The sequence below is a fragment of the Streptomyces termitum genome (assembly GCF_014650175.1).
Lineage (GTDB): Bacteria > Actinomycetota > Actinomycetes > Streptomycetales > Streptomycetaceae > Streptomyces > Streptomyces termitum.
The window spans coordinates 1-113,673 of sequence record NZ_BMUL01000003.1 but is presented as its reverse complement, the minus strand read 5'-3'; the positions used below and the strand labels follow the sequence as shown (position 1 = coordinate 113,673).

The window sequence follows — 113,673 nt, the reverse complement described above, 5'->3', positions numbered from 1 at the left end:
TCGTCCTGCTCGGCCGGCTGCTGCGGCTCGGCCGCCGGGGGTCCGCGGCCCGCGCGGCGGAACTGCTCGCGCAGTTCGAGCTGGAGGCCGCCGCCGACAAGCCCGCCAAGGAGTACTCCGGCGGCATGCGCCGCCGTCTCGACCTGGCCGTCAGTCTGATCGCCGCGCCCGAGGTCCTCTTCCTCGACGAGCCGACCACCGGCCTCGACCCGGCCAGCCGGGCGACCCTGTGGCGGATGGTGCAGGACCAGGTCGACCAGGGCGTCACCGTCCTGCTGACCACCCAGTACCTGGAGGAGGCGGACTTCCTCGCCGACCGGATCCTGGTCGTGGACCGGGGCCGGGTGATCGCCGAGGGCACCTCCGACGAGCTGAAGCGGAAGGTGGGCGGCGAGCGCCTGGAGGTGGCCGTCGCCGACGGCTCCGCGCTCGCGCAGGCCGCCGCGGTGCTCGCGCCGCTCGCGGTCGCCCCGCCGCAGCTCGACGAGCGGCAGCGGACCGTCCACGTGCAGCTGCCGGACGGGATGGGCGCGCTGGCGTCCGCCGCGACGGCGCTCGACTACGCGGGCGTCACCGTCGAGGAGTTCGCGCTGCGGCGCCCCTCGCTCGACGACGTGTTCTTCCATCTGACCGGCGAGGCCACCGGTGCGCCGGGCCCGCGCGAGGCGGCGAAGGCGGAGGCTTCCGTATGAGTTCGGTGCTTGCACACGGCGGCGACGTCGCGGCCCTGACCGGCCGGCACCTGCGCCATCTGCGGCGCACCCCGGAGAAGATCATCGGCGTGGCCCTGACGCCGGTCGCGATGGTGGTGATCCTCGGCTACCTCTTCGCGACCGTCGTCGAGGTGAAGAACACCGGCGGCAGCTACCGCGAGTACATCATGGCCGGGGTCTTCGCCCAGGTCGGCCTCTCCTGCATCGGCATCACCGCGATCGGGGTCGCCGGCGACCTGGGCAAGGGGCTGATCGACCGGTTCCGCTCGCTGCCGATGGGCCGGGCGACCGTCCTGGTCAGCCACACGCTGGCGGACCTCGCGGCGGCGGCGCTGAGCATCCTGCTGGTGGCCGTGACCGGCCTGGCGGTCGGCTGGCGGGTGCACGGCTCCTTCCTGGAGAACCTCACCGGCTTCCTGCTGCTGCTCGGCTTCGCCTACGCGATGCTCTGGGTCGGCGCGCTCCTGGGCATGGTGATGCGGAACCTGGAGGCGATCAGCGGCGTGGCCGCCCTGCTCCTGGTCCTCTTCTCCTTCCTCTCCAGCTCGTTCATGCCGCTGACCGGCCTTCCCGGCTGGCTGCGGACCGTCGCCGAGTGGAATCCGGTCAGCGCGGTCTCCGAAGCCTGCCGGCAATTGTGGGGAAACACCGGCCCGGCTGCCTCCGGCAGTTTCCCGGTGGAAAACGCGGTGCTCGTCTCGGCGCTCAGCATCGGTCTGCTCGTCGCCGTTCTCATACCTCTCAGCCTGCGCGTGTACCGCATTTCGGCAACGCGATAGCCTTGTCTTCCTGGGGGAATCATGCCGATCATCTCGGCTCCGCACGAATTCAACACCGAGGATCTCTACGTGGATCTCCGGGCGTTGTACGGATATCCCTTGCACCTCAAATGTGAGGGCTTCAACTTCGCCGGTTCCATCAAGCTCAAGGCCGCCGCGAGCATGATCGAGGCGGCCGAGCGCAGCGGTGCGCTCACCAAGGGCTCGACGCTGGTGGAGTCGTCGTCCGGCAACCTCGGGGTCGCGCTCAGCGTGATCGCCGCGGCCAAGGGCTACCACTTCATCTGCGTGGTCGACTCGCGGACGAACGTCGCCACGCGCAAGCTCATCGAGTCGCTCGGCAGCGAGGTGCACACGGTCACGGAGCCGGCCGAGGAGGGCGGTTTCCTGGCGGCGCGCCTCGCGTACGTCCGGACCCTGCTCGCCGCCGACCCCCGGGTGGTGTGGCTGAACCAGCACGCCAACCCGGACAACTGGCGGGCGCACTACCGCACCACGGCCCCGCAGATCGAGAAGCAGTTCCCCGATCTGGAGATCCTGTTCGTCGGCACCGGCACCACCGGCACGCTGATGGGCTGCGCCCGCTACTTCAAGGAGCTGCCCCGGCCGGTGACGGTCGTCGCGGTCGACAGCGTCGGCTCCGTCACCTTCGGCGGCCCGGCCGGGCCGCGCATGATCCCCGGCCTGGGCACCGGGGTGCGCCCCGCGCTGCTCGACACCGCGTTCGTCGACCACGTCGTGCACGTCCCCGAGGCCGACACCGTGCGGGCCTGCCACGCGCTGGCCCGCGGCGGATTCCTCTTCGGCGGCTCCACCGGGACCGTCGTGAGCGGCGCGCTGCGCTGGCTCGCCGAGCACCGGCCGGGCGAGAACGGCACGGCGGTCGCCATCGCCCCGGACCTCGGCGAGCGCTACCTGGACACCGTCTACCAGCCGGACTGGGTGCGCGAGGTGTACGGCATCGAACCGACCGAACTTCCCACGGGAGCAACGCAGTCATGACCTCCACCCCGTCCGCCCGGCAGCTGCCGCTCTCCGCCGCCCAGCGCGAGATGTGGTACGGGCAGCAGGCCGACCCGGGCAATCCCGTCTTCACCATGGGCGACTTCCTGGAGCTGCGCGGCCCCCTGGACACCGACCGGTTCACGGCCGCGTGGCAGGGGGTGGTGCGGGAGGCCGGGACCCTGCGCGCCCTGTTCACCGAGCGCGACGGCGAGCCGTTCCAGGAGCTCGCCGACCCCGACGCCTTCCCCGTCGAATCGCTCGACCTGTCGGGGGAGCCCGAACCGCGCGCCGCCGCCGAGGCGTTCATGCGCGAGGACCTGCTGGTACCGCCGGACCTGACCGCGGGCACCCTGCGGTCGGTGCTGCTCCGGCTCGGCCCGGACCACCTGCTGTTCTACATCCGGGTCAACCACATCCTGGTCGACGGGTTCAGCCGCGTCCTGATCTACGACCGGCTCGCCGCGCTGTACGCGGACCCGGAGGCGGAGGGCGCGTTCCCCGACCCGGCCACGCTCGCCGCCGACGAGGCCGCGTACGAGGAGACGCCGAAGTACGCGAAGGAGCGGGCGTTCTGGCGGGCCCGCTTCACGGAGCAGCCGGAGCCGGTGAGCCTCTCGCCGCGCCCCGGCGGCCCCGCCCGCAGCTCGCTGCGGTGCGAGGCCGTGCTGCCCGCCGCCGCCGTCGAGCGGCTGCGGGCGCTGGCCTGGGACACCCGGGTCACCTGGCAGACGCTGCTGATCGCGGCGACCGGCGCCTACGTGCAGCGGGCGGCCGGCGTCGACCGGGCGCTGCTGACCCTCGCGGTGCCGGCCCGTGCCACGGCGGCCGCCCGCGCGGTGCCCGGCATGCGCGCCAACTTCGTGCCGCACCCGGTGCGGGTGGCGCGCGGCCGGACGGTCGCGGACTTCCTGCGGGACGGCGCGGCCGAACTGCGCGCCACGCTGCGGCACCAGAACCACCGGGGCGACCGGATCCGCCGCGACCTCGGCTTCACCGGGGACGCGGGCCGCTCGCTCGGGCCGACCGTCAACGTCCTGGAGTCGGGCTTCGACTACGCCTTCGGCGCCTGCACGGGCCTGCTGCACAACCTGTCGACCGGCCCGGTCGAGGACATGCAGATCATCTACCTCGACGCCGCCGAGGACGGGTACGCGGTCCGGCTGGACGCCAACCCCTCGCGCTACACGCAGGAGGAGCTGGAGCTGCACCAGCGCCGCCTGTTCGGCTGGCTGGAGCGGCTCTCCGAGGCGGGCCCGGACGCGGTCGTCGACCGGATCGACGTGCTGCTGCCGGAGGAGTCGGCCGCGGTCCGCGCCGGCTGGGGCGCCACCACGGTGGACGAGGCGTACGCGGGAGTGGTGGAACGTGTCCGTGCCCTGGCTCTCGACGAGCCCGAGAAGACTGCGGTCCAGGATCCGCAGGGCGCTGTTTCGTACCGTGAGCTGGTCGCCCTCGCCTCGGCGGTGAGCCGTCGGCTGACCGCCGCCGGGGTCCGCCCCGGCGCGCGGGTGGCGATGCTCTGCGAGCCCGGCGTCCCCTTCGTCGCGGGCATTCTGGGTGTCCTCGGCGCCGGTGCCGCCTGGGTCCCGCTGGACCTGCGCGCGCCGCTGGCCCGTACCGCCGCCCTCCTCGACGACGCCCGCGCGGACGTGCTCTACACCGGGCCCGGCCTGGACGGGACGGCCGCCGAGCTGCTCGCCGCCGCCTCCGGCGCCCCGGCCGTGGTGGCCTGGGACGGGGCCTCCGACACCGAGCTCGCCGCGCCGCTCGGGGCCGCCGACGACCTGGCGTACGTCATCTTCACCTCGGGCTCCACCGGCCGACCCAAGGGCGCGATGGTGCACCGGGCGGGCATGGTCAACCACCTGTTCGCGAAGGTCGACGACCTGGAGCTCACGGCCGGCGACGTGGTCGTGCACAACGCCCCCGTCACCTTCGACATCTCGGTCTGGCAGATGCTCTCCCCGCTGGTCACCGGCGGCCGCCTGGTCGTCGTGGACCGCGACACGGCCGCCGACCCGCAGGAACTCTTCGGGCGCGTCGCCGCCGACGGCGTCACCGTCCTGGAGGTCGTGCCGTCGCTGCTGCGCGCCGCCGTCGACGCGTGGGAGGCGGGCACCCCCCGGCCCTCCCTGGACGGGCTGCGCGCCCTGATGGTCACCGGCGAGACGCTCCCCGCCGACCTCGCGGCCGCCTGGGGCGCGCTCGAACCGGGCATCCCGCTGTTCAACGCCTACGGGCCGACCGAGTGCTCCGACGACGTCACGCACGCCGTCATCCGCGCGGGCGACGCCATCGGCGCCCGCGCGCCGATCGGCCACCCGGTCCGCAACACCCGCCTGTACGTCCTCGACGCCGCGCTCCAGCCGGTGCCGCCCGGCACCCCCGGCGAGCTGTACGTCGCGGGCACCGGTGTCGGCCGGGGCTACCTGGACGACCCGGCGAAGACCGCCGTCACCTTCACCGCCGACCCGTACGCCGCCGAGCCGGGCTCCCGGATGTACCGGACCGGCGACCGGGTCCGCCAACGGCCCGACGGACAGCTGGAGTTCCTGGAGCGCACCGACCACCAGGTCAAGATCCGCGGCCACCGCATCGAACTCGGCGAGGTCGAGACCGCCCTGCGCCGCCTGCCCGGCGTCACCGACGCCGCCGCCGCCGTCCACCACGGACGCCTCGTCGGCTACCTCGTCGGCACCGCCGACGAGCCGAAGGCGGCGCTCTCCGCCGCCCTCCCCGGCTACATGGTGCCCAGCGCCTTCGTCGCGCTGGACGCGCTGCCGCTCACCCCGAACGGCAAGGTCGACCGCAAGGCGCTGCCCTCGCCCGACCCGTCGGCGCACACCACGGGGCTCGTCCCGGCGCGCACCCCGCGCGAGCGGGCGCTGTGCGAGATCTTCGCGGAGGTCCTCGGGCTGCCGGCCGTCGGTGTCGACGACGACTTCTTCGACCTCGGCGGGCACTCGCTGCTCGCCACCCGGGCCGCGTCCCGGATCCGGGCCCGGCTCGGCACCGAGGTCCCGATCCGCACCCTCTTCCAGGCCCCGACCGTCGCCGAACTGGCCGCCGCGCTCGACGCGTCGGACGCCCCGGTGCGGCCCGCCCTGACCGCCGCCGAGCGCCCGGAGGAGCTGCCGCTCTCCCCCGCGCAGCAGCGGCTGTGGTTCCTGAACCACCTGGAGCAGGGGTCCGCCACCTACCACCTGCCGTTCGCGGTGCGGCTGACCGGCGCCCTGGACACCGCCGCCCTGGGGGCCGCGCTGGACGACGTCGTGGCCCGCCACGAGAGCCTGCGCACCGTCTTCCCCGAGAACGGCGGCCGGCCGCGCCAGCGGATCCTGCCGGTGGACGCGGCGCACGTCGCCCTGCCCGTCACCGCGACGGCGCCCGGGGAGCTGGCCGGGGCGCTGGCCGCCTCGGCGTCCCGGGGCTTCGACCTGGCGGGCGGACTCCCGCTGCGCGCCGAGCTGTTCCGGCTCGCCGCCGACGAGCACGTCCTGCTCGTCGTGCTCCACCACATCGCCTCCGACGGCTGGTCCGTCGCCCCGCTCGCCCGCGACCTCGCCGAGGCGTACGGGCTGCGGCGGGCGGGCCTGGCCCCCGCGTGGGAGCCGCTGCCGGTCCAGTACGCCGACTACACGCTGTGGCAGCGCGGCCTCCTCGACGCGGTCGCGGACGAGCAGCTCGCCCACTGGAAGAAGGCGCTGGCCGGTCTCCCGGAGGAGCTGGAGCTGCCGGCCGACCGGCCGCGGCCCGCCGTGCCCAGCCACCGGGGCGGCACCGTCTCCTTCGAGGTCGGCGGCGCGGCGCACGCGGCGGTCGCCGCGCTGGCCCGCGCGCAGGGCGCGAGCGCCTTCATGGTGCTCCAGGCCGCGCTCGCCACGCTGCTGTCGAGCCTCGGCGCGGGCGACGACGTGCCGCTCGGGACGCCCGTCGCGGGCCGCACCGACCCGGCCCTCGACGAGCTGGTCGGCTTCTTCGTCAACACCCTGGTGCTGCGCACCGACCTGTCCGGCGACCCGACCTTCCGCGAGCTGGTGGACCGGGTCCGCGCGGCCGACCTGGCGGCCTACGCCCACCAGGACCTGCCGTTCGAGACGCTGGTCGACGCGGTCGCGCCGAGCCGGTCGCTGTCCCGGCAGCCGCTGTTCCAGACCATGCTGGTGCTCCAGAACAACGCCTCCGCCGACCTCGTCCTGCCCGGCCTGGCCGTCGAGACCGTCCCGGTCCGCACCGGCACCGCCAAGCTGGACCTGGCCTTCGAACTGACCGAGCGGCACGGCCCGGACGGCGCGCCCGCCGGGATCGACGCCGTCCTGGAGTACAGCTCCGACCTGTTCGACGAGGCGACCGCCCGGTCCCTGGCGGACCGCTTCGCCCACCTCGTCGGCGTCCTCACCCGCGCCCCCGACGCCGCGCTGGGCACGGTCGACGCCCTGCTGCCCGCCGAGCGCGAGCGGATCCTAGGCGCGTGGGCCGGCCCCGTCCAGGACGTCGAGGTGGCGCCGGTGCACGAGCTGTACGCGGCCCGTGCCGCCGCCCAGCCCGGCCACCCGGCCCTGGAGTTCGGCGCGGAGGTGGTCTCGTACGCCGAGCTGGACGCGCGCGCGAACCGGCTCGCCCACGAGCTGGCCGCCCGGGGCACCGGGCCCGGCGACCTGGTGGCGCTGCTGCTGCCGCGCTCGCCGGAGATGGTCGTCGCGCTGCTCGCCGTCCTCAAGGCGGGCGCCGCCTACCTGCCGATCGACGCCGCCTATCCCCGGGACCGCATCGCCTACATGCTGGGCGACGCGCGGCCGGCGCTCGCCCTGACGACGGCCGCCGAGTCCGCCGGTCTGGACGGCACGGACGTGCCCCGGCTGCTGCTCGACGACCCGGAGGTGCGGGCGGCCGTCGCCGCCCGCCCCGGCCGGGCCCTCGCCGACGCCGACCGGACCCGGCCGCTGACCGTCCGCGACGCCGCGTACGTCATCTACACCTCGGGCTCCACCGGGCGTCCCAAGGGCGTCGTCGTGGAGCACCGCACGGTCGCCGTGATGGTCGCCGACCAGGGCCCCCGCATGAACATCGGCCCGGACACCCGCTGGCTCCAGTTCGCCTCGTACAGCTTCGACGCGGCGACCTGGGAGCTGTCCATCGGGCTCCTGTCGGGCGCCACGATGATCCTGTCGAGCGCCGAGGACCGCGGTCCGGGCGGGCCGCTCGCCGAGCTGGTGGAGCGCACCGGCACCACCATGGTGTGCCTGCCGCCCACCGTCCTGTCCGCGTGGCCGGCCGACCGGCCGATGCCCGCGGGCGTGCAGCTGGTCGTGGCGGGCGAGGCGTGCCCGCCGGAGCTGGTCGAGCGGTTCTCGCGCGGCCGGGTGATGCTCAACGCCTACGGGCCGACCGAGGCCACCGTCTGCGCCTCCATCAGCGCGCCGCTCTCCGGCGCGGTGAAGCCGCCGATCGGCTTCCCGCTGCACAACACCCGCCTGTACGTGCTCGACGGGCGGCTGCGCCCGGTGCCGCCCGGCGTGACCGGCGAGCTGTACATCGGCGGCGACCAGCTGGCCCGCGGCTACCTGCGGCGCCCGGAGCTGACCGCGACCCGCTTCCTCGCCGACCCGTACGCCACCGCGCCCGGCGGCCGGATGTACCGCTCCGGCGACCTGGTGCGGTGGAACGCCGACGGCAGCCTCGACTACGTGGGGCGCGCCGACGACCAGGTGAAGCTGCGCGGCTTCCGCATCGAGCCCGGCGAGATCGAGGGCGCGCTGCTGACCCGGGGCGACCTCGCGGCCGCCGCGGTCGTGGTCCGCGAGGACCGGCCCGGCGACAAGCGGCTCGTCGCCTACGTCGTCGCCGCCGACGGCCCCGTGGACGTGCGGGAGGTGCGGTCCCGGCTGGCCGGGGCCCTGCCCGAGCACATGGTGCCGAGCGCCGTCGTCGCCCTCGACGCGCTGCCGCTGACCGGGAACGGCAAGCTGGACCGCCGCGCCCTGCCCGCGCCCGACCACAGCCGGGCCGCCGAGGGGCTCGCCCCGGCGAACGAGCGGGAGGAGGTGCTCTGCCGGGCCTTCGCGGAGGTCCTCGGCCTGGAGTCGGCCGGTGCCGACGCCGGCTTCTTCGACCTCGGCGGCGACAGCATCAGCTCCATCCAGCTCGTCGGCAGGGCCCGCGAGGCCGGCCTGGAGATCACCGCGCAGGACGTCTTCGTGCACCGCACCCCGCAGGGCCTGGCGCTCGCCGCGCGGGAGGCGGGGCGGACCGGGACCGTCGGGGCCGGCGACGGCACCGGGCCGGTGCCGGCCACGCCGATCACCGCCTGGTTCGACGCGATCGACGGCCCGACCGACGGCTTCCACCAGGCCGCCGTCGTGCAGACGCCCGCGGGCGCCGCGTACGAGCGGATCGAGGCCGCCCTCCAGGCGGTCCTCGACCACCACGACGCGCTGCGCCGGCACGGCGACACGATCCTGGAGGTCGGGGCGGTCCTCGCCGGGGACGTGCTGCGCCGGGTCGGCGCCGGGGACGGCGACCTCGCCGCCCTGGTCCGGGCGGAGGCCGCGGCGTCCCGTGCCGCGCTGTCGCCCGCCCGGGGCGCCGTGGTCCGCGCGGTGTGGCTCGACGCCGGTCCCGGCCGGCCCGGCCGGCTGCTGCTGACCCTGCACCACCTGGTGGTGGACGGCGTCTCCTGGCGGATCCTGCTGCCCGACCTGGCCCAGGCGTACGAGCGGCCCGAGCGGCCCCTCGCCCCGGTGGGCACCTCCTTCCGGCAGTGGGCGCTGCTGCTGCGCGAGGAGGCCGCGCGCCCGGAGCGCCGGGCCGAACTGCCGCTGTGGCGCGAGGTCGTGGACGGCGGCGACCCGCCGATCGGCTCCCGGCCGCTGGACCCGGCCGAGGACACCGCGGCGACCGCCCGCACGCTGCGGCTGGAACTGCCCGCCGCGTACACGGCGGAGCTGCTCACCACCGTCCCGGCCGTCTTCCACGCCGAGATCAACGACGTGCTGCTGACCGCCCTCGCGCTCGGCGTCGCCGACTGGCGGCGCGGGCGCGGCGAGCCGCAGGACGTGCTCGTCGACCTGGAGGGGCACGGCCGGGAGGAGGTCGTGCCGGGCGTGGACCTGTCCCGCACGGTGGGCTGGTTCACCAGCACGCACCCGGTCCGCCTCGACGTGGGCCTGTGCGACTGGGACGAGGTGTGGGCCGGCGGGCCGGCGCTCGGCCAGGCGCTGAAGGAGGTCAAGGAGCAGCTGCGGCGGATCCCGGACCACGGGATCGGGCACGGCCTGCTGGGCCGTCTCGGCACCGGCGGCGAGACGGAGCTGGGCGCCCTCCCGGCGCCGCAGCTGGGCTTCAACTACCTGGGCCGGATGGCCCTTTCGGAGCCGGGCGACTGGCAGGTCGCGGCGGAGTCGCTGGACGTGGCGGCCGGCACCGACGCGGGGATGCCGCTGCCGCACGCGCTGGGTGTCAACGCGCGCACCGAGGACCGCCCGGACGGCCCCTGCCTGGTCGCCGAGTGGGCGTGGGCGGGGCGGACGGTCGCCGACGCCGACGCCGAGGCGGTCGCACACGGCTGGTTCCGGGCGCTGAAGGCGCTCGTGGGGCACGCCGCACGGCCCGACGCCGGGGGCTTCACGCCCTCGGACCTGGGGCTCGTCGAGGGGCTCGGCCAGGACGAGATCGACGAGTTCGAGAACGAGTTCGCAGACGAGTGGGGGGACGAAGGATGAGCACGACCGGACAGGGGAAGGGCCCCGGGGCGCCGCGCGGTGCGGGCGGGCTGAGCGACGTGCTGCCGCTCACCCCGCTCCAGGAGGGCCTGCTCTTCCACGCCGTGTACGACCGGCGGGAGCTCGACGTGTACGCGGTGCAGCTCGTCCTGGACCTGGAGGGGCCGCTCGACCGGGGCGCGCTGAAGGCCGCCGCGGCCGGCGTGCTGGCCCGGCACCCGAACCTGCGGGCGGGCTTCCGCTACCGCAAGAACGGGCAGCCGGTGCAGCTGATACCCCGGGCGGTGCCGGTGCCCTGGCGGGAGGTGGACGGGCCGGACGACCTGGAGGCGCTGACCGACCGGGACCGCACCGAGCCGTTCGACGTGGGCCGGCCGCCGCTGATCCGCTTCACCCTCGTCGGCACCGGCGCGGACCGCCACCGGCTCCTCGTCACCTGCCACCACATCCTGCTCGACGGCTGGTCGATGCCGCTGCTGCTGTCCGAGCTGTTCACCGCGTACGCGGCGGGCGGCGACGCCTCCGGGCTGCCCGCCGTCACCGCGTACAAGAGCTATCTGTCCTGGCTGGACCGGCAGGACGAGGAGGCCGCCGCCACGGCGTACGGGGAGCTGCTCGGCGGCCTGGAGGAGCCCACCCGGCTCGTCCCGGCGCCGCCCGGCCGCGCCCCCGTGCTGCCCGCACAGCACGTCGCCCGGCTCGACGCGGCGGCCACCGCCCGGCTGATGGAGTGGGCCAGGACCCGGGGCGTCACCCTGTCCAGCGTCCTCCAGGGCGTGTGGGCGGTCGTCCTCGGCGCCCTGACCGGCCGGGACGACGTGGTGTTCGGCACCACGGCCTCGGGCCGGCCGCCGGAGCTGCCGGGCGTCGAGTCGATGATCGGCCTCTTCATCAACACGCTGCCGGTGCGGCTGCGGACCTCCGCCGGGCAGACCCTCGCCGAGGTGGTGGCGGCGGCGCAGGAGCAGCACACGGCGCTGCTGCCGCACCAGCACCTGGGGCTGTCCCGGATCCAGCGGGACGCGGGCCACGGCGAGCTGTTCGACACCGTCATGATCTTCGAGAACTATCCGCTGGACCCGGACGCCCTGCGCGGGGCCGTCCCCGGGCTGACGGTGACGGGCGTACGGGGCCGCGACGCGACGCACTACCCGCTGTCGCTGCTGGTGCTGCCCGGCGAGGAGCTGACGCTGCGGCTGGACCACGCGCCCGACCTGGTCACGGCGGCGGAGGCCGCCGCGCTGTCCGGGCGGGTCCTGCGGCTGCTCGCCGCGCTCCCCGACACGGCCGACCTGCCGCTGTCCCGGCTGGAGCTGCTCGGCGAGGAGGAGCGCGCCGCGCTGCTCTCCGGGCACAACGACACCGCCCGCGCCCACCCCCGGCACGCCCTGCGGGCGCAGCTCGCGGAGCGGGCCGCTGCCGCGCCGCAGGCGCCCGCACTGCGCTGCGGCGCCGAGCGGCTGGACTACGCGGAGCTGCACGCCCGCGCCGACCGGCTCGCCCACGAGCTGGCGGCGCGCGGCGCGGGTCCCGGCGCCCTGGTGGCGCTCGCGCTGCCGCGCTCGGCGGACCTGGTCGTCGCGGTCCTCGCGGTCGTCAAGGCGGGCGCCGGCTACCTGCCGCTCGACCCCGACTACCCGGCCGACCGCATCGGCTACATGCTGGACGACGCGGCGCCCGCCCTGGTGGTCACCACCACCGGCGTCGCCGCCGCGCTGCCGGCCGTCACCGCCCGCCCGCACCTGATCCTGGACACGGCGGCGGAGCTCCTCGCGCGGCACCCGGCGGGCCCGGCCGGCACCCCCGACCCGGACCCGCTGGACACCGCGTACACGATCTACACCTCGGGCTCCACCGGCCGTCCCAAGGGCGTGGTGGTGCCGCAGGACGCGCTGATCAACCTGGTGCACGACATGGGCGAGCGGTTCGGCGTGGGCCCCGGCGACCGCTTCCTGTCGGTCACCACCTTCGGCTTCGACATCTCCAACCTGGAGATCTTCGTGCCGCTGCTGACCGGCGCCGAGCTGGTCCTCGCCGAGCGCGACACGGTGCGCGACCCGGCCGCGCTCGCCGCCCTGGTGACGGGCAGCGGGGCGACCGTCATGCAGGCCACGCCGACGCTGTGGCACGCGCTGGTCACCGAGCACCCGGAGAGCCTGGCGGGGCTGCGGGTCCTGATCGGCGGCGAGGCCGTCGGCGAGCCGCTCGCCGACGCGCTGCGCGCCGCCGCCCGCGAGGTCACCAACGTCTACGGGCCGACCGAGACGACGATCTGGTCGACCGCGGCGGTCCTGGACGGCGAGCGCGGCGGCGTCCCGCCGATCGGCCGGCCGATCGCCAACACGCGGGTGTACGTGCTCGACGACGCGCTGCGGGCCGCTCCCTCCGGGGCGGTCGGCGAGCTGTACATCGCGGGCGACGGCGTGGCGCGCGGCTACCACGACCGCCCCGCGCTGACCGCGACCCGCTTCGTGCCGGACCCGTTCGGTCCGCCCGGTGCCCGGATGTACCGGACGGGCGACGTGGTGCGCTGGGGCGCGGACGGGCAGATCGAGTACATCGGGCGGGCCGACCACCAGGTGAAGATCCGGGGCTTCCGGATCGAGCTCGGCGAGATCGAGTCCGCGCTGGCGGCCCACCCCGAGGTGTCGCAGGCGACGGTCGTCGCCCGGGAGGACCTGCCGGGCGGCACCCAGCTGGTGGCGTACACGGTCGGCACCGCCGCCCCCGCCGCGCTCCGCGCCCACCTGGCCGAGGGCCTGCCGGCGCACATGGTGCCCGCCCTGTACGTGGCGATGGAGGCGCTGCCGCTGACCGCGAACGGCAAGGTCGACCGCAAGCTGCTGCCGGTGCCCGCGCAGGGAGTGCGGGCCGCGGCCCGGACGCCGCGCACCCCGCAGGAGCAGTTGCTGTGCGAGGTGTTCGGCGAGGTGCTCGGCCTGCCGGCGCCGGCCGGTCCGGACGACTCGTTCTTCGACCTCGGCGGGCACTCGCTGCTCGCGACCCGGCTGACCGGCCGGATCAGGACGGCGCTCGGCGCCGACCTGCCGGTCCGGGCGGTCTTCGACGCGCCGACCCCGGCGGGCCTCGCGGCCCGGGTCGCGGACGCCGGGGAGGCCCGGCCCGCTCCGGCGCCGGCCGTGCGCCCGGAGGTGCTGCCGCTCTCCCCCGCCCAGCGGCGGCTGTGGTTCCTGGGCCAGCTGGAGGCGGACAACCCGGCGTACAACATCCCGGTCGCGGTCCGGCTGACGGGGCCGCTCGACGTGGCGGCGCTGCGGGCGGCGGTGCGGGACGTGGTGGGGCGCCACGAGGCGCTGCGCACCCGCTTCCCGGACACCGACGGGCGGCCCCGGCAGGAGGTCGTGGACGCGGACGCGGTCCCGGTCGAGCTGGCGGTCTCCCCGCTGGACGAGGCGGCGGTGCGCGCGGCCGCCCGGCGCGGCTTCGACCTGGCGGCCGAACTGCCGCTGCGGGCCGAGCTGTTCCGCGGCTCGGACGAGGAGCACGTACTGCTGCTCGTGGTGCACCACATCGCGGCGGACGGCTGGTCGGTGGGGCCGCTGGGCGCGGACCTGGCGGCGGCCTACGCGGCGCGCCGCGCGGGCGGCGCGCCGGTGTGGACGCCGCTGCCGGTGCAGTACGCGGACTACACGCTGTGGCAGCGCGAGCTGCTGGAGGCGGTCTCGGAGGAGCAGCTGGCCTACTGGCGCCGGGCGCTGGACGGGCTGCCGGACGAGCTGGAGCTGCCGGCCGACCGGCCGCGGCCCGCCGTGCCGACGTACCGGGGCGGCGAGGTGGCGTTCCGGATCGACGGGGCGCTGCACGCGGCGGTCGGGGAGCTGGCCCGGGAGCAGGGCGTGAGCACGTTCATGGTGCTCCAGGCGGCGCTGGCCGCGCTGCTGTCGAAGCTGGGCGCGGGCGACGACGTGCCGCTGGGCTCGCCGGTCGCGGGGCGCGTCGATCCGGTCCTGGACGAGCTGGTCGGCCTGTTCGTGAACACGCTGGTGCTGCGGACGGACCTGTCGGGCGATCCGACGTTCCGGGAGCTGCTGGACCGGGTGCGGGCCGCCGACCTGGCGGCGTACGCGCACCAGGACCTGCCGTTCGAGGCGCTGGTGGACGCGCTGGCGCCGAGCCGGTCGCTGTCCCGGCACCCGCTGTTCCAGACGATGCTGACGCTGCACAACACGCCGGACACGGCGGTGCGGCTGGCGGGGCTGGAGTCGGAGCCGCTGCTGATCGGCACCGGGACCGCCAAGGCGGACCTGGCGTTCGAGCTGTTCGAGCGGCGTACGGAGGACGGGGCTGCGGCCGGGATCGACGCGGTCCTGGAGTACAGCGCCGACCTGTTCGACGAGGGGACCGCGCGGTCGTTCGCCGAGCGGCTGGCGCACCTGCTGGGCGCGTTCGTGGCGGCGCCGGACCGTCCGGTGCGGTCGGTCGGGGTGCTGCTGCCGGCCGAGTCGGCGGCGGTGCGGGCGGCGTGGGCGGCGACGGCGGTCGAGGAGGCGTACACCGGGGTCGTGGAGCGGGTGCGGGCGCACGCCGCCGCGCGCCCGGACCGGATCGCGGTGCAGGACCCCGGGGGCGGCGTCTCGTACGCCGAACTGGTCGCGCTGGCCTCGGCGGTGAGCCGTCGGCTGACCGCCGCCGGGGTCCGCCCCGGCGCGCGGGTGGCGATGCTCTGCGAGCCGGGCGTTCCCTTCGTGGCGGGCGTCCTGGGCGTCCTCGGCGCCGGTGCCGCCTGGGTCCCGCTGGACCTGCGCGCGCCGCTGGCCCGTACCGCCGCCCTCCTCGACGACGCGCGGCCCGAGGCCCTGTACGTGGGGCCCGGACTGGGCGGGACGGCCGCCGAGCTGCTCGGGGCCGCGTCGGGCTCGCCGGTGGTGGTCGCCTGGAACGGGGCCTCCGACACCGAACTCGCCGCGCCGCTCGGAGCCGCCGACGACCTGGCGTACGTCATCTTCACCTCGGGTTCCACCGGCCGCCCCAAGGGCGCGATGGTGCACCGGGCGGGCATGGTCAACCACCTCCTGGCGAAGGTCGACGACCTCGGCCTGACCTCGGACGACGTGGTCGTGCACAACGCCCCCGTCACCTTCGACATCTCGGTGTGGCAGATGCTCTCCCCGCTGGTCACCGGCGGCCGCCTGGTCGTCGTCGACCGCGACACCGCCGCCGACCCGCAGGAGCTCTTCGGCCGGATCGCCGCCGATGGCGTCACGATCCTGGAGGTCGTGCCCTCGCTGCTGCGCGCCGCCGTCGACTCCTGGCGAAGCGGCCTCGACCGGCCCGAACTCGCCCCGCTCACGCACCTGATGGTGACGGGCGAGACGCTCCCCGCCGACCTGGCGCGGGAGTGGCTGGAGCTGGCGCCGCACATCCCGCTGGTCAACGCCTACGGGCCGACCGAGTGCTCCGACGACGTCACGCACGCCGTCATCACGCCCGGGACCCCGCTCGGCAGCCGCGCCCCGATCGGGCGCGCCGTCCGCAACACCCGGCTGTACGTCCTCGACGGGGAGCTGCGGCCGGTGCCGCCCGGCAGCGCCGGCGAGCTGTACGTCGCGGGCACCGGCGTCGGCCGGGGCTACCTGGACGACCCGGCGAAGACCGCCGTCACCTTCACCGCCGACCCGTACGCCGTCGAGCCGGGCACCCGCATGTACCGGACCGGCGACCGGGTCCGCCAGCGGCCCGACGGACAGCTGGAGTTCCTGGAGCGCACCGACCACCAGGTCAAGATCCGCGGCCACCGCATCGAACTCGGCGAGGTCGAAAGCGCTCTGCGGCGCCTGCCCGGCATCACCGACGCCGCCGCCGCCGTCCACCACGGACGCCTCGTCGGCTACCTCGTCGGCACCGCCGAGGACGCGCGGACGGCGCTCGGCGCGATCCTGCCCGACTACATGGTGCCGAGCGCGCTCCTCACCCTGGACGCGCTGCCGCTCACCCCGAACGGCAAGGTCGACCGCAAGGCGCTGCCCGCCCCCGACCCGTCGGCGCACGCCGCGGGCCCGGCGCGGGAGCCGGGCACGGCGACCGAGCGCACCCTGGCGGAGGTCTTCGCGGCCGTGCTCGGGCTGCCCTCGGTCGGCGTCGACGACAGCTTCTTCGACCTGGGCGGCGACAGCATCCGCTCCATCGAGGTCGTGGCCGGGGCCCGGCGGTCCGGGCTGCGGGTCACCGCCGCCGACGTCTTCACCCACAAGACGGTGGCCGCGCTGGCCGCGGCCGTCGGCGAGGCCGAGCCGGTCGAGACCGTCGGCACGGACGACGGCGTGGGCGCGTTCGCGCCCACCCCGGTGATGCTGCGGTTCCTCGAAGCCGGCGGCCCCGTCGACGGGTTCAACCAGTCGGTCGTCCTCACCACGCCCGCCGGACTGGACCCGGAGCGGCTCGTCTCGGCGCTCCAGCGGGTCGTCGACCACCACGACGCGCTGCGGCTGCGGCTGACCGGCCGGGGCCCCGCCGACTGGCGGCTCGTGGTCGGCGAGCCGGGCTCCGTCCCGGTCGCCCCGCTGGTGGCCCGCGTCGACGCCTCGCACCGCGCGTACGAGGACGAGGCACTGCTGCGGCGGGCGGTCGCCGCCCAGTCGGAGGCGGCCCGCGACCGGCTCGCCCCGCGCGAGGGGAGCGTCCTCCAGGCGGTGTGGATCGACCGGGGGGCCGACCGTCCCGGCCGGCTCGTCCTGATGCTGCACCACCTGGTGGTGGACGGCGTCTCCTGGCGGGTGCTGCTGCCCGACCTGCTCGCCGCCTACGAGCGGCCCGACGCGGCGCTCGACCCGGTCGGCACCTCGCTGCGCCACTGGGCCGGCCTGCTGCGCGCGCAGACGGAGGCCCGTACCGGCGAACTCCCCTACTGGAGCAGGCTGCTGGACCGCGAGGAGCGGCCGGTCGGGTCGCGGGCGCTGGACCCGGCCCGGGACACGTACGCCACCGCCCGCACCCTGCGGCTGACCCTGCCCGCCGAGCACACCGGCCCGCTCCTGGAGCACGGCCCCGCCGCCTTCCAGGCGGAGGTCCACGACGTGCTGCTGGCCGGTCTCGGCCTCGCGGTCGCCGAGTGGCGCGGCCGGAGCCTGCTGGTCGAGGTCGAGTCGCACGGCCGCGAGCAGCTGCACGAGGGCGTCGACCTGTCCCGGACGGCCGGCTGGTTCACCAGCACCCACCCGGTGCTGCTGCGGGCCGCCCCGCTCGGCGCCGAGCAGGCCGTCAAGGAGATGCGCGAGCAGCTCTCGGCCCTCGCCGACCACGGTCTGGGCCACGGCGTCCTGCGCCACCTGGGCGACGGTACGTCCCCGCTGCCCGCGGTCGACCCGCAGCTCGGCTTCAACTACCTGGGCCGGTTCGCCGCGGTGGAGTCCTACGACGGCGGCTGGGCGGCCGCCCCCGAGGCCCGGGAGGGCTTCGCGGCGACGTCCGGCGGGATGCCGCTGGGCCACACCGCCGAGGTGGACGCCCTGGTCGAGGACGGGCCCGACGGGCCGGTCCTGGTGGCCACCTGGACGTGGGCGGGGCAGCTGCTCGAACCGGACGACGCCGGGGTCCTGGCCGAGGGCTGGTTCCGGGCGCTGCGCGCGCTGGCCGAGCGGGCCGGCGAACTCGCCGCGACCCGGCCGGCCGACGGCGCGGCCGGGCGGCGGCCCGCGCTGCTCACCGAGGCGTTCGAGACGCTGCTGCCCATCCGGCCGGACGGCGGCCGCGAGCCGCTGTTCTTCCTGCACGGCGGCGTGGGCCTCAGCTGGCCCTATCTGGGGCTCGCCGAGCACCTGGCGAAGGAATTCCCGGTCTACGGCTTCCAGGCGTCCGGAATCATTTCGGAAGCACCGCTTCCGGCCAGCATCCCGGACATGGCGGAAGAATATGTCCGCAGAATTCTGGAAATTCAGCCCAGCGGGCCTTATCATCTTCTCGGCTGGTCCTTCGGCGGACTCCTCGCCCACGCGGCGGCCACCCGCCTCGAAGGACTCGGGCACCGGGTCGCGCTCCTCGTGAACCTCGACAGCTACCCGGTCCCGGAGCCCGACGGCATCCCGGACGACCGGGCGCTGCTCGCCAAGATCCTGGAGTACTGCGGCTACGACGCGGCGGCCTTCGCCGGCGGCGAGCCCACCCTCTCCGAGGTCCTGGAGCTGTTCCGGCGGGACGCCAACCCGCTGGCCGGACTGGACGAGCCGCAGCTCGCCCGGCTGCTGCGGATCGTGCGCAACCACGCGGTGCTCAGCGCCGAGTTCGCGCCGGACCGCTTCGGCGGGGACGTCCTCTTCCTGTCGGCCACCGAGGGCACCACCCCGGACTCCCCGACGGTCGCCGTGTGGGAGCCGCACATCGGCGGCCGGATCACCCACCACCGCATCGCCTCCGACCACGACGGAATGATGCGGCCCGCGCCGCAGCGGGAGATCGGCCGGATCATCGCCGCCCACCTCGACACCCTGCGCTGACCCCTCCTCCCGGGGGAATCCGCCGGAATTCCGGCGGATTCCCCCGGCCTCCCCGAAAAAGCAGACCGCGGAATCCCGAAAGGGCCGGACCGCGGAATCCCGGACGTACGGAACGCAAGGAAGAGAAACCATGAAGAACAACCCGTTCGACGACGACAGCGGCACCTTCCTGGTCCTGGTCAACGACGAGGGGCAGCACTGCCTCTGGCCCGAGTTCGCCGTCGTGCCGGCCGGCTGGACCACCGTCCTGCCCGCCGGTCCCCGCGAGGCCGCGCTCGCCCACATCGAGCGCACCTGGACCGACATGCGCCCCGCGTCCCTGATCCGCAACGCCGCCTGAGCACCAGGCCACCCCGAACCCGAGAGGCACCCGCCATGACCGCGAACACCGTGGACGTCACGACCGTCCGGGCCATCATCGTCGACATCCTGGAGCTGGAGGACGACGAGCTCACCGCCACCAGCCTGTTCATCGAGGACCACGGCGCCGACTCCCTGGGCGCCATCGAGATCCTCTCCCGCATCGAGAAGGAGCTCGGCGTCGTCATCCCCCAGGAGGACCTCGTCAAGCTGGTCAACCTGGAGGCCGTCCTCGGCGTCCTCGCCACCGCAGAACGGCGCCAGCCGTGAGCGCCGCCCGCCCCGCCGCGCAGCCGCGCCGCGTCGTCCTCACCGGCTGCGGCGCGCTCTCCAGCATCGGCAACGGGGTCGAGGAGTTCACCGAGGGCCTGAAGGCCGGCCGGGTCGGCACCGGGGACATCGGCGTCTTCGACACCACCGGCTTCCCCAGCACCCGCGGCCACCAGGTCCACGGCTTCGACGCCGCCGCCCGGCTCCACCGGATCCGGCCCGAGGACACCGGCCGGGCCACCCAGTTCGCCGCCGCGGCGGCCCGGATGGCGCTCGACGACGCCGGGCTCGACGAGGAGTGGCTGCGGGCCCGGCGCGGCACCGTCGTCATCGGCACCACCGACGGCGAGGTCGGCGAGCTGGACCTGCTCACCGAGTCCGCGCTCTCCCTCGGCCTCGCCGCCTTCACCGGCACGTCGCTGAGCCGCACCGCCACCGGCGGCCTCGCGCTCGGCGTCGTCCGCGAACTCGCCCTGTCCGACGTGGAGTCGTCCACCGTCGCCACCGCCTGCGCCGCCGGGAACTACGCGATCGGCGCCGGCTTCGACGCCATCCGCACCGGCCGCTCCGCCTGGGCCCTCGTCGGCGGCGCCGACGCCCTCAACCGCAAGACCTTCGCGGGCTTCGCCCGGCTCGGCCTCGTCGCCCCCGACGAGTGCCGCCCCTTCGACACCGGCCGGCTGGGCCTGCTCACCGGCGAGGGCGCGGGCCTGCTCCTCCTGGAGTCCGAGGAGTCCGCGCTCGCCCGGGGCGCGGAGATCTACGCCGAGGTGCTCGGCTACGGCGTCAACTGCGACGCCTCGCACCCCACGGCGCCCGAGCGGGACAGCGTCGCCCGCTGCATCCGGCTCGCCCTGGAGAACGCCTCCGTCAAGCCGGAGGAGGTCGACCTGATCTCCGCGCACGGCACCGGCACCCCCACCAACGACGCCACCGAGATCGCGGCCATCCGCGAGGTCTACGGCGACCGGCCGCCGCGCACCGTCGGCGTCAAGGCGATGATCGGGCACACCATGGGCGCCGCCAGCGCCCTCGGCGCCATCGCCTCGGCGCTCGCCATCCGGCACGGTTTCGTCCCGCCGACGGCCAACCACCGGGCCACCGACCCCGACTGCCCGGTCGACGTCGTGCCGAACGCCTCCGTCCCGGCCGACGTGCGGATCGTGCAGAACAACGGCCTGGCGTTCGGCGGCAACAACGCCGTCGTCCTGCTCGGCCGCCACGACAGCCCCCGAGGGGAGTACGCCCGATGAGTACCGCGGTCATCACCGACTGGTCGGCCGTGTCGCCGTACGGCACGGGCCGCGGCCCGCTCGCCGCCGCGCTGCGCGCCCGCACCGCCGCGCCCGAGTCCGCCGGGCCCGAGGAGTGGACCTCGGACCCGGCGGCGACCGCCCGCGTCGTGCCCGGCTTCGAGGTCCGCGACGCGCTGGGCAAGGCCGGCACCCGCGGCATGGACCGGATCACCGGCCTCACCGCGGTGACCGTCCGGGAACTGCTGGGCGGCGCCGGGCCGGTGGGCGAGGACGACGAGCTGGGCACCGGCCTGGTCCTCGGCGTCGCCTCCGGCAGCGTCCAGGGCTTCATGGAGTTCACCAAGGCGTCCTTGGAGGGCGACAGCCCCATCGACGTGCCGCCGTCGAAGACCCCCAACATGGCGATGAACCGGGCCGCCTCGGCGAGCGCGATCCGGCACCGCCTCAAGGGCCCCAACAGCACCGTGGCGGCCGGCCGGCTCGCCGGTCTCGTCGCGCTCGACCAGGCGCGCCGGCTGCTCGCCGACGGGCGCGCCGAGCGGGTCCTCGCCGGCTCCGCCGAGGAGTACTCGGCGACCCGCGCGCACCTGACGCGCGCGGCGCACGGCGCCGGCACCGTGCTGGGCGAGGGCTGTGTGATGGTCCTCCTCGAATCCGCCGGCACCGCGACCGGCACCCCGCTCGCCGAGGTCCTCGCGGTCCACCACCGGGTCGCGCCGGACGGCGACTTCGCCGGGGCGCTCACGGCCGCCGTCGGCGCGGCGCTCGCCGAGGCGGGCACCGGCCCGGCCGACGTCTGGGCGGCCGTGCCCTCCGAGGCCCCCGGCACCGCCGGGGACCAGGAGCGCCGGGTGCACGGGGAGCTGTTCCCGGCGGAGGCCCGGGGCCGGGCGGCGTCCGTGGCGCTGCTCGGCGAGACGGCGGCGGCGACGGGGGCGTACCAGCTCGCGGCGCTCCTGTCGGAGCCCGGCGCGCCGGGCCGGATCGCGCTGGTCACCGCCGTCGACCCGGACGGCCCGGTGGGCTGCGCCGTGCTGCGGCTGCTGACGGACGGAGCGGCCGGATGAGCGGCGGTACGACGGCGGGCCCCCGGTCCGTCGCGCTGATCAGCGGCGGCTCGCGCGGCATCGGCCGGGCGGTGGCCCTGCGCCTCGCCCGGGACGGGCACGACGTCTCGTTCTGCTACCGGGGCGACGAACGGGCCGCCGCCGAGCTGGAGAAGGAGCTCGACGGCCTCGGCGTCCGGGCGCTCGCCCGGCGGGTCGACGTCTCCGACGCCGCGTCCGTGCGGGCGTGGGTGGAGGAGACCGAGGCGGACTTCGGTCCGGTGGCGGTCGCCGTGACCTCGGCCGGCATCACCCGGGACAAGCCGCTGCTGATGATGGCCGACAGCGACTGGCACGACGTGGTGGACACCAACCTCGACGGCGTCTACCACGTCTGCCGGGCCGTGGTCTTCCCGATGATGAAGCGCCGGGCGGGCAGCATCGTCACCGTCGCCTCCGTGTCCGGCCTGTACGGCAACGCCGGGCAGACCAACTACGCGGCGTCCAAGGCGGGCATCATCGCCTTCTCGCGCTCCCTCGCGAAGGAGGTCGGCCGGCGCGGCATCCGGGTCAACGCGGTCGCCCCCGGCCTCATCGACACCGACATGTCCGCCGCCCTCGGCGAGCAGGTCAGGACGCAGGTCGCCGACCGCACCGCGCTGGGGCGGACCGGGCTCGCCCCGGAGGTCGCCGAGGCCGCCGCCTTCCTGGCCTCGGACCGCGCCTCGTACATCACCGGTGCCGTGCTGCCCGTGGACGGCGGGCTGTGACCGCCGGGGCCGCGGGGCCGGAACCGGCACCGCGCCCCGGCGCCCGCGCACCGCTCCGGGACCTCCCCGGATCCTCCCGAGACCTCCCTCCCCTCCCGCAGGAAAGGCCAGTCGCCCCATGAGTCAGTACGTCGTCCTCATCGCCGACGCGCTCAGCCCGCAGGCCGCGGAGCTCCTCGCCCGGAACCCCTCGGTCGAGGTGCGGCACGTCGACGGCACCGACCGGCCGGCGCTGCTGGCCGCGCTGCCCGGCGCCGACGCGGTCCTGGTGCGCTCCGCGACCCGTATCGACGCCGAGGCCCTGGCGGCGGCGCCGCGGCTGAAGGCGGTGGCGCGGGCCGGGGTCGGCCTGGACAACGTGGACGTCGCGGCGGCCACCGCCGCGGGCGTGCTCGTCGCCAACGCCCCCGCCTCCAACGTCGTCAGCGCCGCCGAGCACGCGGTGGCGCTGCTCCTCGCGCTCGCCCGGCAGGTGCCGCGCGCGGACGCCTCGCTCCGGGAGGGGCGGTGGGCGCGCGCGTCGTTCACGGGCGTGGAGCTCGCGGGCAAGACGGTGGGCGTCCTCGGCCTGGGCCGGATCGGTTCGCTGGTGGCGCGCCGGCTGGCCGCGTTCGACATGGAGGTGGTGGCCCACGACCCGTACGCGGACGAGGAGCACGCCCGCTCCCTGGGCGTGCGGCTGACCGGGCTCGACGAGCTGCTCGCGCGGGCCCGCTTCCTCACCGTGCACCTGCCGCTGACCGCCGCCACGAAGGGGCTGATCGGCGCCGACGCGCTGCGCCGGGTCCGCCCGGACCTGCGGATCGTGAACGCGGCGCGCGGCGGGATCGTCGACGAGGAGGCGCTGTACGCGGCGCTGGTGGAGGGCCGGGTCGCGGGCGCCGCCCTCGACGTGTACGAGCGGGAGCCCTGCACGGACTCCCCGCTGTTCGGGCTGGACAACGTCGTCGTCACCCCGCACCTGGGGGCGAGCACCCCGGAGGCGCAGGAGCGGGCCGGCACCCAGGCCGCCGAGTCGGTGCTGCTGGCGCTCGCCGGGCTGCCGGTGCCGGACGCGGTCAACACCCCGCTCCCGGCCGCCGGACGACCGGCCGCCGGACGACCGGCCGTCGCCGAACCGGCGGTGCCGGTCCGATGACGGCCGGGGACGGCGCCGCGCGCGGGGCGGCCTCAGACGTCGGCGGCCGGTGTGCCGGCCGCCGGTCCGGCGTCGCCGCCGGCGCGCGCGGCGCTGCTCCCCAGCCAGCCGCGCTCCATCGCCAGCGCGCCGGCCTGGTAGCGGCTGCGGGCGCCCAGGCGCGCCATCAGGTCGGCCGTGATGCGGCGGCCCGTGCGCACCGAGACGCCCAGCTTGCGGGCGACGACGTCGTCGGTGTGCCCTTCGAAGAGCAGGTCGAGGACGGCCTGTTCCTGCCGGGTGAGCCCGTGCGTCTCCGACGCCGGGACCCTGCTGTTGCCGAGCGGCTCCGCGCGCGCCCAGGTCTGCCGGAAGAGGGAGACCAGGGCGGTGACGACGCCGGCGCCGCGCAGGATCAGCACGCCGCGGGCGGCGGCCTCCGGGTCGATGGGCACGATGGCGGCCCGCCGGTCGAAGATGATCATGCGGGGCGGGAGCTGGGGCAGCACCCGCACCTCGCCCCCGATGTCGTACAGCCAGCGCGCGTAGTTGAGGGTGGCCGGGTCGTTGCGCACCGAGTCCAGGTAGACGTAGCGGACCCGCACCCCGCGCTCCACCGCGGCCCGGTCCAGCGGGCGGGCGGCCTCCAGGGCCGCCTCGGTCTGGGCGCCGCCCGGGGCGAAGACCTCGACGCTGCTCTCGGCGCTCTGGGCCAGCCGCTCGATCTGCGAGTTGATGGCGTCGAGGCCGGTGTAGCGGCGGACCTCGTCGGTCTGCGCCTCGCTGTCGTCGTCGTACTCGGTGAGCATCTGCGTGATGGCCAGGCGGGTCGAGGCCACGGCCTGCTGGTGCTGGGCGAGTTCCCGCTCCTGCCGCTGGAGGAGGCTGGCCAGGCCGAACTCCGGGTTGACGAGGCGGACTTTGCCGCGCTCCTCGGAGGAGTCCCGCACCAGGGTGAGTTCGGCCAGCCGGTCGAGCGTGTGCCGGGCGCGCTCGACGGTCCATTCGAGCCCCTCGGCGATCTCCGTCACCCCGGCTCTGGGCCGCTTCAGGAGAATGCGGTACACCGCTTCGGCGTCCGCATCCAGACCCAGTTGTCCCATCGTTCGACTCCCCCCGAAGTTCCCCCGACGACCGCGCGAAGTACCCCGCAGCCGTCTCAACTATCTCAGCCCATTTCGAGTCAGGGCAACCTTACTCAGGGGTACACGGGCCGGTTCACTGGATATTCGCGGAGGCGCAACTCATGTACCTGGTGACGACCACCGTTCCCGTCGGAGCGCTGCCCGGCGAGACCCCCCTGATCGACCGGATCCGCCGTACCGCACGGCCGGAGGATCGGCTGGAACACGTCCATGTGCTCCGGTCCGCGGACGGCGCGACGCACCTGACGCTCTTCCTCGGCCATCCCGACAGCAAAGAGACCGAGCTGGCGGCGGCCCGTCTGGTGGCCCGAGCCCTGCCCCCGGCGGCCGGCACGGCGCTCCGCTGGGCCCCCGCCCGGCCGCTCGTGAGCGCCCTGGAGGAACTCGGCGCCGGGGCCGGAAACCGTCGGCCTGACAGGGAGTTGCCAACACAGGACCCTGACAATCGGTAGTGCTGACGTGACTCGTGAGGAGTGTGAGGATCGGATCACCGAGAGGGGCCACCGCCTCCACCGACAGAGAGAAGCGAGGAGATAAGCCGCATGCGCGCCTTCCCCCACACCACCGTGAATCCGGCCACCCGCAGAATCGCCACCGTGCTCCTGGTCGCCCTCGCGGCCGTCACGGCGGCTCCGCAGGCCATGGCCGCGGAGTCCCCCGCGGGCCGGACGATCTCGGACACGGCGAAGACCATCGGGGACGCCACCAAGGAGACCCGCAAGGCCCTCGTCGACCTGCTCACCCCGCTCGGCCACACCTGGGGCAACTGACCATGACGACGCGGACCGAGCCGACCACCGCCGAGCGGGTCACCGACCTGCGCGCCCGCCTCGACCTCGTCGACGCGGAGATCCGGACCCTGGCGGGCCGCCGCCTCGAACTCTCCCGTGAGATCCAGCGCGTCCGGCAGGCCGCCGGCGGCACCCGTACCGATCTCGCCCGCGAGATGCGCGTCATCTCCCCCTACACGGAGGCGTACGGACGGCAGGGCACGGCCATCGCGATGGCCCTGCTGGAGATCTGCCGCGGCACGTCCCACGCCGCCCGCTAGCCCGCCGCACCGCCGCCGGACCCTCCCCCCGGGTCCGCTCCACCGGACCCTCCCCCGGGTCCAGTCCACCGGACCCCTGCCGGGTCCGACCCGCCGGGCTCTCGCCGGGCCTCCCTCCGGGTCCAGCCCGGGTGTCCTCCGCCGGACCCCCTTTTCGGATCCCACCAGGATCCCGCTCGGATCCCCACCCGGATCCCGCTCGGATCCCACCCGGATCCGGTCCGCCGCACCCCCTCCCGGGTCCAGGGGCCCCCGTCGGGCGGCCCGTCGCCGCCCCACCCCCACCCCCGTGCCGCGTCCCCGTGCGGCAGGACCGCGCAGGAGGGCCGATCCCCCCGGCCCTCCTCCCACGAGAGGCTCCGACATGCCTGGTTCCCCCGCCGGCTCCCCCCGTCGGCTCCCCCTCACCGAGGGCCAGGCCGGCATCTGGTACGGCCAGCGGCTGGACGCCTCGAAACTCGCCTACGCCTACACGGAGTCGCTGGAACTCCGGGGCCCCCTCGAACCTCCCCTGCTCCAGGAGGCCGTCCGCCGCACCCTCGCCGAGGCGGACGCGCTGCGCGCCGACTTCGGCGAGGACGACGACGGGCCCTGGCAGCGGATCGGCGCCCGGCCCGTCCCGCCCGTGCCGCTCGTCGACCTCACCGGCGCGCCCGACCCCGGCGAGGCGCTGAAGGCGTGGACGCACGCCCGCGTCCACACCCCGATGGATCCCGCCGAGGGCGAGGTCCAGCGCCACGCGGTGCTCCGCCTCGGCCCCGAACACCACGTGTGGTGCTGGCAGTTGCACCACATCGTCTCCGACGGCGTCGGAACGCTGCTGCTCGTGCGCCGCGCCGCCGAGGTGTACGGCGCGCTGGCCGCCGGCCGCACCCCGCCGCCCTCCCCCTTCGGGCGGCTCGACGCCCTCGTCGAGGAGGACCGCGCCTACCGCGCCTCGCCCGCCTTCGCCGAGGACCGCCGCTACTGGCGCGCCGTCTGCGCGGACCTCGCCGACGTGCCCGGCTTCTCCGACGCCGCCCGGCCCCCGGCGGGCGTCGCGCTCCGCGAGACCTGGTCCGCGGACGGCGGGCTGCGGGAGCGGCTCGCCGCCGCCGCGCGCGACCTCGGCGTGCCGTGGCCGCGCGTGGTGATCGCCGCGTTCGCCGCGTACACCGGCCTGGTCACCGGCGCGCCCGAGGCCGTGCTCGGGCTGCCGGTGTCCAACCGGCGCGGCGCCGCCGCGACCACCCCCGGCATGGTCTCCACCATCGTGCCGCTGCGCGTCCCGTGCGCGCCCGACGACACCTTCCGCACCGTGCTCGGCCGTGCCTGCGCGGCGATCGACGCCGGGCGCGCCCACCGGCGCCACCGCCTGGAGGACCTGCGCCGCGACCGGCGCGCGCGCCACGGCGACGACCGCGTCTTCGGCCCGGTGGCCAACGTCATGTCGCTCGACGCGGACGTGCCGTTCGGCCCCTGCGCGACCCGGCTGCGCAACCACGCGCCCGGCCCCGTCGAGGACTTCATGCTGGGCGCGTACGCGACGCCCCAGGAGCTCACCCTCACCCTCGACGCCAACGCCGCGCTCCACGACCCCGCCGGACTCGCGGACCACCGGCGGCGGTTCGACTCCTTCCTGCGCCGGGTCCTGGCCGCCCCGGACCGTCCGCTCGGCGCCGTCGGCGTCCTCGGCGACGAGGAGCGGCGGGAGCTCGTACGGATCCGTCCGCGCCGCGCCCCGGCCGACGGCCCCGCCACCCTCGTCGACGCCTTCCGCGCGCAGGCCCGCCGCACCCCCGGCGCCACCGCCGTGAGCTGCGGGCCCGACGCCCTGACCTACGCCGAACTGGAGGCGCGCGCCGAGCGGTTGGCGCGCCTGCTGCGGCGGCGCGGCTGCGGCCCGGGGCGGCTGGTCGCCGTCCGGCTGCCGCCCTCCGCCGACCTGGTGGTCGCGCTCCTCGGCGTCCTCGCGTCGGGCGCCGCGTACCTGCCCGTCGACCCGGAGCACCCGCCGGACCGGATCCGGGCCCTGCTCGCCGACGCGCGGCCGGCCCTCCTCCTGGGCGCCGCCGACGGCCCGCCGGTCCCGGACCTGCCCGTCCTCCCCTTCCCCGAGCACGACGACCCCTCCGGCACCCCCGCCGACGACTCCTCCGGCGCCCCCGGCGGGGAGTCCGGCCGCCCGCCCGCGCCGGACGACGCCGCGTACGTCATCCACACCTCGGGCTCCACCGGCCGCCCCAAGGGCGTCGTCGTGCCGCACCGCAACGTCCTCGACCTGTTCGACGCCGCCCGCGAGCTCTTCGACCTCCGGGCCGGCGACGTGTGGTCCCTGGCCCATTCCTTCGCGTTCGACTTCTCCGTCTGGGAGCTGTGGGGCCCGCTCCTGCACGGCGGCCGGCTGGTCGTGGTGCCCCAGGACGTCCGCCGCGCGCCCGACCGCCTCCTGCGGCTCCTCGCCGACGAGGGCGTCACCGTGCTGAGCCGGACGCCCTCCGCGTTCCAGCAGCTGACCGACGCGTACCGGGCCGCCCCGGACGCCCCCCGGCCGCCGCTGCGGTACGTCGTCCTCGGCGGCGAGGCGCTCGACCCGCGACGGCTCGCCGAGTGGTACGCCCTGCACCCCGGCGGCGGTCCCGAGCTGGTCAACATGTACGGGATCACCGAGACCACCGTGCACGCCAGCCACCTGGCGCTCGACCCCTCCCACGCCGCCGCCCGGGGCGGGAGCCCCGTCGGTCGCGCCCTGCCCGGCCTCGGCCTGTACGTCCTCGACGCCCGGCTCCGCCCCGTGCCGCCCGGCGTCACCGGGGAGGTGTACGTCGCCGGCGCCCAGCTGGCCTGCGGCTATCTGGACCGGCCGGGGCTCACCGCCGAGCGCTTCGTCGCCGACCCGTTCGGCCCGCCCGGCACGCGCATGTACCGCTCCGGCGACCTCGCCCGCCGCACCCCCGAGGGGCTCCTGCGGTACGAGGGCCGCGCCGACGACCAGGTGAAGGTCCGGGGCTTCCGGATCGAGCCCGGCGAGGTCGAGGCCGCGCTGCGGGCCCTGCCGTCCGTCGCCGCCTGCCGCGTCGTCGTCCGCGAGGACGCCGTGGGCGACACCGTCCTCGCCGCGTACGTCGTCCCCGCCGGACCGGCCGCCCCCGACCCGGCCGCCCTGCGCCGCGCGCTCGCCCGCCGCCTGCCGGCCCACATGGTGCCCGCCACCGTCACCCCGGTCGACCGCATCCCCCTCACCCCCAACGGCAAGCTCGACCGGCGCGCCCTGCCCGCCCCCACCGCCGCCCCGACCGGCGGCGCCGCCCCGGCCACCCCCGCCGAACGCCTGGTCGCGGACGTCTTCCGGGAGGTCCTCGGCGTCCCGGCGGTCGGCGCCCACGACGACTTCTTCGCCCTGGGCGGCGACTCCTTCAAGGCCGTCCGCGCGGCCCGCCGCCTGGGCCGGGGCACCGACGTCCTCGACGTCTTCCAGCACCCCACCCCCGCCACCCTGTCCCTCCGCCTCCACCGCCCCACCCCTCCGACCTCCCGCATCCTGCGCCTCCTGACACCGCACGGACCGGGGAACGAGCCCGCGGACGGGACGACGTACGAACCGGAGAACGGGACAGCGGGCCAGGCCGGGACCCCTGCGGGAGGCACCCCTACGGGAGACGGCCCCGCCCCGCTCGCCCTCGTCTGCGTCCCCTACGGCGGTGGCACCGCCGCCGCCTACCACCCCCTCGCCGCCGCGCTCGGGCCCGCCGTCGCGACCTGGAGCGCCGCCCTGCCCGGTCACGACCCGACCCGGCCCGGGGAGCCCCTGCTCGGTCTGGAGGAGACCGCCGACCTGATCGCCGAGGAGATCTGCCGGACGCTCGACGGGCCCTTCGCCGTGTACGGCCACTGCGCCGGTACGGCCCTCGCGGTGGCCGTCGCCCGGCGGACCGAGCGCCGGGGCCGCCGCCCCGAGGCCGTGTTCCTCGGCGGCGCGCTGCCCTCCGCCGCCCCGGAGGCGGAGCTGGAGCACGCCCTCGCCCTGTCCGCCGACGGGCTGTACGCGCGCATGAAGGCGCTCGGCGGCTTCGACGGCGTCCTCGACGAGGCCGACCTGCGGACCGTCCTCGCCGTGCTCCGGCACGACATGACGCAGGGCCTGCGCTTCCAGATCGACACCGAACGGAACGACCCGCCGCTCCTGGAGGCCCCCCTCGTCGTCGTCCTCGGCGACGACGACGCCGCCACCCCCGACCACGCGCACGCGTACACCGGCTGGAAGCGGTACGCCGCCCGCGTCGAACTGGCCGAGATCCCCGGCGGCGGCCACTACTTCGTCACCCACCGGCCGCGCGCGCTCGCCGCGGTCGTCACGGACCGCCTCGCCGCGCACCGGCGCCCCGGCGGCCCCGCCGAGGAGCACTGATGTCCCCCACCACGACCGCGCTCGTCACCGGCGGCACCTCCGGTCTCGGCCTCGCCGTCGCCGCCCGGCTGCTGGCCTCCGGCACCGTCCCCGTCCTCCTCGGCCGCGACGAGGAGCGCGGCCGGGCCGCCCTGGAGTCCCTCGACGGCCGGGCCGGCCCGGAGTCCTCCGGCGGCCGGGCGGTCCTGGAGTCCCCCGGCGGCCGGGCCGTCTTCGTCCCGGGCGACGTGACCCGCCCGGACGACGTGACCGCCGCCCTGGACGCCGCGGAGCGGCACGGCACGCTCCGCGCGGTCGTCAACTGCGCCGGGGTGCCGCACGCGGAGCGCGTCGTCGGCCGCTCGGGGCCGCACTCCCTGGACCGGTTCGCCGAGGTCGTCACCGCCAACCTGGTCGGCACCTTCAACGTCGTCCGGCTGGCCGCCGCCCGCATGGCGGCCAACGAGCCCGCCGGCGAGGAGCGCGGCGTCATCGTCAACACCGCCTCCCTCGCCGCCTTCGAGGGCCAGGCCGGGCAGGCCGCGTACGCCGCGTCGAAGGGCGGCGTCGTCGCCATGACGCTGCCCCTGGCCCGCGAACTGGCCGGCTCCCTCATCCGCGTCGTCACCGTCGCCCCCGGCTTCTTCACGACCCCGGCGGTCGCCGCCGTGCCCGCCGCGGCCCGCGCGGAGCTGGACCGCGACCTGGTGCACCCACACCGGTGGGGCGACCCGGACGACTTCGCCGCCCTCGTCGCGCACGTCCTAGACAACCCGATGATCAACGGCGAGACGATCCGCGTCGACGGAGCCGTACGCATGTCGTCCGGCCTGCGGCGGCGCGCGTGAACACACCATCAGGCACCACCCGACACGGGGGAGGCGAGTCAGCCATGACGGGGCCCACCGGCACCGCACCGAAACTCACCGGCACCGGGACCGGCGACACCGGCATCCACACCGGCACCGGGACCGGCGGCAGCACCGGCACCGATCTCCGCACCGGCACCAGGACCGGCGGCGGCGCCGTCACCGGCATCGGCATCCGCGCCGTGGGCGTCTGCCTGCCGCAGCACGAGGTCACCAACGCCCGGCTGGTCGAACGCTTCGACACCACCGACGCCTGGATGCGCGAGCGGCTCGGCATCACCGGCCGGCGGGTCGCCGGCCCCGGCGAGCACACCTCGGACCTCGGGCTCGGCGCCTTCGAGGACGCGTGCAAGCGCGCCGGGGTGGAGCCGTCCGACATCGACCTGCTGATCTGCTGCACGTTCACCCCCGACCACATGGTCCCGGCGGTCGCCGCGCTCATCCTGCGCAAGGCCCAGCTCCGCGGCGTCCCCGGCTTCGACGTGAACGCGGGCGGCTGCGCGGGCGGCCTGTTCGCCCTGGACGTCGGCCACAAGTACCTGGAGTCGGGGCAGTACGAGCGGGTCGCGGTCGTCGTCGCCGACACGGTGGCCCAGCTGAACGACCCCGACGACCGCACCCAGCACGCGATCTTCGGCGACGGCGCCGCCTGCTACCTCCTGGAGCGGTGCGAGGGCAGCCCCGGCATCGGCCCGACGCTGCTCGGCACCGACCCGGAGCGGTACTACACGGCGTACATCGAGCGCGTCGCGGAGGAGGGCCGGCCGAACCGCTTCAGCGGCGCCAACGTGACCCGCATGGACGCCCGCGGCGTCAAGGACTTCGCCCTCACCGTGGTTCCCGGCTTCGTCGACGACGTCCTCGCGGCGGCGGACACCACCCTCGACGCGGTGGACCTGATCGTCACCCACCAGGCCAACCCGGTCCTCGTACGGGAGCTGGTCCGGCACCTCGGACAGCCCGAGGAGAAGACCGTCGTCGTCGCCGACCGGTACGGCAACACCAGCGGCTCCAGCGTCGTCATCGCCCTCGCCGAGGCCGAGCGCACCGGCCGGCTCTCCCCCGGCGACCGGGTCCTCCTGCTCGGCTTCGGCGCCGGCATGAGCTACGGCGGCACCGTCGTCCACTGGTGCGGCGCCGACGCCTTCCCGCGGCGGGAGTGGTGACCGGCCCGCCATGTTCGCCGTCTACGCCGCCGAGCTCGGCCTCCCCGACCCCCTCGACGGCCTGCGCCTCGGGGAGCGCCCGGCCCCCCGGCCCCGCCCCGGCTGGAGCCGCGTCACCGTCCGCGCCGCCGCGCTGAACCACCACGACCTGTGGTCGCTGCGCGGCGTCGGCCTCTCCGCCGACCGCCTCCCCATGATCCTCGGCACCGACGCGGCCGGCGTCGACGAGGACGGCAACGAGGTCGTCGTGCACCCCGTCGTCGGCCTCACCGGCCACGGCCTCGCCCCCGGCGAGGCCCGCTCGATCCTCACCGAGAAGTACCAGGGCACCTTCGCCGAACAGGTCACCGTCCCCACCGCGAACCTCGTCCCCAAACCCCCCGGCCTCTCCTTCGCGGAGGCCGCCTGCCTCCCCACCGCCTGGCTCACCGCCTACCGGATGCTCTTCACCCAGGCCCGCGTCCGCCCCGGCGACTCCGTCCTCGTGCAGGGCTCCGGCGGCGGCGTCGCCACCGCCGCGATCGCCCTCGCCCGCGCCGCCGGCCTCCGCGTCTACGCCACCGGCCGCGACCCCGACCGGCGCGCCCGCGCCCTCGCCCTCGGCGCCACCGACGTCCTGGAACCCGGCGCCCCGCTCCCCCACCCCGTCGACGCCGTCCTGGAGACCGTCGGCGCCGCCACCTGGTCGCACTCGATCCACGCCCTGCGCCGCGGCGGCACCCTCGTCCTCTCCGGCGCCACCTCCGGCGACCGCCCCACCACCACCGAACTCACCCGCATCGCCTCCCACGAACTCACCGTCAGAGGCTCCACCCTCGCCACCGTCCCCGAACTCCGCGCCCTCCTCACCTTCCTCACCACCACCCGCACCCACCCCACCCTCGACCCCACCCTCCCCCTCTCCCAAGCCCCCCAAGGCTTCACCCGCATGACCGAAGGCACCCACTTCGGCAAAATCGTCTTCACCCTCTGACCCCACCCCACCCCGCACGCACCCGGGGAGAGACGGCCTTTCGCCGAACGGGTCACCCCTCGAAGCGGAACGCGTACGGTCGGGTCCCGACCTGCGGACCGGCTGCGGACCGGCCGGGTGTCCCGAGACCGAGAAAGCGCCGCTGGACCGACCTCCGGTGCGTTCGCCGACAACTGATCACTTCCGCAGCCCGAGATGCCGGGCCGCGTCGTACCCATGCCCCGGACGCTGCCCGGCGTCCGGGACTTCAGTCGAGTTCGCAGCCGATGCCATCGCCGTCGAGGTCGAGGCGGTGGGGGTCGGAGGGGCCGACCCAGACGGGACCAGGAAGGTCTGAGCAGTCGACGTCGGGAACACCCGCAGGAGGACCCGGGGGATATGAGCGGTTGGTGTCCTCCGGCACTGTCGGTGCCGCGCTCTCCGGCGTCGGGCTCGCCACGGGCCGTACGTCGGCGCCGACAATCACCCCGTTCCTGACCTCGTACGTGCCCTCGAAGGAACGCACGGTCCCATCCGCCTGCAGGGCGTCGAGCGTGACCGTGACCGCGCCGTCCTGGACATCGACAATGCGAACGGTGTCCTGAACGGTGTCGGCAAATCCTGCCTGGAAGGACTCGTAAGAGCCGCCAAGATTCTTGCCCCCGAGGTCCCACGCTCGTCGGTAGTCGCGCGCATTGACGGCAGCGAAGTACGCCTCGACCGTGGAGGCCGCGTCAGCAGGGGGAGTCGCAGTCGGCTTCGGCGGGATGGAGGGCGGCGTGGGCGTGAAAGTGGAAGTGGGCGTCGGCTCCGCTGTGACGGTCCGGGTCCTCGTGACTGTCGAACCCGTTTCCACCTTCTTCTCCTCGCCGGAGGAGCCACAGCCACTCACCCCGGCGAGTGTCAGCGCCAGGAGAGAGGCGCAACCGGCAGACAGGATGCGGCGCATCGGATCACCTCGCGGAGCGGATCGCACTCACCTCAGTGTGCGCCGCCGGACTCGGCAGCGCCTGCGATCCCTGGTGATTCTTCCGGCCCTGAAGAGGATGGCTTCTTGCTGAGCGGGGGGCTTCGCCATGGACCAGCCCGGCCCGTGGAACGCCGATCGCATCTCCCCGCCGACTCCACCGCGACCGCTCTGTCCGTGGGGCCGTTCACCTCACGAGGACTTACCACCACCGGTAGGATTGGTGCCATGAGCGGTAGCAGGAAGTACTCGATCAGCCTGCCCGAGGACCTCGCCGAGGCCGTACGCGCCCACGTCGGCCCGGGCGGTTTCTCCGCCTACGTCGCCGAGGCACTCGAACAGCGGGTCGCCATGGACAAGCTCCGGGAGATCGTCGCCGACTTCGAGACCGACAACGAAGCTCTCACCCGCGAGGAGATCGAGGCCGCCCGGGCGCTGCTGCGCCACGACCACCGGCAGACCGGTGGGACCGCCGCCTAATGCCTGGCACCCTCCTGCTCGACAGCGAAGGCCTCTCGAAGCTCTACCGCAAGGACCGTACCGTCGTGGCCCTGGTCCAAGCGGCCTCGGAAGAGGGCATCCGCGTCGCCACCAGCGCCATGACCACGCTTGAGGCCGACCACGAGCGCATCCACCCGGCCCGCATCAAGTGGATCCTCTCCCGCGTCGACGTTCACGACGTCACCAAGGAGATCACCGACCGGGCCGCCGTCCTCCTTCGCGCCCATCACCTTCACGGCCACAAGTACGCCATCGACGCCGCTCTCGCCGCCATCGCCCGCAACACCCCCCGGCCGGTCACCGTCCTGACCTCCGACCCCGAGGACCCGACACTCCTGTGCGGCCCTTCCGTCGAGGTCGTCAAGGCCTGACGCGGTCTCGCGCCGATCGGACCTGCCACTCCCCCTCATCACGGGGACGAGAACTCCCCGCGAGCAAAAGCCCGCGCCCGACCCACCGACAAGTGGGCCGGGCGCAAAACTTGACGAAACGTCACACGTTGAACCTGAACTCCACCACGTCCCCGTCCTGCATGACGTACTCCTTGCCCTCCATGCGGGCCTTGCCGGCGGAGCGGGCTTCGGCTACGGAGCCGGTGGCGACGAGGTCGGCGAAGGAGATGACCTCGGCCTTGATGAAGCCCTTCTGGAAGTCGGTGTGGATGACACCGGCTGCCTCGGGGGCCGTCGCGCCCTTCTTGATGGTCCAGGCGCGGGACTCCTTCGGGCCCGCCGTGAGGTAGGTCTGGAGGCCGAGGGTGTCGAAGCCGGCGCGGGCGAGGAGGGCGAGGCCGGGCTCCTCGGCGCCGACGGACTCCAGGAGCTCCATGGCGTCGGCCTCGTCGAGCTCGGCGAGGTCGGCCTCCAGCTTGGCGTTGAGGAAGATCGCCTCGGCGGGGGCGACGAGGGCGCGCTGGTCGTCCTTGAACGCCTCGTCGGTCAGCTCGTCCTCGTCCACGTTGAAGACGTAGAGGAACGGCTTGGTGGTGAGGAGGTGGAGGTCGTGGAGGAGCTCCGCCTTCTCCGAGCCCTGGAGGATGCCCTGGGAGAAGAGGGTGTCGCCGCGCTCCAGGATCTCCTTGGCCGCCTCGACGGCCGCGACCTTGGGGGCCGTGTCCTTCTTGATCCGGGCTTCCTTCGCGAGGCGCGGGAGGACCTTCTCGATGGTCTGGAGGTCGGCGAGGATCAGCTCGGTGTTGATCGTCTCGATGTCGTCCTTGGGCGAGACCTTGCCGTCGACGTGGACGACGTTCTCGTCCTTGAAGGCGCGGATGACCTGGCAGATCGCGTCGGACTCGCGGATGTTCGCGAGGAACTTGTTGCCCAGGCCCTCGCCCTCGCTCGCGCCGCGCACGATGCCGGCGATGTCGACGAAGTCGACGGTGGCGGGGAGGATGCGCTGCGAGCCGAAGATCTCGGCGAGCTGGGTCAGGCGGGCATCGGGGACACCGACGACGCCGACGTTGGGCTCGATGGTGGCGAACGGGTAGTTGGCCGCCAGCACGTCGTTCTTGGTCAGGGCGTTGAACAGGGTCGACTTGCCGACATTCGGCAGACCGACGATTCCGATCGTGAGCGACACGGTGGCGACTTCCTGGCGTCCGGAGTGGGTGGAGCCTCCAGTTTACGGGCGCGCCGCGCCGTCCCGAACCGGACCCGAAGCGGCCCCGGACGGTCGCCTTCGGTCGAACTGCGGTCCAAGGTCGTCCAAAGTGCGTGTCCTGGACCCGTTTCCCGCCCCCTCCCGACCTACGTTGGTGCGGTGGAGCAGCACAGGACCAGTCAGCCGCGCGACCGCCGACGGCCGCAGACCCCCCTCACGCCGCCTTCGGGCGCGCTCGTGGAGGCGGAGGGGGCCGGGGCGGCGGCCGCCGGGACCCCCGCCGTGTACCGGGTGGGCGCCCCGGCCGCCGGGCGGCGGCCCGTACCGCCCGTGGTCCAGGCGCTGCGGCGGCTGCCCGCGCCCAAGCTGACCGGCCTCGGCGCCGGGCTCTTCGCCTCGGCCGCGATGCTCCTGGTCGGTTTCCTGGACTGGCTGGTCCTGGACGGGTCGCCGCTGGCGTTCGGGCTGCTGTTCCTGCCGGTCAGCGCGCTGACGGCGCTCTGGGTGCGGACCGCCGACCTGGTCACCGCGCCGATCGCGGTCCCGATCGCCTTCGCCGTCGGCGTCGTGCCGATCGCGGGCGGCAGCGGTGGTTTCGGCGGGCAGGCCATGGCCGTCGTCACCGCCCTCGCCGTGCACGCGGGCTGGCTGTACGGGGGCACGCTGATCGCCGGTGTCGTGGCGAGCGTGCGGAAGGCGCGGGACATCGCCCGGCGCCGGAGCCGTCCCGGCGCGGGCCAGGCCGCGGGTCCCGCCCGCGGCGCCGCCGCCCCGGCACCCGCCCGGCGCCCCGGCCGCACCCCCGCACGCGGCCCGCGCCCCGGAGCCTAGAACCGCGGTCCACGCACCGGGACCCGTCGCCGTCGGGCTCCCGTCCGGCGACAAGGCCGTACCTTCCGAACCGGCCAGGACCCCGCACGCGGCCCGCGGCACCCGCGCCCCGGGGCCCAGGACCCGCAGTCAGGCTCCCGTCCGAACAACCGGGCCGGACGTCCCCGCCCCGGGGCCCATCTGCCCCCGGTCCGGACCGCTCAGCCGGTCCCCGCGACCCGGCTCGCCGCCATCGCCGCGCCCACGATGCCCGCGTCGTTGCGCAGTTCCGCCGGGACGATCTCGGTGCGCAGGCCGTCGAGGTAGGGGAGGAACTTGTCGGCCTTGCGGCTGACGCCGCCGCCGAGGATGAAGAGTTCCGGGGAGAAGAGCATCTCCACGTGGGCGAGGTACTTGCGGAGCCGCTTGGTGGCCCAGTGCTCCCAGGTCAGGTCCTCGTCCTCGCGGGCCCTGGAGGAGGCGCGCTTCTCCGCGTCGTGGCCCTTGAGCTCCAGGTGGCCGAGTTCCGTGTTGGGGACCAGCCGGCCGCCGGTGAAGACGGCGGAGCCGATGCCGGTGCCGAGGGTGAGCAGGATGACGGTGCCGGTGCGGCCCCGGCCCGCGCCGAAGGTCATCTCGGCGACTCCGGCCGCGTCGGCGTCGTTGAGGACGGTGACGGGCAGGCCGCCGACGGCCTCGCCGATGAGGACTCCGGCGTCGGTGCCGACCCAGGCCGCGTCGACGTTGGCGGCGGTACGGACCGTACTGCCGGTGACGACGCCGGGGAAGGTGACGCCGACGGGGCCGTCCCAGCCGAAGTGCTCCACGACCTCCGCGACGCGGCCCGCGACGTCGTGCGGGGTCGCGGGCCGCGGGGTGAGGACCTTGTGCCGCTCCTCGGCGAGGGCGCCCCGCTCCAGGTCCACGGGGGCGCCCTTGATGCCCGAGCCGCCGATGTCCACTCCGAAGACGTTCATGGAGTCACGCTAACCGGCGGCGGCGGCTCCTACTCCTCGACGAGCGAGGCGGCCTCGGCGCGCAGGTCGCGGCGGAGCTCCTTGGGGAGCGAGAAGGTGAGGTGCTCGTCGGCGGTCTTCACCAGCTCCACGTCGGCGTACCCGCGCTGCGCCAGCCACTCCAGGACCTCCTGGACCAGCACGTCGGGGACGGAGGCGCCGGAGGAGAGGCCGACGGAGGTGACGCCCTCCAGCCACGCCTCGTCGATCTCGCTCGCGAAGTCGACCAGGTGGGCGGCGGGGACGCCGGCCTGCTTGGCGACCTCGACCATGCGGATCGAGTTGGAGGAGTTCTTGGAGCCGACGACGATGACCAGCTCGGCCTGGCCGGCCAGCTCCTTGATCGCGGTCTGGCGGTTCTGCGTGGCGTAGCAGATGTCGTCCGACGGCGGGGAGAGGAGCTGCGGGAACTTGTCCTTGAGGGCGTCGACCGTCTCCATCGTCTCGTCGACGGAGAGGGTGGTCTGGGAGAGCCAGACGACCCGGGAGGGGTCGCGGACCTCGATCTCGGCGACGTCCTCGGGGCCGTCGACGAGCTGGATGTGGTCGGGGGCCTCGCCGGAGGTGCCGATGACCTCCTCGTGGCCCTCGTGGCCGATGAGGAGGATGTCGAAGTCCTCGTTGGCGTACCGGACGGCTTCCTTGTGGACCTTGGTGACCAGCGGGCAGGTCGCGTCGATCGTCGCGAGCCGGCCGCGGCGGGCCTCCTCGTGGACGGTCGGGGCGACGCCGTGCGCGGAGAACATCACGATGTTGCCCGGCGGGACCTCGGTGGCCTGGTCGACGAAGATCGCGCCCTTCCGCTCCAGCGTCTGGACCACGTACTTGTTGTGGACGATCTCGTGGCGGACGTAGACGGGGGCCCCGTACTGCTCCAGGGCCTTCTCCACGGCGATCACGGCGCGGTCCACGCCCGCGCAGTAGCCGCGGGGGGCGGCGAGCAGGACGCGCTTGGGGCGGTCGGTGGCGCTCGGGGTCGCGGGGGCGGACTCGGGCGTCGGCGCGGGCGTTGCAGTCATGCGTCCCATCGTAAGGCCGCGTCGGTGAGCGGCTGGAGGCCGACCGTGGCCGAAACTGGCGCCATGGCTGAGAAGGCGCAGGTGAACGGGGAGTCGGCGGGCCGGCCGCCGGGCGGGACGGACCACGAGGGCCTCCGCCGGAGTCTCGGATTCCGCGATCTGGTGGTGTACGGGCTGCTGTTCATCGCCCCGATGGCGCCGGTGGGCGTCTTCGGCACGCTGGACGCGAAGTCGCACGGGGCGGTCGCACTGGTGTACGTCGTGGCGACGGTGGCCATGGCGTTCACGGCGTTCAGCTACGCGCAGATGGTCCGGGTCGCCCCGCAGGCCGGCTCCGTCTTCGCGTACGCCCGCAAGGGGCTCGGCGAGGGGCCCGGCTTCGTCGCCGGCTGGATGGCGCTGCTCGACTACCTGCTGATCCCGGCCGTCGCCTACCTCTTCGCGGGGATCGCGATGGAGGCGCTGGTGCCGGAGGTGGACCGGTGGGTGTGGACCGGGATCGCGGTGGTGGTGACGACGCTGCTCAACCTGTGGGGGGTGCGGGCGGCGGCCCGGGTCGGCTTCGCGGTGCTCCTGATGGAGGTCGTGGTGCTGCTGGTCTTCGTGGTGTCGGCGGCGGTCGTGCTCGTACGGGACGGGGCGCAGCGCGACTGGTGGTCGCCGCTCACCGGCGACACGTCCTTCTCCCTCGCGGCGGTGGTCGGCGCGGTGTCGGTCGCGGTCCTGTCGTACCTCGGCTTCGACGCGATCGCGGCCTTCGCCGAGGAGGTCACCGGGGGCTCGGCGAAGGTGGCGCGGGCGCTGCTCTTCTGCCTGGTCCTCGCCGGCGCCCTGTTCGTCGCCCAGACCTGGCTGGTCGCGCTCCTGGAGCCGGTCTCCTCGGCGGAGCTGGCGGCCGATCCGGGGAAGCAGGGCTCCGCCTTCTACGACGCCGTCGACGCCTCGGTCGGCGGCTGGCTGCACGACCTGGTCGCCGTGTCGAAGGCGATCGGCGCGGCCTTCGCGGCGCTCGCCGGGCAGGCGGCGGGCGGGCGGCTGCTCTTCGCGATGGGCCGCGAGGGCCGGCTGCCGCGCGCGCTGGCCCGCACCGACTCGGGCGTCCCCCGGGTGGCGCTGCTGGTGTCGGCGGTGGTGACGATGACCGCGGCGCTGTGGGCGGCCCGCCGCGACGACGGCCTGGACCACCTGGTGTCGGTGGTGGACGTCGGCGCCCTGACCGCCTTCGTGCTGCTGCACGCGAGCGTGGTGGGGTGGTTCGCGGTCCGGCGCACGGAGGGGCCGCCGCACTGGCTGCGGCACGTGGTGGTCCCGGTGCTCGGCGCGGCGATCCTCGTCGCCGTGATCGTCGAGGCGTCGGCCGCGGCGCAGGTGGTGGGCGTGGTCTGGTTCGCCGTCGGCCTGGTGGTCCTCGCCCTCCAGGGCACGGGGCGGCGGACGGCCGGGGGGTGAGGGCGGTGCGGGCGGGGGGCCTTCGGCGGCGGGCGCCGTCCCCTTCGTACCGATGACGTTGTCGGAGGGCGCCGTTACGCTCGGTGCATGGCTCTGACTACGTCCGCCGAAGCACCGCTTCCCGTCGGTGAGGTCTCCCGGATGATCGGGGGGTGGATCGACCGGCTGGGGGCGATCTGGGTCGAGGGGCAGATCACGCAGCTCTCGCGGCGCCCCGGCGCCGGGGTGGTCTTCCTGACCCTGCGCGATCCCTCGCACGACGTCTCCCTCTCCGTGACCTGCTACCGGCAGGTCTTCGACGCGGTGGCGGACGTCGTCTCCGAGGGCGCCCGGGTCGTCGTGCACGCGAAACCGGAGTGGTACGGGCCCCGGGGGCAGCTGTCGCTGCGGGCCGCCGAGATCAAGCCGGTCGGGATCGGCGAGCTGCTGGCCCGGCTGGAGCAGCTGAAGCGGACGCTGGCGGGCGAGGGGCTGTTCGCCCTCGACCGGAAGAGACCGCTGCCGTTCCTGCCCCAGCTGATCGGCCTGGTCTGCGGCCGGGCCTCGGCCGCCGAGCGGGACGTCCTGGAGAACGCGCGGCGCCGCTGGCCCGCCGTCCGCTTCGAGGTGCGGAACGTGGCGGTGCAGGGCGTGAAGGCGGTGCCGCAGGTCGTCGGGGCGGTCCGGGAGCTGGACGCGCACCCGGAGGTGGACGTGATCGTGGTGGCCCGGGGCGGCGGCAGCGTCGAGGACCTGCTGCCGTTCTCGGACGAGGAGCTGGTGCGGGCGGTGGCCGCGTGCCGGACGCCGGTGGTCTCCGCGATCGGGCACGAGCCGGACTCCCCGCTGCTCGACCTGGTGGCCGACCTGCGGGCCTCGACGCCGACGGACGCGGCCAAGAAGATCGTCCCCGACGTGGGCGAGGAGCTGGAGCGGGTGTACGGCCTCCGGGACCGGGCGCTGCGGACGGTCCGGGGGCTCCTGGACCGCGAGGAGCGCGGTCTGGCACAGGCGCTGGCCCGGCCGGTCATGGAGCGCCCGCTGCGGATGGTGGAGGCCCGCGAGGAGGAGCTGGACGCGCTCCTCGCGCGCAGCCGCCGGGTGCTGGGGCACCTGCTGGACCGGGCGGACTCGGAGCTGTCGCACACGCGGGCCCGGGTGCGGGCGCTCTCCCCGGCGGCGACGCTGGAGCGGGGGTACGCGGTGCTCCAGCGGGCGGACGGGGCGGTGGTCCGGTCCCCCGGGGAGGTCGCGGCGGACGAGGAGCTGCGGGCCCGGGTGGCCGAGGGCGAGTTCACGGTGCGGCGCGCGTAGTACGGACCGGTACGGCAGGGTGACGGGGTCCGGGAAGCGGACCCGGAGAAGGAGAGAGGACCGCGATGGCGGACGGTACGGAGACGACGGCGGCGCTCGGCTACGAGCAGGCGCGGGACGAGCTGGTCGAGGTGGTCCGGCGGCTGGAGGCCGGCGGGACGACCCTGGAGGAGTCCCTGGCGCTCTGGGAGCGGGGCGAGGAGCTGGCGAAGGTCTGCCGGCGCCGGCTGGAGGGGGCCCGGGCCCGCCTCGACGCCTCCCTCGCGGCCCAGGAGGACGGCGCCGGGGAGGAGTGAGGCGCGGGAGGGCGGGAGGAGGACGCGGACGCACGCGGAGGGCGGGCCGTACGGAGGGAACGGCGAGCCCGTGCGGCGGGCGGGAGCGGGCTCTCGGGCGGATGCCGGAACCGGCTCCCGGGCGGCGCCGGGTTCCCGTAGACTCACCGAAGTGAAGCGGATCACTATCCGGATCGGATAGTTGAACTTTCACCAATCTTGGGCGTACTGTCGAGACATCGCCCGCACTCCCCGCCGGGCGGCCCTCTTGCAGTCCGGAAGGTACGCAGCATGTCCCTCGTTCTCGACCCCGCCGCCCAGGACCTCCTCTTCCGCGAGGCCCGCACCGCCAACACGTTCACCGACGAGCCGGTGACCGACGAGCAGGTCCAGGCGATCTACGACCTGGTGAAGTTCGGCCCGACCGCCTTCAACCAGAGCCCGCTGCGCATCACCCTGGTCCGCTCCGAGGAGGCCCGCGAGCGCCTCGTGCAGCACATGGCCGAGGGCAACCAGGCCAAGACCCGCACCGCGCCGCTCGTCGCGATCCTCTCCGCGGACAACGAGTTCCACGAGGAGATCCCGGCCCTGCTGCCGCACTTCCCGCAGGCCAAGGACATGTTCTTCTCGGAGCGTCCGGTCCGCGAGCAGTCCGCCCTGCTGAACGCCGCCCTCCAGGCCGCGTACTTCATCGTGGGCGTCCGCGCCGCCGGCCTGGCCGCCGGCCCGATGACCGGTCTCGACTTCGCCGGCCTCCAGAAGGAGTTCCTGGACGCCGACCACACCCCGCTGATGGTCGTCAACATCGGCAAGCCGGGCGAGGACGCCTGGTTCCCGCGCTCCCCGCGCCTCTCCCTCGACGAGGTCATCACCACGGTCTGACCCGGACGGTCCCGGCGGACCCGACGGACGTGACACGCGGCGAAGCCCCCGGTGCCCGGCACCGGGGGCTTCGCCGCGTCCCGGGTCCGGCGCCCTCCCGGGCACCGGACCGGCGCGGTCCCGTCAGGCGGTCTCGGACCGGAGCGCGCCCGCCATCTCCGCGAGCCGCGCGAAGGGGGCGGTGCCGGTGACGACGGTCGTCGCGCCGTTCTCGGTCCGCACCAGGGCGTCGTACTTGGGGCCCTCCCAGCGCTGCCAGACCTGTCCGTCGACCGTCTCCGTCTTCCCGGAGTCCTTCGCCTGCCGCGTGACCTTCGGCACATAGGTCTTCGGCGCGGCGGTCGACTGGTGGACGGCCACGTACTCCTGGGCCGGGGAGAGGAAGCCGAGCTGCCAGGCGTCGGCCTGGTCGCGGCGGTACGAGACGACCGTCGCCTTCCAGCCCTCGCCCAGGCCCTCGGGGGCGAGCACCGGGTACGGCGCCGCCCGCTGGGCCGTGATCAGCTCGACCCGGTAGTCCTTCGCCTTGACCGGCTCCGCGTTCTCGTCGTGCGGGATGAAGAGATACATGACCCCCGCGGCGACCATGATCACCCCGAGGGACTGGAACATCCCGCGTACCGTCTGCCTGCCTCGCTTAGCTGCCACGTCCATATGGTCGCATCACGGTCCGGCGCTCATACGTGGGCCCCTCTGCTCATTTTGTCGACCTGGCGATAGAGTCACATCACCCTCTTTTATCCGGCCGTCGTCGTACAGAAAGGTGCGCTCCGATGACCGAGCACCACCACCTCCCCCCCGAGCTCGTGGTCTCTCCCGAAGCCCCCGACCGCAACCTGGCCCTGGAACTCGTGCGGGTGACCGAGGCCGCCGCCATGGCCGCCGGCCGCTGGGTCGGCCGCGGCGACAAGATCGGCGCGGACGGCGCGGCGGTCAACGCCATGCGCACCCTGATCTCCACCGTCTCGATGAACGGCGTCGTCGTCATCGGCGAGGGCGAGAAGGACGAGGCGCCGATGCTGTTCAACGGCGAGCGGGTCGGCGACGGCACCGGCGCCGAGGTCGACATCGCCGTGGACCCGATCGACGGCACCACCCTGAACGCCAAGGGCATGCCGAACGCCATCGCCGTGCTCGCCGCCGCCGACCGCGGCGCCATGTTCGACCCGTCCGCGGTCTTCTACATGGACAAGCTGGTCACCGGCCCCGAGGCCGCCGACTTCGTCGACATCAACGCGCCCGCCTCGGTCAACATCCGCCGGGTCGCCAAGGCCAAGGGCATGACGCCCGAGGACGTCACCGTGGTCATCCTGGACCGCCCCCGCCACGAGGGCATCGTCCGGGAGATCCGCGAGACCGGCGCCCGCATCAAGTTCATCTCCGACGGCGACGTGGCCGGCTCGATCATGGCCGCCCGCGAGGGCACCGGCGTCGACCTGCTGATGGGCGTCGGCGGCACCCCCGAGGGCATCATCTCGGCCTGCGCCATCAAGTGCCTGGGCGGTGTCATCCAGGGCAAGCTGTGGCCGAAGGACGACGCGGAGCGCCAGAAGGCCCTGGACGCGGGCCACGACCTGAGCCGGGTCCTCACCACCGACGACCTGGTCAGCGGCGACAACGTCTTCTTCGTCGCCACCGGCATCACCGACGGCGAGCTGCTGCGCGGCGTGCGCTACCGCTCCGAGACCGCGACCACCCAGTCGCTGGTCATGCGCTCGAAGTCGGGCACGATCCGCCAGATCGACTCCACCCACCGGCTCGCGAAGCTGCGCGCCTACAGCAAGATCGACTTCGACCGGGCGAACTGACCCGGCCGCCCGGCCGGGCGGAGCGCGACGACGGTACGAAGAGGGGCGCCCCCATGTGCGGTGGGGGCGCCCCTTCCCGTACGCGCCCCGGACCCCGGTCCCCCGGGACCGGCCGGCGCGCGTCGGTCAGCCGGCCCGGGCGATCCGCTCCGTGGCGGACGACTTGCGCAGTTCGACCTCGCGGCGCCGGCGCCGGGCCAGCACCACGCGGCGCTCGGCGGCGGTCAGCCCGCCCCACACGCCGTACGGCTCCGGCTGGAGCAGCGCGTGCTCCCGGCAGTCGACCATCACGGGACAGCGGGCACAGACCCGCTTGGCGGCCTCCTCGCGGGCGAGCCGGGCGGCGGTCGGCTCCTTGGAGGGGGCGAAGAAGAGCCCGGCCTCGTCCCGACGGCACACCGCCTCCGCGTGCCATGGGCCGGCCTCGTCCTCCCGGGCGGGAGCACGCTGGGGCGGCACGACGGCTACCGGGAGGGGCTGATGCGGCGGATGCAGCACGGTCTACTCCTGACGACGGCTTCGCGAGCGAGCAGCGATGCAGCAGCCCTACCCGCTGTGCGCGCGCCTATGCACTGCGTACCGCCCGCATCCGGAGTCCGGAGTCCCGGCGACGCATTCCGGTCGCCCTCCTGGCCGATATCCGACGGCCGGACGGTTCAGTGGCCGAGGTGCTTGCGGACCCGGTTCTGGAGGTCGGCGACCCACTTGCCGCGCTTGGGGCGGGCCTCCACGTTCCCGAACACCGAGTAGCCGTTGACGACCACCAGCGGGGCCTGCGGGTCGACCCCCTCCAGGGTCTTCACCTCGAAGTTCCCGAAGATGCCGCTGCCGCTGCCGCGCAGGCTGATGTTCTCGGGGACGCGAATCTCCACGTTCCCGAAGATCGAGGTGGCGTTGATGGTGGTGAGGGGCTGGGCGAAGATCGCCTCGGTGAGGTCGATCTCGATGTTCCCGAAGATCGCGAAGGCGTTGGTGCGGGAGGCGACCCGCCAGCGGCCCTTGCGGGTGGTGCTGGAGAAGACCGCGAGGAGCTGGTCCGCGTTCCCCTCGGCGTCCTCGGGGCCGTACGTGTAGGCGGTCGGGGCCGCGTCGGGGCGCGGGGCCGCCTTCCCGGCCTCCGGGAGGTCCCGCACGACCGGCTCCAGCTCGCCCACCGTCTTGGCCCGGTAGACGGCCTCCACGCGCTCCGCGTGCTCCTCCACGTCGAGCCGGCCCTGCGCCAGCGCCTCGGCGAGGATGTCGGCCACCCGGTCCCGGTCCGCGTCGGACGCCCGCAGGCCCCCCTGCGGATCGGCGTAGGCGACGGGCGCGGGAGCGGCGGGAGCCTTGACCAGGCTGGGCGCGACCGGAGCCTCCGGCACGGCGGGCGGCTCGGGCGCGGCCGGGGCCTCGGGGGCGACGGGTGCGGCCGGGGCGGCGGGCGGCTCGGGAGCGGCGGGCGCGGCCGGGGTCTCGGGGGTGGCGGCCCCGGGCCGTACGGAGGACTTCGGAGTCTCGGCGCCGGACACGGCGGCCTCCCGGCCGTCGGCGACGGCACCGGCCTCGGCACCGGCTCGGGCGTCGGCGCCGGTCGGGCGAGCCCCGTCGTCGGAGGGGGCGGGCTGCTGCGCGGGGTCGGGCTGCTTCTCGAAGTCCACGGGTCCACCCTAGCCACTCGCGATAGATCGCGACCAGCTCCCCGGACCCCCATCTCTCCCCTAGGGGACGGGAATCCGGCCAGGCCGAAAGGGGCGGCCCGGCCCCTCCCGCGCCCTGGTGAGCCTTACCTCACAGGACCCGGGCCCCGGCCGCGTCATACGCTGGAGGGCGCGCCCGCCAACGGAGGCGGCGCGCAGCCGTCTGCCGAGTGAGGAATGGCCGCCGTCATGCCTGAGTTTGCGTACTCCGATCTGCTCCCTGTCGGAGAGGACACCACGCCGTACCGCCTGGTGACCTCCGAGGGCGTCTCGACCTTCGAGGCCGACGGCCGTACGTTCCTCAAGGTGGAGCCCGAGGCGCTGCGCGAGCTGGCCGCCGAGGCGATCCACGACATCCAGCACTACCTGCGCCCGGCCCACCTGGCCCAGCTGCGGCGGATCATCGACGACCCGGAGGCGTCGGGCAACGACAAGTTCGTGGCGCTCGACCTGCTGAAGAACGCGAACATCGCCGCCGCCGGCGTGCTGCCCATGTGCCAGGACACCGGCACCGCGATCGTCATGGGCAAGCGCGGGCAGAACGTGCTGACCTCCGGCCGCGACGAGGAGGCCCTCTCCAAGGGCGTCTACGACGCGTACACCAAGCTGAACCTGCGGTACTCGCAGATGGCCCCGGTGACCATGTGGGAGGAGAAGAACACCGGCTCGAACCTGCCCGCGCAGATCGAGCTGTACGCCACCGACGGCGGCGCGTACAAGTTCCTCTTCATGGCCAAGGGCGGCGGTTCCGCCAACAAGTCCTTCCTCTACCAGGAGACGAAGGCCGTCCTCAACGAGGCGTCCATGATGAAGTTCCTGGAGGAGAAGATCCGCTCGCTCGGCACGGCGGCCTGCCCGCCGTACCACCTGGCGATCGTCGTCGGCGGCACCTCCGCCGAGTTCGCGCTGAAGACCGCGAAGTACGCCTCCGCGCACTACCTGGACGAGCTGCCCACCGAGGGCGACCCGAAGACCGGCCACGGCTTCCGCGACAAGGAGCTGGAGGAGAAGGTCTTCGAGCTGACGCAGAAGATCGGCATCGGCGCGCAGTTCGGCGGCAAGTACTTCTGCCACGACGTGCGCGTGGTCCGCCTCCCCCGGCACGGCGCCTCGCTGCCCGTCGCGATCGCCGTCTCCTGCTCGGCCGACCGCCAGGCCGTCGCGAAGATCACCGCCGAGGGCGTCTTCCTGGAGCAGCTGGAGACCGACCCGGCGCGCTTCCTGCCGGAGACGACGGACGAGCACCTCGCCGCCGACGGCGACGTGGTGAAGATCGACCTCAACCAGCCGATGGACGCGGTCCTGGCCGAGCTGACGAAGTACCCGGTGAAGACCCGGCTCTCGCTGACCGGCCCGCTGGTCGTCGCCCGTGACATCGCGCACGCGAAGATCAAGGCGCGGCTCGACGCAGGCGAGGAGATGCCGCAGTACCTGAAGGACCACCCGGTCTACTACGCGGGTCCGGCGAAGACCCCCGAGGGGTACGCCTCCGGTTCCTTCGGCCCGACGACGGCCGGCCGGATGGACAGCTACGTGGAGCAGTTCCAGGCGGCGGGCGGCTCGATGGTGATGCTCGCCAAGGGCAACCGCTCGCAGCAGGTCACCGACGCGTGCGGCACCCACGGCGGCTTCTACCTCGGCTCCATCGGCGGCCCGGCCGCCCGCCTCGCCCAGGACTGCATCAAGAAGATCGAGGTCCTGGACAACGAGGAGGACGGCATGGAGGCCGTCTGGAAGATCGAGGTCGAGGACTTCCCGGCCTTCGTCGTCGTCGACGACAAGGGCAACGACTTCTTCCAGAACCCGGCACCCGAGCCGACGTTCACCCACATCCCGGTCCGCCAGGGCTCACAGCTCTCGTAGCCCCCGCCCCGGGGCCGTCCGGCGCCCCCGGTCCGCTCCCCGCGGGTCGGGGGCGCCGTCATGTTCCGCTCCGAAAGTGGCTACCGATCGGTAGCCGGCTGGACACTTACTGGTCAGTATGGGTCGCGAGCATGTCAACCACTGAGACGGTCGACCCCTCGGGAGCCCCCCATGCCCTCTGCCCGGACCACCACGACGGCCACCGCCGCCCTCGGCCTGACGGCGCTGCTCGTCCTCGGGGCCGCGCCCACCGCGGCCGCCGCCGATCCGGACACCCACCTCGCCTCCACCGCCGCCGTCCAGGGCGTCGACTACCGGACCTGGCGGGCGGACGTGGCCGCCGTGGTCGCGCAGGCCCGCCCGTACATCGAGGAGCGCGCCGGGAACGCCGGCGGCGAGAAGCAGGCGATCGTCCTCGACATCGACAACAGCTCCCTGGAGACCGACTTCCACCCCTTCTGGGAGCTGCCGACCCCGGCCATCCCGGAGATCCGCACGCTGGTGGACGACGCGCACGCGCGCGGGGTGGCGGTCTTCTTCGTGACCGCCCGCCCGGGGATCATCCACTCCCTCACCGAATGGAACCTGAAGAAGGTCGGCTACCCGGTGGACGGGCTGTACGTGCGCTCGCTGCCGGACCTCTTCGCCGAGGTCAGCGCCTACAAGACGGAGAAGCGCGCCGAGATCGAGGCCAAGGGCTACACGATCATCGCGAACATCGGGAACAACACGACCGACATCGTCGGCGGTCACGCCGAGCGCGCCTTCAAGCTGCCGGACTACGGCAAGCTGTCCTGATCCCGCCCCTCAGCGGGTGAGGTGGAACTCCATCCGGGAGTAGTCCCCGTCCGGGGTCGAACGGATCCAGCCGCGGGCGTCCTTGAAGTCGCCGGTGCCGCCGGTGACCGCGATGTCGAACGCGGCCTGGGCCTCGTTCGAGGGGTCGGCGGTGAGCAGCGTCTGCGCGGTGAGCTGGCCGCCGGGACCGCCGTTCAGGACGAAGGTGCCGACGCAGAGCACGTCCACCGGGTCTCCGGCGCGGACCACGGTGCAGCTGACGCCGTCCCGGCCGGCCTTGTCGCCGCCCTTGGTGCGGAAGAGGTCGTCGGCGAAGGCGAAGGAGTCGCCGGGCTTCGGCTGCGCGCCGGGGCCTCCCCCGCCGCCGGGGACCTCCTTGGCGTAGAGCGTGAACTCGAATCCGTCGGCGGCGGGCGCGGCGGCGGCCGGTGCGACGGTGGCGAAGGCGACGGCGGCCACCGTCGCGGCGCCGAGGGCGCCGATCCTCCTGGAGCTCCGGGTCATGGACTGCCTCCCTGGGCGGGGTCGGGTTCCTCCCCCTCCGGGCCGTCCTTCCATGGTGCTGCCGCCGTCCGGGTGGCGCACGCCGTCGGGAATGATGGGGACATGCCCGTCAGAGCCCCTTTCCCGCGTACCGCCCTGCTCGCCTCGGTCCTGCTGACCGCCGCCGCCTGCGGTACGGCCCCGGAACCGGACGCCGCCCCGTCCGCCGCGCCCTCCTCCCAGGCCGTTCCGGCCACCCCGGCCACGCCGTCCGCCCCGGCCGCGAAGGCCGCCGGGTCGGTCGGCGGCCCGGGGAGTGCCTGCCCGCTGCCCGTCTCCTTCTCCCTCGCGGAGAAGTGGGAGCCGGTGTCGGTCGACGCCGAACTCGCCGCGCTGGTGAAGCGGGGCCCGGCCCTGCTCACCTGCGAGGTGAAGGCGCGGAAGTCCGGCGACACCGCCTTCCTGCGGGTGTGGAAGGCGCCGAAGGGCCCGGCCCGGGCCGCGCTTGACGCCTTCGTGAAGACCGAGAAGAACAAGGGGCTCGCCCTGACGGAGGCGGCGGTGGGCGGCGTGCCCGTCGTGGAGGCCCGCTACTCCGCGTACAGCGAACTCCTGGAGGAGTGGTACGACGGGCGGGCCTTCGCGACGGGGACCGGCGAGGGCGTGGTCGTCGTGCAACTCGACGGCGTGGACGCGGAGGAGGACCGGGTGGTCGCCGCGTACGAGCTGGCGAGGTCGACCCTGAAGGCCAGCTGAACCGTACGGAAAAGGCCGTGGCCCCCCGTCCCGCACCGGACGGGGGGCCACGGCGTCCTGGGACCCGGCGGCTAGGCGAACTTCTGGTTCGCGGAGCCGTTGCAGGTCTGGAGCCGGACCGGCTCCTTCGCGGCGCCCTGCGTGAGGCAGAGGCCGGTGGCGGCGGCGGGCCGGAGGGTGGCGCCGTCGCGGACGAACTTCTGGTTGGCGGCGCCGCCGCAGTTCCAGATGATGAGCGCCTTGCCCGCCTGGTAGACGGCGCCGGGCACGTCGAGGCAGCGGTCCTGGGTCAGTTCGGTGTGGACCGTCTGCCGGGCGGAGTCGTACCACCAGCCCTGGTTGCGGCCGCCGTGGCAGTCCCAGCCGAGGACGGCGGTGCCGTTGGCGGACTCGGAGGCGTTGACGTCCAGGCAGTTGCCGGTGGCCTCGTTGCGCAGCGGCCGGTAGACGTCGTCCCAGGCGACCGGGAAGAGGGTCGGCGTGCCGGAGGAGTTGACGTCGGCGCAGCTCGCCTCGCGCAGGCCGGAGCCGTAGAGCTGGGTCAGGCAGGAGGCGAAGGCGGCGTGGCCGCTCTTGTTGGGGTGGAAGGACTGGCGGGTGGTGTTCTCGTCGATCCCGCCGGGCTTGGAGAGGTCGATGAAGAGGCCCCGGGCCCAGGTGTCCTCCATGCACACCTCGTGGCCCTGGAAGAGCCGCGAGTTGTCGAGGTAGACGGCGCCGGTGGAGGCGGCGACCTTACGCATGCCGCGCTCGAAGGCCGGGACGGCGGTGTTGCGGCCCCACTTGGTGTCGGAGTCGTAGCCCATGCCGCCGCAGATCAGCTTGCCCGGGAAGTTCGGGTTGTCGTTGAAGTCGGGGCCGATGGGGCTGGGGTAGCCCATGACGACGAGCTTGTAGTCGCCGTCGGCGTAGCCCGCGTCGCGCATGACGGTCTTGAGGTCGCGGACGGTCTGCTCGACCTTGGGCACCAGGCCGTCGACGCGGGCCTGCCAGCCGGGGGCGTACTTGGGCTCGCAGGTGCCCTGGCTGAGCACGTAGCGGGTGACGCAGTCGGTCATGACGGGACCGAACTGGAGGTCGTCGTTGGCCCCGGCGACGAGCAGCACCATCTTGATGCGGGTGTTGCGGGCCTTGATGGCGAGGCTGTCGCTCTGGACCAGTTCGTCGGCGTACTGCTTGGAGCCGCCGATCCGGATGTTCCCGGTGTAGGCGCCGGAGCAGGCGACGTTGAAGGTGAGGTCGGCGGGGATGCCGGTGCGGTGGATGGCGGCGTCCGGCGAGCGGTGGCACCAGTTGCTGGGGCCGTTCGTGGGGGACTCGTAGGTGCCGACGCCCTCGCCGGAGATCTCGCTGTCGCCCAGCGAGATCAGGCCGGTCTTGCGCTGGTCGAGGGGGCGCTCCTCGGGGCTGCCGTAGATCCTGGTGGCCTCGGCCGCCCGGATGCTCTCCAGGGCGGGGGGAAGGGGGACGGAGGCGACGGCGGCCGTCGTCCCGGTTCCGGCCGCGCCCGCGGGGGCGGCGGCGGTCATGGTGCCGAGTGCGGCGGCTGCCGCGGCGACGGCGGCGATGGGCCACCGGAGTCTGTACCTGGTGCGCGTCACTGCGCCTCCTGGAAGTGGGGTTACCCACGGTTTTTACTGGCCGGTACGCGCCTTGGGAATACATCGAACAAGACAAGTGCTCATCTTTTTCAGGAGGTTCACCATGAACGACGCCGACGGCTACCGCACCGAACACGACTCGATGGGCGAGGTCCGGGTCCCCGCCCGCGCCAAGTGGCGCGCCCAGACCCAGCGGGCCGTGGAGAACTTCCCGGTCAGCGGCGTACGCCTGGAGCGCGCCCACATCGAGGCGCTGGCCCGGATCAAGGCCGCCGCCGCCCGGGTCAACGCCGGGCTCGGCGTCCTCGACCGGGACCGGGCCGAGGCGATCGAGGCCGCCGCCGAGGAGGTCGCCGAGGGCCGCTGGGACGACCAGTTCCCCGTCGACGTCTTCCAGACCGGCTCCGGCACCTCCTCCAACATGAACACCAACGAGGTCCTCGCCACCCTCGCCGGCGAGCGGCTCCCCGCCGATCGCGCGGTCCACCCCAACGACCACGTGAACGCCTCCCAGTCGTCCAACGACGTCTTCCCCTCCTCCGTGCACATCGCGGCCACCGCCGCCGTCACCCGCGACCTGATCCCCGCCCTCGACCACCTGGCCGCCGCCCTGGAGCGAAAATCGGCCGAATTCGCGTCGGTCGTGAAGTCCGGTCGTACGCATCTGATGGACGCCACCCCGGTCACCCTGGGCCAGGAGTTCGGCGGCTACGCGGCCCAGGTCAGGTACGGGATCGAGCGGCTGCGCTCGGCCCTCCCCCGGCTCGCCGAACTGCCGCTCGGCGGCACCGCCGTCGGCACCGGCATCAACACCCCGCCCGGCTTCTCGGCCGCCGTCATCGCCGAGGTCGCCCGCGCCACCGGCCTGCCCTTCACCGAGGCCCGCGACCACTTCGAGGCCCAGGGCGCCCGCGACGCCCTGGTGGAGACCTCCGGCCAGCTCAGGACCGTCGCCGTCTCCCTCACCAAGATCGCCAACGATCTGCGCTGGATGGCCAGCGGCCCCCGCACCGGCCTGGCCGAGATCAACCTCCCCGACCTCCAGCCCGGCTCCTCGATCATGCCGGGCAAGGTGAACCCGGTGATCCCCGAGGCGGTCCTCATGGTCGCCGCCCAGGTGACCGGGAACGACACCACCGTCGCGACGGCCGGCGCCTCCGGGAACTTCGAGCTCAACGTGATGATCCCGGTCATGGCCAGAAACCTCCTGGAGTCCGTACGCCTCCTGGCCAACGCCTCCCGGCTGCTCGCCGACCGCACCGTCGACGGCGTCACCGCCAACGCCGAGCGGGCCCGCGAGTACGCCGAGTCCTCCCCCTCCGTCGTCACCCCCCTGAACAGGTACCTCGGCTACGAGGAGGCCGCCCGGATCGCCAAGCGGTCGCTGGCCGAGCGCAAGACCATCCGCGAGGTCGTCCTGGAGGCCGGGCACGTGGAGCGCGGCGACCTCACCCTCGAACAGCTCGACGAGGCCCTCGACGTCCTGCGGATGACACGGCCGTGAACGGAGCCGTACCCCACAGGTGACTCATCCGTGACCCGTGTCGCAGCGCCGATGGGAGCGCGCCCCCTCAGGCCGGCCGGCACCTGGGGGGCGGCGTCGCGGGGCCGGGCACGCGCATCTGCGGCGTTGTCGTCCCTCACCGTGGCTCCGCCATGCCTCGGTCCTCCGCCTTGCAGCCGCACGCACCCAGCCCCGCTCCTTCTCCCACCCCCCATGTGCCGGTCGGCCTAAGATCTGCCCATGACGGGATCGGACGGTTCGGGCCACATCCAGCACTGGGCGCCGGGGGAGCACATCCTCTGGCGCTACCGTGGCGTGGGCACCGACGCGGTGCACATCTGCCGTCCGGTGACCGTGGTCCGCGACACGCCCGAGCTGCTCGCCGTCTGGATGGCGCCCGGCACCGAGTGCGTGCGGCCGGTCCTCGCCGACGGCACCTCCGTCCACGACGAGCCGCTCGCCACCCGCTACACCGCGCCCCGCACCACCGAGCGGGCCCGGTGGGCCGGCAGCGGCGTCCTCAAGCTGGCCCGGCCCGCCGACCCGTGGTCCGTCTGGCTCTTCTGGGAGCGCGGCTGGCGCTTCCGCAGCTGGTACGTGAACCTGGAGGAGCCGCGCCGGCGGTGGTCCGGCGGCGTCGACTCCGAGGACCACTTCCTCGACATCTCCGTCTACCCCGACCACAGCTGGCTGTGGCGGGACGAGGACGAGTTCGCCCAGGCCCAGCGGGCCGGTCTGATGGACCCCGCCCTCGCCGCCCGCGTGCGGGCCGCCGGGGCCGCCGCCGTCGCACTGGTGGAGGAGTGGGGGCAGCCCTTCCGGGACGGCTGGGAGGAGTGGCGGCCCGAACCGGACTGGTCCGTTCCGGTGCTTCCGGCGGACTGGGACCGCACTCCCGCGCCCCTGGGGTCATGAGACCCTTGATGCACCCCCGGGGTCCAAACGTAGGATCGTCCTCCGCGCGGCCGACACCGGGCGGACGCCACGTCAGCAGAAGAACCCGCACAGCAACTGACCGCACGTCACCGCACGTCGTCGATGAGGGGGAGAGCAGTGCCGGAGCTGTGTCCGGGCGGCGCGCCCCCCGCGCCCGCCGCCGTGCGCGGATCGTCCGCATCCATCCCGCCCGGGGGGTTTAGCCCCGCCGAAGGCGCGGCATCGGCGAGAAGAGCGTGTGCATCGCACCACCGGCCCGGACGGACGGAATCCCACGCGTGACGGAGCAGCCCACCTCCCACGAAGGCCGGCGGCCGCTGGCCGACCGGCCCCAGGAACAGGCGCGACCCCGCCAGGAGGCCGCGCCCGCCGGCCTGCCCTCCGACATCCCCGTACAGCCCGCTCCCCCGCCGCCGGCGGCCGGTCAGGGCGCGCCCGCGGTCGCCGTGGCGGTCTCGCCGAAGGCCCCCTCCGCGGGCGGCGTGGCGGAGCAGCCGGGGCGGCGCGAGGGCGACCGGCTGCGGTTCGTCGGCGCCGCGACCCGGCGGATCGCCCGCGGCCTCGACCTGGACGAGATCGTCCTCGGCCTGTGCCGGGCGACCGTGCCGGCCTTCTCCGACGAGATCCTCGTCTACCTGCGCGACCCGCTGCCGGTGGGCGACGAGCGGCCGGTGTCGCCGTTCGTACTGCGGCTGCGGCGCACGGACCGGCTGCGGTTAACTCCCGACCTGGAGGGCGACGAGCTCGTCCTCGTACCCGATCCCGACCCGACCCCGGCGGCCGAGCTGTGCGAGGTGCGCTCCGGCAGCGCGCTCTCCGAGGTGCTCCGCGGGGTCCGGCCGGTCTTCGGCGACTCCGCGGCGGCCCGCACCGCCCTGGCCGAGCTGCTCGGCCCCGAGCATCCGCTGCCGGGCGGGACGCGGGCGATACTGGCCCCGCTGCGCGGCCGGCGCCGGGTGATCGGCGCGGCGGTGCTGCTGCGGCGGGGCGAGCGGACCGCCTTCGAGGCCGACGACCTGCTGGTCGCCGCCCAGCTGGCCACCCACACCGCGCTCGGCATCGACAAGGCGGTGCTGTACGGCCGGGAGGCGTACATCGCGGACGAGCTCCAGCGGACCATGCTGCCGGACTCGCTGCCCCAGCCGACCGGTGTGAAACTCGCCTCGCGCTACCTGCCCGCGGCCGAGACGGCGCGGGTGGGCGTCGACTGGTACGACGCGATCCCGCTGCCGGGCAGCCGGGTGGCGCTGGTGGTGGGCGACGTCATGGGCCACTCGATGACCTCGGCCGCGATCATGGGCCAGCTGCGGACCACGGCGCAGACCCTCGCCGGGCTCGACCTGCCGCCGCAGGAGGTGCTGCACCACCTCGACGAGCAGGCGCAGCGGCTCGGCGAGAACCGGATGGCGACCTGCATGTACGCGGTCTACGACCCGGTCTCGCACCGGATCACGGTCGCCAACGCGGGCCATCCGCCGCCGATACTGCTCCACCTGGGCGGCCGGGCGGAGGTGCTGCGGGTGCCCGCGGGCGCCCCGATCGGCGTCGGCGGGGTCGACTTCGAGGCGGTCGAGCTGGACGCCCCGGCCGGTGCGACGCTGCTGCTGTACACCGACGGCCTGGTGGAGTCCCGGCTGCGGGACGTCTCCAGCGGGATCGAGCAGCTGCGGGAGCGCCTCGCGGCGACGGCCCAGCTGACCGGCCCGGACCACGCGCCGCCGCTGGAGGCGCTGTGCGACGATGTCCTCGACATGCTGGGCCCCGGTGACCGGGACGACGACATCGCGCTGCTCGCGGCCCGCTTCGACGGGATCGCGCCGAGCGACGTGGCGTACTGGTTCCTGGAACCGGAGGACGCGGCGCCGGGCCGGGCGCGGCGGCTGGCCCGGCGGGCGCTGGCCCGCTGGGGCCTGGAGGAGCTGACGGACTCGGTCGAGCTGCTGATCAGCGAGGTCGTGACCAACGCGGTGCGGTACGCGGAGCGGCCGGTGACCTTGCGGCTGCTCAAGACCGACGTGCTGCGCTGCGAGGTCGGCGACGACTCCCCGCAGCTGCCCCGGCAGCGGCGGGCGCGGGAGACGGACGAGGGCGGACGCGGCCTGTTCCTGGTGAACCGGCTGGCGCGGCGGTGGGGTGCGACCCGGCTGTCGGGCGGCAAGGTCGTCTGGTTCGAGCTGCCGACCCGCGTCTGAGGCGGTCCCGTACGACGGCGAAGGCCGGTCCTCCCGGGTGGGGGGACCGGCCTTCGCCGTGTGCGGTGCGGGTCAGCGGGGCTGCTGGGTGCGGCCGGGGCCGTTGCCGTTGTTGCCGTTGCCGTCGGGGTTCGGCGGCTGGGCGGTGGTCGGCGGCGGGGTCTCCCGGGTGGGCTCGTCGGTGGGCTCCGGCGGGGTGGTGCCGGTGTCGCCGGTGGGCTCGGGCGGGGTGGTGCCGGTGGGGGTGGCCGGGGGCGTGGGGACGGTGGCCGTGCTGGTGGGCGGCGGCGTGGTGTCCTCGTCCCGGGTGGGCTCCTGGCTGGGGGTGGTGCTGCCGGTGGCGGTCGGTTCGGCGCCGCTGCCGCCCTCGGTCTCCAGGTCGAAGGAGGCGTCGGAGCCGCCCTCCAGGGCGCGCTCGGTGTAGGCGCCCCAGATGGAGGCGGGGATGCCGCCGCCGTTGGCGCGGCCGCGCTGGATGGTGTCGGTGAGGGTGACCTGCTGGGCGATCTCGCCGGAGGTGTCCTCGCCGAAGAGGGCGACCGCGGTGACGAGTTCGGGCGTGTAGCCGACGAACCAGGCGGAGCGGTTGTTCTCGGAGGTGCCGGTCTTGCCGGCGGCCTCGTAGTCGCCGGCGGCGCCGGCGCCGGAGCCGTTGCGGACGACGCCGATCATGGCCTGGGTGGTGGTGTCGGCGGCCTCGCGGCTGATGACCTGCTTGCTGTCCTGCCGGACGGTCTCCACGGTGCGGTCGCGGTGCTGGACGTTCTTCACCAGCGTCGGGGTGACCTTGCGGCCGTGGTTGTCGAGGGTGGCGTAGACGCCGGCCATGTCGAGGGTGGAGGCGCCCATGGTGCCGAGGGACATGGCGGGCGACTCGACGAAGTCCTTGCCGTCCTTCATACCGAGGGCGAGGGCGGTCCTCTTGGTCTCGGAGAAGCCGACGTCGACGATCATCTGGGCGTAGACCGAGTTGATCGAGCTGTTGGTGGCCCGCTGGACGGTGACGGAGCCGTACGACCGGTCGTCCTCGTTCTCCGGGTCGAAGGGGATCGTGCTGCCGACGACCTTCCGCTTGCTGGTGCCGTCGTAGACCGTGTTCAGGCCGATCTCGCGGCCGTCCTGGGTGGTGGAGCGGTTGTCGATCGCGGAGGCGAGGACGAGCGGCTTGAAGGTGGAGGCGGGCTGGAAGTCGCGGCGGGTGGCGTTGGACATCCAGTGCTCGGTGGCGCCGACGCCGCCGTACAGCGCGACGACGGCGCCGGTCTTCGGGTCGACGGAGGTGGCGCCGGCCTGGACGACGGCGTCCTTCTTGTCGCCCTTGCGGTCGAGCTTGGCCTCCAGCTTCTTGTCGACGGCGGCGACGAGGGCCTTCTGCTTCTTCGGGTCGATGGTGAGGGTGATGGTCCAGCCGCCGGCCTTGATGTCCTCCTCGCTGACGCCCTGGCGCATCAGCTCCTGGTTGGCGGCCTCGACGATGTAGCCGGTCTGGCCCTCCATGCCGGGGAGCGGCTTGGGCGCCTGGGGGGCGGGGAACTTCATGCCGGCGCGCTCGGCGGCGGGCAGCCAGCCCATCTCGACCATGTTGTCGAGGACGTAGTTCCAGCGCTGCTCGACGAGCTTGCGGCCGGTGGCGTTGGCCGAGGTCCAGTCGTACTGGTTGGGGGCCTGGAGCAGCGCGGCGAGGTAGGCGCCCTGGGCGGTGGTGAGCCGGGAGGCGTCGGTGCCGTAGTAGCTGCGGGCGGCGGCCTGGATGCCGTAGGCGCTGCGGCCGTAGTAGCTGGTGTTGATGTAGCCCGCGAGGATGTCGGCCTTCGACATGCGCTGGTCGACCTTGACGGCGATGACCATCTCCTTGAGCTTCCGCGTGGCCGTCTGGTCCTGGCTCAGGTAGAAGTTCTTGACGTACTGCTGGGTGATGGTCGAGCCGCCCTGCTTGCCCTTGCCGGTGAGGGTGCTCCAGGCGGCGCGGGTGGTGCCCTTGATGTCGACGCCGTTGTCCTTGTAGAAGGTCTTGTTCTCGGCGGCGACGAAGGAGCGCTGGACGGGGAGCGGGATCTTGTCGAGGCCGACGATCTCGCGGTTGATCTCGCCGGTGCGGGCGAGGATCTTCCCGTCGGCGTACTTGTAGATGTTGCTCTGCATGGTCGCCTCGGCGTTGGCCGTGGGGACGGGGACCATGAGGTAGGCGGCGTACAGGCCGCCCATGGCGAGCAGGCAGACGACGAAGAAGGTGCCCAGGAGCTTCTTCCAGGTGAAGAGGCGGCGTATGAAGCCGCGCTTCTTGGCCGTGCCCTTGTCCGGTCCGCCCATGTGTCGTGTCGCTCCGCTCGTCGTGTGTCCGGTCGCCCTCGGCCCGGTGAGCCGCCGGATCAGCTCAGCAAGCTAACACCGACAGTGCGGACATAGGGCAACCGATCACGCCTTTTCCGGACGTGAGAATCAGCACCCACTCCCAGGGGAACCGACGTCCGGACGGACGTGATGGTTGCGTGAAGGTTCCATTCCGCTCAGGAAGCCGCCGGGGAGACGGGGTGGATTTCCGGCCACCGCAAGGCCGTCCGCAGGGGCGCCCGGGGGTCGTCCACGAGGTCGCCCACGAGACCGTCCGCGCGGCGCCCGCACCCTCCCCCGACCGCCGCCCGACCGCTGTCCGACCGCCCTCCGGGCAGCTATGCAGGGTGTGTATACACGCCGTGTACAGTGACGTCCATGTCCATCGGTCACACCCTTCTCGGCCTCCTGGAGAGCGGACCGCGCCACGGCTACGACCTGAAGCGCGCCTTCGACGAACGGTTCGGTCACGACCGGCCCCTCCACTACGGCCAGGTCTACTCGACGATGTCCCGCCTCCTGAAGAACGGGCTGGTCGTCGTCGACGGCATCGAGCCCGGCGGCGGCCCCGAACGCAAGCGGTACGCCATCACCGACGCCGGCATCACCGACGTCGCCCAGTGGCTGGCGACGCCCGAGAAGCCGGAGCCGTACCTCCAGTCCACCCTGTACACCAAGGTCGTCCTCGCCCTGCTGACCGAGCGCGGCGCCGCCGAGGTGCTCGACACCCAGCGCTCCGAGCACCTGCGCCTCATGCGCGAGCTCACCCGCCGCAAGCAGGGCGGCGACCTCGCCGACCAGCTCATCTGCGACCACGCCCTCTTCCACCTGGAAGCCGACCTGCGCTGGCTGGAACTCACCGCCGCCCGCCTCGACGCGCTCGCCGCGGAGGTGCGCCGATGACCACCGTCCCCCTCCTCAAGGCCGTCGGACTGACCAAGGCGTACGGGCCCACTCCGGCCCTGTCCGACGCCGACTTCGCGATCCGGGCCGGCGAGGTCGTCGCCGTCATGGGCCCCTCCGGCTCCGGCAAGTCGACCCTGCTGCACTGCATCGCCGGCATCGTCCGCCCCGACTCGGGCACCCTCACCTACGACGGGCGCGACCTCACCGCCCTCTCCGACACCGCCCGCAGCGCCCTGCGCCGCACCGACTTCGGCTTCGTCTTCCAGTTCGGCCAGCTCGTGCCCGAGCTGACCTGCGTCGAGAACGTCGCCCTGCCGCTCCGCCTCAACGGCGAGAAGCGCAAGGCCGCCGAGGCCCGGGCCCTCGAATGGCTCGCCCGCCTGGAGGTCGACCCCGTCGCCGCCAAGCGCCCCGGCGAGATCTCCGGCGGCCAGGGCCAGCGCGTCGCCGTCGCCCGCGCCCTCGTCACCGCCCCGCGCGTGATCTTCGCGGACGAGCCGACCGGAGCCCTCGACTCGCTCAACGGCGAGCGGGTCATGCAGCTGTTCACCGAGGCGTCCCGGGACACCGGCGCCGCCGTCGTCCTCGTCACCCACGAGGCCCGCGTCGCCGCCTACTCCGACCGCGAGGTCGTCGTCCGCGACGGCTCCGTCCGGGACACGGAGTGGGCGGCATGAACCTGCGCGTCTGGGCCCGCGACCTGACGCTCGGCGCCCGCTTCGCCGTCACCGGCGGCCGCCCCGGACTGCTCCGCACCGTCCTGACCGCGGCCGGCGTCGGCTTCGGCACGGCCCTGCTGCTGCTCGCCTCCTCCCTGCCGAACATGCTCTTCCAGCGGGAGGTCCGGGACTCGTCCCGGGAGGTCGACGCCAGCCGGACCGTCGAGGAGCCGGGCCCCGGGACCTTTCTCCACTACACCCAGCGCAGCTCCTACCGCGGCGCGTCCTTCACCGGCCTGCTGCTCAAGCCCGAGGACGCGAAGCCCGCGGTGCCGCCCGGCACGGACGGCGTACCGGCCGCGGGCGAGATGCTGGTCTCCCCCGCCCTCGCCGAACTGCTCGCCGCGCCCGGCAACACCCTCCTCAGGGAACGCATCCCGTACAAGAACGCCGGCACCATCGGCGAGGCCGGGCTCATCGGACCGAACGAGCTGCGGTACGTCGCGAACGCCCCGTTCCTCACCGACGACAACGCCGAGGGGCGCGGAGTGCGCTACGGCTGGTCGGTGCCCGAGGAACCGATGAACGCCTTCCTGATCCTCCTGGTCGTCATCGCGTACGTCGTCCTGCTGCTGCCGGTCCTCGTCTTCATCGCCACCGCCGCCCGCTTCGGCGGCGAGCAGCGCGACCGGCGGCTCGCCGCCCTCCGGCTGGTCGGCGCGGACAACGCCACCACCCGGCGGATCGCGGCCGGCGAATCACTGGCGGGCGCGCTCCTCGGCCTGCTCACCGGCGCCGCCCTCTTCCTGGTCGCCCGGCAGTTCGCCGGGGCCGTGCAGATCTGGGACGTCAACGCCTATCCGGCCGACGTCGTCCCCAACCTGCCGCTCGCACTGCTGGTCCTCGCCGTGGTGCCGGTCTCCTCGGTCGTCGTCACCCTCCTCGCCCTGCGCGGGGTCGCGATCGAACCGCTCGGCGTGATCCGCTCCTCCACCCCCGGCCGCCGCCGCGTGTGGTGGCGGCTGCTGCTCCTCGTCGCGGGCGCCGCGCTCCTGGTGCCGACCATCGGCGACATCCAGATGGGCGACACGGCCATCGACACCGTCACCATCGGCGGCGGCACCGTCCTCTTCCTCGTCGGCCTCACCAGCCTGCTGCCCTGGCTGGTCGAGGCGGCGGTGAAGCGGCTGCGCGGCGGCCCGGTCTCCTGGCAGCTCGCCGTGCGCCGGCTCCAGCTCTCCAGCGGCACCGCGGCCCGCGCCGTGAGCGGCATCGTCGTCGCCGCCACCGGGGCCATCGCGCTCCAGATGCTGTTCCAGGCGATGGAGCACGACTTCACCTCGCCCACCGGCCAGGACAGCAGCCGGGCGCAGATCCAGACCACGCTGAAGGTCAAGGACGGCGCCGAGGCCCGGCAGGCCGTCGAGCGGCTGCGCGCCGTGGACGGCGTCACCCACGTGATCGCCACCACCGAGTCGTACGTCTACCGGGACGGGCCGGTCCGCAAGGACGAGGACTTCGCCCCCCTCACCCAGTTCGCCGTCGGCGACTGCGCCTCGCTGCGCGAGTACGCCGTGCTGTCGTCCTGCGCGGACGGGGACGTCTTCATGGTCCTCCCGCCGAAGGGCGTCGAGGGCCTCCAGTCCCCGGACCTGATCACGCGGGTCGCGCGGCCGGGCGCCGACGTCGCGCTGCGCGACCCCGCCGTCCACAAGGGCGCCATGCCCCGCTGGCGGGTCCCCGCCGGGACGCGGACCGCGGAGGCCCGCCTGGACCCGTCCGGGCAGTACCGCCTCGGTGTCTTCGCCACCCCGGCCTCGGTCGACGTGACGCTGCTGGACTCCCCGGACACCCGGCTGATGGTGGGGCTCGACCCGGCCGCCGCGGACGCCCCGGAGCTGGTGCGCAACGCCGCCCTGGCGATCGACCCGACCGCCGTCGTCAACGGCCTGAGCGACACCGAGCAGAGCAGCCGCTTCCTCAGCGTGCGCACCGGCATCTACGTCGGCTCGACCCTGACGATGCTGCTGGTCGCGGCGTCCCTGCTGGTCACGACCCTGGAGCAGCTGCGCGACCGCAAGCGCCTGCTGTCCTCCCTGGTGGCCTTCGGCACCCGCCGCACCACCCTGAGCTGGTCGGTGCTCTGGCAGACGGCGGTACCGATCTTCCTCGGCCTGGCCCTGTCGGTCGTCGGCGGCCTCGCGCTCGGCATGGCCCTGCTGGCCATGACCGGCCAGGGGACGCAGGACTGGTGGGCCTTCCTGCCGGTCGTCGGCATCGGCCTCGGTCTCATCGCGGTCGTGACCCTGTTCAGCCTGCCGATGCTCTGGCGGCTGATGCGCGCGGACGGCCTGCGCACCGAGTAACCCGCCGATCGCACGTACGAGGGTGTACGGGGAAGGGGGTGCGGGTTCCCGGCGACGGGAGCCCGCACCCCCTTCCTCACGCCCCCGGCTCCGCGACCCGGACGGGCAGTTCGGCCAGCCGCTCCCGCAGCGCCGCCGCCAGCTGCTCGAACTCGGCCTGCCGGGCCGCGCCGGTCCGCATCGCGAGGGCGATCCGGCGGGTCGGCGCGGGCCCGGCGAAGGTGCCGGTCCCCAGGGCGGTGTTGCGGGCGGTCTCGACGGTGACGGCGGTACGGGGCAGCAGCGTCACGCCCAGCCCGCCGGCCACCAGCTGCACCAGGGTCGCCAGCCCGGCGGCGGTGGTGGTGACCTCGGGCCCGTCCGACCGGCCCGCCTCCCGGCAGATGTCGAGGGCCTGGTCGCGCAGGCAGTGCCCCTCGTCGAGGAGGAGCAGCCGCTGCTCCTTGAGGGCCTCGCGCGGGATGTCGTCCCGCCCGGCCAGCGGATGCCCCTGCGGGGCGACCAGCACGAAGTCCTCGTCGAACAGCGGGAGCTCGGTGACGCCGGGGACCCCGAGCGGGACGGCGAGCAGCAGCAGGTCCAGCCGCCCGGCGGCGAGCCCCTCCAGGAGGGAGGAGGTCTGCTCCTCGTGCACCTGGAGGTCGAGGTCGGGGTAGCGGCGGTGGACGAGCCGGAGCACGTCGGGGAGGAGGTAGGGGGCGACGGTGGGGATGACCCCGAGCCGCAGCACCCCGGTGAAGGGCGCCTGGGCGGCCTCGGCCTCGTCCATCAGCTCGGCGACGGCGTCGAGGACGGCCCGCGCGCGGACCGCGAGCCGCTCCCCGGCGGGCGAGAGCAGCACCTTGCGGGTGGTCCGCTCCAGGAGCTGGACACCGAGTGCCTCTTCGAGTGCCGAAACCGCGCCCGAGAGCGCCGGCTGGCTCATCCCGATGGCGGCGGCCGCGTCCCGGAAGTGCAGATGCTCCGCGACCGCCGAGAAGGCCCTGAGCTGGGAGAGGCTGGGTTGCTTGGCCCGCTGGGGGGCGTGCGGGGAGGCGTACGAGGATGCCACTGATAACCACCTTCGATCAACACGACCCACTCTAGCTATTTCACTGATCAATGCACCGCGTGCCATGCTGTGATCAGTCCAACCCCTCATGGAAGCCCCCAAAAGGGACCCTTCCGTCTCGCAAGGAGAGCGCGTGCTCACTGTCGGTGACCAGTTCCCCACGTACGACCTGACCGCCTGTGTGTCGCTGGAGAGCGGCAAGGAGTTCGAGCAGATCGACCACAAGTCCTACGAGGGCAAGTGGCGTGTGGTGTTCTTCTGGCCGAAGGACTTCACCTTCGTCTGCCCGACCGAGATCGCCGCCTTCGGCAAGCTGAACGACGAGTTCGCGGACCGCGACGCGCAGATCCTCGGCGTCTCCGGCGACTCCGAGTTCGTGCACCACGCCTGGCGCAAGGACCACGCCGACCTGCGTGACCTGCCCTTCCCGATGCTGGCCGACTCGAAGCACGAGCTCATGCGCGACTGCGGCGTGCAGGGCGAGGACGGCTTCGCGCAGCGCGCCGTCTTCATCGTGGACCCGAACAACGAGATCCAGTTCACCATGGTGACGGCCGGTTCCGTGGGCCGTAACCCCAAGGAGGTCCTGCGGGTGCTGGACGCCCTGCAGACCGACGAGCTGTGCCCCTGCAACTGGAACAAGGGCGAGTCCACCCTCGACGCCGGCGCGCTCCTGGCCGGTGAGTGAGCATGGCCCTCGATGAGCTGAAGGCCGCCATACCGGACTTCGCCAAGGACCTGAAGCTGAACCTCGGCTCGGTCATCGGCAACAGCGAGCTCCCGCAGCAGCAGCTGTGGGGCACCGTGCTGGCCTGCGCGATCGCCTCGCGCTCGCCGAAGGTGCTGAAGGAGCTGGAGCCCGAGGCCCAGGCGAACCTGAAGCCCGAGGCGTACCAGGCGGCCAAGTCCGCCGCCGCGATCATGGCGATGAACAACGTCTTCTACCGGACCCGGCACCTGCTGTCGGACCCCGAGTACGGGACGATGCGCGCCGGTCTGCGGATGAACGTCATCGGCAAGCCGGGCGTCGAGAAGGTCGACTTCGAGCTGTGGTCGCTGGCCGTCTCCGCGATCAACGGCTGCGGCCAGTGCCTGGACTCGCACGAGCAGGTCCTGCGCCAGGCCGGCGTGGACCGCGAGACGATCCAGGAGGCGTTCAAGATCGCCGCCGTGATCCAGGCGGTCGGCGTCACCCTGGACGCCGAGGCCGTCCTCGCCGAGTAGGCGACGGAGCGTCCCGCGAGGGCCCCGGAGTCATCCGACTCCGGGGCCCTCGCGCGTGCTCACTTCCGGAGTTCGGCGAGGAGCGCCAGGGCGTCCTGGGTCATCGGGACGTCGATGCCGGAGAGGTCGGGCACGCCCTGCTCGACAGCCTTGCCGTTCTCGTCCTCGTAGTAGGAGTGGTAGGTGGAGAGCTCCAGGACGGCCTGCCCGTCGAGCACCCACATCCTCCCGCCGTCCTCGCCGTGGTCCGCGAAGTACGCCTCCTCGCCGACGCCGCCGACCGACTTCGCCGGGCCGTAGTGCTTCGCCAGCGCGCCGAACTCGGGGCCGGGGTCGGTGACCTTGTGCAGGGTGTAGACGACCTCGACGCCCTGCTCCCGGGCGCCCTCGCCGAAGGTGACCGAGCAGGACGACTGGGCGAGCGCGGGCTCGTCGAGGGACGGGCTGCTGCCGGCTCCGCTCCGCTTGCCGAGCACGGTCCCCAGGGCCTTCAGCCCGGCCCGCTCGCACAGGTTCTCCACCACCCCGTACCCGCCCAGGTCCGCCGCCTCCTCCTCGCGGCCGTCGCTCCAGCGCCCGTACCCGTACAGTCCGCCGCCCCACAGCGCCGAGGCGACGAGCGCGCCGGCCAGGGCCCACGCCCAGGGGCGGCGGCTCCGGTCCCGCGGTGCGGACGGCGGCGGGTCGGCCTCGGTGAGGACCTCGCGGCCGTCGAAGTCCGCGCCGCCGACGAGTTCGGGCTCGGATATCACTTCTGGACCTTCCCTTCCGGCGAGCCGGGCGCCGGGGTGGGGGCGACCCGGAAGGCGGTCGCGCCGCGCGGTTCGGGCGTGCTGAGGAGCCCGGGTTCGTGGCTGTACGCCCGCAGGTAGCCGACGACCGTGTTGGAGACGGCGACCAGCGGGACGGCGACGACGGCGCCGCCGATGCCGGCGGTCAGCCCGCCGGCGGCGACGGCGAGGACGACGGCCAGCGGGTGGACGCGGACGGCCCGGCCGAGGATGAACGGCTGGAGGACGTGACCCTCGATCTGCTGCACGGCGAGGACGACGACGAGCACCATGAGCGCGGTGAAGACGCCGTTGGTGACGAGGGCGACGAGGACCGCGAGGGCGCCGGACATGACGGCGCCGACCAGCGGGATGAAGGCGAAGAGGAAGATGAAGACGGCGAGCGGCACCGCCATCGGCACGTCGAGGATGTAGAGGCCGAGGCCGATGAAGACGGCGTCGATGAGGGCGACGAGGACGGTGCCGCGGACGTAGGCGGTGAGGGTCCGCCAGGCGCGCGGGCCCGCGCCGGCGACGCCGGGCCGGGCCTGTGCCGGGACCAGCTTGAGCGTCCACTCCCAGACCTTCTTCCCGTCGTAGAGCAGGAAGAGGGTGGAGAACATGGCGAGCAGGATGCCGGTCATGGTCTCGACGATGACGGTGACGCCCTGGAGGCCGACGGAGGTGATCTGCTCGGCGTTGGAGCCGATGGTGTCGCTGAGGTTCTTGGCGATGTCGTTGATCTGCCGCTCGGTCACGTGGAAGGGGCTGTCGAGGAGCCAGCGCTTCAGCTCCTCGATGCCGTCCCGGACCCGGTCGGTCAGGTTGTCGATGTTGTCCATCACCTGCCAGACCACGAACCAGCCGACGAGCCCCATCACGACGAAGCCGGAGATGGCGGTGAGGGCGGTGGCGAGGCCGCGCGGCACGCCCTTGGACCGCAGCCACGCGACCGTCGGCTGGAGCAGGGCGGTGACGAGGAGGGCGGCGACGAAGGCGAGGACGACGAGCTGGACGGAGCTGATCACCCGCATCAGCACCCAGACGGTGCCGGCGAGGACGAGCAGCCGCCAGCCCGCCTCGGCGGCGACCCGCATGCCCCAGGGAATGGCGGAGACCGGGTCGGGGCGAGCGGGGACGTCGGGGGCGTAGGACGGCGGGGCGGGCACGGTGGGGGCCGCGTCCGCCTCCGGCACCGCGGCGGCCTCCGGTGCGGGGGCGCCGACCGGTTCGTACGACTCCTGGCCGGGGGCGGCGGCGCGTTCGGCGGCGGCGCGGCGGGCGTCCAGCCGCGCGCCGGCCCGGCTGAGGCCCTCGCCCATCCGGTTCAGCCACCCTGGCAGTCTCGACATCTCGTTTCCTCTTCCCCCCGCTCGGTCCCCGATCGTCCCCCGGGCGCCCCGGTCCCGGGCGCCGTGGGCCTTCGCAACCTACACGCAGGAAGCCCCTCACCGTAGGACGGCGGGGGGCTTCCCGGGGTTGAGCGGAGGGCGGCCTAGTACCAGCGGTTGCCCTGCCAGAACGTCCAGGCGCCGCAGGGGCTCTTGTAACGGTTGTTCATGTAGCTGAGGCCCCACTTGATCTGCGTCGCGGGGTTGCTCTGCCAGTCCGCGCCGGCCGAGGACATCTTCGAGCCGGGCAGCGCCTGGACAAGGCCGTAGGCGCCGGAGGACGGGTTGGTCGCGCGGTAGTTCCAGCCGGACTCGTGGTCCACGATGTTGCTGAAGCACTGGAACTGCGAGGCCGGGATCATCTGCCGGGCGATCGCCTTGACCTCGGCGATGGAGTACGACCCCTGGGCGGCGAAGCTGGAGGCGTCGCGGACGGAGTCGCGGCTGGCGCGCTCGGCCTTCTCACGGGCCTCCCGCTCCTCGCGCTCCTTCTTCTCCTTGGCGGCCTGCTCGTCGGCGGCCTTCTTCTTCGCCTGGGCGTCCTGGGCGGCCTTGTAACGGGCCGTCTCCTCGGCGCTCTTGCGGGCGGTGGCGTCCGCGGCGGCGGCCTGGACGTCGGCCTGCTCCGCGAGGGAGGCGACCTGTACCTGGGCCTGCGTGCCCGCGGGGATGTCCGCGAGCAGCGTGTTGTCGGCCGCGGTGGCCTCGAAGTTGTCGTCAGAGGTGGCCTGGGCGGCGTTGCCCGTGGCAACTCCGACGACGGCGCCGACGGTGGTGACCGCAGTGGCTGACGCCACCGCGAATCCCCGGACCGAGATCCGGCTCACACGGTTTCCTTCCAGCATCGCCCGCAGCGGTGACCACGCGGGCGAAATCGTGCCCCTGGCGCTGGTCTTCGTCGTACCGGGTCACAGAAGACGCGGGCCCGTGGTGCTGTGGGCGGCATATGGCGGACGGTTGTGGAGTTGTGCGGTGCTGTTGTGCGGGCCTCGGGTGAACGAGGGTGCACGGGTGCCGTATGCGGGGCCTGACGGAAGCAAGACTTTGCCGGACACCGCCACCGCAAGGCAATTCCATGCCGCGTGTGAAAGCTCACACTTCGGCAGTCCCCGGCGTTTCGCCGGAAGTTGCGGACAGCGGAGCGCCGCCCGGCTAAGCTCCTGCGCTTCACCAGGCGGCGCTCACTCCCCCGGGGGGGGCAAAAGGGTGCGAACGAGGCATCACACCCGCTGAAAACCTCTCAGAGCCGGACGTCCTCCAGCATTTCGGTCACCAGTGCGGCGATCGGCGAGCGCTCCGAACGGGTGAGGGTGACGTGGGCGAAGAGCGGATGCCCCTTCAGCTTCTCGACCACGGCGACGACTCCGTCGTACCGCCCCACCCGCAGGTTGTCCCGCTGGGCCACGTCGTGCGTGAGCACCACCCGGGAATTCGCCCCGATACGGGACAGAACGGTCAGCAGGACGTTGCGCTCCAGGGACTGGGCCTCGTCCACGATCACGAAGGCGTCGTGCAGCGAGCGGCCCCGGATGTGGGTGAGCGGCAGGACCTCCAGCATCCCCCGGGACAGCACCTCCTCGATCACCTCGCGCCCGGCCACCGCCGAGAGCGTGTCGAAGACCGCCTGCGCCCACGGGCTCATCTTCTCGGACTCGCTGCCCGGCAGATAGCCCAGGTCCTGGCCGCCGACCGCGTACAGCGGACGGAAGACCATCACCTTCTGGTGCTGGCGGCGCTCCAGGACGGCCTCCAGGCCCGCGCAGAGCGCGAGCGCCGACTTGCCGGTGCCGGCCCGGCCGCCCATCGAGATGATCCCGACCTCGGGGTCGAGGAGCAGGTCGAGCGCGATCCGCTGCTCGGCGCTGCGGCCCCGGAGGCCGAACGCCTCCCGGTCGCCGCGGACCAGCCGCACGTTCCCGTCCGCGCCGATCCGGCCGAGCGCCTTGCCGCGCTCCGACTGGAGCACCAGGCCGGTGTGCACGGGCAGCTCGGACGCCTCCGGCACGTACAGCCGCTCGTGCTCGTAGAGGAGGTCGATCTGCTCGCCGGAGAGGCTCAGCTCGGACATGCCGGTCCAGCCGTTGGCGTCCGTGACGGCGAGCTCGGCCCGGTACTCCTCGGCCAGCAGGCCCACCGAGGACGCCTTGATGCGCAGCGGCAGGTCCTTGGAGACGACCGTGACGTCGTACCCCTCCGCCTGGAGGTTGCGCGCGACCGCGAGGATCCGGGAATCGTTGTCGCCCAGCCGGTAACCGGCGGGCAGGACGGAGGGGTCGGAGTGGTTGAGCTCGACCCGCAGGGTGCCGCCGAGGTCCCCGATGGGGAGGGGGGCGTCCAGGCGCCCGTACCGGACCCGGAAGTCGTCCAGCAGGCGCAGCGCCTGGCGGGCGAAGTAGCCGAGTTCGGGGTGGTGCCGCTTCGCCTCCAGCTCGGTCACCACGACGATCGGGAGCACGACCTCGTGCTCGTCGAAGCGGGACATCGCCTTGGGGTCGGCGAGCAGGACGCTGGTGTCGAGTACATAGGTGCGCCGGTCGGAAAGGCGGCGCTTCGGGCTGGTCACCACGGAAGGACAGACCCCCTCTGAAGACCCGTATGAGGCCGGGGTGCGACGGAAGAACCGGTGTCGCTGCGGAATGGGACCGGGAACGGACCGCCGAGCGCGGGCCGAACTCCGGCCCTCCGCTTCTCCCGTACGTGTCCCGCACGGTCGTCCTGGTGCAAGGGGCCTCCCGGGTGGCGGTCTCCGTGCCGCTCACTTCACCAGGCTTATTCCCGCGAAGACACCCCGTCATGCCAGGTCGCACGGGGGCGTGTCGGTGAACGTCCGGTGACCGACCCGGGTGCCCCCGCGACGGCGTGCGCCGGTCCGCGCGCCCGCCCGGCGGCGGCCGCCGCCGGGGTCGCCGCGGGGCCCCGTGCGCGGCGGCGCGACGGGGCCGGGAAGGCGGGTCTCCGGGAGATCAGGAGCCGTAGCGGCGGTGGCGGGCGGCGTAGTCGCGCAGCGCCCGCAGGAAGTCGACCTTGCGGAAGGCCGGCCAGTGGACCTCGCAGAAGTAGTACTCGGAGTGCGCGCTCTGCCAGAGCATGAAGCCGGACAGCCGCTGCTCGCCGCTGGTGCGGATCACCAGGTCAGGGTCGGGCTGCCCGCGCGTGTACAGGTGCTCCTGGATGAGGTCGATGGAGACCGTCTCGGCCAGCTCCTCGAAGCTGGTGCCGCGCTCGGCGTGGTCCAGGAGCAGCGAGCGGACCGCGTCCGCGATCTCCTGCCGGCCGCCGTAGCCCACGGCGACGTTGACGAGTATCCCGGCGTTGGTCCGGGTGGACTCCTCCGCCTCCTTCAGGACCCGCTGGGTCCGGCCCGGCAGCAGGTCCATGGTGCCCACGTGGTGCACCCGCCAGCGGCCGTCGGCGGCGAGCGCCTCCACCGCGCCCTCGATGATCGAGAGCAGCGGGACCAGCTGCGCCTCGGGGCGGCTCAGGTTGTCCGTGGAGAGCATCCAGAGCGTGACGACCTCGACGTCGGTCTCGGCGCACCAGCCGAGCAGCTCCTGGATCTTGTCCGCGCCCGCCTTGTGTCCCTGCTCGGGGGTCCCGCCGGACGCCTTGGCCCAGCGGCGGTTGCCGTCGAGGATGACCCCGATGTGCTTGGGCACCTGGGCGTGGTCGAGGCGGCCTTCCACCCGGCGCGCGTAGAGCCCGTACACCAGGTCGCGCAGGTTCACTGTTCTTTACCCCTCCATGGGCGGCGGTCCGCAGGCGGCCACATTACTGCGCACGGGGAAAGGGTCCCAGCCCGGGAGTGTCACAACTCCGTCCGGGTGTGTCACAAGTCCGTGATAAGCAGAGATACGTGACTGATTCCCCGCACTACCGCGCCGCAGCGGAGCGATACGACTCCATGGAGTACCGGCGCTCGGGCCGCAGCGGCCTGAAGCTCCCGGCCGTCTCCCTCGGCCTCTGGCACAACTTCGGCGACGACCGCGCCCTCGACTCGCAGCGGGCGATCCTGCGCCGCGCCTTCGACCTCGGCGTCACCCACTTCGACCTGGCGAACAACTACGGCCCGCCGCCCGGCTCCGCCGAGCTGAACTTCGGCAAGATCTTCGCGCAGGACTTCGCGCCCCACCGGGACGAGCTGATCGTCTCGACCAAGGCCGGCTACGAGATGCACCCGGGCCCCTACGGCGAGTGGGGCTCCCGCAAGTACCTGCTGTCCTCGCTCGACGCCTCCCTGAACCGGATGGGCCTCGACCACGTCGACATCTTCTACTCGCACCGCTTCGACCCGGAGACCCCGCTGGAGGAGACCATGGGGGCGCTCGCCTCCGCGGTCCGGCAGGGCAAGGCGCTGTACGTCGGCGTCTCCTCGTACAACGCGGAGCAGACCGCCGAGGCGGCGCGGATCCTGAAGGAGATGGGCGTCCCGGCCCTCATCCACCAGCCCTCGTACTCGATGATCAACCGCTGGATCGAGGACGACGGGCTGCTGGACACCCTGGAGGCGGCCGGCATGGGCTGCATCTCCTTCGTGCCGCTGGCGCAGGGGCTGCTCACCAACAAGTACCTGAAGGGCATCCCGGAGGGCTCCCGGGCCACCCAGGGCAAGTCCCTCGACCCGAACCTCCTCTCCGACGAGGTGCTGCGCCGGCTGCGCGGCCTCGCGGACATCGCCGGGCGGCGCGGCCAGTCGCTGGCCCAGCTCGCGCTCACCTGGGTGCTGCGGGACCCGCGGATGACCTCGGCGCTGATCGGGGCGTCCAGCGTGGCGCAGCTGGAGGAGAACGTGGCGGCCCTCGACGCCGCGCCGCTCACCGCGGAGGAGCTGGAGGAGATCGACTCCTTCGCCGTCGACACGGCGGGCACCAACATCTGGGCCGGCCGGGGCTGAGCCCCGGCGGGGGCCTCGGGCGGCCCGGGAGTGGGAGCGGTCCCGCTCCCCGGGCCCCCGGAGAAAAGAAAACGGGCCGGTCCGTGGGGGGGGGATACGGACCGGCCCGAGGGGGGGGTTCCACCATAACCCTTCCCTGTTCGTGCCGCGTGCCACCCGCGCCGCGAGAAGCCCGGAGAAATCCGCGGAGCCCAGTCGGGACAAGGGCTGCGGGCCCCGGTGGCGGGTTTGCGCCCCGGCGTGGCGGCGGGCTTCCGTCCCTCCGACGGGGGACCGTCCCGCATTGACGGCGGGCCGGGCACGGCCCCTTTCGTCGCGGTCCGCGACGGGGGCGTCGCCCACCGCGTTCAAACCGGTCCGGCGGCCGCCCCCAGGACCAGGCCCAGGAGCGCGCCGGTCAGCATGAAGGGGCCGAAGGGGATCGCCGAGGAACGGCTCGCGCGCCCCAGCAGGACGCGGCCGAAGCCGTACACGGCGCCGAGGAGGAAGCCGAGGAAGGCGCCGGCGAGGAGCACCTCCCAGCCGTACCAGCCGAGGGCCGCGCCCAGCGGGAGGGCCAGCTTCACGTCGCCGAAGCCCAGCTCCCGGGGACTGATCAGGTGCAGCAGCAGATAGCCGCCGCCGAGGACGAGCCAGCCCAGCAGCGCCCCGGTCCAGGAGCCCGCCGCGCCCGGCAGCGGGGCGGCGGCGCCCAGCAGCAGCGGCACGGCGAGGGCCAGCGGCAGCGTCAGACCGTCCGGCAGCCGCCGCACCCGGACGTCCACCCAGGCCAGCAGGGTGCCGACGGGGACCACGAGCAGCCACACCGCCAGCTCCGGGCGCGGCCCGCCGGCGGCGGCCGACAGGGCGCAGGCGGCGGCGCTCACCAGCGGCGCGAGCAGCGGAGCCGGGGCCGTCGCGCACGCGGCCCGGCCGGGCCCGGCCAGCCAGCCGCGCCCCGGCCCGGCGAACGCGTGCCCCGCCGGACAGTGCGCGCGCCAGGGCTCCCCCGGCGGCACGGACAGCCGGTACGCGGCCCGCGGCACCAGCAGCCCGGCGACCGCGCCCCAGAGGGCGGCGAGGACGATCAGCGTGACGTGCACGGACCGACCCTAGGGCTAAGGTCGGTTGCATGGGGCGGAGTTGGCGGGACGGGACGGGCATGCTCGGGGTGGCGGAGGGGGTCGCGGTCCCGTTGGAGATCGCCGCCTCCTACCGGGCGCGGCGGCGCGGGCTGCTCGGCCGCGACGGGATCGACGGGGCGCTGCTCCTCACCCCGGCGAACAGCGTCCACACTCTCGGCATGCGCTTCCCGATCGACGTCGCCCACCTGGACCGGCACCTGCGGGTGCTCGCCGTGGTCACCATGCGCCCCGGCCGGATCGGGCTGCTCCGGCCGCGCGCCCGGCACGTCCTGGAGGCGGAGGCGGGCGCGATGGCGGGATGGGGGCTGCGGGCCGGGGCGCGGGTGGTGCTCACGGCGGACCCGGCCCCAGGAGCGTGAAGGCGCCGTAGCCGGCGGAGGCCGCCGCGAGGACCGCGAGGACGACGGCGGTGGTACGGGGGCGGAGCCGGGCGAGCGCGGCGGCGGGCGGCAGCAGCAGGCCGAAGGCGGGCATCATCAGGCGCGGCCGGGAGCCGAAGTAGGCGGCGCCGACGAGGGACACCGCGACGACCCCGACCGTGTAGACGAGCAGCGGCAGCGGCAGGCGCTGCCGCACGCACAGCACGACCAGCCAGGCGAGCAGCGCGAGGGCCGCGCAGAGCCCGAGCGAGGCGGGCCACGGCAGGGAGGCGATGAAGCGGGCGAGGGCGACGCCGCCGTCGATCGAGTTGCCCCAGCCGGCCTGGACGTCGAAGTAGGCGGTGGCGCTCGACTCGCGGACGCCGACGTACACCACGTAACCGAGCCAGCCGAGCGGCGCGAGCAGCACCCCGGCGAGCGTCCGGAGCGGCAGCCGCCGGTCCCGTACGAGGGCGGCGGCGGCCGTGACGGCGAGGGCGGCGATCAGCGCGGCGGCGGTGGGCCGGGTGAGCCCCGCCAGGACGCAGAGCGCGCCCGCGAGGATCCAGCGGTCGCGCAGCACCGCGTACAGGGACCAGGCGGCGAAGGCGGTGAACAGGGTCTCCGTGTACGCCATCGACTGCACGAACGCCGTCGGGTACACCCCCCACAGCACCGCCAGCAGCGCCCCGGCGCGCGGCGAGACGGCGAGCGCGCCGCACCGGTAGATCCCCCAGGCGGCGGCGAGGGACGCCGTCCAGGAGACGAGCAGTCCGGCACCGGCCGCGTCGAGCGGGAGGACGGCGGAAAGGGCGCGCTCCAGGGCGGGCAGGAGCGGGAAGAACGCCAGGTCGGAGTGGATGTCGCCGTTCGGGAGGACGACCTGGCGGCCGTAGCCGTGCTCGGCGATCCGCACGTACCAGACGGAGTCCCAGCGTCCGCTCAGCCGGTGGAAGCCGTCCTTGCCGCTCGCGGCGGCGGCGACGGCGAGCACGACGAGCCCGAGGACCCGGGTGGCGGCGTAACCGCCGAGGGCGAGGAGGAGGTACGGATCACGGCGGCGGGTCGGCGGGGGCATGCGCCCGATTATCCGAGGCGGGGGGAGACGAGCGGCTCGGGGGCTGTCCGGCCCCGGGCTTTCCGTGCGGACGAGGCCGTCAGCCGGTGGGTCTCATGCGGTCGAACCGGGCGGCCAGGACGGGGCCGAGCCGGCCGACGATGCCGTGGCCCGGCTCGTGCGGGGACGGCAGGTCGCCCAGGAAGGAGGTCACGATCACCTCGTCGACGACGGTGTCGCCGCGCCCGCACCGCTCCTCCAGGAAGTCGAGGGTGCGGCGCCAGTCGGGCTCCGGTTCCCGCGCGTCGGCGCGGGCGAGGAAGGAGCGGACCGTGCCCTGGACGACGTCCCAGAAGAAGACGTGCGGCAGGACCTCGCCCTGCCGGAAGACGTGGCTCGCGTAGGCGTCCTCGAAGGAGGGCACGTGGCCGACCAGGTCGTGGACGAGCCGGACACCGGCCGGGTCGGCGCCGGTCGCCGTCGTCGTGGCGACGGCGGCGGCGATGGTGGCGGCGATGCCCGCCGGGTCGGCGGCGGCTGTCGGATCGGGAGCGGTCGTCGGGTCGGTGGTGGTCTGAGGGATGATCTGCGGCATCGGCGGCCCTGCCCCGGGGACGTTGTGGTGTTTCGGTCCAGAATGCTCCTGCCCCCGATGCCCGTCCCGACACTTTTGCGCTTTCCTGGGGACAACTTTCAGCTGGTTTTCCACAGGGGGTGCGAAGTGTCCCCCTTCCGTGGATCGTCGGTCGTGTGTACGAGTCGGCGACCCTCGCGGGGGACGGGGTGCTCCTCGTCTCCCGGGTGCTCGCGACCGGCCGCCGGGCCCGCGCCCCCGTGGCTCAGGGGGCGGGGGCGGAGGCGCCGGTGCGGGGGAAGGAGATCTCCACGCGGCGGTTCTTCTTCCGGCCCTCCTCGGTGCTGTTGTCGGCGATCGGGTAGTCCTCGCTGTAGCCGCGGATGTCGTACGCGGTCCCCGGGTCCAGCTCGCGCGCGAGCACGCGCTGGACGGCGGTGGCGCGGTCCTTGGAGAGCTTCAGACCGTGCGCGTACGTCCCCAGGTCGTCGGTGAAGCCGAAGACCCGGACCCGCCCGGAGCCCTGCTCGCGGACCTCGGCGGCGATGGCGAGGATGCGGGCGGTGGCGGCGGGGCTGAGCTGCGCGCTGTTCTTCGGGAACAGCACCTCGGCCTGGAGCGCGAACGTCACGTCCACGTTCGTGTCCTCCCGCCGCTGCTCACCGCCCTCCTCCTCCACGATCTGCTTGATGTCCAGCACCTTGGCGGGCGCGAGCGTGGCCCCGTCCGGGAGCATCAGGCCGGGAGCGTTCGAGTCGATGGCGGGGGGCGGGGAGGAGGAGGTGCTGCCCGGCGGGTCGTCGGCATGGGCGCTTCCCGCCCCGAGGGGCCAGACGGCCATCACCGCGACCGCGAGAACGGCCAGTCCGCGTCGTCCTGTCGTCGTCATGGCGTCGCCTCAGGAGAGCTTCAGGGTGGCGGGTTCGAAGGTGGGGAGCTGGAAGGAGACTTCGGTGGTGGTGGCGGGGGGAGCGGGGAACTGCATGAAAACGGCGGTGGACTTGCCGGCACCGAGCGTGTCGAGTCCCGAGGTGGTGAGCGGGCGGCCGTCCGTGTCCCTCAGGACGTAGTAGCGCTTCTTTCCGACGGCGTCGAGGAGTGTCGCTCCTCCCAGGGACATGCCGTGCTTCACGACCTCCGTCTCGTCGCCCCGGATCTCGGCGGGCAGGACGACGGTGGCGCCCGAGGCGTTCGAGATCCGCCCCTTGATCGTGAGGAAGCCTCCCGCGTCGCGCTCGGCGGATTCGATGCGGAGTTCCACGCCCTTCGCCCCCTGCGCCACGGCGAGGGTCTCGGCCGGGGCCTCGGTGTCCTCCCCCGCCGACTCGGACGGCTGCTTCGGCTGCTGCTGGGGCTGTGACGTCGCGCCCGGCTTCGCCTGCTTCGGTTCGGCGTCCGCGCCGCATCCGGCGACGGTCAAGGAGGCGGCCACCGCGAAGGCGATGAACCCCCCTCTCACATAGGCATGCATGAAGAACGCTTCCTTTACTCGTCGTCGCCGGTCAGTCGGACGTGGAAGAGGTCGCCGGCGGCGGGCAGGACCGGCTTCTCGGGGTCGATCTCCCATGCCTCCCCGTCGCACACCAGCCCCAGGATCGGCGCGGGTTCCGTCGGGGAGGGCGAAGGCGAGGGCGTCCCCGGCCCCGGCTCTCCGGTGGGCTCGGGCTCCCCGGTGGGCTCGGGGTCCTCCGTGGGTTCGGGCGCGTCGAAGGAGCAGAGCGGCTCGATCACGGCCGTCGCGGTGGCCGTCCCCCGGCGGGATTCCGTACCGGGGACGATCGATCTCCCCACCGTCGCCTCGGTGTGCACGGTGACCCGGAAGCCGAGGCCCGACGGCGCGCACGTGTCGACCACCGCGGCATTGCTGCCGGCGAAGCCGTCGGCGTTCCGGCAGGCCAGGGCGGTGTCGACGAACGCCCGGCCGTCGACGAACCGCTGCCACTGGGCCGGATCGTCGATCACTTCGAACCACCCCTCCCGTAGCTGATCCCTGACGCTCTGGGCGGCGGCGAGCGCCGCCGCGTCGGCGGCGGTCTGGGCCCCGCCCCGGACGATCCCGGCCCGTCCCACGACGAAGAACACGAGGCCCAGGAAGAGCAGGGCTCCGATCACCGCCACGTAGGCGGGGAACGCCTGGCCCCGGTCGGCCGGGCCGCCCGTTAGCCGCCCGTGATCTCCGCGATCTTCGTCCGGATCGCGTTCAGGATCGACGTACCGATGCCGGTACCGCTGATCGCGATGACGATCGCCACCACCACCACGATGATCCCCAGGTACTCCACCGCCGTCTGTCCCCGGTCCCCTCGGGACGTCAGGTGGGTTCTGGCCCGGGCCAGGGTCTTCAGCAGCGCGTCGTTCATCGTGGTCCCCTCCGCGGTCAGACGCTTGCGCGATCGCACGGTACGCCCGTGGTCCCTGTGGTGCACAGGGTCCCTGGGGTCGTTCGTCAGATCGGGTCATCGAGGGAACCTCGTGCTCTGGCAGGCTACGGGCTTTCGAGGGGTTTTCGTGGGGAGTTGGGAGAAGTGAGGAGGCGGAGGGGGACTCACCGCTCATGGTCCGTCACTCCCCCGTGATCGAGCCCAGGTCCGTCCCCGTGCCCAGGAAGAGGCCCGCGCCGAGGAGGATCATGGTGGCGGGGACCATCAGGGTGGTGATGACCATGGTGGCCTTGGGGACGGCCTTGGCGGCCTTGCGGCGGGCCAGTTGGGCGTCGGTGCGGCGCATGTCCTCGGCGATCTGGATGAGGGTGTCGACGATGGGGGCGCCGAGCTCCTCGCCCTGCTGGAGGGCGGTGACGAACTGGGCGACCTGTTCGGAGTCGTTGCGGCGGCGGAGTTCGTCGAAGGCCTGGCGGCGGCTGACGCCCATGTCCATCTGCCGCAGGGTGATGCGGAGTTCGTCGGACCAGGGGCCGGAGTACTTGTCGGCGACGCGTTCGAGGGCCTGGCGGAAGCCGAGGCCGGCGGAGACGACGACGGCGAGGACGTCGAGGAAGTCGGGGAGGGTGCGTTCGATCTGGTCCTTGCGGATGCGGACCGCGGACCAGATGCCGACCTCGGTCCAGAAGGCGCCGAAGGCGAAGAGGAGGGCGGCGGTGACGTACGAGCCCTTGGTGAGCATGAGGAGGCCGCCGAGGCCGCCGAGGAAGCCGTAGACGGCCCGCCGCGCCCCGTACCGGTCGATGGTGAGGCCGCCGGGGTTTCCGGCGAGGTCGATGCGGCGGCGGACCGCGCCGACGCGCTTGGGGCCCATCCAGCGCAGGACCGCCGGCGACCAGCGCATGCCGAGCCGGTCGACGGCCGAGTCGACGGCGCCGGTGCGGGTGGCGCCGACCTCCAGGGCGAGCCGGAGGTCGTCGGGGAGGCGGGCGTCGGCGCGGTAGAGGCGCAGCCCGTGGGCGAGGCCGGCCACCGCGAGGCCGGCGAGGAGGGCGAGGGCGAGGGCGAGCATCCGGTCCGGCTCCATCCGTCTAGACGTCGATCTTCGAGAAGCGGCGGATGGCGGCGAAGCCGAGGACGTACAGGGCGCAGGCGACGACGACCGCGCCCTGTCCGAGCGGCGAGCCGGTCATGCGGTCGAGGGCGCCGGGCTGGAGGTTGTCGATCAGCAGGAGGGAGCCGAAGCCGATGACGGGGACCGCGTACGCCGTCATGCTGACCTGGGAGAGCTGGGTGCGGACCTCCCGCCGGGTCTCCTTGCGCTGCTCCAGCGTCTCGGTGAGGTTGCGCAGGGAGGAGACGACGGTGCCGCCCGCCTTGTTGGCGAGGACGAGGGTGGTGACGAGGACGACGAGTTCGCGGGAGGGGAGCCGGTCGGCGAGTTCGCCGAGCGCGTCGTCGAGGGGGGTGCCGACGGCGAGTTGCTGGGAGACCTTCTCCAGTTCGTCGGCGGCCGGGGACTCCATCTCGTCGGCGGCGAGGCTGATCGCCATGCGCAGGGCGAGTCCGGCCTGGGTGGCGTTGGCGAGGATGCGGGAGAGTTCGGGGAGCTGGCCGATGAAGCGCTCGATGCGCTTCTGCCGCTGCCAGTTGAGGTAGCCGAGCGCGACCCACGCGCCGAGCAGGCCGCAGATCGGGCCGAAGAACGGCGAGAGGGCCGCCTGGCCGATCGTCCACAGGACGGCGACGGCGACGGCGAGGCCGACGGTGAACTCGCCGGGGGTGACGTCGAGTCCGGTGGCGGCGATGCGGCGTTCGAGGGCGCGCCCGGGGCGGGTGGCGCGGACCCGCCGGTCGAGGGCCGGGAAGCGGCGCCGGCGGCGGCCGGTGGCCTCGGGGGGCGCGGTGTCGTCGAGGCGGGCGACGAGGGCCGCGTGGCGGCGGGCGCCGTTCGCGTACGCCTGGACGCCGGTGACGCCGAGGACGCAGGCGAGCAGCGCCGCGCCGGCCGTCAGCCAGAAGGGGTCGGTCATCGGGCGCTCCTACGTCGCTTCCCGGGTGGCGAGGTGGGTGTCGTCGGCGGCGACGCCGAAGGCGGGCGGCACGGGCTGGCCGGCCATGTAGAGGCGTTCGGCGACCCGGCGCGGGAGGGGGTGGTGGACGAAGTGCCCGTGCACCCGGCCGTCGGCGGCGAGCGGTTCGGCCCGGAAGTGGCAGAGGGTGGCGAGGAGGAAGCGTTCGCGGCCGTGCGAGGCGAGGACGGCGACCTCGGTGACGCGGCGGGTGCCGTCGGGGTGCCGGGTGAGCTGGACGAGGACGTCGACGGCGCTGTTGATCTGGTCGCGCAGGGCCTCGAAGGGGACCTTCACCTCCGACATGGAGGCGAGGGTCTGGAGCCGCATGAGGGCGTCCTCGGCGGAGTTGGCGTGGACGGTGGCGAGGGAGCCGTCGTGGCCGGTGGACATGGCCTGGAGCATGTCGAGGGTCTCGCCGCCGCGGACCTCGCCGACGATGATCCGGTCGGGGCGCATGCGCAGGGAGTTGCGGACGAGGTCGCGGATGGTGACCTGGCCGCGGCCCTCGATGTTCGGCGGGCGGGCTTCGAGGCGGATGACGTGGGACTGCTGGAGCTGGAGTTCGGCCGAGTCCTCGATGGTGATGATCCGCTCGCCGTCGGGGACGAGGCCGGAGAGGGCGTTGAGGAGGGTGGTCTTCCCGGTGCCGGTGGCGCCGGAGACGATGATGTTGAACTTCGCCTGGACCAGGCCGGAGAGGAGCAGCAGGAGCTGTTCGTCGAGGGAGCCGAGGCCGATCATCTCGTGGAGGGTGTAGGCGCGGGGGAAGCGGCGGATGGTGAGGGTGGCGCCGGTGAGGGAGAGCGGCGGGATGATCACGTTGACGCGTTCGCCGGTGGGGAGGCGGGCGTCGACCATCGGGTTGGACTCGTCGACGCGGCGGTTGACGGTGGAGACGATCCGCTCGATGGTCTGCATCAGCTGGTCGTGGGAGGCGAAGCGGAGCGGGAGGAGTTCGACCCGGCCGGCCCGCTCGATGTAGATCTGGTCGGGGCCGTTGACCATGATCTCGGTGATGGAGGCGTCTTCGAGGAGCGGTTCGAGGACGCCGAGGCCGAGGGCCTCGTCGACGACGCGGCGGATGAGGCGGTCGCGTTCGGCGGTGGAGAGGACCGGGCCCTCGCGGCTGATGATGTGGCCGAGGACGCGTTCGAGGCGGGCCCGGCGCTCGGCGGCGGCGAGCGCGGACATCTCGGTGAGGTCGATCTCCTCCAGGAGTTTGGCGCGGAAGGACGCGACGAGGTGGCCGTCCTCCCGGGCGCTCCCGGGGCCCGGGGCGCGGGGGTCGTCGGCGTGGTGCATGCGGGCGCGCAGGCTCATGGCAGGTCGTCCCCCTCCGGGTCCCGGGGCAGTGGCATGGTGGCGGTCCGCGACACGGGGTCGAAGGACCAGAAGGGGATGACGCGGGGGATGTCGACGGTCACGGTGACGGTGAACTCGCCGCCCCCGCCGCCGCGTTCGATCCTCGGCCGGACCCAGTCGGAGACGGCCGCGGCGGCCGCCGCCTCGGGGCTCGGCGCGTCCTCGGCGTCGCTGGTCCCGGCCCGCGCCGCCGCCCGCGCGGCCGTCCCCGCCTGCTGCGCGGCGTAGGCGGCCAGCCCGAGCTGGAGCCCGGCGAGCCCGACGATCAGCAGCAGCGGCAGGAACCCGAGGTACTCGACGGCCGCCTGCCCCCGATCCCGGCCCGCGCCCCGGCCCGCGCCCCGGCCCCGCCGGTCGCACCCGCCGCCGTCCGCCCGCCGGCCCGCGCCGACCCTTCTTTCCGATGCCGTACGGCTCCGAGCCCCACCGCCCGACGCCCCCGCCCCGCCCGGCGGCACACCGCCCGTACCCCCCGCACCGCCCACCATCCGCACACCGCCCCCCGCCTCCCCGGACACAGGGCGACCACCACCCCCACCAAGGCCCATACCCGAGCACAGGCCCGCCCCGACGGCACCGCCACCGGGACCCGTACCCACGGCGGCGCCCCCGGGACCCGCCCCCGGGCGCAGCCCCGTACCGGCGCACGCGCCCGCGGTCACGACGACATCCCCAGGGCTCGTCTCCGGGCGCAGGCCCGTACCGACGCACGCGCCCGTACACCCGTGCGGGTCCGTGCCGAGGGCGGCGGCCCCGGGGGTCGTGTCGGCGGTGCCGTCCGGGACGTGTTCGCTCGGGCGCGGGGGGTCGGTGCGAGTTCCGGCGGGTGCCGTGCTCATCGTTCGCTCCCCTCGTAGACCGCGCCCGCTTCGCCCGTCACCGGGAAGAGGCCGCCCAGGCCGGGGATCAGGACGGGGACGCGGACCGTGACGACGGCGGTGGCCATGCCGCCGTCGGGGCCGCAGGTCACGGACTCGGCGGTCCAGGCCCCGCCGAGGTGGCGGCGGGCGGCGGCGCCGCAGTCGCCGTCGACGGCGGCGGCGCGGGCGGACTCGTCGGCGGCGTTGGCCGCGAGCGTGTACGTGTAGCCGACGAGGACGATCTGCCAGAGCAGGGCGAGGGTGAGCAGGATGACGGGGACCATGCCGGTGAACTCCACCGCCGTCTGGCCCCGGTCGCCGCGCCCCCGCGCGGACTCCTCCCGCCCCGTCGCCATGGCTCAGCGGCCCCCGGTGCGGCGGCGCAGGCCGAGGGAGCCCCGGTCGCCGGTACGGGCGAGCTGTTTGCCGGGGGCGGCGGGCGCGGCGGCGCCGGCGAGGCCGAGTTCGCCGGCGAGCGTCCACAGGGCCTGCTTGACGGTGGAGCGGGCGTCGAGTTCGTGGAGGCGGCCGGCGTCGACGACGGCCTGGAGCTCCTTGTAGGCGGCGGGGACGGTGACGCCCGCGATCCGGGTGCCGGTGATCTTCTGGATGAGGGGCGGCTGGATCTCGGTGGCGCGGGAGTGGCGGTTGACGACGGTGACGATGCTCTCCGCCTTGCGGACCTGGAGCCGTTCCCACATCCGCACGGTCCGCTTGGCGGCGCGGACGGCGAGGACGTCGGGGGTGGTGACGAGGAGCGCGGTGTCGGCGGTCTCGACGGCAGCGGCGTTGGCACTGTCGAGGCGGGCGCCGCAGTCGACGACGACGACGTCGTGCCGGCCGCGCAGGGCGGCGAGGATCTGGCGGGCGGCCCGGTCGGTGACCTCCTCGCCGCGCTCGCCCTCGGCGGGGGCGAGGAGGAGCGAGAGGCCGGTCTCGTGGACGTAGAGGGCGTCCTGGAGGACACGGGGCGAGATGTCGGTGATGGCGGCGAGGTCGGCGGCGGAGCGGCGGAACTGGACGTCGAGGTAGGAGGCGACGTCGCCGCTCTGGAGGTCGAGGTCGACGAGGGCGGCGGTGCGGCCGGAGGCGCGGGCGGCGAGGGCGAGGTGGACGGCGGTGAGGGTGGTGCCGACACCGCCCTTGGCGCCGCTGACCGTGACGACGGTGCCGCCGGGTCCCGCGAGGAGTTCGGCCGTGCCGCCGCCGAGGTGGCGGCGGACGCCCGCGGACCACTGGGCGGCGGCCTGCACCCGGCCGGCGAGCTCGTCGGGGACGAGCGGCAGGGAGACCAGGCCGCGGGCGCCGGCGTCCATGGCGGCGGCGAGGAGGCCGGGCCCGGCGTCGGCGGTGGCGAGGACGACGCCGACGGCGGGGAAGCGGAGGGCGACCTCGCGGACCAGGTCGAGGGCGGGGACCGGACCGATCCGCTCGTGGACGAGGACGACCTCGGGAAGCGCGTCGAGGGATTCGGCGGCGAGCCGGTGGAGGGTGTCGACGAGCTGCGCGGAGTCGGGGACGGGCGGGGCGGTCTCGGTGTCGGGGAGCCGGCCGAGGAGGGCGGTGACGGCCCGGGCCGCGTCGGGGTCGCCGACGGCCGGCAGGATCCTGGTGGGCATGGCCGGGCCTCACTTGTCCTTGTCGAGCGTGTAGGTGCGGTCGCCGGGGGCGGGGGCCGGGGGGGCGCCGGCGGCGGTGGGGGCGACGAGGGCGAGGCGTACGTGCTCGGCGAAGGACTCGGCGTAGGCGACGCGCTGGGTGTCCTTCGCGGAGAGCGCGAAGGTGATGGGGACGGCTTCGGTGGCGCGGTCGACGCGGTCGCTGCGGGCGTCGATGGCGGTGAGCTTGCCGACGTCGATGACGCGGGCGCCGGCGACGAGGAGCCGGGACTGGCCGGGCTCGCCCTTCTTGTCGCCGGCGAAGGTGGCGTAGATGTTGACGGTGGCGCCGGCGTTGATCTTTCCGGCGACGCCGGTGGCCGCGTCGATCATGATGGCGATCTCCTGCTCGCCGGGCTTGAGCGCGGGCCGCTGGACGATCATGTCGCTCTGGAGGAGGGAGCCGGGGCGCAGCCGGGTGACGGCGATCCGGCCCTCGATGCGGGAGAGGTCGGTGACGGCGGTCTCGGGGAGCCACCGCTTCGGCATGCTGATCTTCTCGAACTGGTCGGCGCGCAGCGGCGCGTACGGCTCCACGTCCTTGGTGACGCGGTAGGCGGTGGTCTCCGGTCCGACCTTGGAGTTCACGTCGCTGATGACCGCGAGGACGCCGGCGAAGGCGCCGAGCGCGCACAGGACGGAGAGCAGCAGCAGGACGACGCCGCGGCGCTGGCGGGAGTTCATGGCCGTACTACCTCGATCGGAGACGGGGACGGAGACGGAGACGTGGGCGGAGACGGGAGCGGGGGCGGCGGCGGGGTCACCGGGGGTGTCCCGCCGCTGCCGGGGCGGACGCGGCGGGCAGGGGCGCGGCGCAGAAGCCGCAGCGGTCGCCGATGAGCTCCAGGCCGCACCAGTGGCAGGTCTCGCGGCGCACGGAGGCGACCAGCCGGTGCAGGACGGGCAGGTCGGGGAGGTACGCGGCGAACTCGACCAGCTTGGAGGTGCCCCACCAGCCGGGCGAGGAGGCGGGCAGGGCGGTCTCCTCGACGGGGCCCGCGACGCCCCAGCGGGGGGCGAGGGAGGCGGTGGGCCACTCGGTGGCGAGCTGGCCGCGGGCGATCAGCAGCCGGGTGGCGAAGCCGGGGCCGGGCAGGTCGGACTCGTCGGCGCCGACGCGGACGATCCGGGGGGAGGGCCCGGCGAGGACGGCGAAGTGGGCGCCGGGGAGCCAGCTCTTGAGGTGGGAGCCGAGGGTGACGGGGACCCGGTCGAGGCGGGAGACGGAGCCGAGGACGGCGCCCGGGTGGATGTAGTGGGCGAGGAGCCGGGCGGCGGAGGCGAGGACGCCGGGGCTGAAGTCGCAGGCGGAGAGCTGGCGGAGCTGGCGGACCAGGACGGCGGTGCCGAGCGGCGGGAGGTCGGGGCGGACCAGGGCGATCCGGTCGCTCTCCAGGAGGCCGCGGACGGTGTGCAGGCGGTGTGCGACGGCGCGCGGCGCGGAGGCCGGGCAGACGACGAGGACGTGGCCGAACCGGTCGACGAGGCGCCGCAGTTCGGTGACGGAGTCGTCGAGGCTCCGGGCGCCGGGGTCGGCGAGCACGGCGGCGTTGGGTGTCTGCGGGTCGGCGGGCGGCAGCACGAGATCCGCACCGGTGACCGCGATCGCTGTCGGCACGCCAGGCCCCCCGTCCTCCCGGCCCCCTTTCCCGCTCCCGGCCTCGGGAGCCCCGGGGGCCGCACCTCACGTCTGCTCTGCACCCTATCCACGCGGACCGTGGTGGTGAACACACAATCCGTCAACTCCCCTCCCCTTTCACCTCATCGGATTTCTTCCTTCCGCTTGTCAGAGGTCTTGACAACGCAATTGGTCTGGACCAACTTGGTGCGACAACGGCGGTGGTCACCGTCCCGACACCGCTTCCCCGCATTCCCCGCATCACACGTTTCCCCCGCACCACAGGTTTCCCGCACCACACGCCCTCCCGGCCGGCGCAGCGCGTCGGGGGCGGGGCGGCGTGCGGCATCCCCACCCCCCAACTCCCCCACCGGAGGACGCACGTGGACCGCACCACCACCCGCCGCTGGCTCGGCGGCGCCCTCGCGCTCGCCGTCGGTTCCGGCATCGCCCTGGTCGGCGGCACCGGCACGGCCATGGCCGCCGACGTCAACAACGCCCGCAACGCCGGCTTCGAGAACGGCCTCGCCAACTGGGCCTGTTCCGCCGGCAGCGGCACCGTCGTCGCCACCCCGACCCACGCCGGCGCCGGCGCCCTGAAGGCCACCCCCGGCGGCCTCGACAACGCCAAGTGCGTGCAGACCGTGACCGTGAAGCCGAACTCCACCTACACGCTGAGCGCGTGGGTGCAGGGCGGGTACGCGTACCTCGGCGCGAGCGGCACCGGGACCGGCACCGGCACGGTCTCCACCTGGTCGCCGGACTCCCCGTCCTGGAAGCAGCTCACCACCACCTTCACCACCGGCGCCTCGACCACCTCGGTCGAGATCTTCACCCACGGCTGGTACGGCACCGCCGCCTACCTCGTCGACGACGTGAGCGTCTTCGGCCCCGACGGCGGCGGCACCCAGGACCCCGACCCGGTCGTCCCGACGCCCCCCACCGGGCTGGCCGCCGGCACCCCGACCACCGGCGCGGTCCCGCTGAGCTGGGGCGCGGTCTCCGGCGCCACCTCCTACAAGGTGTACCGGGACGGGCAGCTCGCGGCGACCGTCACGGGCACCTCCACCACGGTCTCCGGCCTCGCCGCCGACACCGCGTACTCCTTCCAGGTCTCGGCCGCCAACGCGGCGGGCGAGTCCGCCAAGTCCGGTGCGGTGAGCGCCCGTACGGCCAAGAACGACGACGGCGGCAACGGCGGCACCAACCCGGCCGTCCCGAAGCACGCGGTCACCGGCTACTGGCAGAACTTCGACAACGGCGCGGCGAAGCAGAAGCTGCGCGACGTGCAGGCGGCGTACGACATCATCGCCGTCTCCTTCGCGGACTCGACGACCACGCCCGGCCAGATCGTCTTCAACCTGGACCCGGCCGTCGGCTACGCGTCGGTGGACGAGTTCAAGTCGGACGTGGCGGCCAAGAAGGCGGCCGGCAAGTCGGTGATCATCTCCGTCGGCGGCGAGAAGGGCAACGTCACGATCAACAGTGACGCCAGCGCCACCGCCTTCGCGAACAGCGCCTACGCCCTGTTCCAGGAGTACGGCTTCAACGGCATCGACATCGACCTCGAGCACGGCATCAACTCGACCTACCTGACCAAGGCGCTGCGCCAGCTCTCCGCCAAGGCCGGTCCGAAGATGGTCCTGACGATGGCCCCGCAGACCATCGACATGCAGTCCACGGGCACCGAGTACTTCAAGACCGCGCTCGCCGTGAAGGACATCCTCACGGTCGTCAACACCCAGTACTACAACAGCGGTGCGATGCTGGGCTGCGACGGCAAGGTCTACAGCCAGGGCTCGGTGGACTTCCTCACCGCGCTCGCCTGCATCCAGATCCAGGGCGGCCTCGACCCGTCCCAGGTCGGCCTGGGCGTCCCCGCCTCGACCCGCGGCGCGGGCAGCGGCTACGTCGCCCCGGCGGTCGTGAACAACGCGATCGACTGCCTCACCAAGCTCACCGGCTGCGGCACCTTCAAGCCGGCGCAGGCGTGGCCGACCCTGCGGGGCGCCATGACCTGGTCCACCAACTGGGACGCGACGGCCGGCAACGCCTGGTCGAACGCGGTCGGCGCGCACGTCCACAACCTGCCGTAACCCCTCGGCCCACCTTCCCGGGCTCCCCCCACGAGGCGCCGCCGGTGATCCGGCGGCGCCTCGCCGTGTCTCCGCCGCCGTGCCCCCGCCCCGCCGCCGCCGTGCCCCTGTCCCGTCCCCGCCGCCGTGTTCCCGCCCGTACGCGCTCCGCCCGCGCCCCGTCCCGCGCGGCGGCCGTTCCCCGTACGCGCCCCGTCCCGTTCCCCGTACGCACCCCGTACGCGCCCCGCCCCCGGCGTGGGCGTACGGCGTCCGATCATGGCCGAACTCCCTCTCTTGCCCCGTCCATGACACGCCTTCACCATGTGGCCCGGACCATCCGCACCAGCTGGTCGCACCCCCCACACTCCCCCAGGAGACAGCATGCGACGTCCCCCACGCGGCAGGAGGTCCGCCGCCCTCGCGGCCCTCGTGGCCCTCGCCCTCGCGGCGCCCCTGTCCGCCCTCTCCTCGCCCGCGGGCGCCGACCAGGCGACCGCCGGGCGGGGCGGACCGGAGGTGGTCCGGCAGTACGAGGTCACCGGACCCGCCACCCCCGCCGCCCGCACCGCGCTGGCCGCCACCGGCGTCTCGATCGACGAGGTCGACGCCCGTTCGGTCGTGGTCAGCGCCGACGCCCGGCAGCTCGACGGCCTCAGGGCGCTCGGCTACGCGCCGGTCGCGCTCCCCGGCCCGCCCGACCGGGGCGCGCCGGCCCGCACCGCCCTCGGCCCGCAGGACTTCCCCTCCGCCGACGCGAAGTACCACACGTACGCGGAGATGAACGCCGAGATCGACCAGCGGCTCGCCGCCCACCCGTCGATCATGAGCAAGCGGGTCATCGGCAAGAGCTACCAGGGCCGCGACATCATCGCCGTCAAGATCAGCGACAACGTGAACGCCGACGAGGACGAGCCCGAGGTCCTCTTCACCCACCACCAGCACGCCCGCGAGCACCTGACCGTCGAGATGGCGCTCTACCTGCTGCGCGAGCTCGGCGCCGGGTACGGCACCGACCCCCGGATCACGAACGCGGTGAACGGCCGCGAGATCTGGATCGTGCCGGACGTGAACCCGGACGGCGGCGAGTACGACATCGCCACCGGCTCCTACCGCAGCTGGCGCAAGAACCGGCAGCCCAACGCCGGCTCCTCCGCCGTCGGCACCGACCTCAACCGGAACTGGGACTACAAGTGGGGCTGCTGCGGCGGCTCCTCCGGCTCCAAGGGCTCCGAGACCTACCGGGGCGCGGCGCCCGAGTCCGCCCCCGAGGTGAAGGTCGTCGCCGACTTCGCCCGCTCCCGCGTCGTCGGCGGGAAGCAGCAGATCAAGGCGGCGATCGACTTCCACACGTACAGCGAACTGGTGCTGTGGCCCTTCGGCTGGACCAGTGCGGACACCGCGCCGGGCATGACGCGGGACGACCGGGACGCCTTCGCCACCGTCGGCCGGCAGATGGCCGCGAGCAACGGCTACACCCCCGAGCAGTCCAGCGACCTGTACGTCACCGACGGGTCGATCGACGACTGGCTGTGGGGCGCGCAGAAGATCTTCGCGTACACCTTCGAGATGTATCCGGCCTCGTCGTGGGACGGCGGGTTCTACCCGCCCGACGAGGTCATCGAGCGGGAGACCTCCCGCAACCGCGACGCGGTCCTGCGGCTCCTGGAGAACGCGGACTGCATGTACCGCTCCATCGGCAAGCAGGCGCAGTACTGCTGAGGCCCGGTCAGGCCTCGGCGGTCTCGTCGAAGTAGGCGTCCAGGACCGCGTCGAGCTCCGCCTCCCAGGCGGCGAGCCCGGCGCGGTCCGGGGCGTCGAGCTCGATCGGGTACCAGCGCCGGTCGGGGGTGTGCACGATGACGGAGAGGCGCTTGCCGAACCGCTTCGCCGCGGACTCGACCGCGCCGATCTCGTCCCAGCGGAACTCGCACTCCTCCTCGTCGTAGCGCAGCCGGACGCCCTCGGCGTCGGCGGTGATGCGCCCCCGCCGGTCGGCGGCCTCGAAGACGGGCCCGTCGCCGTCCGCCGCGTCCTCGGCGCCGCTCGCGTCACCGGCCGCGTCGGCACGCTCGTCCGCGGGCGCGCCGGCGGTCTCGCCGCCGGCGTCGTCCGGGTGCTCGGTCACGCCCTCGGGGACGGGCGACGCCGTGATGCCGGGTATGAACCCCGGGTCCGCCGAAGCGCCGTGCAGGGGCTGGATGCTGGGTCCTGTGCTCTGCTCCACGGCGGCAGTATGGCCGACGCGCCTGTGAGCGCGCCCCGAGGGGTCACCGGTCGAGGACCGCCAGGGCGTCGATCTCGATGAGGAGGCCCTTGGGGAGGCCGACGTAGACGGTGGTGCGGGCGGCGGGCGGGGCCTTGAGGTCCTGCTCCTCGAAGTACTGGTTGTAGAGGGCGTTCATCTCGGCGAAGTGGTCGGTGTCGGTGAGGTAGACGCGCATCATCATCACGTCGTCCCAGGTCGCGCCGCCCTCCTCCAGGATCGCCTTGACGTTGGCGAAGGTCTGGAGGGTCTGCTCGCGCAGGGTCGGGCCGGCCGGGGTCGGGGGCTGTCCCTCGACGGCGGGCAGGAAGCCGACCTGGCCGGCGACCTGGAGGATGTTCCCCTTGCGGACGCCGTGCGAGAACTTCGCGGGCGGGGTGGTGTGGGTGGCGGGGGTGAGGGCGGTCTTCTCACTCATCGGCGGTTGCCTCTGCTTCTTTCTGTGGGGTGGTTCCGGAGTAGTCGTGGCTGATCGCCTCCGCCGTGCGGCGCACCAGGGGCAGCAGGGCGAGGAGTTCCTCGGCGGTGACGACCACGTTGGGCGCGGAGACCGACATGGCGGCGACGACCCGGCCGTCGGCGCCGTGGATCGGGGCGGCGACGCAGTTGATGGATTCCTCGTGGCCGCCGAGGTCGGTGGCCCAGCCCTGGTCGCGGACGGTCGCCAGTTCGTGGAGGAAGGCGGCGGCGTCGGGGGTGGAGCGGGGCGTGTAGCGGGGGTAGTCGAGCCGGCCGGCGAGGGTGCGCCGTTCGGCCTCGGGCAGGTCGGCGAGGAGCAGTTTGGCGACGGCGGCGACGGTGATGGCGACCGGTTTGCCGATCCGCGAGTACATGCGGACCGGGTAGCGGCTCTCGACCTTGTCGATGTAGACGACCTCGCCGTCCTCGTGGACGGCGAGGTGGACGGTGTGGCCGGTGCGTTCGTTGAGGGCGGCGAGGTGCGGGTGGGCGATCTCGCGGACGTCGAGGTTCTCGACGGCCTCCTGCGCGAGGGCGAAGAGGCGGGCGCCGAGCCGGTAGCGCTGGTCCTGCTGCCGGTAGACGAGGCCGTGCTCGTGGAGGGTGCGCAGCAGCCGCAGGGCGGTGGACTTGTGCACGCCGAGGCGGTCGGCGACCTGCCCCAGGTCGGCGGGGCCCTGCGCGAGCAGCGGCAGGATGCTGAGCGCCCGGTCGACGGTCTGGCTCATCTCGTACGTACCTCCTCGTCGGCCTCCGTGTCGGCCGACGTCCAGCCGGGGCCGAGACGCAGTCTCCCCCAGGCGTCGGCGTCGAGCGCGGCCAGGCGGTCCGCGCGGGCCCGGGAGGGGGGCGTGGCGAGGTCGCCGGGGGTGGTGAGGGCGGCGGCGGCCATCAGGTGGCCGTGGCGGAGCCGGGCGGGCAGGCCGAGGCCGCGGAGGGTGGCGGAGAGGAAGCCGGCGGCGAAGGCGTCGCCGGCGCCGATGGTGGAGACGACGTCGACCCGGGGCGGACGCTCCTGATGGACGCTGCCGTCGATGCCGTCGGTGTCTCCGGTGCCGTCGGTGCCTCTGGCTTCTCCGGTGCCTCCGGTGTCTCTCGTACCCCCGGTGCCGCCCGCTCCCCCGGCCCGCTCCGTGCGGTCGAAGGCCGTGGCGCCGGCCGGGCCGTGTTTGACGACGAGGACGGCGGGGCGGTCGACGAGGGCGGCGACGGCGCGGGCGTCGGGGGCGCCCCACAGGGTCTCCGCCTCGTCGGCGCCGACGAAGACGAGGTCGGCGCGGTTGGCGAGGTCGAGGAGGACGCCGGCCGCGTCGCCGTCGCGCCAGAGGGCGGGCCGGTGGTTGACGTCGAAGGAGACGAGGGGGCGGCCGGGGCGGGGGGCGGTGAGGTCGTGGAGCAGGGCCCGGCAGTCGGCGGAGAGGGCGGCGGTGATGCCGGTGAGGTGGAGGATCCGGGCGCCGTCGAGGCTCTCGTGGGGGACGGTGGCCGGGGACATGGCGGAGGCGGCGGAGCCGGCCCGGTAGTAGGCGACCTCGTGGGCGTCGGTGGCGCGGTCGGCGTCGGTGCGGAAGTAGACGCCGGTGGGCCGCCGGGGGTCGCGCTGGACGGTGGTGACGTCGACGCCGTGGGCGGCGAGGGCGGCGGTGAGGTGGTCGCCGAAGCCGTCGGCGCCGACCCGGCCGGTCCAGCGGGCGCGGTGGCCGGCGGCGGCGAGGGCGCAGGCGACGTTCGACTCGGCTCCGCCGATCGCGCGGGTGAAGGAGGGGACGTCGGCGAGGCGGCCCGGCCGGGAGGGCAGGAAGGTCACCATGGACTCGCCCACGCAGACGACCTCGGGGGGTGGTCCGGCCACGGTCACGTCACGCTCCTGCGGGTCCTGGGGTGCCGGTGCGTTGACCCGGCCTCGCCCCGGATGTTAGACACCGGTGAGCGATATACGCAATGGACGTTGCATGATACGCAACGAGCGTCGAGGAGGACGTATGCCGGACGAGCTGGCGAACGAGCGCGTCGACCACCGTTTCAAGGGGCTGCCGCCGGACGCGGAGGGGCTGACCGTCGGCGAGCTGGCCGCCCAGCGCCGCTCCCTGTTCACCGGCGGCTTCACCACGCCGGTCCTCGCGCTCTCCGCCGAGTCCGTCGAGCACAACCTCCGCACCCTGGAGGAGTACGCCGAGCGGCACGGCCTGGCCTTCGCCCCGCACGGCAAGACCTCGATGGCGCCGGTCCTCTTCCGCCGCCAGATCGAGCACGGCGCGTGGGGCATCACCGCGGCCGTCCCGCACCAGGTCCGCGTCTACCGCGCGCACGGCGTCGACCGGATCTTCCTGGCCAACGAGCTGGTGGACCCGGCGGCGCTGCGCTGGCTCGCCGCCGAGCTGGACGACGACCCGGACTTCCGGCTGGTCTGCTACGTCGACTCGGTGCGCGGGGTCGAGCTGATGGACGGGGCGCTGCGGGCGGCCGGGGCGCGGCGCCCGCTGGACGTGGTGGTGGAGCTGGGCGCGGGCGAGGGCGCCAGGACCGGGGCGCGTACGGAGGCGGAGTGCGCGGCGGTCGCCGACGCGGTGGCCGCGACCGGGACGCTCCGGCTGGTCGGCGTCGCCGGGTACGAGGCGGAGGTGCCGGGCGCGGACGGGGAGTCGGTCCGGGCCTGGCTGCGCCGGCTGACCGCGCTGGCCGCCGCCTTCGACCGGGACGGCCGCTTCGGCGCGTCCGTGGAGGAGATCGTGGTGAGCGCGGGCGGCAGCGCCTGGTTCGACGCGGTGGCCGACGTCTTCGCGGAGCTGCCGGAGCTGTCCCGGCCGACGCTGAGGCTGCTGCGCTCGGGGGCGTACGTCTCGCACGACGACGGGCAGTACCGGGAGCGGACGCCCTTCAACCGGGTCCCCGGGGAGGGCGCCCTCCAGCCGGCCTTCCGGCTCTGGTCGCAGGTGGTGTCCCGGCCGTCCGCCGGGCAGGCGTTCACCAACGCGGGCAAGCGGGACGCGGCGTACGACCTCCACCTGCCGGAGGCGCAGGCGGTGCGCGACGCCCGGACCGGCGAGGTCCGGGCGGCCGACGGGATCACCGTGACCGCCCTGTCCGACCAGCACGCCTGGCTGCGCACCGGGGAGGGCGCGGAGCTGGAGGTCGGGGACTGGGTGGGGATGGGCCTGTCGCATCCGTGCACGGTCTTCGACAAGTGGCAGCTGATCCCGCTGGTGACGGCGGACGGTACGGTCGTCGACTACGTCCGCACCTTCTTCTAGGCCCGGGGAGGCCGTCATGCTGGATGTCGTCTTCCAGGACGCCGAGGTGGTCGACGGTTCGGGCGGCCCGTCCTACCGGGCCGACGTGGTCGTGGACCGGGGCCGGATCACGGCGATCGTGCAGGAGGCCGCGGCGGCCGGCTGCCAGCGGCCGACGGCCACCCGGACCGTCGACGCGGAGGGCCTGGTCCTGGCCCCCGGCTTCATCGACATGCACGCCCACAGCGATCTGGCGCTGCTGCGCGACCCGGACCACTCGGCGAAGGCCGCGCAGGGCGTGACCCTCGAAGTGCTGGGCCAGGACGGGCTGTCGTACGCCCCCGTCGACGACCGCACCCTCGGGGAGGTGCGGCGGACGATCGCCGGGTGGAACGGCGGCGGGCCCGGTGACGACGCGGTGGACCTGGACTGGCGGACGGTCGGCGGGTACCTCGACCGGCTGGACACGGCGCACGGCGGCGCGGGCATCGCGGTGAACGCCGCCTATCTGGTGCCGCAGGGCACCGTCCGGATGTACGCGATGGGCTGGGAGGACCGGCCGGCGACCCCGGCCGAGCTGGACCGGATGCGGCGGCTGGTCGCCGAGGGCCTGGAGCAGGGCGCCGTGGGCCTCTCCTCCGGCCTCACCTACACCCCCGGCATGTACGCCCCCGACGCCGAACTGACCGAGCTGTGCCGGGTGGTGGCGTCCTACGGCGGCTACTACTGCCCGCACCACCGCAGTTACGGGGCGGGGGCGCTGCGCGCGTACGAGGAGATGATCGCGCTGACCCGGGAGGCGGGCTGCCCGCTGCACCTGGCGCACGCGACGATGAACTTCGCGGAGAACGAGGGCCGGGCGCCGGAGCTGCTGGCGCTGCTCGACCGGGCGCTGGAGGCGGGGGCGGACATCAGCCTCGACACGTACCCGTACACCCCCGGCTGCACCACGCTCCTCGCGCTGCTGCCGTCGTGGGCGCAGGAGGGCGGTCCGGAGGCGGTGCTCGCCCGGCTGGCGGACGGGGCGGTGGCGGAGCGGATCGGGCACGATCTGGAGGTGACCGGTTCGGACGGCTGCCACGGGGTGCCGGTGGACTGGTCGACGATCGAGGTGTCGGGGGTGTCGGACCCGGCGCTGGCCGACCGGGTGGGCCGCCGTCCGGCGTCGTGGGAGGAGGCGCGGGCGCTGCTGCTGGCGGACCGGCTGGGGACGACGATCCTCCAGCACGTGGGGCACGAGGAGAACGTGCGGGCGATCATGCGGCACCGGGTGCACACGGGCGGTTCGGACGGCATCCTCCAGGGTGCGAAGCCGCATCCGCGGGCGTACGGCACCTTTCCCGAGTACCTGGGGCGGTACGTGCGCGAGGAGGGCGTCCTCTCCCTGGAGGAGTGCGTGGCGCACCTGACCTCGCGCCCGGCGGCCCGGCTGCAGCTGCCCGACCGGGGCCTGGTGCGGGAGGGGTACGTGGCGGACCTGGTCCTCTTCGATCCGGCGACGGTCGCGGCGGGCGCCACCTACGAGGCCCCGCGCACCCCGCCGACGGGGATTCCGTACGTGCTGGTGAACGGCCGCTTCACGATCGAGGACGGCCGCCGCACCGACGTCCTGGCGGGCCGCGCGGTCCGCCGGACGCCGCTCTAGGCGGCCGCGGCTCCCGGCGGACGCCGCTCCCGGCGGGCGCCGTTCTAGGCCGGTGCCTTCTCCGGGAGCGGGGCGCGTGCCGACGGCCACCGCTCCCGGCGCAGCCACACCGCGCCGAGGGCGAGCACCAGGCCGGCGGCGGCGAAGCCGTACCAGGGGGTGTGGCCGGAGGGCTGGGTCTCGTAGACGAGGGCGGCCGAGAGGACGGCGAGGACCTGCCCGGCCCGGCTGTGCCAGGCGACGGCCGCGACGGCGACCGTGCCCCACAGCGGGTACCAGGGCTGGACCATCGGGGAGAGCGCGACCAGCGCCAGCAGGGAGAGGCCGAGGCCGAGGACGGGGTCGATCCGGCCCCGGTACGCGCGCCACGCCAGGGCCGCGATCAGCGCGGCGGCGGCGAGCAGGCCCAGCCGCTGCACCACGGCCTTGACCGGGCCGGGGTCGTCGGCGAGGAGCGTGCCGAGCGCGAGGCCGAGGTCGCTGGTGAGGGAGAGCGGGGTGTGGATGGCGCCCGCGACGGACTGGGTGCCGAGCCAGCCGAAGCCGGTCCCGGCGAGCAGGCTCGCGCCCGCCGCGACGGCCCCGGCGACCGCGCCGGGCAGCACCAGGCCCTTGGCGATCCCCCGGGCCCCGCCGCCGGCCCGGCGGGCGACGAGGACGCCGATGAAGAGGAGAGCGACGGCGGCCGGGGACTTCACCATCACGGCGCAGCCGACGAGGACGCTGCCCCACACCCAGCGGCCGCGCACCGCGAGGAGCAGGCCGGCGAGCATGAGCCCGGCGGTCAGGCCGTCGTTGTGGACGCCGCCGACGACGTGGACGAGGAGCAGCGGGTTGAGGGCGGCGAGCCACAGGGCGCCGTCGCCGCGCCCGAAGCCGCGCACGGCCCACACGATCAGGGCGACCGAGCCGACGGCGAGCAGCCGCAGCAGCAGGACGGCGGGGACGACGGAGCCGCCGGTCAGCCGGACGGCGGCCTCGGCGAGGAGGAGGAAGGCGGGGCCGTACGGGGCGGGGGTGTCGGTCCAGTTCCCGCCGACGCTCGCCGCCGCGTCGGCGCCGAGGTCGCCGGGGCCGAGGACGGACGGCCCGGCGCCGTACACGTCGTGCCCCTCCAGGACCATCGCGCCCTGGGCGATGTAGCTGTACACGTCGGCGCTGTGCAGCGGCGGGGCGAGCAGCAGCGGCCCGGCCCAGGCGGCGAGGGTGCCGAGGGCTCCCCCGGCGATCCCGGCGGCGCCGCGTGCGAGGAGCACGCCGTACCGCCACCAGGCGAGGACGAGGAGGGTGAGGCCGAGGGCGGCGAGGACCGCCCCGGCGGTCTGCGGGCCGGTGGCGCGCGGGGTCCACAGGGGGTCGCCGCCGAGCACCGGCAGCGCTCCGGCGGCGTACCCGCCGGCCGTCACGGCGAGCGCGCCGCCCGCCCCCAGCCACCGGCATCCCGACGCGTTCACAGCCCACATGACCAGCCAACCTACCCCGGGCGGCGGGGGGCGCCGGATCGGCGGGGTGCTCCGCCGTCCCGGCCGGGGCGCGGGGTGATGTTCCGCGCGGCGGGGAGGCGCGGGCCCCGCCCGCGGGCGGCGCGTCCCGTGACGTGTCCGAGAACACGAGGCGTCGCGCCGCCCCCGGTCGTAAGCTCGCGTCATGCAGGTGATCCAGTCCACGAAGCTCGCCAACGTCTGTTACGAAATCCGGGGCCCGGTGCTCGAAGAGGCGATGCGGCTCGAAGCCGCGGGTCATCGCATCCTCAAGCTCAACACCGGCAATCCGGCCGCCTTCGGCTTCGAGTGCCCGCCCGCGATCCTGGAGGACGTCCTCCGGAACCTCTCCGAGGCGCACGGCTACGGCGACGCGAAGGGGCTGCTGTCGGCCCGGCGCGCGGTGATGAGCCACTACGAGACCAAGGGCGTCCACCTCTCCGTCGAGGACATCTATCTGGGCAACGGCGTCTCGGAGCTCATCCAGATGGCGATGCAGGCGCTCCTCGACGACGGCGACGAGGTCCTCGTCCCGGCCCCTGACTACCCGCTGTGGACGGCCGCCGTCTCCCTCGCGGGCGGTACGGCGGTGCACTACCGCTGCGACGAGCAGGCGGACTGGATGCCGGACCTGGCCGACATCGAGCGCAGGATCACCGACCGCACCAAGGCGATCGTGATCATCAACCCGAACAACCCGACGGGCGCGGTCTACGACGACGAGATGCTGCGGGGGCTCACCGAGATCGCCCGCCGGCACGACCTGGTGGTCTGCTCGGACGAGATCTACGACAAGATCCTCTACGACGGCGCGACGCACACGCCGACCGCCGCGATCGCCCCGGACCTGCTCTGCCTCACCTTCAACGGGATGAGCAAGAACTACCGGGTGGCGGGCTTCCGCTCCGGCTGGCTGGCGGTCTGCGGCCCGAAGCACCACGCGTCCTCGTACATCGAGGGGCTGACGATCCTGGCGAACATGCGGCTGTGCGCCAACATGCCGGCGCAGCACGCGGTGGCCGCCGCGCTCCAGGGCCGGCAGTCGATCGAGGAGCTGGTGCTGCCGGGCGGGCGGCTCCTGGAGCAGCGGGACACGGCGTACGAGCTGCTCACCTCGATCCCGGGTGTGACCTGCGTGAAGCCGAAGGGCGCGCTGTACCTGTTCCCGCGCCTGGATCCGAACGTCTACAAGGTGAAGGACGACCGGCAGATGGTCCTGGACCTGCTGCGGGCCGAGAAGATCATGGTGGTGCACGGGACGGGCTTCAACTGGCACGAGCCGGACCACTTCCGGATCGTGACGCTGCCGTCGGTGGCGGACCTGACCGACGCGGTGACGCGGATCGGGCGCTTCCTGGACGGCTACGGCCAGCACTGACGGGCCCGCGCCGCCGCCGGGCCCCGGCGGCGGCGCCTTGACCGAGCCTTGAACCGGACTCGGCTCAACTTTAGACGAATTCCAAGCTAGGATGGCCTTCGAGCAGTCAGGAGGCCATCCCATGTACGAACCGATCCGCACCAAGTCGGTCCACACCACCACCGGCACCCCGGCCGCCTTCCCGCACCGCTCCCGCGAGGAGGAGCTGGACATCCAGCTCGCCGGACACCTCTCCGCCCTGCTCGCCGTGACCGACGAGCTCGGCGACGGCGACGGCGGCGAGCTGATCGCCCGGCAGGTGGCGCGGCTGCGCGGAGCACCCCCGGCCCGCCACGCGGGCCTGAGCGGGGCCCCCTCCGAGGCCCTGCACCGCAAGGCCCACGCCCTCGCGGGCCGGGCCCTGGTCGTCGCCGCCTCCCGCGCGGACACGGCCGCCGCGATCCTCGCCGCCGAGCGGATGGACGCGCACACCGCGGCACTGACCGGGCACCCCCTGGTCGCCGCCCCCTGACGGCCCCGGGCCGCGCGGCACGAACCGCGCGGCCCGGGTGCCATCCACCCGTCGAGCCCCGGGGCGTGTCGCCCCGGGGCTCGACGCGCGGACCATCGCACGGGCCTCCGCGCGGGCCGACGTGCGGGCCCACGCGGGCCGTCGCACGGGCCGGAGAAAAGCGGGCGCCGCCGTGCCGGGGGACGGCAGCGGGGCGCAAGCGGGGCGGTAGCCGGACGTGAGCGGCGGACGAGATGCTTCACATGTCAGCAGGTCAAGCGGGGTAGCGGCACGCCGCACGTTCCGGGCCGAGACTGCACCTCCGTACTCGACCGCCACACATCCGGGGAATCCACATGCGTACGACGTTCCACTCCCGCAAGCGCACCGCCACCATCGGCGCGGCGCTCACCGCCGTCCTCACCCTCGCCCTCACCGCCTGCAACGGCGACGGCACCGCGCTGGGCGGCGGGCAGGCCGGCTCCACCGCGTCGGCGGACAAGGCGGGCGGGACCGGCGGGACGGGCAAGACGGACCAGGGCTCCGGTTCCGGCTCCGGCGGGACGGGCAAGACGGACCAGGGCTCCGGCACCGGCGGAAGCGGTCAGGGCACCGGCTCCGGCACCGGCGGGAGCGGCCAGGGCACCGACCCCGACGACATCGGCAAGGGCATGGCCGACGTGTGCCGCTCCGCCGTGCTCGACGCCTCCGCCGTCGACAACACCTCGGACGCGACGATCGGCATCGTCACCGTCACCTTCAAGAACTTCGGCAGCGCCGGCTGCCGCATCAACGGCTTCCCGGGCGTCGACGTCAAGACGTCCCTGGGCGACACCTTCTCCGTGGACCGCAACGGCGAGGACGCCGCGCCGCAGGTCCTCCAGGAGGGCGAGACCGCCGCCTTCACCATCACGTACCCGGTCAACAACACCGGCGGCACCGGCGTGAAGCTGACCGACCTCGTGGTGACGCCCCCGAACGAGGTCAGGCCCTTCACCCTGAAGTGGCCGGCGGGCACGCTCCCCGTCACCGACGGCGAGGACGGCGGGAAGATGGAGGTCGGCCCGGTGCGCAGGGTCAGCGACTCCCCGGCCGGCTGACCCCGCTCCGGCACCCCGGGCACACGATGGCCACCGTTCCGGTTCCCTAACGGGATCGTCCCTTCACCCGCCGTCCACCCGACTCCCCCTGGAATGTGGGTTTCCGCGAGCACGCTGCCCGCGTGAGACGCATTCTCGGAATCGTCCTGGCCGTCCTGCTCCTCGGCGGCGTCGCCTTCGTCCTCGTGACGAACGGCCCTCAGGACAAGGGCACGGCACCGAAGACCGTGCGAGGAGTCATCGGCTCGGAGAAGGGCGAGTTCTTCGCCGACCCCGATGTCGTGAAGGCCCTGGCCGCCCAGGGCCTCACCGTGAACACCGAGACCTCCGGGTCCTGGGACATGGAGCAACTCCCCCTCAAGGGATACGACTTCGCCTTCCCGGCCTCGAAGGGACCGGCCGACGAGCTGCGCGCCAAGGCCCCCGACAAGGCCGTCGCCGCACCGCTGCGGCCCTTCTACTCGCCGCTCGTCGTCGTCGCCCACAGCAACGCCGCCCGGGTCCTCGCCGCCAACGGCCTGGCCGCCCTCGGCGCCCGCGGCACCAGCGGCATCCTCAGGATGGACGCCTACCTGGCCGCCGTCCGCGCCGACCGCGGCTGGCAGCAGCTCAAGGGCGCCGACAAGCACACCGAACTGAGCGGCACCCTCTTCATCACCTCCACCGACCCGCTCGCCTCCAGCTCCGGCGCGCTCTACCTCGCCGCCGCCGGATACGTCGCCGACGGCGGCCGGGTCGCGGACGGCAGTCAGGCCGTCGGCCGCACCGCCCCGCTGCTCCGCAAGCTCACCCGGGTGCAGGGCGCCCAGCAGACCAACTCCGACGCCCCCTTCCGGGACTTCGTGAGCGGCGTCGGCAACCCCCTGGTCCTCGTCTACGAGTCCCAGGTCGCCGCCCAGCTCCTCGCCGGCCGCCCGATGGGCGACCTCGTCGTGCTCTACCCGGACACCACGGTCAACAGCGACCACACCCTCGTGCCGCTCACCGAGGCCGGCAAGGAGCTGGGCCGGCTGCTCTCCGAGGACCCGGAGCTGCGCCGCCTCGCCGTCCGGCACGGCTTCCGGCCACAGGGCGCCGCACCCGAGTTCACCGAGGCCACCGACCCGTACGGCGCCTACCTCAACCAGACGCTCACCGGCGTCCGCCAGGCGCCCGTGCCCACCGGCACGGTGCTGCGCGACATGGCGCGGCGGGCCCGGGACCAGGGGGACCCCGCATGACCGAGCCCACCGACCCGCGCGCCGGGCGGCCCCGCAACCCCTACGCGGGCCCCCCGGAGGGCACCTTCGTCCTCGCCCCGCCCGAGCAGGGCGCGCCGCTCGTCCTCACCCCGCCCGCACCGCCCCCGCCGATCCGCGCCGCCCAGGCGTCCGGCCTGGTCCCGCTGGGCGAGGAGGTCCGGGCCGAGATGACCCGGCGGGCCGAGGCGTACGTCGACTCGCTCTCCGGACTCGACCCGCGCTCGCCCGAGTTCGCCGGCCGGATCGGCGAGATCGCCGCCCTCGGCTCCGGCGAGATGCGGGCCGCCGCCCAGCAGTCCCACCGGATGCTCGACCGCACCGTCCACTCCCTCGGCCGGGGCGGCGGCGACGCCTCCGCCCGCGTCGGCTCCGCCCTGGTCGAACTGCGCCGGACCGTCGAGGACCTCGACCCGCGCGAGAGCCCCGGCCGGGGCGCCCGGCGCCTCCTCGCCCGGCTGCCCGGCGGCAACCGCTTCCGCGACCACGTCGCCAAGTACGCCTCCTCGCAGGCCGTCCTGAACCGGATCGTCGGCTCGCTCCGCGGCGGCCAGGACGAACTGCGCCGCGACAACGCCGCCCTCCAGACCGAGCGGGCCCGCCTCTGGGAGACCATGGGGAGCCTCCAGGAGCACGCCGTCCTCACCGACGCCCTCGACGCGGCCGTCGAGCAGCGGATCGCGGCCACCGCCGACCCCGCGCGGGCCGACGCGCTGCGCGCCGACGTCCTCTTCCCGGTCCGCCAGAAGCACCAGGACCTGCTGACCCAGCTCGCCGTCTGCGCCCAGGGCTACCTGGCCATGGACGTCGTCCGGCGGAACAACAACGAGCTGATCAAGGGCGTGGACCGGGCCGCGACGACGACGCTGTCCGCGCTGCGGATCGCCGTCGTGCTCGCCTCCGCGCTGGAGAACCAGCGCAAGGTCACCGAGCAGGTCGGCGTGCTCCGCTCGACCACCGAGGAGCTGATCCGGGGCAACGCCGAGATGCTCGCCGGGCAGACGGGCGAGATCCAGCGGATCGCCGCCGACCCGGCGGTCGGCGCGGAGACCCTGCGCACCGCGTTCCAGCAGATCTACCAGACCCTCGACGCCATCGACACGTACAAGGCGCGGGCCACCGAGGCGATGGCCGCGACCGTCTCCTCCCTCACGGACGAACTCCGCGAGGCCGGCGCGCACCTGGAGCGCAGCCGCCGCACGAGCCCCCCGGAAGGCGGCACCCCCGCATGAGAAACCCCGTCCGCCCCCGCGGCCGCCTGTTCGCCGCCCTCGCCCTCGGCCTGGCCCTCACCGCCACCGCCGGCTCCTGCTCCTCCCCCGCCGGTCCCGGCCCCGGCCCGGCCACCGGCACCGCCGCCGCGCCCGGCACCCTCCGCGTCCTCGCCTCCTCCGAACTCGCCGACATGGCACCGGTCCTGGAGGACGCCCGCGAGGCCACCGGCGTCACCGTCCGCGCCACCTACGCGGGCACCCTCGACGCCGTCGAGCGGATCGCCTCCGGGCAGGCGGAGAAGGAGTACGACGCCGTCTGGCTCTCCTCCAACGACTACCTGCGGCTGCGCCCCGACACCGCCGGGCGGATCACCAGCGAGACGCCGGTGATGACCTCCCCGGTGGCGCTCGGCGTCCGCCCCGCGGCCGTCGCCCGGCTCGGCTGGGACCCGAGGAAGGTCACCTGGTCGCAGCTGCACCGGGCGGTCGCCGACGGCGAGCTGACGTACGGCATGACCGACCCGAAGCGCTCCAACTCCGGCTTCTCCGCCCTGGTCTCGGTCGCCTCCGGCCTCTCCGGCGCCCAGTCCGCCCTCACCGACGCCGACGTCCGGCGGGCCACGCCGAAGCTCCGCGCGTTCTTCACCGGCCAGCAGCTGACCTCCGGCTCCTCCGGCTGGCTCGCCACCGCCTACGCCCGCCGCACCGACGTCGACGCGCTGGTCAACTACGAGTCGGTGCTGCTCTCCACACCCGGCGACCTCACCGTGATCCGGCCCGCCGACGGCGTCGTCACCGCCGACTACCCGCTCACCCTGCTCACCGCCGCCCCCGACGCGGCCAAGGAGTCCGCGCGGCGGCTCACCACCTACCTGCGCACCCCCGAGGCCCAGCGCCGGATCACCGCCACCACCCTGCGCCGCCCGGTCGTCGCGGGCGTCGACCCGGCGCCCCGGCTCGACCGCGACCTGCGCCGCGAACTGCCCTTCCCCGGCAGCCGCTCGGTGGCCGACGGGCTGCTCGACGCGTACGACAACACGCTGCGCCGCCCGTCCCGCACGGTCTACGTCCTCGACACCTCCGGCTCGATGGCCGGCGCCCGCCTCGACCGGCTGAAGACGGCGCTCGCCGAGCTGACCGGCGACTTCCGCGACCGGGAGGAGGTCACCCTGATGCCCTTCGGCACCGCCGTGAAGCGCGACGCGACCCGCACCTACACGGTCGACCCGAAGGACCCGGCGAAGGCCAGGGACGCGCTCCGCGCCGACGCCGGCCGGCTCACCGCCTCCGGCGGCACCGCGATCTACTCCAGCCTCACCGAGGCGTACCGCGGCCTGGGCGCCGCGCCCCGGTCCACCTTCACCTCCGTCGTCCTCATGACGGACGGGGAGAACACCGACGGCATGGCGGGCGACGGCTTCGACGCCTTCTACCGCGCGCTGCCCGAGGCCCAGCGGCACACCCCGGTCTTCCCCATCCTCTTCGGCGACTCCGACCGCTCCGAGCTGGACCGGATCGCGGACCTGACCGGCGGGAAGGTCTTCGACGCCACCCGGGGCTCCCTCGACGGCGCCTTCGAGGAGATCCGTGGCTACCAGTGACCGGGGCCCGGCGGGCCGCCTGCTGCGGTACGCCGGCTCGCGCAAGAACCTCACCGGCTGCGCCTGCGGCCTCGCCGGGCTGGCCCTCGCGCTGACCGGCGCGGCCGGGGCGCTGGGCCCGCTGGTGGTGGCGGGGCTGTACGGGGCGGGCGCGCTGCTCGCCCCGCCCGAGCGGCCCGGCACCCCGGCCTTCCCCGGCCCGGACGAGCAGCTGGAGTCGCTGCGGGCGGACCACGCCACCCTGCGGGAGTACCTGACGGAGGTGGAGCTGCCGGAGGCGGCCCGCACGGCGCTGGACGGCCTGGACGAGCTGCTCGGCGCGCTCCTCGAACCGGGCTGGGTCAGCGATCCGGAGCACCTGCGGGTGCTGGCCCGCGCGGTCCGCCAGGACGTGCCGGAAGCGGTCGACGCCTTCGTACGGACCCGCTGGTGGTCCCGGGTGAGCCCGGGCGCGGAGCCGCCCGAGCGGCATCTGGAGCGGCAGCTCGCCGCCCTGCGCGAGGAGGCCGCCGCCCTGGCGGCCTCCCTCCAGGAGGCGGAGGAGCTCCGGCAGCGGGCCCACACCCGCTACCTGGAGGACCGCGCCTAGGCCGTGTCCGGGTTATGTTCCGGGCATGACATCCAGTGATCGTTCCGCCTCCCGCCGCACCGTCCTGACCGCCCTCGCCGCCGCCACGGCGGGGGCCCCGTTCCTCGGCCAGCTCGCCGCCGCCTCCCCGGCCGCCGCCGCGGACCCCCTGGAGTACCCCTCCAACACCGCGATGTACACGGCGATAGGCACCGAGGAGGGCACCACCTTCGGCCGCCGCCACCGCCGCCACGAGCGGTTCGACCTGTCGCTGACCGCCAAGGCGGAGCACCCCCGCACGGCGGTCCTCGCCCTGCACGGCGGCGGCATCGAGATCGGCACCAGCGAGCTGTGCCTCGGCATCGCGGGCTACAGCCCCTCCGACCCGGCCGGCGCGCCCGTCCTGCCCTCCGTCCACGACTACTTCATGTTCGAGGGGCTGCTCTCCAGCGGCAACAAGGCGCTCCACGTCACCTCGAAGAACTGCGACGACCACGTGGCGCTCGCGCTCGCCGCGAGCCACCTCAACGTGCTGTCGCTGCACGGCTGCACCTTCGACCAGCTGAAGCTGCCCACCGCCTCGTTCCCGGCGGCGGGCGACCGCCGGGTCGCCGTGGTCGGCGGCCTCAACCCGGCCTTCCGCACCGCCCTGGTGACCGAGCTGACCGCGGCGGGCTTCCCCGCCGTCGACTCCTTCGCGGCCCCGTACGCCGCCACCCTCGCCGACTTCAACGGCAGCCACACCGCCAACCCGTGCAACCGCACGATGCTCGGCATGGGCGGCCAGCTGGAGCTGACGACGGAGCTGCGGCAGAGCCTCTTCGACGACTCGTCCTCCCGGAGCGCCCGCGCGGCCACCTGGAACGGCGCGTTCGTGGCGTTCCGGGACGCCTGCCGCCGCGCCGTCGCGACCGTCGAGGCGGCCCAGCCGATCCTCTGACCGGCCGCCCCGGGACGTGCGCCGGCCCCGGAGCCTGAGGGGGCTCCGGGGCCGGCCGTGTCGTGATGGACCGTCGTGACCCCACTGGTCAGGGCGGTATGTCGGGGCAGCCCACCACGAGTCTCATGCTGCTACGGGATCAGCCCAGGCGCTCGACCAGCGCCTCGTACTGGTCCCACAGCTCCTTCGGCGTGTGGCTGCCGAAGGTCTCCAGGTGCGCGGGGACCAGGGCGGCCTCCTCGCGCCAGACGTCCTTGTCGACGGTGAGCAGGAAGTCCAGGTCCGCGTCGGCCAGGTCCAGGCCGTCGGTGTCCAGGGCCGCCTTCGTCGGCAGGACGCCGATCGGGGTCTCGACGCCCTCGGCCCGGCCGTCGAGGCGCTCGACGATCCACTTCAGGACGCGGCTGTTCTCGCCGAAGCCGGGCCAGACGAACTTGCCCGCGTCGTTCTTGCGGAACCAGTTCACGTAGTAGATCTTCGGCAGCTTGGCGGCGTCCGCGTTCGCACCGACCTTGACCCAGTGGGCCATGTAGTCGCCCATGTTGTAGCCGCAGAACGGCAGCATGGCGAAGGGGTCGCGGCGCAGCTCGCCGACCTTGCCCTCGGCGGCGGCGGTCTTCTCGGAGGCCACGTTGGCGCCGAGGAAGACGCCGTGGTTCCAGTCGAAGGACTCGGTGACCAGCGGGACGGCGGAGGCGCGGCGGCCGCCGAAGAGGATGGCCGAGATCGGCACGCCCTTCGGGTCCTCCCACTCCGGCGCGATGATCGGGCACTGCCCGGCCGGCACGGTGAAGCGGGCGTTGGGGTGGGCGGCCGGGGTGTCGGACGCGGGCGTCCAGTCGTTGCCCTTCCAGTCCGTGAGGTGCGCGGGCGCCGTCTCGGTCATGCCCTCCCACCACACGTCGCCGTCGTCGGTGAGCGCGACGTTGGTGAAGACGGAGTTGCCCCACATGGTCTTCATGGCGTTGGCGTTGGTGTGCTCGCCGGTGCCGGGCGCGACGCCGAAGAAGCCGGCCTCGGGGTTGATCGCGTAGAGGCGGCCGTCCTCGCCGAAGCGCATCCAGGCGATGTCGTCGCCGATGGTCTCCACGGTCCAGCCGGGGACCGTCGGCTCCAGCATGGCGAGGTTGGTCTTGCCGCAGGCCGACGGGAAGGCCGCGGCGACGTACTTCGCCTCACCCTGCGGCGGGGTCAGCTTCAGGATGAGCATGTGCTCGGCGAGCCAGCCCTCGTCGCGGGCCATGACGGACGCGATGCGCAGGGCGTAGCACTTCTTGCCGAGGAGGGCGTTGCCGCCGTAGCCGGAGCCGTACGACCAGATCTCGCGGGTCTCGGGGAAGTGCGAGATGTACTTGGTGGTGTTGCAGGGCCACGGCACGTCCTGCTCGCCCTCCGCGAGGGGGGCGCCGAGGGTGTGGACGGCCTTCACGAAGAAGCCGTCGGTGCCGAGCTCGTCGAGGACGGGCTGCCCCATGCGGGTCATGGTGCGCATGGAGACGGCGACGTAGGCGGAGTCGGTGATCTCGACGCCGATGGCGGAGAGCGGGGAGCCGACGGGGCCCATGCAGAAGGGGACCACGTACATGGTGCGGCCCTTCATGGAGCCGCGGAAGATGCCCTCGGAGCCCGCGAAGAGCTCCTTCATCTCGGCCGGGGCCTTCCAGTGGTTGGTCGGGCCCGCGTCCTCCTCCTTCTCGGAGCAGATGAAGGTGCGGTCCTCGACACGCGCGACGTCGCTGGGGTCGGAGGCGGCGTAGTACGAGTTCGGGCGCTTCACCGGGTCGAGCTTCGTGAACGTGCCCTTGGCGACGAGCTCCTCGCACAGGCGCTCGTACTCGGCCTCGGAGCCGTCGCACCAGACGATGCTGTCCGGCTGGGTGATCTCTGCGATCTCGTTCACCCAGGAGACGAGCTCCTGGTGCTGGGTGGGAAGGGGAGCCGCGTTGTCGCGCGCCACGATCGCTCCTTGTCGAGGGGTGTTTTTTCGCTGTATGCCCCGTGGGGGCTGCGACCCGGATGCGTCGTAGCTGCTCATCCGGTGCCGACCACACTCATTTGATCATCCGCCCGAAGCGCCCATATGTCCAGGGGGGTGCACACGTGAGCATCGCCACTCATATCCGGGACCTACGGGGCCGTAGGTACGATTCCGTGTCATGACTGCAGCCACGCCGGGAGCGCCCCCGGTCGCGCCCGAACCGACCGCCCAGGCCCCGTCGCTCCCGCTCAAGCCCCGCCTGCGCGGCTGGCTGCACGCGGGCATGTTCCCCGCCGTGATCGTGGCCGGACTGGTCCTCGTCGCCCTCTCCGACTCCCCGCGCGCCCGGGTGGCCTGCGGGATCTACGTCCTCACCGCCTGCCTGCTGTTCGGCGTCAGCGCGCTCTACCACCGGGGCAACTGGGGCCCGCGCGGCGAGGCCGTGCTGCGCCGCCTCGACCACGCCAACATCTTCCTGATCATCGCGGGCACCTACACCCCGCTCACCCTGCTGCTGCTCCCCGACTCCACCGCGAAGCCGCTCATGTGGGCGGTGTGGGCCGCCGCGGCCGCGGGCATCGCCTTCCGCGTCTTCTGGGTCGGCGCCCCCCGCTGGCTCTACACGCCCTGCTACATCGCGATGGGCTGGGCCGCCGTCTTCTTCCTGCCCGACTTCCTGCGGACCGGCGGCATCGCCGTCCTCGTCCTCGTCGTCGTCGGCGGGCTGCTCTACAGCGCGGGCGGCGTCGTCTACGGCTTCAAGCGGCCGAACCCGTCCCCCCGCTGGTTCGGCTTCCACGAGGTCTTCCACTCCTTCACCCTCGCCGCCTTCATCGTCCACTACGTCGGCATCTCCCTGGTGGCCTACCAGGCCTGACCGGGCACAATCGACGCATGGCGAGCGGACTGAGGGAACGGAAGAAGCGGCGGACCCGGGCGGAGATCCGCGCCGCCGCCCGGCGGATCGCCGCCTCCGACGGCTGGGAGGCGGCGACCATCGAGCGGATCGCCCGCGAGGCCGAGGTCTCCCCCTCCACCGTCGTCCGCCACTTCCCGGTCCGCGAGGACGTCGTCCTCACCGACGAGGACGACGAGCGCCTCGAAGCCCTGCTGCGCGCCCGCCCGGCCGGCGAGGAGCCCCTCGAATCGCTCCACGCGGTCCTCGCCGCGGCCGTCGGCAGCGCCCTGGAGTCCGACCCGGCGGAGCTCCGGCTCCGCTGCCGGCTGATGGCCGAGGTGCCCGCCGTCCGGGCCCGGCTCACCGAGACCACCGCCGAGACCGGCCGCCGGCTCGCCCGCGCCCTGGCCGACCGCACCGGCCGCGACCCCGACGACCTGGAGGTCCGGGTCTTCACCGCGGCCGTCCTCGGCGCCCTGCGCGAGGCCGTCCTCCACTGGGCCGAGCGCGGCCGCACCGACGACCTGCTCGCCCTGCTGCACCGCGCGGTCGACACCCTCAAGGCCGGGCCGGCGCTCCCAGCGCGCCCCTGACCACCGCGGCCGAGCGCGGATTGTCCCGGCACTCCCACACGCCGTGCGGGCAGTAGTCGGTGACCGTCTGGTAGACCGGCCGGTGGGCGGCGAACCAGTCGAGCATCCCCCGCACGTACGCGGGGTTGTCGCCGTTGCGGAAGAGCCCCCACTCCGGGTACGAGACGGGCTTGCCGTGCGCCCGCGCGAAGGCCACGTGGTGCGCGAGCCCGTACTCCTCGCCGACCTGCCCCTCGAAGGAGAGCCCGGCCGGCTGGTCGTAGGCGTCCATGCCGATGATGTCCACCACGTCGTCGCCGGGGTAGCACTCCGGCCACGGGATCGCGTCCCGGCCCCGGCTGGGCGTGAAGTCGAGGCGGAAGCGCTGCCCGGGGACCGCCCGCAGCACCCCGGCGATCCGCCGCCAGTACGCCTTCCAGGCCGCCGGGTCGGGACCGCAGCGGTGGCCGTACGTGGTGCCGTTCATCTCCCAGCCCGGCACCAGGACCGCGTCGGCCAGCCCGGCGCCGACCAGCCCCTCGCCCAGCGCCCGGAAGTGCCGGTCGAAGGCGCCGTCCGCGCCGCGCCGCAGCCCCGCGCGGACCTCGTCGTCGGCAAGCCCGGCCTCGTTGCGGTCCATCATCGGCACGTTCAGCACGAAGAGGCGGCCCGGGGCGGCGGCCTTCCACCGCGCCCACGGCCCGAACAGCTCCGGGTGCCCCTCGATGTTCGACCAGCGGTCGCCCGGCAGATAGGTGTGGCCGACCCGCAGCGACGTGCCGCCCAGCCACGCCTCCACCCCGGCGATCCGCCGCACCCCCACCGCGTCGGAGCCGGTGAAGAAGCCGGACGGGACCCGGGCCAGGGGCACCGGCGCGGCCCCGGTCCCGGTGTGCCGGGCGCCGGGGGCGAGCCGGTCGCCGGGCAGCAGCAGCGCCAGCGCCGCCGCCAGCAGCACCGCGACCGGCACCAGGACCACCGCGCGCGGCCGCCTCACCGGAGCACGGCGCACGTCAGCCGGTCCAGAAGTCCCACCAGCGGGTCAGGATCAGCATCCCGATGATCCCGGTGTGCAGGACGGGCGGGGCGAAGGCGAAGTCGCCGAGGAAGCCGCGGACCGCGGCCGGGGCGGGCAGCACCCCGGTGCGCACGTTGTGCGCGGTGACGTACCAGAACATGGTGAGGGTCGCCGTCCAGGCGAGGCAGCACCACAGGCACAGGGCGTTGATCTCGTACAGCGACTGGACCATCAGCCAGGTGCAGAAGCCGACGCCGAACAGCATCCCGGCGTTGAGCCCGAGCCAGAACCAGCCCCGGTACCGGGCCCCGGCGAGGAGCCCGGCGCCGGCCGCGACGACGACGGCGTAGGTGACCATGCCGAGCATCGGATTGGGGAAGCCGAAGACCGCGGCCTGCGCGCTCTTCATGATGTTCCCGCAGGACACCACGGGGTTGAGGCTGCACCCCGGCTGGAAGCCCGGGTCCTCCAGGAGGAGGAACTTGTCGATCGTGATCACCCAGGCGGCCAGGCTGCCGGCCGCCCCGGTGACGACCAGGAGCCAGGCGAGCCCCCGGCCCGCGCCGATCGTGCCGTCCGCTTCCCGGCCGGCCCGCCGCTGTCCGGGGACCGTGCCCCGGACGTCGAGCGTCGTCATCGCGCCGCTCCTTCCGCTCAGCCCTGGATGCGCCGGACCGGCAGCAGGACGTGGGCGCAGTCCGCGAGCATCGCCTCGTCGGAGACGAAGGCGCGCAGCCGGTCCTCGTCCACCGGCTGCCCGGGGACGCCCTCGGCCCAGGGCCGCACCGAGCAGAGGAAGTACACCTTGCCGGTCTCGCGGGCGGCGGCCTGCCACTCGGGCGGCACCGGGCACTGCACCTTGAGGAAGGGCAGCGTGAGGACGGCGGAGCCGCCCTCGACGAGCAGGGTGGCGCTGATGCCGGCGTCCTTCTCCAGGTCGAAGAGGCGGTCGCCGACGGAGAGGCCCATGGAGTCGAGGGCCGTGCGCAGGGCCTGCTGACCGGCCTCCGGTCCGTCCCGGCCGTCGCCGAGGGAATAGGCCATCAGGAAAGGCGTTCCGGCGGATTCCGCGGTGGCCTCGCTGGACCACGGAATGACCGTGAGCGTGCCCAGCGGGGAGATGCTGCGGCTTTCGGGAACGACGTGAGAAGTGGTCATGAAACGGGATGCTAGTGGTGCAACCACCCTTTCCCCGTACCGAATTCACTCATCCGGCCGACATTGGGCCGCTCGGCATGTCGGCCGCAACGAACCCGGGTTTTCATCGTTGTGCCCTGAGGCCCCTTGTCGACGCCAGGAGATCGCCGATGCCCTTTCCGCGCCGTGTCGCCCTCCGGTCCCTCTTCGCGCTGGCCGTCACCGCCGTCACCGGCGGCGCCCTCGGCCGGATCGCGGTCCGCGCCCCCGAGGCGCGGGCGACCGACCCGTACGCCTTCGACGAGATGTACGCGGGCCGCCGGATCCGCGGCCTCACCGGTCCCGACGGCGAGCCGGTCGCCCTGGTGGACGGCCGGCCGCTGCACCTGATGCGGTGCGCCGACGGCGGCTGGGTGACCCCGCTCGACCACTACGAGTCCCGCCCGACCCCGCTCGCCGCCACCCGTACGGCCGTGGACGCGGCGGGGTCGGCCCCGCTGTCCCGGTACGCGGCGGCGCACGGCGACCACACCGAACCGACGGGAGGCACCCCGCGTGGTGTACACGCGTAAGAACCAGCGCGACCTGACCGCGTCCGAGCGCCGGAGGTTCGTGGCCGCCGTGCTCGAACTGAAGCGGCGGGGCGAGTACGACGAGTTCGTCCGCACCCACATCGACTACTACACGGCCGACGGCGGCGGCCGGCTGCGGACGGCGCACATGACGCCGAGCTTCCTGCCGTGGCACCGCCGCTTCCTGCTGGAGTTCGAGCGGGCGCTGCGCCGGATCGACGGGACGGTGACGGTCCCGTACTGGGACTGGACCCGGGACAACAGCCCGGCGTCGTCGATCTGGGCGGAGGACTTCATGGGCGGCAACGGCCGCCGCTCGGACCTCCGGGTCACCACCGGCCCCTTCGCGTACGGCGGGGGGAAGTGGACGGTGAAGTACGCGATGACGGAGGTCTCGTACCTGACCCGGGACCTGGGCCGGCCGGGTGATCCGATCGCGCTGCCGACGGCGGGCCAGCTGGAGGAGGTGATGCGGGAGCGGACGTACGACACGGCGCCGTGGAACTCGACGAGCCCGTCGGGCTTCCGCAACCGGCTGGAGGGCTGGGCGCCGGGCTCGGGCAACGACCGCTTCCGGATCCACAACCGGGTGCACCGCTGGGTGGGCGGCCTGATGCTGGGCGGCGGTTCGGTGAACGATCCGGTGTTCTGGCTGCACCACTCCTTCGTGGACCTGGTGTGGTCCCGGTGGCAGCAGCGCAATCCGGGGGCCGCGTACCTGCCGGCGACCCCGCCGCCGGTGGGCGACGCGCAGTACCGGAAGGTGATCGCGCGGCACCAGCCGATGCAGCCGTGGGGCGTGACGCCGGCCGAGATGGCGGACCACTCGCAGCTCTACCGGTACGCCTGACGGACGGCGGGTCCGGACGCGCGCGTCCCCCCGGCCCTGGTGGGGCCGGGGGGACGCGCGGGAGGCGGGGCCGGTTCAGCCGCCGTAGCCACCGTCGCCGTAGCCACCGCCGTTGTCGCCCTCGGGGGCGTCGACGTTGGCGCAGGTGTTGCCGAAGGCCGGGTTCAGCAGGCCGATGACGTTGACGGTGTTGCCGCAGACGTTGAGCGGCACGTGGATCGGGGCCTGGACGGCGTTTCCGGAGGCGACGCCGGGCGAGTGGGCGGCGACGGCCTCGGCGCCCGAGTCGGCGAGGGCCAGACCGGCTCCGCTGAGGGCGACGGCACCGGTGCCGGCCAGAACGGCGGCGGCCTTGGCGATGCGAGACATCAGAACTCCTTGAATGGTTCGAGCGACCGCAGGGATCACGGCCGTCACTTCCGTTAAACGCCGCACCGGGGACCGGGTCACGGCCTTTGGGCCGAACGGGAAGGGGAACATCGGAAAATCCCTCCCGCGCGGCCCGCGGAAGCGGGAAAAGGGGCGGGGGAAATGGCCCGCGGACCGGAGGGCGTCCGCCGTCGGATTACGACGGGAGCCTCCGGTCCGCGGGCCGCGGCCATGCGACAAGCCTTCCGGTGCAACGACCATCGGCCCTTGGGGTGGCGGGGAAGAATCGTGTCTTCACCCGGCCGGACCGCGATCGCACGGAAGTCCGAATATGTGCGTGGAGGGGAGTGCCGGGTCAGCCGTGGTCGGGGGCGAGGCCGAGCTGGGAGTCGAGGGCGCCGCTGAGCGCCGGGGAGACGAGGCCGAGGCGCGGCGCGGCGAGGTCGGGCAGGCCGCCGAGGCCGTTGCCCCGGGGCGCCTCGACCGGGGTGCCGAGGACCGCGCCGGGGGTGGCGGCCTGCATCTCGGAGTGCGGGGTGGCGAGCAGCGCCCGGCCGGGCTCGCTGCCCTTCACCAGCTCGGGGAGCGGGGCCGCCACGACGGTCTCGGGCAGGGTGCCGGCCAGCGGGACGCTGGGCAGGGTGACGTCGGGCAGCGCGCTCGTGCCCTTCTGGAAGCCGGTGGGGGCGCCGGGCACCGGGACGGGGACGCCGGTGGCGACGGTCGGGGCGTCCATCGGCAGGACCGGCTCCAGGCCCTGGAGGGGGACGACCACCGGGGCCTCGACGGCGGAGGCCGGGGCGGCCAGGGCGACGGAGGCGAGCGCGGTCATGAGGAGGCCCATGCCGGCGTGAGAGCGCAGATTCATGCCTGGAGAACGAGGCTCTCGGCCGAAACGTCGCGGCCCGTTCCCCCATGTGCAGCAACGGGGAAGGCCCCCGCCGGTGTCGGCGGGGGCCTTCGGGGGCGTCACGGCGGGGTGCCGGTACGCCGGGGACGCCGGTGCGTCCGGGACGCCGGTACGTCAGTGGCGGCGGCTCCGGACGAGGCGGCCGCCCCGCAGCTGGAGCACGGCGCCGCCGACGATGAGGGCGGCGCTGACCGCGCCCGCCGCCCAGAGGGCGGTGTCGTCGGTGCCCGTGTGGGGCAGTTCGGGCTTGTCCGTGGGCGGGGTGGTCACGGGCGGCGTGGTCTCGCAGTCCGGCCCCTCGTCCCCGTAACCGCAGTCGACCGGCGGGGTGGTGACGGGCGGGGTGGTCACCGGGGGCGTGGTCTCGCAGTCCGGTCCCTCGTCGCCGTATCCGCAGTCGACCGGGGGCGTGGTCACCGGCGGGGTGGTGACGGGAGGCGTGGTGACGGGGGGCGTCGTCACCGGCGGAGTGGTCACCGGAGGCGTGGTGACCGGGGGTGTCGTGACCGGCGGGGTCGTCACCGGGGGCGTGGTCACCGGGGGCGTGGTGACGGGGGGCG

The 113,673-nt window shown here is 74.1% G+C and carries 96 protein-coding genes and 3 pseudogenes (1 of these 99 only partly in view); 55 read left to right on the top strand and 44 right to left on the bottom strand.

Features of this window, described 5'->3' with window-relative positions; all coding sequences use genetic code 11:
- The 11 genes and pseudogenes from IE219_RS06680 to IE219_RS06630 all read left to right on the top strand — a co-directional run.
- On the top strand, positions 1-692 hold the 3' portion of the coding sequence (locus tag IE219_RS06680) for an ATP-binding cassette domain-containing protein (RefSeq protein ID WP_229849630.1). Its footprint begins 292 nt before the window's first position; 692 of the gene's 984 nt are visible here — the last part of the coding sequence; its start codon lies beyond the left edge, outside the window; it ends in the stop codon at positions 690-692.
- Positions 689-1,492, top strand: coding sequence for an ABC transporter permease (locus IE219_RS06675; protein WP_189975624.1), 804 nt, complete (start codon positions 689-691; stop codon positions 1,490-1,492). Before IE219_RS06680 ends, IE219_RS06675 begins: the two co-directional genes overlap by 4 nt.
- A gap of 21 nt (positions 1,493-1,513) precedes the next feature.
- On the top strand, positions 1,514-2,494 hold the full coding sequence (gene sbnA, locus IE219_RS06670; RefSeq protein WP_189975623.1) for a 2,3-diaminopropionate biosynthesis protein SbnA: 981 nt from the start codon (positions 1,514-1,516) through the stop codon (positions 2,492-2,494).
- Positions 2,491-10,218, top strand: a complete 7,728-nt coding sequence (locus tag IE219_RS06665) for a non-ribosomal peptide synthetase (RefSeq protein WP_189975622.1) — start codon at positions 2,491-2,493, stop codon at positions 10,216-10,218. The genes sbnA and IE219_RS06665 overlap by 4 nt, the downstream gene beginning before the upstream one ends.
- The gene (locus IE219_RS06660; RefSeq protein WP_189975621.1) at positions 10,215-18,668 is read left to right on the top strand and encodes a non-ribosomal peptide synthetase; all 8,454 of its coding nucleotides are present in this window, start codon (positions 10,215-10,217) and stop codon (positions 18,666-18,668) included. Before IE219_RS06665 ends, IE219_RS06660 begins: the two co-directional genes overlap by 4 nt.
- A 130-nt stretch (positions 18,669-18,798) precedes the next feature.
- Positions 18,799-19,008, top strand: a complete 210-nt coding sequence (locus tag IE219_RS06655; RefSeq protein WP_189975620.1) for an MbtH family protein — start codon at positions 18,799-18,801, stop codon at positions 19,006-19,008.
- Between the two features lie 35 nt (positions 19,009-19,043).
- The gene (locus IE219_RS06650; protein ID WP_189975619.1) at positions 19,044-19,298 is read left to right on the top strand and encodes an acyl carrier protein; all 255 of its coding nucleotides are present in this window, start codon (positions 19,044-19,046) and stop codon (positions 19,296-19,298) included.
- Positions 19,295-20,551 carry a beta-ketoacyl-[acyl-carrier-protein] synthase family protein gene (locus IE219_RS06645; protein WP_189975618.1) on the top strand — a complete coding sequence of 419 codons (1,257 nt, stop codon included), beginning with the start codon at positions 19,295-19,297 and terminating at the stop codon, positions 20,549-20,551. The genes IE219_RS06650 and IE219_RS06645 overlap by 4 nt, the downstream gene beginning before the upstream one ends.
- On the top strand, positions 20,548-21,621 hold the full coding sequence (locus tag IE219_RS06640; RefSeq protein WP_189975617.1) for a beta-ketoacyl synthase N-terminal-like domain-containing protein: 1,074 nt from the start codon (positions 20,548-20,550) through the stop codon (positions 21,619-21,621). The genes IE219_RS06645 and IE219_RS06640 overlap by 4 nt, the downstream gene beginning before the upstream one ends.
- A complete protein-coding gene (fabG, locus tag IE219_RS06635; RefSeq protein WP_189975616.1) occupies positions 21,618-22,370 on the top strand; it encodes a 3-oxoacyl-[acyl-carrier-protein] reductase in 753 nt (250 codons plus the stop codon). Before IE219_RS06640 ends, fabG begins: the two co-directional genes overlap by 4 nt.
- 118 nt (positions 22,371-22,488) lie before the next feature.
- Positions 22,489-23,433: pseudogene (locus tag IE219_RS06630) on the top strand (hydroxyacid dehydrogenase); the annotation flags it as partial.
- A 107-nt stretch (positions 23,434-23,540) separates the two neighbouring features.
- Here the strand turns inward: IE219_RS06630 and IE219_RS32215 are convergent.
- A complete protein-coding gene (locus IE219_RS32215) occupies positions 23,541-24,590 on the bottom strand; it encodes a LuxR C-terminal-related transcriptional regulator (RefSeq protein WP_189975614.1) in 1,050 nt (349 codons plus the stop codon).
- A 143-nt stretch (positions 24,591-24,733) separates the two neighbouring features.
- On the opposite strand from IE219_RS32215, the gene IE219_RS06620 reads away from it, so the two are divergent.
- The 7 genes from IE219_RS06620 to IE219_RS06590 all read left to right on the top strand — a co-directional run bounded on the left by IE219_RS06620 (position 24,734) and on the right by IE219_RS06590 (position 33,057).
- Positions 24,734-25,084, top strand: a complete 351-nt coding sequence (locus IE219_RS06620) for a hypothetical protein (RefSeq protein WP_189975613.1) — start codon at positions 24,734-24,736, stop codon at positions 25,082-25,084.
- A 90-nt stretch (positions 25,085-25,174) separates the two neighbouring features.
- The gene (locus IE219_RS06615) at positions 25,175-25,402 is read left to right on the top strand and encodes a hypothetical protein (protein ID WP_189975612.1); all 228 of its coding nucleotides are present in this window, start codon (positions 25,175-25,177) and stop codon (positions 25,400-25,402) included.
- A 2-nt stretch (positions 25,403-25,404) separates the two neighbouring features.
- Entirely contained in the window at positions 25,405-25,683 is a 279-nt protein-coding gene (locus tag IE219_RS06610) for a chorismate mutase (RefSeq protein ID WP_189975611.1), read from the top strand.
- A gap of 364 nt (positions 25,684-26,047) precedes the next feature.
- Positions 26,048-30,070: a non-ribosomal peptide synthetase gene (locus IE219_RS06605; protein ID WP_189975610.1), complete on the top strand. Its 4,023-nt coding sequence runs from the start codon at positions 26,048-26,050 to the stop codon at positions 30,068-30,070.
- Positions 30,070-30,897 carry an SDR family NAD(P)-dependent oxidoreductase gene (locus IE219_RS06600; protein ID WP_189975609.1) on the top strand — a complete coding sequence of 276 codons (828 nt, stop codon included), beginning with the start codon at positions 30,070-30,072 and terminating at the stop codon, positions 30,895-30,897. Before IE219_RS06605 ends, IE219_RS06600 begins: the two co-directional genes overlap by 1 nt.
- A 44-nt stretch (positions 30,898-30,941) precedes the next feature.
- On the top strand, positions 30,942-32,084 hold the full coding sequence (locus IE219_RS06595; RefSeq protein WP_189975608.1) for a 3-oxoacyl-ACP synthase III family protein: 1,143 nt from the start codon (positions 30,942-30,944) through the stop codon (positions 32,082-32,084).
- A 10-nt stretch (positions 32,085-32,094) separates the two neighbouring features.
- Positions 32,095-33,057 (top strand): zinc-binding dehydrogenase, encoded by a 963-nt coding sequence (locus IE219_RS06590; protein ID WP_189975607.1) that lies wholly within the window; start codon positions 32,095-32,097, stop codon positions 33,055-33,057.
- Positions 33,058-33,304: 247 nt separating this feature from the next.
- Here the strand turns inward: IE219_RS06590 and IE219_RS06585 are convergent, their stop codons facing one another.
- Positions 33,305-33,985, bottom strand: a complete 681-nt coding sequence (locus tag IE219_RS06585) for a hypothetical protein (RefSeq protein ID WP_189975606.1) — start codon at positions 33,983-33,985, stop codon at positions 33,305-33,307.
- Between the two features lie 246 nt (positions 33,986-34,231).
- Between IE219_RS06585 and IE219_RS06580 the strand changes: the two genes are divergently transcribed.
- Together IE219_RS06580 and IE219_RS06575 are read left to right on the top strand one after the other, a co-directional pair.
- Positions 34,232-34,483: a hypothetical protein gene (locus IE219_RS06580; protein WP_189975605.1), complete on the top strand. Its 252-nt coding sequence runs from the start codon at positions 34,232-34,234 to the stop codon at positions 34,481-34,483.
- Positions 34,483-34,875, top strand: a complete 393-nt coding sequence (locus IE219_RS06575) for a DNA-binding protein (protein WP_189975604.1) — start codon at positions 34,483-34,485, stop codon at positions 34,873-34,875. Before IE219_RS06580 ends, IE219_RS06575 begins: the two co-directional genes overlap by 1 nt.
- Positions 34,876-34,996: 121 nt before the next feature.
- Here IE219_RS06575 and ychF read toward each other — a convergent pair whose 3' ends face one another.
- Positions 34,997-36,085, bottom strand: coding sequence for a redox-regulated ATPase YchF (gene ychF, locus IE219_RS06570; RefSeq protein ID WP_189975603.1), 1,089 nt, complete (start codon positions 36,083-36,085; stop codon positions 34,997-34,999).
- A gap of 180 nt (positions 36,086-36,265) precedes the next feature.
- Here ychF and IE219_RS06565 point away from each other — a divergent pair, with 180 nt between their 5' ends.
- Positions 36,266-36,937, top strand: coding sequence for a DUF6542 domain-containing protein (locus tag IE219_RS06565; RefSeq protein WP_373298780.1), 672 nt, complete (start codon positions 36,266-36,268; stop codon positions 36,935-36,937).
- Positions 36,938-37,137: 200 nt separating this feature from the next.
- On the opposite strand, the gene ppgK is transcribed toward IE219_RS06565, so the two are convergent.
- Both ppgK and IE219_RS06555 read right to left on the bottom strand, forming a co-directional pair.
- Positions 37,138-37,893: a polyphosphate--glucose phosphotransferase gene (gene ppgK, locus IE219_RS06560; RefSeq protein WP_189975602.1), complete on the bottom strand. Its 756-nt coding sequence runs from the start codon at positions 37,891-37,893 to the stop codon at positions 37,138-37,140.
- 29 nt (positions 37,894-37,922) lie between these two features.
- The gene (locus IE219_RS06555) at positions 37,923-38,960 is read right to left on the bottom strand and encodes a 4-hydroxy-3-methylbut-2-enyl diphosphate reductase (protein WP_373298779.1); all 1,038 of its coding nucleotides are present in this window, start codon (positions 38,958-38,960) and stop codon (positions 37,923-37,925) included.
- Positions 38,961-39,014: 54 nt separating this feature from the next.
- Between IE219_RS06555 and IE219_RS06550 the strand changes: the two genes are divergently transcribed.
- From IE219_RS06550 to IE219_RS06535, 4 genes are all read left to right on the top strand, one after another.
- Positions 39,015-40,400, top strand: coding sequence for an APC family permease (locus IE219_RS06550; RefSeq protein WP_189975600.1), 1,386 nt, complete (start codon positions 39,015-39,017; stop codon positions 40,398-40,400).
- 87 nt (positions 40,401-40,487) lie between these two features.
- Positions 40,488-41,693: an exodeoxyribonuclease VII large subunit gene (gene xseA, locus IE219_RS06545; protein WP_189975599.1), complete on the top strand. Its 1,206-nt coding sequence runs from the start codon at positions 40,488-40,490 to the stop codon at positions 41,691-41,693.
- A gap of 65 nt (positions 41,694-41,758) precedes the next feature.
- Positions 41,759-41,989 (top strand): exodeoxyribonuclease VII small subunit, encoded by a 231-nt coding sequence (locus IE219_RS06540; protein ID WP_189975598.1) that lies wholly within the window; start codon positions 41,759-41,761, stop codon positions 41,987-41,989.
- Between the two features lie 270 nt (positions 41,990-42,259).
- Positions 42,260-42,850, top strand: coding sequence for a malonic semialdehyde reductase (locus IE219_RS06535; RefSeq protein ID WP_189975597.1), 591 nt, complete (start codon positions 42,260-42,262; stop codon positions 42,848-42,850).
- Between the two features lie 123 nt (positions 42,851-42,973).
- On the opposite strand, the gene IE219_RS06530 is transcribed toward IE219_RS06535, so the two are convergent.
- Positions 42,974-43,498: a DUF4245 domain-containing protein gene (locus IE219_RS06530; protein WP_373298778.1), complete on the bottom strand. Its 525-nt coding sequence runs from the start codon at positions 43,496-43,498 to the stop codon at positions 42,974-42,976.
- Between the two features lie 125 nt (positions 43,499-43,623).
- Here IE219_RS06530 and glpX point away from each other — a divergent pair, with 125 nt between their 5' ends.
- Positions 43,624-44,658: a class II fructose-bisphosphatase gene (glpX, locus tag IE219_RS06525; protein ID WP_189975595.1), complete on the top strand. Its 1,035-nt coding sequence runs from the start codon at positions 43,624-43,626 to the stop codon at positions 44,656-44,658.
- Positions 44,659-44,784: 126 nt separating this feature from the next.
- Here the strand turns inward: glpX and IE219_RS06520 are convergent, their stop codons facing one another.
- Both IE219_RS06520 and IE219_RS06515 read right to left on the bottom strand, forming a co-directional pair.
- Positions 44,785-45,156 carry a WhiB family transcriptional regulator gene (locus IE219_RS06520; RefSeq protein ID WP_189975594.1) on the bottom strand — a complete coding sequence of 124 codons (372 nt, stop codon included), beginning with the start codon at positions 45,154-45,156 and terminating at the stop codon, positions 44,785-44,787.
- Positions 45,157-45,314: 158 nt separating this feature from the next.
- Complete coding sequence (locus tag IE219_RS06515) at positions 45,315-46,019, bottom strand: DUF1707 SHOCT-like domain-containing protein (RefSeq protein ID WP_373298793.1); 705 nt, start codon at positions 46,017-46,019, stop codon at positions 45,315-45,317.
- Between the two features lie 504 nt (positions 46,020-46,523).
- Between IE219_RS06515 and IE219_RS06510 the strand changes: the two genes are divergently transcribed.
- Both IE219_RS06510 and IE219_RS06505 read left to right on the top strand, forming a co-directional pair.
- Positions 46,524-48,197: a fumarate hydratase gene (locus IE219_RS06510; RefSeq protein ID WP_189975593.1), complete on the top strand. Its 1,674-nt coding sequence runs from the start codon at positions 46,524-46,526 to the stop codon at positions 48,195-48,197.
- A 171-nt stretch (positions 48,198-48,368) separates the two neighbouring features.
- The gene (locus IE219_RS06505) at positions 48,369-48,995 is read left to right on the top strand and encodes an HAD family acid phosphatase (RefSeq protein ID WP_189975592.1); all 627 of its coding nucleotides are present in this window, start codon (positions 48,369-48,371) and stop codon (positions 48,993-48,995) included.
- Positions 48,996-49,004: 9 nt separating this feature from the next.
- On the opposite strand, the gene IE219_RS06500 is transcribed toward IE219_RS06505, so the two are convergent.
- Entirely contained in the window at positions 49,005-49,499 is a 495-nt protein-coding gene (locus IE219_RS06500; protein ID WP_189975591.1) for a hypothetical protein, read from the bottom strand.
- Positions 49,500-49,601: 102 nt separating this feature from the next.
- Here IE219_RS06500 and IE219_RS06495 point away from each other — a divergent pair, with 102 nt between their 5' ends.
- Entirely contained in the window at positions 49,602-50,234 is a 633-nt protein-coding gene (locus IE219_RS06495; RefSeq protein ID WP_189975590.1) for a lipoprotein, read from the top strand.
- Between the two features lie 71 nt (positions 50,235-50,305).
- On the opposite strand, the gene IE219_RS06490 is transcribed toward IE219_RS06495, so the two are convergent.
- Entirely contained in the window at positions 50,306-51,835 is a 1,530-nt protein-coding gene (locus tag IE219_RS06490) for a ricin-type beta-trefoil lectin domain protein (protein WP_189975589.1), read from the bottom strand.
- Between the two features lie 103 nt (positions 51,836-51,938).
- On the opposite strand from IE219_RS06490, the gene IE219_RS06485 reads away from it, so the two are divergent.
- The 3 genes from IE219_RS06485 (at position 51,939) to IE219_RS06475 (ending at position 56,467) form a co-directional block, all read left to right on the top strand.
- Complete coding sequence (locus tag IE219_RS06485; protein ID WP_189975588.1) at positions 51,939-53,339, top strand: class II fumarate hydratase; 1,401 nt, start codon at positions 51,939-51,941, stop codon at positions 53,337-53,339.
- A 240-nt stretch (positions 53,340-53,579) separates the two neighbouring features.
- Entirely contained in the window at positions 53,580-54,254 is a 675-nt protein-coding gene (gene fomD, locus IE219_RS06480) for a cytidylyl-2-hydroxypropylphosphonate hydrolase (protein ID WP_189975587.1), read from the top strand.
- 299 nt (positions 54,255-54,553) lie between these two features.
- Complete coding sequence (locus IE219_RS06475; RefSeq protein ID WP_189975586.1) at positions 54,554-56,467, top strand: ATP-binding SpoIIE family protein phosphatase; 1,914 nt, start codon at positions 54,554-54,556, stop codon at positions 56,465-56,467.
- Positions 56,468-56,539: 72 nt separating this feature from the next.
- Here the strand turns inward: IE219_RS06475 and IE219_RS06470 are convergent, their stop codons facing one another.
- Positions 56,540-58,777, bottom strand: a complete 2,238-nt coding sequence (locus IE219_RS06470) for a transglycosylase domain-containing protein (protein ID WP_189975585.1) — start codon at positions 58,775-58,777, stop codon at positions 56,540-56,542.
- Positions 58,778-59,176: 399 nt separating this feature from the next.
- On the opposite strand from IE219_RS06470, the gene IE219_RS06465 reads away from it, so the two are divergent.
- Genes IE219_RS06465 through IE219_RS06455 form a run of 3 tightly spaced genes read left to right on the top strand, consistent with a single transcriptional unit; the run spans position 59,177 to position 62,729 of the window.
- Positions 59,177-59,701: a PadR family transcriptional regulator gene (locus tag IE219_RS06465; RefSeq protein WP_189975584.1), complete on the top strand. Its 525-nt coding sequence runs from the start codon at positions 59,177-59,179 to the stop codon at positions 59,699-59,701.
- Complete coding sequence (locus IE219_RS06460; protein ID WP_189975583.1) at positions 59,698-60,381, top strand: ABC transporter ATP-binding protein; 684 nt, start codon at positions 59,698-59,700, stop codon at positions 60,379-60,381. The genes IE219_RS06465 and IE219_RS06460 overlap by 4 nt, the downstream gene beginning before the upstream one ends.
- Positions 60,378-62,729, top strand: coding sequence for an FtsX-like permease family protein (locus tag IE219_RS06455; protein ID WP_189975582.1), 2,352 nt, complete (start codon positions 60,378-60,380; stop codon positions 62,727-62,729). The genes IE219_RS06460 and IE219_RS06455 overlap by 4 nt, the downstream gene beginning before the upstream one ends.
- Before the next feature lie 76 nt (positions 62,730-62,805).
- On the opposite strand, the gene IE219_RS06450 is transcribed toward IE219_RS06455, so the two are convergent.
- A complete protein-coding gene (locus IE219_RS06450; protein ID WP_189975581.1) occupies positions 62,806-63,780 on the bottom strand; it encodes a hydrogen peroxide-inducible genes activator in 975 nt (324 codons plus the stop codon).
- Positions 63,781-63,913: 133 nt separating this feature from the next.
- On the opposite strand from IE219_RS06450, the gene IE219_RS06445 reads away from it, so the two are divergent.
- Both IE219_RS06445 and IE219_RS06440 read left to right on the top strand, forming a co-directional pair.
- Entirely contained in the window at positions 63,914-64,468 is a 555-nt protein-coding gene (locus IE219_RS06445; RefSeq protein WP_189975580.1) for a peroxiredoxin, read from the top strand.
- A 2-nt stretch (positions 64,469-64,470) separates the two neighbouring features.
- Complete coding sequence (locus IE219_RS06440; protein WP_189975579.1) at positions 64,471-65,004, top strand: alkyl hydroperoxide reductase; 534 nt, start codon at positions 64,471-64,473, stop codon at positions 65,002-65,004.
- Positions 65,005-65,063: 59 nt separating this feature from the next.
- Here IE219_RS06440 and IE219_RS06435 read toward each other — a convergent pair whose 3' ends face one another.
- The 5 genes from IE219_RS06435 to IE219_RS06415 form a co-directional block, all read right to left on the bottom strand.
- Positions 65,064-65,756, bottom strand: coding sequence for a hypothetical protein (locus tag IE219_RS06435; RefSeq protein WP_189975578.1), 693 nt, complete (start codon positions 65,754-65,756; stop codon positions 65,064-65,066).
- The gene (locus IE219_RS06430) at positions 65,753-67,126 is read right to left on the bottom strand and encodes an AI-2E family transporter (protein ID WP_189975577.1); all 1,374 of its coding nucleotides are present in this window, start codon (positions 67,124-67,126) and stop codon (positions 65,753-65,755) included. The genes IE219_RS06435 and IE219_RS06430 overlap by 4 nt, the downstream gene beginning before the upstream one ends.
- 143 nt (positions 67,127-67,269) lie before the next feature.
- Entirely contained in the window at positions 67,270-67,992 is a 723-nt protein-coding gene (locus IE219_RS06425; protein WP_189975576.1) for an aggregation-promoting factor C-terminal-like domain-containing protein, read from the bottom strand.
- A 413-nt stretch (positions 67,993-68,405) separates the two neighbouring features.
- Positions 68,406-69,731: an RNA 5'-3' helicase PhoH2 gene (gene phoH2, locus IE219_RS06420; RefSeq protein ID WP_189975575.1), complete on the bottom strand. Its 1,326-nt coding sequence runs from the start codon at positions 69,729-69,731 to the stop codon at positions 68,406-68,408.
- A 397-nt stretch (positions 69,732-70,128) separates the two neighbouring features.
- A complete protein-coding gene (locus IE219_RS06415) occupies positions 70,129-70,890 on the bottom strand; it encodes an isoprenyl transferase (protein ID WP_189975574.1) in 762 nt (253 codons plus the stop codon).
- Positions 70,891-71,018: 128 nt separating this feature from the next.
- On the opposite strand from IE219_RS06415, the gene mgrA reads away from it, so the two are divergent.
- Positions 71,019-72,056 (top strand): L-glyceraldehyde 3-phosphate reductase, encoded by a 1,038-nt coding sequence (gene mgrA / locus IE219_RS06410; RefSeq protein ID WP_189975573.1) that lies wholly within the window; start codon positions 71,019-71,021, stop codon positions 72,054-72,056.
- A gap of 347 nt (positions 72,057-72,403) precedes the next feature.
- Here mgrA and IE219_RS06405 read toward each other — a convergent pair whose 3' ends face one another.
- Positions 72,404-73,138 (bottom strand): prepilin peptidase, encoded by a 735-nt coding sequence (locus tag IE219_RS06405; protein ID WP_189975572.1) that lies wholly within the window; start codon positions 73,136-73,138, stop codon positions 72,404-72,406.
- A 29-nt stretch (positions 73,139-73,167) separates the two neighbouring features.
- Here IE219_RS06405 and IE219_RS06400 point away from each other — a divergent pair, with 29 nt between their 5' ends.
- A complete protein-coding gene (locus IE219_RS06400; RefSeq protein ID WP_189975571.1) occupies positions 73,168-73,539 on the top strand; it encodes a DUF192 domain-containing protein in 372 nt (123 codons plus the stop codon).
- Here IE219_RS06400 and IE219_RS06395 read toward each other — a convergent pair.
- From IE219_RS06395 to IE219_RS06335, 14 genes and pseudogenes are all read right to left on the bottom strand, one after another.
- Positions 73,511-74,617 (bottom strand): putative hexosyltransferase, encoded by a 1,107-nt coding sequence (locus IE219_RS06395; RefSeq protein ID WP_189975570.1) that lies wholly within the window; start codon positions 74,615-74,617, stop codon positions 73,511-73,513. The two genes, IE219_RS06400 and IE219_RS06395, sit on opposite strands and share 29 nt — an antisense overlap.
- 79 nt (positions 74,618-74,696) lie before the next feature.
- Positions 74,697-75,191: a cyclic nucleotide-binding domain-containing protein gene (locus IE219_RS06390; protein ID WP_229849628.1), complete on the bottom strand. Its 495-nt coding sequence runs from the start codon at positions 75,189-75,191 to the stop codon at positions 74,697-74,699.
- A gap of 244 nt (positions 75,192-75,435) precedes the next feature.
- Positions 75,436-76,059: an OmpA family protein gene (locus IE219_RS06385; RefSeq protein ID WP_189975569.1), complete on the bottom strand. Its 624-nt coding sequence runs from the start codon at positions 76,057-76,059 to the stop codon at positions 75,436-75,438.
- A 9-nt stretch (positions 76,060-76,068) separates the two neighbouring features.
- Entirely contained in the window at positions 76,069-76,641 is a 573-nt protein-coding gene (locus IE219_RS06380) for a hypothetical protein (protein ID WP_189975568.1), read from the bottom strand.
- A gap of 14 nt (positions 76,642-76,655) precedes the next feature.
- Positions 76,656-77,294 (bottom strand): annotated as a pseudogene (locus IE219_RS31585) (pilus assembly protein TadG-related protein); the annotation flags it as partial.
- Between the two features lie 35 nt (positions 77,295-77,329).
- Entirely contained in the window at positions 77,330-77,530 is a 201-nt protein-coding gene (locus IE219_RS31580; RefSeq protein WP_229849626.1) for a Flp family type IVb pilin, read from the bottom strand.
- Between the two features lie 202 nt (positions 77,531-77,732).
- Positions 77,733-78,623 (bottom strand): DUF5936 domain-containing protein, encoded by an 891-nt coding sequence (locus IE219_RS06370; protein ID WP_189975566.1) that lies wholly within the window; start codon positions 78,621-78,623, stop codon positions 77,733-77,735.
- Between the two features lie 19 nt (positions 78,624-78,642).
- Positions 78,643-79,584, bottom strand: a complete 942-nt coding sequence (locus IE219_RS06365; protein WP_189975565.1) for a type II secretion system F family protein — start codon at positions 79,582-79,584, stop codon at positions 78,643-78,645.
- Between the two features lie 9 nt (positions 79,585-79,593).
- Entirely contained in the window at positions 79,594-80,946 is a 1,353-nt protein-coding gene (locus IE219_RS06360) for a TadA family conjugal transfer-associated ATPase (protein WP_189975564.1), read from the bottom strand.
- Positions 80,943-81,476, bottom strand: a complete 534-nt coding sequence (locus IE219_RS06355) for a TadE/TadG family type IV pilus assembly protein (protein WP_189975563.1) — start codon at positions 81,474-81,476, stop codon at positions 80,943-80,945. Before IE219_RS06355 ends, IE219_RS06360 begins: the two co-directional genes overlap by 4 nt.
- A 347-nt stretch (positions 81,477-81,823) precedes the next feature.
- Positions 81,824-82,204 (bottom strand): TadE/TadG family type IV pilus assembly protein, encoded by a 381-nt coding sequence (locus IE219_RS06350; RefSeq protein WP_189975562.1) that lies wholly within the window; start codon positions 82,202-82,204, stop codon positions 81,824-81,826.
- A 3-nt stretch (positions 82,205-82,207) separates the two neighbouring features.
- On the bottom strand, positions 82,208-83,467 hold the full coding sequence (locus IE219_RS06345) for a CpaE/TadZ family protein (RefSeq protein ID WP_189975561.1): 1,260 nt from the start codon (positions 83,465-83,467) through the stop codon (positions 82,208-82,210).
- A 9-nt stretch (positions 83,468-83,476) separates the two neighbouring features.
- Positions 83,477-84,190, bottom strand: coding sequence for a Flp pilus assembly protein CpaB (gene cpaB, locus IE219_RS06340; protein ID WP_189975560.1), 714 nt, complete (start codon positions 84,188-84,190; stop codon positions 83,477-83,479).
- Between the two features lie 76 nt (positions 84,191-84,266).
- A complete protein-coding gene (locus tag IE219_RS06335) occupies positions 84,267-85,124 on the bottom strand; it encodes a hypothetical protein (RefSeq protein WP_189975559.1) in 858 nt (285 codons plus the stop codon).
- Between the two features lie 383 nt (positions 85,125-85,507).
- On the opposite strand from IE219_RS06335, the gene IE219_RS06330 reads away from it, so the two are divergent.
- Both IE219_RS06330 and IE219_RS06325 read left to right on the top strand, forming a co-directional pair.
- On the top strand, positions 85,508-87,220 hold the full coding sequence (locus tag IE219_RS06330; RefSeq protein ID WP_189975558.1) for a chitinase: 1,713 nt from the start codon (positions 85,508-85,510) through the stop codon (positions 87,218-87,220).
- Positions 87,221-87,583: 363 nt separating this feature from the next.
- A complete protein-coding gene (locus IE219_RS06325) occupies positions 87,584-88,921 on the top strand; it encodes a M14 family metallopeptidase (RefSeq protein WP_189975557.1) in 1,338 nt (445 codons plus the stop codon).
- A 7-nt stretch (positions 88,922-88,928) separates the two neighbouring features.
- Here the strand turns inward: IE219_RS06325 and IE219_RS06320 are convergent, their stop codons facing one another.
- From IE219_RS06320 to IE219_RS06305, 4 genes are read right to left on the bottom strand one after another with little or no spacing between them, the layout of a single operon-like run.
- Positions 88,929-89,426, bottom strand: a complete 498-nt coding sequence (locus tag IE219_RS06320; RefSeq protein WP_189975556.1) for a hypothetical protein — start codon at positions 89,424-89,426, stop codon at positions 88,929-88,931.
- A gap of 43 nt (positions 89,427-89,469) precedes the next feature.
- Complete coding sequence (locus tag IE219_RS06315; RefSeq protein ID WP_189975555.1) at positions 89,470-89,883, bottom strand: RidA family protein; 414 nt, start codon at positions 89,881-89,883, stop codon at positions 89,470-89,472.
- The gene (locus IE219_RS06310) at positions 89,876-90,652 is read right to left on the bottom strand and encodes an IclR family transcriptional regulator (protein ID WP_189975554.1); all 777 of its coding nucleotides are present in this window, start codon (positions 90,650-90,652) and stop codon (positions 89,876-89,878) included. The genes IE219_RS06315 and IE219_RS06310 overlap by 8 nt, the downstream gene beginning before the upstream one ends.
- Positions 90,649-91,734: a sugar kinase gene (locus IE219_RS06305; protein WP_229849654.1), complete on the bottom strand. Its 1,086-nt coding sequence runs from the start codon at positions 91,732-91,734 to the stop codon at positions 90,649-90,651. The genes IE219_RS06310 and IE219_RS06305 overlap by 4 nt, the downstream gene beginning before the upstream one ends.
- 172 nt (positions 91,735-91,906) lie before the next feature.
- Between IE219_RS06305 and IE219_RS06300 the strand changes: the two genes are divergently transcribed.
- Entirely contained in the window at positions 91,907-93,175 is a 1,269-nt protein-coding gene (locus IE219_RS06300) for an alanine racemase (protein WP_189975552.1), read from the top strand.
- A gap of 16 nt (positions 93,176-93,191) precedes the next feature.
- Positions 93,192-94,799, top strand: coding sequence for an N-acyl-D-amino-acid deacylase family protein (locus tag IE219_RS06295; RefSeq protein WP_189975551.1), 1,608 nt, complete (start codon positions 93,192-93,194; stop codon positions 94,797-94,799).
- Positions 94,800-94,843: 44 nt separating this feature from the next.
- Here IE219_RS06295 and mptB read toward each other — a convergent pair whose 3' ends face one another.
- Positions 94,844-96,262: a polyprenol phosphomannose-dependent alpha 1,6 mannosyltransferase MptB gene (gene mptB / locus IE219_RS06290; RefSeq protein WP_189975550.1), complete on the bottom strand. Its 1,419-nt coding sequence runs from the start codon at positions 96,260-96,262 to the stop codon at positions 94,844-94,846.
- Between the two features lie 184 nt (positions 96,263-96,446).
- Between mptB and IE219_RS06285 the strand changes: the two genes are divergently transcribed.
- From IE219_RS06285 to IE219_RS06250, 8 genes are all read left to right on the top strand, one after another.
- Positions 96,447-97,658: a pyridoxal phosphate-dependent aminotransferase gene (locus tag IE219_RS06285; RefSeq protein WP_189975549.1), complete on the top strand. Its 1,212-nt coding sequence runs from the start codon at positions 96,447-96,449 to the stop codon at positions 97,656-97,658.
- Positions 97,659-97,779: 121 nt separating this feature from the next.
- Complete coding sequence (locus IE219_RS06280; RefSeq protein ID WP_189975548.1) at positions 97,780-98,169, top strand: SCO4983 family protein; 390 nt, start codon at positions 97,780-97,782, stop codon at positions 98,167-98,169.
- Positions 98,170-98,504: 335 nt separating this feature from the next.
- Complete coding sequence (locus IE219_RS06275; protein WP_189975547.1) at positions 98,505-99,248, top strand: DUF4232 domain-containing protein; 744 nt, start codon at positions 98,505-98,507, stop codon at positions 99,246-99,248.
- 95 nt (positions 99,249-99,343) lie between these two features.
- Positions 99,344-100,468 carry a hypothetical protein gene (locus IE219_RS06270; protein WP_189975546.1) on the top strand — a complete coding sequence of 375 codons (1,125 nt, stop codon included), beginning with the start codon at positions 99,344-99,346 and terminating at the stop codon, positions 100,466-100,468.
- Positions 100,465-101,718, top strand: a complete 1,254-nt coding sequence (locus IE219_RS06265) for a toxic anion resistance protein (protein ID WP_189975545.1) — start codon at positions 100,465-100,467, stop codon at positions 101,716-101,718. The genes IE219_RS06270 and IE219_RS06265 overlap by 4 nt, the downstream gene beginning before the upstream one ends.
- Positions 101,715-103,301 carry a substrate-binding and vWA domain-containing protein gene (locus tag IE219_RS06260; protein ID WP_189975544.1) on the top strand — a complete coding sequence of 529 codons (1,587 nt, stop codon included), beginning with the start codon at positions 101,715-101,717 and terminating at the stop codon, positions 103,299-103,301. The genes IE219_RS06265 and IE219_RS06260 overlap by 4 nt, the downstream gene beginning before the upstream one ends.
- On the top strand, positions 103,288-103,890 hold the full coding sequence (locus IE219_RS06255; protein WP_189975543.1) for a hypothetical protein: 603 nt from the start codon (positions 103,288-103,290) through the stop codon (positions 103,888-103,890). The genes IE219_RS06260 and IE219_RS06255 overlap by 14 nt, the downstream gene beginning before the upstream one ends.
- A gap of 25 nt (positions 103,891-103,915) precedes the next feature.
- The gene (locus IE219_RS06250) at positions 103,916-104,809 is read left to right on the top strand and encodes a poly-gamma-glutamate hydrolase family protein (RefSeq protein ID WP_189975542.1); all 894 of its coding nucleotides are present in this window, start codon (positions 103,916-103,918) and stop codon (positions 104,807-104,809) included.
- Between the two features lie 139 nt (positions 104,810-104,948).
- Here IE219_RS06250 and IE219_RS06245 read toward each other — a convergent pair whose 3' ends face one another.
- A complete protein-coding gene (locus IE219_RS06245; RefSeq protein ID WP_189975541.1) occupies positions 104,949-106,766 on the bottom strand; it encodes a phosphoenolpyruvate carboxykinase (GTP) in 1,818 nt (605 codons plus the stop codon).
- 199 nt (positions 106,767-106,965) lie between these two features.
- Between IE219_RS06245 and trhA the strand changes: the two genes are divergently transcribed.
- On the top strand, positions 106,966-107,664 hold the full coding sequence (gene trhA / locus IE219_RS06240; protein ID WP_189975540.1) for a PAQR family membrane homeostasis protein TrhA: 699 nt from the start codon (positions 106,966-106,968) through the stop codon (positions 107,662-107,664).
- A gap of 17 nt (positions 107,665-107,681) precedes the next feature.
- Positions 107,682-108,278: an acyl-CoA-like ligand-binding transcription factor gene (locus tag IE219_RS06235; RefSeq protein WP_189975539.1), complete on the top strand. Its 597-nt coding sequence runs from the start codon at positions 107,682-107,684 to the stop codon at positions 108,276-108,278.
- Here IE219_RS06235 and IE219_RS06230 read toward each other — a convergent pair.
- From IE219_RS06230 to IE219_RS06220, 3 genes are read right to left on the bottom strand one after another with little or no spacing between them, the layout of a single operon-like run.
- Positions 108,244-109,254, bottom strand: coding sequence for a glycoside hydrolase family 26 protein (locus tag IE219_RS06230; protein WP_229849625.1), 1,011 nt, complete (start codon positions 109,252-109,254; stop codon positions 108,244-108,246). The two genes, IE219_RS06235 and IE219_RS06230, sit on opposite strands and share 35 nt — an antisense overlap.
- Positions 109,255-109,270: 16 nt before the next feature.
- Positions 109,271-109,912: a vitamin K epoxide reductase family protein gene (locus IE219_RS06225; RefSeq protein ID WP_189975538.1), complete on the bottom strand. Its 642-nt coding sequence runs from the start codon at positions 109,910-109,912 to the stop codon at positions 109,271-109,273.
- A gap of 17 nt (positions 109,913-109,929) precedes the next feature.
- Positions 109,930-110,433 carry a DUF5949 family protein gene (locus IE219_RS06220; RefSeq protein WP_189975537.1) on the bottom strand — a complete coding sequence of 168 codons (504 nt, stop codon included), beginning with the start codon at positions 110,431-110,433 and terminating at the stop codon, positions 109,930-109,932.
- A gap of 149 nt (positions 110,434-110,582) precedes the next feature.
- Between IE219_RS06220 and IE219_RS06215 the strand changes: the two genes are divergently transcribed.
- Both IE219_RS06215 and IE219_RS06210 read left to right on the top strand, forming a co-directional pair.
- The gene (locus IE219_RS06215; RefSeq protein WP_189975536.1) at positions 110,583-110,984 is read left to right on the top strand and encodes a tyrosinase family oxidase copper chaperone; all 402 of its coding nucleotides are present in this window, start codon (positions 110,583-110,585) and stop codon (positions 110,982-110,984) included.
- Positions 110,968-111,834 (top strand): tyrosinase family protein, encoded by an 867-nt coding sequence (locus IE219_RS06210; RefSeq protein ID WP_189975535.1) that lies wholly within the window; start codon positions 110,968-110,970, stop codon positions 111,832-111,834. Before IE219_RS06215 ends, IE219_RS06210 begins: the two co-directional genes overlap by 17 nt.
- Positions 111,835-111,909: 75 nt before the next feature.
- Here IE219_RS06210 and IE219_RS06205 read toward each other — a convergent pair whose 3' ends face one another.
- From IE219_RS06205 to IE219_RS31575, 3 genes and pseudogenes are all read right to left on the bottom strand, one after another.
- The gene (locus IE219_RS06205) at positions 111,910-112,203 is read right to left on the bottom strand and encodes a chaplin (protein WP_189975534.1); all 294 of its coding nucleotides are present in this window, start codon (positions 112,201-112,203) and stop codon (positions 111,910-111,912) included.
- Between the two features lie 355 nt (positions 112,204-112,558).
- Positions 112,559-113,071: a hypothetical protein gene (locus tag IE219_RS06200; protein WP_189975533.1), complete on the bottom strand. Its 513-nt coding sequence runs from the start codon at positions 113,069-113,071 to the stop codon at positions 112,559-112,561.
- Positions 113,072-113,227: 156 nt separating this feature from the next.
- A pseudogene (locus tag IE219_RS31575) lies at positions 113,228-113,673 on the bottom strand (hypothetical protein); the annotation flags it as partial.

What these genes read in the sequence shown, in the direction of transcription:
- IE219_RS06675 (WP_189975624.1), top strand. Translation starts at nt 689, where the DNA reads ATGAGTTCGGTGCTTGCACACGGCGGCGACGTCGCGGCCCTGACCGGC.
- sbnA (WP_189975623.1), top strand. Translation starts at nt 1,514, where the DNA reads ATGCCGATCATCTCGGCTCCGCACGAATTCAACACCGAGGATCTCTAC.
- IE219_RS06665 (WP_189975622.1), top strand. Translation starts at nt 2,491, where the DNA reads ATGACCTCCACCCCGTCCGCCCGGCAGCTGCCGCTCTCCGCCGCCCAG.
- IE219_RS06660 (WP_189975621.1), top strand. Translation starts at nt 10,215, where the DNA reads ATGAGCACGACCGGACAGGGGAAGGGCCCCGGGGCGCCGCGCGGTGCG.
- IE219_RS06655 (WP_189975620.1), top strand. Translation starts at nt 18,799, where the DNA reads ATGAAGAACAACCCGTTCGACGACGACAGCGGCACCTTCCTGGTCCTG.
- IE219_RS06650 (WP_189975619.1), top strand. Translation starts at nt 19,044, where the DNA reads ATGACCGCGAACACCGTGGACGTCACGACCGTCCGGGCCATCATCGTC.
- IE219_RS06640 (WP_189975617.1), top strand. Translation starts at nt 20,548, where the DNA reads ATGAGTACCGCGGTCATCACCGACTGGTCGGCCGTGTCGCCGTACGGC.
- fabG (WP_189975616.1), top strand. Translation starts at nt 21,618, where the DNA reads ATGAGCGGCGGTACGACGGCGGGCCCCCGGTCCGTCGCGCTGATCAGC.
- IE219_RS32215 (WP_189975614.1), bottom strand. Translation starts at nt 24,590, where the DNA reads ATGGGACAACTGGGTCTGGATGCGGACGCCGAAGCGGTGTACCGCATT.
- IE219_RS06620 (WP_189975613.1), top strand. Translation starts at nt 24,734, where the DNA reads ATGTACCTGGTGACGACCACCGTTCCCGTCGGAGCGCTGCCCGGCGAG.
- IE219_RS06615 (WP_189975612.1), top strand. Translation starts at nt 25,175, where the DNA reads ATGCGCGCCTTCCCCCACACCACCGTGAATCCGGCCACCCGCAGAATC.
- IE219_RS06610 (WP_189975611.1), top strand. Translation starts at nt 25,405, where the DNA reads ATGACGACGCGGACCGAGCCGACCACCGCCGAGCGGGTCACCGACCTG.
- IE219_RS06605 (WP_189975610.1), top strand. Translation starts at nt 26,048, where the DNA reads ATGCCTGGTTCCCCCGCCGGCTCCCCCCGTCGGCTCCCCCTCACCGAG.
- IE219_RS06600 (WP_189975609.1), top strand. Translation starts at nt 30,070, where the DNA reads ATGTCCCCCACCACGACCGCGCTCGTCACCGGCGGCACCTCCGGTCTC.
- IE219_RS06595 (WP_189975608.1), top strand. Translation starts at nt 30,942, where the DNA reads ATGACGGGGCCCACCGGCACCGCACCGAAACTCACCGGCACCGGGACC.
- IE219_RS06590 (WP_189975607.1), top strand. Translation starts at nt 32,095, where the DNA reads ATGTTCGCCGTCTACGCCGCCGAGCTCGGCCTCCCCGACCCCCTCGAC.
- IE219_RS06585 (WP_189975606.1), bottom strand. Translation starts at nt 33,985, where the DNA reads ATGCGCCGCATCCTGTCTGCCGGTTGCGCCTCTCTCCTGGCGCTGACA.
- IE219_RS06580 (WP_189975605.1), top strand. Translation starts at nt 34,232, where the DNA reads ATGAGCGGTAGCAGGAAGTACTCGATCAGCCTGCCCGAGGACCTCGCC.
- IE219_RS06575 (WP_189975604.1), top strand. Translation starts at nt 34,483, where the DNA reads ATGCCTGGCACCCTCCTGCTCGACAGCGAAGGCCTCTCGAAGCTCTAC.
- ppgK (WP_189975602.1), bottom strand. Translation starts at nt 37,893, where the DNA reads ATGAACGTCTTCGGAGTGGACATCGGCGGCTCGGGCATCAAGGGCGCC.
- IE219_RS06555 (WP_373298779.1), bottom strand. Translation starts at nt 38,960, where the DNA reads ATGGGACGCATGACTGCAACGCCCGCGCCGACGCCCGAGTCCGCCCCC.
- IE219_RS06550 (WP_189975600.1), top strand. Translation starts at nt 39,015, where the DNA reads ATGGCTGAGAAGGCGCAGGTGAACGGGGAGTCGGCGGGCCGGCCGCCG.
- xseA (WP_189975599.1), top strand. Translation starts at nt 40,488, where the DNA reads ATGGCTCTGACTACGTCCGCCGAAGCACCGCTTCCCGTCGGTGAGGTC.
- IE219_RS06540 (WP_189975598.1), top strand. Translation starts at nt 41,759, where the DNA reads ATGGCGGACGGTACGGAGACGACGGCGGCGCTCGGCTACGAGCAGGCG.
- IE219_RS06535 (WP_189975597.1), top strand. Translation starts at nt 42,260, where the DNA reads ATGTCCCTCGTTCTCGACCCCGCCGCCCAGGACCTCCTCTTCCGCGAG.
- glpX (WP_189975595.1), top strand. Translation starts at nt 43,624, where the DNA reads ATGACCGAGCACCACCACCTCCCCCCCGAGCTCGTGGTCTCTCCCGAA.
- IE219_RS06510 (WP_189975593.1), top strand. Translation starts at nt 46,524, where the DNA reads ATGCCTGAGTTTGCGTACTCCGATCTGCTCCCTGTCGGAGAGGACACC.
- IE219_RS06505 (WP_189975592.1), top strand. Translation starts at nt 48,369, where the DNA reads ATGCCCTCTGCCCGGACCACCACGACGGCCACCGCCGCCCTCGGCCTG.
- IE219_RS06500 (WP_189975591.1), bottom strand. Translation starts at nt 49,499, where the DNA reads ATGACCCGGAGCTCCAGGAGGATCGGCGCCCTCGGCGCCGCGACGGTG.
- IE219_RS06495 (WP_189975590.1), top strand. Translation starts at nt 49,602, where the DNA reads ATGCCCGTCAGAGCCCCTTTCCCGCGTACCGCCCTGCTCGCCTCGGTC.
- IE219_RS06485 (WP_189975588.1), top strand. Translation starts at nt 51,939, where the DNA reads ATGAACGACGCCGACGGCTACCGCACCGAACACGACTCGATGGGCGAG.
- fomD (WP_189975587.1), top strand. Translation starts at nt 53,580, where the DNA reads ATGACGGGATCGGACGGTTCGGGCCACATCCAGCACTGGGCGCCGGGG.
- IE219_RS06470 (WP_189975585.1), bottom strand. Translation starts at nt 58,777, where the DNA reads ATGGGCGGACCGGACAAGGGCACGGCCAAGAAGCGCGGCTTCATACGC.
- IE219_RS06465 (WP_189975584.1), top strand. Translation starts at nt 59,177, where the DNA reads ATGTCCATCGGTCACACCCTTCTCGGCCTCCTGGAGAGCGGACCGCGC.
- IE219_RS06460 (WP_189975583.1), top strand. Translation starts at nt 59,698, where the DNA reads ATGACCACCGTCCCCCTCCTCAAGGCCGTCGGACTGACCAAGGCGTAC.
- IE219_RS06455 (WP_189975582.1), top strand. Translation starts at nt 60,378, where the DNA reads ATGAACCTGCGCGTCTGGGCCCGCGACCTGACGCTCGGCGCCCGCTTC.
- IE219_RS06440 (WP_189975579.1), top strand. Translation starts at nt 64,471, where the DNA reads ATGGCCCTCGATGAGCTGAAGGCCGCCATACCGGACTTCGCCAAGGAC.
- IE219_RS06430 (WP_189975577.1), bottom strand. Translation starts at nt 67,126, where the DNA reads ATGTCGAGACTGCCAGGGTGGCTGAACCGGATGGGCGAGGGCCTCAGC.
- IE219_RS06400 (WP_189975571.1), top strand. Translation starts at nt 73,168, where the DNA reads ATGGGGCGGAGTTGGCGGGACGGGACGGGCATGCTCGGGGTGGCGGAG.
- IE219_RS06395 (WP_189975570.1), bottom strand. Translation starts at nt 74,617, where the DNA reads ATGCCCCCGCCGACCCGCCGCCGTGATCCGTACCTCCTCCTCGCCCTC.
- IE219_RS06390 (WP_229849628.1), bottom strand. Translation starts at nt 75,191, where the DNA reads ATGCCGCAGATCATCCCTCAGACCACCACCGACCCGACGACCGCTCCC.
- IE219_RS06385 (WP_189975569.1), bottom strand. Translation starts at nt 76,059, where the DNA reads ATGACGACGACAGGACGACGCGGACTGGCCGTTCTCGCGGTCGCGGTG.
- IE219_RS06380 (WP_189975568.1), bottom strand. Translation starts at nt 76,641, where the DNA reads ATGCATGCCTATGTGAGAGGGGGGTTCATCGCCTTCGCGGTGGCCGCC.
- IE219_RS31580 (WP_229849626.1), bottom strand. Translation starts at nt 77,530, where the DNA reads ATGAACGACGCGCTGCTGAAGACCCTGGCCCGGGCCAGAACCCACCTG.
- IE219_RS06370 (WP_189975566.1), bottom strand. Translation starts at nt 78,623, where the DNA reads ATGCTCGCCCTCGCCCTCGCCCTCCTCGCCGGCCTCGCGGTGGCCGGC.
- IE219_RS06365 (WP_189975565.1), bottom strand. Translation starts at nt 79,584, where the DNA reads ATGACCGACCCCTTCTGGCTGACGGCCGGCGCGGCGCTGCTCGCCTGC.
- IE219_RS06360 (WP_189975564.1), bottom strand. Translation starts at nt 80,946, where the DNA reads ATGAGCCTGCGCGCCCGCATGCACCACGCCGACGACCCCCGCGCCCCG.
- IE219_RS06355 (WP_189975563.1), bottom strand. Translation starts at nt 81,476, where the DNA reads ATGGTGGGCGGTGCGGGGGGTACGGGCGGTGTGCCGCCGGGCGGGGCG.
- IE219_RS06350 (WP_189975562.1), bottom strand. Translation starts at nt 82,204, where the DNA reads ATGGCGACGGGGCGGGAGGAGTCCGCGCGGGGGCGCGGCGACCGGGGC.
- IE219_RS06345 (WP_189975561.1), bottom strand. Translation starts at nt 83,467, where the DNA reads ATGCCCACCAGGATCCTGCCGGCCGTCGGCGACCCCGACGCGGCCCGG.
- cpaB (WP_189975560.1), bottom strand. Translation starts at nt 84,190, where the DNA reads ATGAACTCCCGCCAGCGCCGCGGCGTCGTCCTGCTGCTGCTCTCCGTC.
- IE219_RS06325 (WP_189975557.1), top strand. Translation starts at nt 87,584, where the DNA reads ATGCGACGTCCCCCACGCGGCAGGAGGTCCGCCGCCCTCGCGGCCCTC.
- IE219_RS06315 (WP_189975555.1), bottom strand. Translation starts at nt 89,883, where the DNA reads ATGAGTGAGAAGACCGCCCTCACCCCCGCCACCCACACCACCCCGCCC.
- IE219_RS06310 (WP_189975554.1), bottom strand. Translation starts at nt 90,652, where the DNA reads ATGAGCCAGACCGTCGACCGGGCGCTCAGCATCCTGCCGCTGCTCGCG.
- IE219_RS06305 (WP_229849654.1), bottom strand. Translation starts at nt 91,734, where the DNA reads ATGGTGACCTTCCTGCCCTCCCGGCCGGGCCGCCTCGCCGACGTCCCC.
- IE219_RS06300 (WP_189975552.1), top strand. Translation starts at nt 91,907, where the DNA reads ATGCCGGACGAGCTGGCGAACGAGCGCGTCGACCACCGTTTCAAGGGG.
- IE219_RS06295 (WP_189975551.1), top strand. Translation starts at nt 93,192, where the DNA reads ATGCTGGATGTCGTCTTCCAGGACGCCGAGGTGGTCGACGGTTCGGGC.
- mptB (WP_189975550.1), bottom strand. Translation starts at nt 96,262, where the DNA reads ATGTGGGCTGTGAACGCGTCGGGATGCCGGTGGCTGGGGGCGGGCGGC.
- IE219_RS06285 (WP_189975549.1), top strand. Translation starts at nt 96,447, where the DNA reads ATGCAGGTGATCCAGTCCACGAAGCTCGCCAACGTCTGTTACGAAATC.
- IE219_RS06280 (WP_189975548.1), top strand. Translation starts at nt 97,780, where the DNA reads ATGTACGAACCGATCCGCACCAAGTCGGTCCACACCACCACCGGCACC.
- IE219_RS06275 (WP_189975547.1), top strand. Translation starts at nt 98,505, where the DNA reads ATGCGTACGACGTTCCACTCCCGCAAGCGCACCGCCACCATCGGCGCG.
- IE219_RS06265 (WP_189975545.1), top strand. Translation starts at nt 100,465, where the DNA reads ATGACCGAGCCCACCGACCCGCGCGCCGGGCGGCCCCGCAACCCCTAC.
- IE219_RS06260 (WP_189975544.1), top strand. Translation starts at nt 101,715, where the DNA reads ATGAGAAACCCCGTCCGCCCCCGCGGCCGCCTGTTCGCCGCCCTCGCC.
- IE219_RS06250 (WP_189975542.1), top strand. Translation starts at nt 103,916, where the DNA reads ATGACATCCAGTGATCGTTCCGCCTCCCGCCGCACCGTCCTGACCGCC.
- trhA (WP_189975540.1), top strand. Translation starts at nt 106,966, where the DNA reads ATGACTGCAGCCACGCCGGGAGCGCCCCCGGTCGCGCCCGAACCGACC.
- IE219_RS06235 (WP_189975539.1), top strand. Translation starts at nt 107,682, where the DNA reads ATGGCGAGCGGACTGAGGGAACGGAAGAAGCGGCGGACCCGGGCGGAG.
- IE219_RS06225 (WP_189975538.1), bottom strand. Translation starts at nt 109,912, where the DNA reads ATGACGACGCTCGACGTCCGGGGCACGGTCCCCGGACAGCGGCGGGCC.
- IE219_RS06220 (WP_189975537.1), bottom strand. Translation starts at nt 110,433, where the DNA reads ATGACCACTTCTCACGTCGTTCCCGAAAGCCGCAGCATCTCCCCGCTG.
- IE219_RS06215 (WP_189975536.1), top strand. Translation starts at nt 110,583, where the DNA reads ATGCCCTTTCCGCGCCGTGTCGCCCTCCGGTCCCTCTTCGCGCTGGCC.
- IE219_RS06205 (WP_189975534.1), bottom strand. Translation starts at nt 112,203, where the DNA reads ATGTCTCGCATCGCCAAGGCCGCCGCCGTTCTGGCCGGCACCGGTGCC.
- IE219_RS06200 (WP_189975533.1), bottom strand. Translation starts at nt 113,071, where the DNA reads ATGAATCTGCGCTCTCACGCCGGCATGGGCCTCCTCATGACCGCGCTC.